The 114985-nt window shown below is 63.7% G+C and carries 100 protein-coding genes and 9 pseudogenes (1 of these 109 cut by a window edge); 37 read left to right on the top strand and 72 right to left on the bottom strand.

The features are described from left to right. From hemA to grxD, 6 genes are all read left to right on the top strand, one after another. On the top strand, positions 1–104 hold the end of the coding sequence (hemA, locus tag QZ656_RS04215) for a glutamyl-tRNA reductase (protein WP_291992210.1). Its footprint begins 1159 nt before the window's first position; only the last 104 of its 1263 coding nucleotides appear in the window; its start codon lies off the left edge, out of view; the stop codon is at positions 102–104. 73 nt (positions 105–177) lie between these two features. Beyond that, positions 178–1260, top strand: coding sequence for a peptide chain release factor 1 (gene prfA / locus QZ656_RS04210; protein ID WP_291992209.1), 1083 nt, complete (start codon positions 178–180; stop codon positions 1258–1260). Between the two features lie 92 nt (positions 1261–1352). Continuing rightward, on the top strand, positions 1353–2198 hold the full coding sequence (prmC, locus tag QZ656_RS04205) for a peptide chain release factor N(5)-glutamine methyltransferase (protein ID WP_291992208.1): 846 nt from the start codon (positions 1353–1355) through the stop codon (positions 2196–2198). 142 nt (positions 2199–2340) lie between these two features. Beyond that, positions 2341–3249 (top strand): DUF4338 domain-containing protein, encoded by a 909-nt coding sequence (locus tag QZ656_RS04200; protein WP_291991618.1) that lies wholly within the window; start codon positions 2341–2343, stop codon positions 3247–3249. After that, entirely contained in the window at positions 3246–4766 is a 1521-nt protein-coding gene (locus tag QZ656_RS04195; RefSeq protein WP_291991619.1) for a transposase family protein, read from the top strand. Before QZ656_RS04200 ends, QZ656_RS04195 begins: the two co-directional genes overlap by 4 nt. A 334-nt stretch (positions 4767–5100) precedes the next feature. Then, positions 5101–5424, top strand: coding sequence for a Grx4 family monothiol glutaredoxin (gene grxD / locus QZ656_RS04190; protein WP_291992624.1), 324 nt, complete (start codon positions 5101–5103; stop codon positions 5422–5424). Positions 5425–5480: 56 nt separating this feature from the next. Here the strand turns inward: grxD and QZ656_RS04185 are convergent, their stop codons facing one another. The 4 genes and pseudogenes from QZ656_RS04185 to argH all read right to left on the bottom strand — a co-directional run bounded on the left by QZ656_RS04185 (position 5481) and on the right by argH (position 8749). Continuing rightward, a complete protein-coding gene (locus tag QZ656_RS04185) occupies positions 5481–5846 on the bottom strand; it encodes a carboxymuconolactone decarboxylase family protein (RefSeq protein WP_291992207.1) in 366 nt (121 codons plus the stop codon). Positions 5847–6003: 157 nt separating this feature from the next. Further along, positions 6004–6540 (bottom strand): cyclic nucleotide-binding domain-containing protein, encoded by a 537-nt coding sequence (locus QZ656_RS04180; RefSeq protein ID WP_291992623.1) that lies wholly within the window; start codon positions 6538–6540, stop codon positions 6004–6006. 36 nt (positions 6541–6576) lie between these two features. Then, a pseudogene (locus QZ656_RS04175) lies at positions 6577–7291 on the bottom strand (serine/threonine-protein kinase); the annotation flags it as partial. A gap of 72 nt (positions 7292–7363) precedes the next feature. After that, the gene (argH, locus tag QZ656_RS04170) at positions 7364–8749 is read right to left on the bottom strand and encodes an argininosuccinate lyase (RefSeq protein ID WP_291992206.1); all 1386 of its coding nucleotides are present in this window, start codon (positions 8747–8749) and stop codon (positions 7364–7366) included. A gap of 58 nt (positions 8750–8807) precedes the next feature. Between argH and QZ656_RS04165 the strand changes: the two genes are divergently transcribed. The 5 genes from QZ656_RS04165 (at position 8808) to QZ656_RS04145 (ending at position 14142) form a co-directional block, all read left to right on the top strand. After that, positions 8808–9848 carry a histidine kinase gene (locus QZ656_RS04165; RefSeq protein WP_366522097.1) on the top strand — a complete coding sequence of 347 codons (1041 nt, stop codon included), beginning with the start codon at positions 8808–8810 and terminating at the stop codon, positions 9846–9848. Further along, complete coding sequence (locus QZ656_RS04160) at positions 9845–10627, top strand: LytTR family DNA-binding domain-containing protein (protein WP_291992205.1); 783 nt, start codon at positions 9845–9847, stop codon at positions 10625–10627. Before QZ656_RS04165 ends, QZ656_RS04160 begins: the two co-directional genes overlap by 4 nt. A 78-nt stretch (positions 10628–10705) precedes the next feature. Further along, positions 10706–11215 (top strand): c-type cytochrome, encoded by a 510-nt coding sequence (locus QZ656_RS04155; protein ID WP_291992204.1) that lies wholly within the window; start codon positions 10706–10708, stop codon positions 11213–11215. Between the two features lie 100 nt (positions 11216–11315). Continuing rightward, entirely contained in the window at positions 11316–12986 is a 1671-nt protein-coding gene (locus QZ656_RS04150) for an IS66 family transposase (protein ID WP_291992203.1), read from the top strand. Between the two features lie 298 nt (positions 12987–13284). Next, complete coding sequence (locus QZ656_RS04145) at positions 13285–14142, top strand: DUF4338 domain-containing protein (RefSeq protein ID WP_291992202.1); 858 nt, start codon at positions 13285–13287, stop codon at positions 14140–14142. 261 nt (positions 14143–14403) lie between these two features. On the opposite strand, the gene QZ656_RS04140 is transcribed toward QZ656_RS04145, so the two are convergent. After that, positions 14404–15057 carry a methyltransferase domain-containing protein gene (locus QZ656_RS04140; protein ID WP_291992201.1) on the bottom strand — a complete coding sequence of 218 codons (654 nt, stop codon included), beginning with the start codon at positions 15055–15057 and terminating at the stop codon, positions 14404–14406. A gap of 179 nt (positions 15058–15236) precedes the next feature. Further along, on the bottom strand, positions 15237–15542 hold the full coding sequence (locus QZ656_RS04135) for a hypothetical protein (RefSeq protein WP_291992653.1): 306 nt from the start codon (positions 15540–15542) through the stop codon (positions 15237–15239). Here QZ656_RS04135 and hemC point away from each other — a divergent pair. Both hemC and QZ656_RS04125 read left to right on the top strand, forming a co-directional pair. Beyond that, positions 15525–16409 (top strand): hydroxymethylbilane synthase, encoded by an 885-nt coding sequence (gene hemC, locus QZ656_RS04130; protein ID WP_291992620.1) that lies wholly within the window; start codon positions 15525–15527, stop codon positions 16407–16409. The genes QZ656_RS04135 and hemC overlap by 18 nt on opposite strands. Further along, positions 16406–17179, top strand: a complete 774-nt coding sequence (locus tag QZ656_RS04125; protein WP_291992200.1) for a uroporphyrinogen-III synthase — start codon at positions 16406–16408, stop codon at positions 17177–17179. The genes hemC and QZ656_RS04125 overlap by 4 nt, the downstream gene beginning before the upstream one ends. Before the next feature lie 42 nt (positions 17180–17221). On the opposite strand, the gene QZ656_RS04120 is transcribed toward QZ656_RS04125, so the two are convergent. Further along, complete coding sequence (locus QZ656_RS04120; protein ID WP_291992199.1) at positions 17222–17422, bottom strand: hypothetical protein; 201 nt, start codon at positions 17420–17422, stop codon at positions 17222–17224. A 131-nt stretch (positions 17423–17553) separates the two neighbouring features. Here QZ656_RS04120 and QZ656_RS04115 point away from each other — a divergent pair, with 131 nt between their 5' ends. Both QZ656_RS04115 and QZ656_RS04110 read left to right on the top strand, forming a co-directional pair. After that, on the top strand, positions 17554–18654 hold the full coding sequence (locus QZ656_RS04115) for a uroporphyrinogen-III C-methyltransferase (protein ID WP_291992198.1): 1101 nt from the start codon (positions 17554–17556) through the stop codon (positions 18652–18654). Next, positions 18651–19820: a heme biosynthesis HemY N-terminal domain-containing protein gene (locus QZ656_RS04110; RefSeq protein WP_291992197.1), complete on the top strand. Its 1170-nt coding sequence runs from the start codon at positions 18651–18653 to the stop codon at positions 19818–19820. The genes QZ656_RS04115 and QZ656_RS04110 overlap by 4 nt, the downstream gene beginning before the upstream one ends. A 49-nt stretch (positions 19821–19869) precedes the next feature. Here QZ656_RS04110 and hemF read toward each other — a convergent pair whose 3' ends face one another. The 13 genes from hemF to QZ656_RS04045 form a co-directional block, all read right to left on the bottom strand. Further along, a complete protein-coding gene (hemF, locus tag QZ656_RS04105; protein WP_291992196.1) occupies positions 19870–20787 on the bottom strand; it encodes an oxygen-dependent coproporphyrinogen oxidase in 918 nt (305 codons plus the stop codon). A gap of 31 nt (positions 20788–20818) precedes the next feature. Beyond that, on the bottom strand, positions 20819–22099 hold the full coding sequence (gene purD / locus QZ656_RS04100) for a phosphoribosylamine--glycine ligase (RefSeq protein WP_291992195.1): 1281 nt from the start codon (positions 22097–22099) through the stop codon (positions 20819–20821). A 164-nt stretch (positions 22100–22263) separates the two neighbouring features. After that, positions 22264–23829, bottom strand: a complete 1566-nt coding sequence (purH, locus tag QZ656_RS04095; protein WP_291992194.1) for a bifunctional phosphoribosylaminoimidazolecarboxamide formyltransferase/IMP cyclohydrolase — start codon at positions 23827–23829, stop codon at positions 22264–22266. Positions 23830–23868: 39 nt separating this feature from the next. Continuing rightward, positions 23869–24120: a helix-turn-helix domain-containing protein gene (locus QZ656_RS04090; RefSeq protein ID WP_291992193.1), complete on the bottom strand. Its 252-nt coding sequence runs from the start codon at positions 24118–24120 to the stop codon at positions 23869–23871. Further along, the gene (gene dusB / locus QZ656_RS04085) at positions 24117–25166 is read right to left on the bottom strand and encodes a tRNA dihydrouridine synthase DusB (RefSeq protein ID WP_291992192.1); all 1050 of its coding nucleotides are present in this window, start codon (positions 25164–25166) and stop codon (positions 24117–24119) included. Before dusB ends, QZ656_RS04090 begins: the two co-directional genes overlap by 4 nt. A 144-nt stretch (positions 25167–25310) precedes the next feature. Continuing rightward, positions 25311–25577, bottom strand: a complete 267-nt coding sequence (minE, locus tag QZ656_RS04080) for a cell division topological specificity factor MinE (protein WP_291992191.1) — start codon at positions 25575–25577, stop codon at positions 25311–25313. Positions 25578–25579: 2 nt separating this feature from the next. Beyond that, the gene (gene minD / locus QZ656_RS04075) at positions 25580–26401 is read right to left on the bottom strand and encodes a septum site-determining protein MinD (RefSeq protein WP_291992190.1); all 822 of its coding nucleotides are present in this window, start codon (positions 26399–26401) and stop codon (positions 25580–25582) included. 96 nt (positions 26402–26497) lie between these two features. Beyond that, complete coding sequence (gene minC / locus QZ656_RS04070; RefSeq protein WP_291992189.1) at positions 26498–27310, bottom strand: septum site-determining protein MinC; 813 nt, start codon at positions 27308–27310, stop codon at positions 26498–26500. 226 nt (positions 27311–27536) lie between these two features. Continuing rightward, positions 27537–28700, bottom strand: a complete 1164-nt coding sequence (locus QZ656_RS04065) for an FAD-dependent monooxygenase (protein ID WP_291992188.1) — start codon at positions 28698–28700, stop codon at positions 27537–27539. Further along, positions 28693–30000 carry an aminopeptidase P N-terminal domain-containing protein gene (locus QZ656_RS04060; protein WP_291992187.1) on the bottom strand — a complete coding sequence of 436 codons (1308 nt, stop codon included), beginning with the start codon at positions 29998–30000 and terminating at the stop codon, positions 28693–28695. The genes QZ656_RS04065 and QZ656_RS04060 overlap by 8 nt, the downstream gene beginning before the upstream one ends. Further along, on the bottom strand, positions 29997–30689 hold the full coding sequence (gene murU, locus QZ656_RS04055; protein WP_291992186.1) for an N-acetylmuramate alpha-1-phosphate uridylyltransferase MurU: 693 nt from the start codon (positions 30687–30689) through the stop codon (positions 29997–29999). The genes QZ656_RS04060 and murU overlap by 4 nt, the downstream gene beginning before the upstream one ends. Next, positions 30689–31627: a phosphotransferase gene (locus tag QZ656_RS04050; protein ID WP_366522095.1), complete on the bottom strand. Its 939-nt coding sequence runs from the start codon at positions 31625–31627 to the stop codon at positions 30689–30691. The genes murU and QZ656_RS04050 overlap by 1 nt, the downstream gene beginning before the upstream one ends. A gap of 1175 nt (positions 31628–32802) precedes the next feature. Beyond that, positions 32803–33009: a hypothetical protein gene (locus tag QZ656_RS04045; RefSeq protein ID WP_291992185.1), complete on the bottom strand. Its 207-nt coding sequence runs from the start codon at positions 33007–33009 to the stop codon at positions 32803–32805. 100 nt (positions 33010–33109) lie between these two features. On the opposite strand from QZ656_RS04045, the gene QZ656_RS04040 reads away from it, so the two are divergent. The 4 genes from QZ656_RS04040 to rsmA are packed head-to-tail and all read left to right on the top strand — an operon-like array spanning position 33110 to position 38409. Next, positions 33110–35272 carry an LPS-assembly protein LptD gene (locus tag QZ656_RS04040; RefSeq protein WP_291992184.1) on the top strand — a complete coding sequence of 721 codons (2163 nt, stop codon included), beginning with the start codon at positions 33110–33112 and terminating at the stop codon, positions 35270–35272. Positions 35273–35280: 8 nt separating this feature from the next. Further along, the gene (locus QZ656_RS04035) at positions 35281–36591 is read left to right on the top strand and encodes a peptidylprolyl isomerase (RefSeq protein ID WP_291992183.1); all 1311 of its coding nucleotides are present in this window, start codon (positions 35281–35283) and stop codon (positions 36589–36591) included. Further along, entirely contained in the window at positions 36588–37601 is a 1014-nt protein-coding gene (gene pdxA / locus QZ656_RS04030) for a 4-hydroxythreonine-4-phosphate dehydrogenase PdxA (RefSeq protein WP_291992182.1), read from the top strand. Before QZ656_RS04035 ends, pdxA begins: the two co-directional genes overlap by 4 nt. A gap of 28 nt (positions 37602–37629) precedes the next feature. After that, positions 37630–38409 (top strand): 16S rRNA (adenine(1518)-N(6)/adenine(1519)-N(6))-dimethyltransferase RsmA, encoded by a 780-nt coding sequence (rsmA, locus tag QZ656_RS04025; protein WP_291992181.1) that lies wholly within the window; start codon positions 37630–37632, stop codon positions 38407–38409. A gap of 91 nt (positions 38410–38500) precedes the next feature. Here rsmA and QZ656_RS04020 read toward each other — a convergent pair whose 3' ends face one another. The 8 genes from QZ656_RS04020 to QZ656_RS03985 form a co-directional block, all read right to left on the bottom strand. Continuing rightward, the gene (locus tag QZ656_RS04020) at positions 38501–38698 is read right to left on the bottom strand and encodes a DUF2892 domain-containing protein (protein ID WP_291992180.1); all 198 of its coding nucleotides are present in this window, start codon (positions 38696–38698) and stop codon (positions 38501–38503) included. Between the two features lie 99 nt (positions 38699–38797). Then, complete coding sequence (locus QZ656_RS04015) at positions 38798–39475, bottom strand: Crp/Fnr family transcriptional regulator (protein ID WP_291992179.1); 678 nt, start codon at positions 39473–39475, stop codon at positions 38798–38800. Further along, complete coding sequence (gene xth / locus QZ656_RS04010; protein ID WP_291992178.1) at positions 39475–40260, bottom strand: exodeoxyribonuclease III; 786 nt, start codon at positions 40258–40260, stop codon at positions 39475–39477. The genes QZ656_RS04015 and xth overlap by 1 nt, the downstream gene beginning before the upstream one ends. Positions 40261–40450: 190 nt before the next feature. Then, complete coding sequence (locus tag QZ656_RS04005) at positions 40451–43555, bottom strand: efflux RND transporter permease subunit (RefSeq protein ID WP_291992177.1); 3105 nt, start codon at positions 43553–43555, stop codon at positions 40451–40453. 15 nt (positions 43556–43570) lie between these two features. Continuing rightward, positions 43571–44683 (bottom strand): efflux RND transporter periplasmic adaptor subunit, encoded by a 1113-nt coding sequence (locus QZ656_RS04000; protein WP_291992176.1) that lies wholly within the window; start codon positions 44681–44683, stop codon positions 43571–43573. Positions 44684–44937: 254 nt separating this feature from the next. Further along, a complete protein-coding gene (locus QZ656_RS03995; RefSeq protein ID WP_291992175.1) occupies positions 44938–45372 on the bottom strand; it encodes a type II toxin-antitoxin system VapC family toxin in 435 nt (144 codons plus the stop codon). Beyond that, positions 45372–45605, bottom strand: coding sequence for a type II toxin-antitoxin system prevent-host-death family antitoxin (locus QZ656_RS03990; protein WP_291992174.1), 234 nt, complete (start codon positions 45603–45605; stop codon positions 45372–45374). The genes QZ656_RS03995 and QZ656_RS03990 overlap by 1 nt, the downstream gene beginning before the upstream one ends. Positions 45606–45771: 166 nt before the next feature. Continuing rightward, the gene (locus QZ656_RS03985; protein WP_291992173.1) at positions 45772–46581 is read right to left on the bottom strand and encodes a tetratricopeptide repeat protein; all 810 of its coding nucleotides are present in this window, start codon (positions 46579–46581) and stop codon (positions 45772–45774) included. Positions 46582–46779: 198 nt separating this feature from the next. On the opposite strand from QZ656_RS03985, the pseudogene QZ656_RS03980 reads away from it, so the two are divergent. From QZ656_RS03980 to QZ656_RS03965, 4 genes and pseudogenes are all read left to right on the top strand, one after another. Continuing rightward, positions 46780–47670: pseudogene (locus tag QZ656_RS03980) on the top strand (IS630 family transposase); the annotation flags it as partial. Positions 47671–47781: 111 nt separating this feature from the next. Then, the gene (locus QZ656_RS03975; protein ID WP_291991655.1) at positions 47782–49482 is read left to right on the top strand and encodes an IS66 family transposase; all 1701 of its coding nucleotides are present in this window, start codon (positions 47782–47784) and stop codon (positions 49480–49482) included. Continuing rightward, positions 49479–50336: a DUF4338 domain-containing protein gene (locus QZ656_RS03970; protein ID WP_291991654.1), complete on the top strand. Its 858-nt coding sequence runs from the start codon at positions 49479–49481 to the stop codon at positions 50334–50336. Before QZ656_RS03975 ends, QZ656_RS03970 begins: the two co-directional genes overlap by 4 nt. A 49-nt stretch (positions 50337–50385) precedes the next feature. Then, a pseudogene (locus QZ656_RS03965) lies at positions 50386–50571 on the top strand (IS630 family transposase); the annotation flags it as partial. Here QZ656_RS03965 and QZ656_RS03960 read toward each other — a convergent pair. From QZ656_RS03960 to QZ656_RS03950, 3 genes are all read right to left on the bottom strand, one after another. Next, positions 50555–53080, bottom strand: a complete 2526-nt coding sequence (locus QZ656_RS03960) for a CHAT domain-containing protein (RefSeq protein WP_291992172.1) — start codon at positions 53078–53080, stop codon at positions 50555–50557. The pseudogene QZ656_RS03965 and the gene QZ656_RS03960 sit on opposite strands and share 17 nt — an antisense overlap. Before the next feature lie 125 nt (positions 53081–53205). Continuing rightward, positions 53206–53586 (bottom strand): type II toxin-antitoxin system VapC family toxin, encoded by a 381-nt coding sequence (locus QZ656_RS03955; RefSeq protein WP_291992171.1) that lies wholly within the window; start codon positions 53584–53586, stop codon positions 53206–53208. Next, on the bottom strand, positions 53583–53828 hold the full coding sequence (locus tag QZ656_RS03950; RefSeq protein WP_291992170.1) for a type II toxin-antitoxin system prevent-host-death family antitoxin: 246 nt from the start codon (positions 53826–53828) through the stop codon (positions 53583–53585). Before QZ656_RS03950 ends, QZ656_RS03955 begins: the two co-directional genes overlap by 4 nt. Before the next feature lie 109 nt (positions 53829–53937). Here QZ656_RS03950 and QZ656_RS03945 point away from each other — a divergent pair, with 109 nt between their 5' ends. Further along, positions 53938–54777 carry an isocitrate lyase/phosphoenolpyruvate mutase family protein gene (locus QZ656_RS03945; RefSeq protein ID WP_291992169.1) on the top strand — a complete coding sequence of 280 codons (840 nt, stop codon included), beginning with the start codon at positions 53938–53940 and terminating at the stop codon, positions 54775–54777. A 127-nt stretch (positions 54778–54904) separates the two neighbouring features. Here the strand turns inward: QZ656_RS03945 and QZ656_RS03940 are convergent, their stop codons facing one another. The 4 genes from QZ656_RS03940 to QZ656_RS03925 are packed head-to-tail and all read right to left on the bottom strand — an operon-like array spanning position 54905 to position 57611. Continuing rightward, positions 54905–55870 carry a helix-turn-helix domain-containing protein gene (locus QZ656_RS03940; RefSeq protein ID WP_291992168.1) on the bottom strand — a complete coding sequence of 322 codons (966 nt, stop codon included), beginning with the start codon at positions 55868–55870 and terminating at the stop codon, positions 54905–54907. Further along, positions 55867–56751, bottom strand: coding sequence for an EamA family transporter (locus tag QZ656_RS03935; protein ID WP_291992167.1), 885 nt, complete (start codon positions 56749–56751; stop codon positions 55867–55869). The genes QZ656_RS03940 and QZ656_RS03935 overlap by 4 nt, the downstream gene beginning before the upstream one ends. A 4-nt stretch (positions 56752–56755) precedes the next feature. Beyond that, positions 56756–57034, bottom strand: a complete 279-nt coding sequence (locus QZ656_RS03930) for a DUF1272 domain-containing protein (protein WP_291992166.1) — start codon at positions 57032–57034, stop codon at positions 56756–56758. Further along, positions 57027–57611, bottom strand: coding sequence for an isochorismatase family protein (locus QZ656_RS03925; protein WP_291992165.1), 585 nt, complete (start codon positions 57609–57611; stop codon positions 57027–57029). The genes QZ656_RS03930 and QZ656_RS03925 overlap by 8 nt, the downstream gene beginning before the upstream one ends. A gap of 130 nt (positions 57612–57741) precedes the next feature. Between QZ656_RS03925 and QZ656_RS03920 the strand changes: the two genes are divergently transcribed. Further along, positions 57742–58527 (top strand): PhzF family phenazine biosynthesis protein, encoded by a 786-nt coding sequence (locus QZ656_RS03920; protein ID WP_291992164.1) that lies wholly within the window; start codon positions 57742–57744, stop codon positions 58525–58527. On the opposite strand, the gene QZ656_RS03915 is transcribed toward QZ656_RS03920, so the two are convergent. The 3 genes from QZ656_RS03915 to QZ656_RS03905 all read right to left on the bottom strand — a co-directional run bounded on the left by QZ656_RS03915 (position 58524) and on the right by QZ656_RS03905 (position 66162). Further along, positions 58524–60275: a PAS domain-containing protein gene (locus tag QZ656_RS03915; protein ID WP_291992163.1), complete on the bottom strand. Its 1752-nt coding sequence runs from the start codon at positions 60273–60275 to the stop codon at positions 58524–58526. The genes QZ656_RS03920 and QZ656_RS03915 overlap by 4 nt on opposite strands. Positions 60276–60345: 70 nt before the next feature. Then, a complete protein-coding gene (locus QZ656_RS03910) occupies positions 60346–64137 on the bottom strand; it encodes an EAL domain-containing protein (RefSeq protein ID WP_291992162.1) in 3792 nt (1263 codons plus the stop codon). Positions 64138–64638: 501 nt separating this feature from the next. Then, positions 64639–66162, bottom strand: coding sequence for a helicase HerA-like domain-containing protein (locus QZ656_RS03905; protein WP_291992161.1), 1524 nt, complete (start codon positions 66160–66162; stop codon positions 64639–64641). 143 nt (positions 66163–66305) lie between these two features. Between QZ656_RS03905 and QZ656_RS03900 the strand changes: the two genes are divergently transcribed. After that, positions 66306–67034, top strand: a complete 729-nt coding sequence (locus QZ656_RS03900) for a YebC/PmpR family DNA-binding transcriptional regulator (protein ID WP_291992160.1) — start codon at positions 66306–66308, stop codon at positions 67032–67034. A 47-nt stretch (positions 67035–67081) separates the two neighbouring features. Here the strand turns inward: QZ656_RS03900 and QZ656_RS03895 are convergent, their stop codons facing one another. Beyond that, complete coding sequence (locus QZ656_RS03895; RefSeq protein WP_291992159.1) at positions 67082–67894, bottom strand: hypothetical protein; 813 nt, start codon at positions 67892–67894, stop codon at positions 67082–67084. A gap of 294 nt (positions 67895–68188) precedes the next feature. On the opposite strand from QZ656_RS03895, the gene QZ656_RS03890 reads away from it, so the two are divergent. Further along, complete coding sequence (locus QZ656_RS03890) at positions 68189–69505, top strand: APC family permease (RefSeq protein ID WP_291992158.1); 1317 nt, start codon at positions 68189–68191, stop codon at positions 69503–69505. Between the two features lie 46 nt (positions 69506–69551). Here the strand turns inward: QZ656_RS03890 and QZ656_RS03885 are convergent, their stop codons facing one another. From QZ656_RS03885 to QZ656_RS03875, 3 genes and pseudogenes are all read right to left on the bottom strand, one after another. Next, a complete protein-coding gene (locus QZ656_RS03885; RefSeq protein WP_291992157.1) occupies positions 69552–69800 on the bottom strand; it encodes a hypothetical protein in 249 nt (82 codons plus the stop codon). 119 nt (positions 69801–69919) lie between these two features. Continuing rightward, positions 69920–70210, bottom strand: a pseudogene (locus QZ656_RS03880) (DUF1214 domain-containing protein); the annotation flags it as partial. A 68-nt stretch (positions 70211–70278) separates the two neighbouring features. Further along, a pseudogene (locus tag QZ656_RS03875) lies at positions 70279–70653 on the bottom strand (DUF1214 domain-containing protein); the annotation flags it as partial. Between the two features lie 527 nt (positions 70654–71180). On the opposite strand from QZ656_RS03875, the gene QZ656_RS03870 reads away from it, so the two are divergent. Beyond that, on the top strand, positions 71181–72665 hold the full coding sequence (locus QZ656_RS03870) for a putative transposase (protein WP_291992156.1): 1485 nt from the start codon (positions 71181–71183) through the stop codon (positions 72663–72665). Here the strand turns inward: QZ656_RS03870 and QZ656_RS03865 are convergent. The 3 genes from QZ656_RS03865 to QZ656_RS03855 form a co-directional block, all read right to left on the bottom strand. Next, complete coding sequence (locus tag QZ656_RS03865) at positions 72649–74217, bottom strand: IS66 family transposase (protein WP_291992155.1); 1569 nt, start codon at positions 74215–74217, stop codon at positions 72649–72651. The two genes, QZ656_RS03870 and QZ656_RS03865, sit on opposite strands and share 17 nt — an antisense overlap. 78 nt (positions 74218–74295) lie before the next feature. After that, positions 74296–74649 (bottom strand): IS66 family insertion sequence element accessory protein TnpB, encoded by a 354-nt coding sequence (gene tnpB, locus QZ656_RS03860; RefSeq protein WP_291992154.1) that lies wholly within the window; start codon positions 74647–74649, stop codon positions 74296–74298. Beyond that, positions 74646–74966, bottom strand: a complete 321-nt coding sequence (locus tag QZ656_RS03855; protein ID WP_291992153.1) for an IS66 family insertion sequence element accessory protein TnpB — start codon at positions 74964–74966, stop codon at positions 74646–74648. The genes tnpB and QZ656_RS03855 overlap by 4 nt, the downstream gene beginning before the upstream one ends. Before the next feature lie 43 nt (positions 74967–75009). Between QZ656_RS03855 and QZ656_RS03850 the strand changes: the two genes are divergently transcribed. Continuing rightward, positions 75010–75834, top strand: coding sequence for a putative transposase (locus QZ656_RS03850; RefSeq protein WP_366522115.1), 825 nt, complete (start codon positions 75010–75012; stop codon positions 75832–75834). Positions 75835–75878: 44 nt separating this feature from the next. On the opposite strand, the gene QZ656_RS03845 is transcribed toward QZ656_RS03850, so the two are convergent. Both QZ656_RS03845 and QZ656_RS03840 read right to left on the bottom strand, forming a co-directional pair. Further along, positions 75879–76175, bottom strand: coding sequence for a type II toxin-antitoxin system RelE/ParE family toxin (locus tag QZ656_RS03845; protein WP_291992151.1), 297 nt, complete (start codon positions 76173–76175; stop codon positions 75879–75881). Then, positions 76172–76396 (bottom strand): addiction module protein, encoded by a 225-nt coding sequence (locus QZ656_RS03840; protein WP_291992150.1) that lies wholly within the window; start codon positions 76394–76396, stop codon positions 76172–76174. Before QZ656_RS03840 ends, QZ656_RS03845 begins: the two co-directional genes overlap by 4 nt. A 288-nt stretch (positions 76397–76684) precedes the next feature. On the opposite strand from QZ656_RS03840, the gene QZ656_RS03835 reads away from it, so the two are divergent. Further along, on the top strand, positions 76685–77023 hold the full coding sequence (locus QZ656_RS03835; protein WP_291992149.1) for a phage integrase N-terminal SAM-like domain-containing protein: 339 nt from the start codon (positions 76685–76687) through the stop codon (positions 77021–77023). A gap of 158 nt (positions 77024–77181) precedes the next feature. Here the strand turns inward: QZ656_RS03835 and QZ656_RS03830 are convergent, their stop codons facing one another. The 18 genes from QZ656_RS03830 to QZ656_RS03750 all read right to left on the bottom strand — a co-directional run bounded on the left by QZ656_RS03830 (position 77182) and on the right by QZ656_RS03750 (position 97629). Continuing rightward, positions 77182–77448, bottom strand: a complete 267-nt coding sequence (locus tag QZ656_RS03830; protein ID WP_291992148.1) for a hypothetical protein — start codon at positions 77446–77448, stop codon at positions 77182–77184. Continuing rightward, on the bottom strand, positions 77445–78032 hold the full coding sequence (locus QZ656_RS03825) for a phosphotransferase (protein WP_291992147.1): 588 nt from the start codon (positions 78030–78032) through the stop codon (positions 77445–77447). Before QZ656_RS03825 ends, QZ656_RS03830 begins: the two co-directional genes overlap by 4 nt. After that, positions 77950–78216, bottom strand: coding sequence for a hypothetical protein (locus QZ656_RS03820; RefSeq protein ID WP_291992652.1), 267 nt, complete (start codon positions 78214–78216; stop codon positions 77950–77952). Before QZ656_RS03820 ends, QZ656_RS03825 begins: the two co-directional genes overlap by 83 nt. Continuing rightward, positions 78147–78452 (bottom strand): DUF2235 domain-containing protein, encoded by a 306-nt coding sequence (locus QZ656_RS24045; RefSeq protein WP_366522092.1) that lies wholly within the window; start codon positions 78450–78452, stop codon positions 78147–78149. Before QZ656_RS24045 ends, QZ656_RS03820 begins: the two co-directional genes overlap by 70 nt. 20 nt (positions 78453–78472) lie before the next feature. After that, positions 78473–80218 carry a SulP family inorganic anion transporter gene (locus tag QZ656_RS03815; protein ID WP_291992146.1) on the bottom strand — a complete coding sequence of 582 codons (1746 nt, stop codon included), beginning with the start codon at positions 80216–80218 and terminating at the stop codon, positions 78473–78475. Positions 80219–80239: 21 nt separating this feature from the next. Further along, a complete protein-coding gene (locus QZ656_RS03810; protein WP_291992145.1) occupies positions 80240–81115 on the bottom strand; it encodes a polyphosphate kinase 2 family protein in 876 nt (291 codons plus the stop codon). Positions 81116–81156: 41 nt separating this feature from the next. Beyond that, positions 81157–83745 carry a plasma-membrane proton-efflux P-type ATPase gene (locus tag QZ656_RS03805; RefSeq protein ID WP_291992144.1) on the bottom strand — a complete coding sequence of 863 codons (2589 nt, stop codon included), beginning with the start codon at positions 83743–83745 and terminating at the stop codon, positions 81157–81159. Positions 83746–84169: 424 nt separating this feature from the next. Then, positions 84170–85081 (bottom strand): peptidylprolyl isomerase, encoded by a 912-nt coding sequence (locus QZ656_RS03800; RefSeq protein WP_291992143.1) that lies wholly within the window; start codon positions 85079–85081, stop codon positions 84170–84172. 361 nt (positions 85082–85442) lie between these two features. Next, on the bottom strand, positions 85443–86426 hold the full coding sequence (locus tag QZ656_RS03795; RefSeq protein WP_291992619.1) for an HAD family hydrolase: 984 nt from the start codon (positions 86424–86426) through the stop codon (positions 85443–85445). Positions 86427–86613: 187 nt separating this feature from the next. Next, positions 86614–88329 (bottom strand): arylsulfatase, encoded by a 1716-nt coding sequence (locus tag QZ656_RS03790; RefSeq protein WP_291992142.1) that lies wholly within the window; start codon positions 88327–88329, stop codon positions 86614–86616. 274 nt (positions 88330–88603) lie between these two features. After that, positions 88604–90178, bottom strand: coding sequence for an arylsulfatase (locus QZ656_RS03785; protein ID WP_291992141.1), 1575 nt, complete (start codon positions 90176–90178; stop codon positions 88604–88606). A gap of 295 nt (positions 90179–90473) precedes the next feature. Beyond that, positions 90474–91094, bottom strand: a complete 621-nt coding sequence (locus QZ656_RS03780; protein WP_291992140.1) for a response regulator — start codon at positions 91092–91094, stop codon at positions 90474–90476. Beyond that, on the bottom strand, positions 91091–92848 hold the full coding sequence (locus tag QZ656_RS03775) for an ATP-binding protein (protein ID WP_291992139.1): 1758 nt from the start codon (positions 92846–92848) through the stop codon (positions 91091–91093). Before QZ656_RS03775 ends, QZ656_RS03780 begins: the two co-directional genes overlap by 4 nt. 396 nt (positions 92849–93244) lie before the next feature. Continuing rightward, a complete protein-coding gene (locus QZ656_RS03770; protein ID WP_291992138.1) occupies positions 93245–93727 on the bottom strand; it encodes a DUF1269 domain-containing protein in 483 nt (160 codons plus the stop codon). A gap of 143 nt (positions 93728–93870) precedes the next feature. After that, on the bottom strand, positions 93871–94002 hold the full coding sequence (locus tag QZ656_RS03765; protein ID WP_291992137.1) for a CcoQ/FixQ family Cbb3-type cytochrome c oxidase assembly chaperone: 132 nt from the start codon (positions 94000–94002) through the stop codon (positions 93871–93873). Between the two features lie 66 nt (positions 94003–94068). After that, positions 94069–94572, bottom strand: a complete 504-nt coding sequence (locus QZ656_RS03760) for a DUF1269 domain-containing protein (protein ID WP_291992136.1) — start codon at positions 94570–94572, stop codon at positions 94069–94071. Positions 94573–94720: 148 nt separating this feature from the next. Then, positions 94721–95779 (bottom strand): phospholipase D-like domain-containing protein, encoded by a 1059-nt coding sequence (locus QZ656_RS03755; protein WP_291992135.1) that lies wholly within the window; start codon positions 95777–95779, stop codon positions 94721–94723. 20 nt (positions 95780–95799) lie between these two features. After that, the gene (locus tag QZ656_RS03750) at positions 95800–97629 is read right to left on the bottom strand and encodes an ABC transporter ATP-binding protein (protein WP_291992134.1); all 1830 of its coding nucleotides are present in this window, start codon (positions 97627–97629) and stop codon (positions 95800–95802) included. Positions 97630–98060: 431 nt separating this feature from the next. Here QZ656_RS03750 and QZ656_RS03745 point away from each other — a divergent pair, with 431 nt between their 5' ends. Continuing rightward, positions 98061–98621, top strand: coding sequence for a hypothetical protein (locus QZ656_RS03745; protein WP_291992133.1), 561 nt, complete (start codon positions 98061–98063; stop codon positions 98619–98621). A gap of 267 nt (positions 98622–98888) precedes the next feature. After that, positions 98889–99530, top strand: coding sequence for a TMEM165/GDT1 family protein (locus tag QZ656_RS03740; protein ID WP_291992618.1), 642 nt, complete (start codon positions 98889–98891; stop codon positions 99528–99530). Here QZ656_RS03740 and QZ656_RS03735 read toward each other — a convergent pair. From QZ656_RS03735 to QZ656_RS03705, 7 genes and pseudogenes are all read right to left on the bottom strand, one after another. Beyond that, on the bottom strand, positions 99520–100440 hold the full coding sequence (locus QZ656_RS03735; RefSeq protein WP_291992132.1) for a hypothetical protein: 921 nt from the start codon (positions 100438–100440) through the stop codon (positions 99520–99522). The genes QZ656_RS03740 and QZ656_RS03735 overlap by 11 nt on opposite strands. 288 nt (positions 100441–100728) lie before the next feature. Next, the gene (locus QZ656_RS03730) at positions 100729–102255 is read right to left on the bottom strand and encodes a hypothetical protein (RefSeq protein WP_291992131.1); all 1527 of its coding nucleotides are present in this window, start codon (positions 102253–102255) and stop codon (positions 100729–100731) included. A gap of 534 nt (positions 102256–102789) precedes the next feature. Beyond that, positions 102790–104190 (bottom strand): aspartate ammonia-lyase, encoded by a 1401-nt coding sequence (locus QZ656_RS03725; RefSeq protein ID WP_291992130.1) that lies wholly within the window; start codon positions 104188–104190, stop codon positions 102790–102792. A gap of 418 nt (positions 104191–104608) precedes the next feature. After that, positions 104609–106897 carry a VWA domain-containing protein gene (locus tag QZ656_RS03720; RefSeq protein ID WP_291992129.1) on the bottom strand — a complete coding sequence of 763 codons (2289 nt, stop codon included), beginning with the start codon at positions 106895–106897 and terminating at the stop codon, positions 104609–104611. A 28-nt stretch (positions 106898–106925) separates the two neighbouring features. Then, entirely contained in the window at positions 106926–107729 is an 804-nt protein-coding gene (locus QZ656_RS03715) for a CbbQ/NirQ/NorQ/GpvN family protein (RefSeq protein ID WP_291992128.1), read from the bottom strand. Positions 107730–107832: 103 nt separating this feature from the next. Then, positions 107833–109126: pseudogene (locus tag QZ656_RS03710) on the bottom strand (ribulose-bisphosphate carboxylase). Positions 109127–109424: 298 nt separating this feature from the next. Continuing rightward, entirely contained in the window at positions 109425–109559 is a 135-nt protein-coding gene (locus QZ656_RS03705) for a hypothetical protein (protein ID WP_291992617.1), read from the bottom strand. A gap of 1033 nt (positions 109560–110592) precedes the next feature. On the opposite strand from QZ656_RS03705, the gene QZ656_RS03700 reads away from it, so the two are divergent. From QZ656_RS03700 to QZ656_RS03670, 5 genes and pseudogenes are all read left to right on the top strand, one after another. Next, positions 110593–110877: a hypothetical protein gene (locus QZ656_RS03700; protein WP_291992127.1), complete on the top strand. Its 285-nt coding sequence runs from the start codon at positions 110593–110595 to the stop codon at positions 110875–110877. Positions 110878–111496: 619 nt separating this feature from the next. Continuing rightward, positions 111497–111895: pseudogene (locus tag QZ656_RS03695) on the top strand (transketolase); the annotation flags it as partial. Positions 111896–111958: 63 nt separating this feature from the next. Then, on the top strand, positions 111959–112333 hold the full coding sequence (locus QZ656_RS03690) for a transketolase C-terminal domain-containing protein (RefSeq protein WP_291992616.1): 375 nt from the start codon (positions 111959–111961) through the stop codon (positions 112331–112333). A gap of 56 nt (positions 112334–112389) precedes the next feature. Beyond that, positions 112390–113391 (top strand): annotated as a pseudogene (gene gap / locus QZ656_RS24040) (type I glyceraldehyde-3-phosphate dehydrogenase). A gap of 539 nt (positions 113392–113930) precedes the next feature. Next, a pseudogene (locus QZ656_RS03670) lies at positions 113931–114719 on the top strand (pyruvate kinase); the annotation flags it as partial. Positions 114720–114985 lie beyond the last annotated feature (266 nt).

Here is a 114985-nt window from a genome sequence, read left to right as displayed (position 1 = left end):
CGCCGACGCAGGCCCTGGCGCAGGCCGGCGGTGGCCGGGATGACTTGCCCGAGCTGGTCGGGCGCCTCTTTCATCTGCATCCCGATTCTCGCGTTGGCGAGTAATGGAATCCGGCTGCAGACGCCAACTCCTCGATCTATTGACCTCCCGCGTTCGCGCGCTTGAACCGGCTTCCTGATGAACCAGAGTATTCGCGACAAACTTGAGCATTTGATCGGTCGCCTCGACGAAGTCGGCCGCATGCTGGCCAGCAGCGACGCGACGCGCGACATGGACGAGTATCGGAAACTGTCGCGTGAGTACGCCGAGCTCGGCCCGGTCGTCGCGCTCTACCAGACCTGGCTGCAGTCCACGGCTGAGCTTGAGTCTGCGCTCGAGCTGCTGGCTGATCCCGAGATGCACGAGCTGGCCGAAGCAGAAGTGGCCATCGGCCGCGAGCGCTTGCCGCAGATCGAGGCGGATCTGCAGAAGCTGCTGCTGCCGAAAGACGCCAACGACGATCGCAACGTCTTCCTAGAAATCCGCGCCGGCACCGGTGGCGACGAGTCGGCGCTGTTTTCAGGCAATCTGTTTCGCATGTACACGCGCTATGCCGAGCGCCAGGGCTGGCAGGTCGACGTGATCTCGGCCAGCGTTTCGGACCTCGGAGGTTACCGCGAGGTCATCGCCAGGATCAGCGGCCAGGGTGTCTACTCGCGGTTGAAGTTCGAGTCCGGAGCGCACCGCGTGCAGCGCGTTCCCGATACCGAAACGCAGGGCCGTATCCATACTTCGGCGTGCACGGTGGCGGTGATGCCCGAGGCCGATGCGCTGGAGGACGTGCAGATCAATCCGGCCGAGATCCGGGTCGACACCTACCGTGCTTCGGGTGCCGGCGGGCAGCACATCAACAAGACCGATTCGGCGGTGCGCATCACGCACCTGCCGACCGGGATCGTTGTCGAATGCCAGGATGACCGCTCGCAGCACAAGAACAAGGCGCAGGCGATGTCGGTCCTGGCGGCGCGCATCCGGGACGGGCAGGAACGTGCGCAGCACGAGACGATCGCCTCCGAGCGCCGCAGTCTGATCGGTAGCGGCGACCGCTCCGAACGAATCCGAACGTACAATTTTCCGCAGGGCCGCGTCACCGAACACCGCATCAACCTGACCTTGTACAAGATCGAGGCGATCATGGACGGTGATCTTGACGAGTTGCTCGCCGCGCTGACCGCCGAATATCAGGCCGATCAACTGGCCTTGCTCGCCGACAGCGAGTAGGGCCGCTGGGCACCGGCAATGCGTCAAGTCGCGAGCCGCTTTTTGCACCGATGCCGACGGGCACGTCGGAATCGCTCGCGGAGCGAGGAACGATGGCCTCCCGAACGCGCCGGCTGACCGCTATCGGCGACGTGTGGCGCGCCGCCGCCGGGCGTATCGATCGCCTTGATGCGCGCCTGCTCGTCGAGCACGTGGCCCGGTGTACGCATGCCGATCTGATTGCCCACGCCGAGCGGCCGCTCTCCGACGAGCAGCTGGCCACCCTCGAGGCGCTGGTAGGGCGCCGTGCCGGCGGTGAGCCGCTGGCCTACCTCCTGGGCTCGGCAGCGTTCTACGGGCGCGAATTCGTGCTCAACCCGGCGGTCCTGATCCCGCGCCCTGAAACGGAGTTGCTGGTCGAGCTGGCGCTGGCGCGCGTACCGTCGCGGCCTGGCGCGCAGATCCTCGATCTCGGTACCGGCTCCGGTGTCCTGGCGGTGACCCTTGGCTGTCTGTGCCCGGCGGCACAGCTTACCGCCGTCGATCTCTCGCCGGCGGCGCTGGCCGTGGCCGGCGAAAATGCAGCACGACACGCCGTGGCGATCAACTTTCTCGCGGGTGACTGGTACGCCCCACTGGGCGAAGCGCGTTTCGACGTGATCGTCGCCAACCCGCCCTATGTGGCCGACGCCGATCCGCACTTGCACGAGAACGGCTTGCCGTTCGAGCCGCAGATGGCGCTGACCGATGGCGTCGTTGGCGGCGACGGCCTGGCGTGTATCCGCGCGATAGTCGGCGGTGCCGCCGCCCATCTCCGCAGCGGCTCCTGGCTGCTGCTCGAGCACGGCTATCAACAGGCGGCGGCCGTGCGCGCCTTGCTGCGTCGGGAAGGATTCGCCGACGTCGCCTCATGGGCCGACCTGGCGAACATCGAACGCGTCAGTGGCGGACAGCGCTGAAGCATGACTGCGCCAGCCCAGTACTGGCAAGGCGTTGCGGTGGGCAGGCAAAAAAGGTTTCGCACAAGGGAGCTAGACAGCCGGGGGGACTTCTGGCAGGATAGGTGGAGGGTCATTGGTCCACGTTTCAGCCGGAGGTATCGTGGTGGTTGCAACGAGCGAAGGGGAGTGGGTGCACTGCGGTCGCGTATTCAGCGCCGCGGAGATCGCCGAGGTGTGCGGGACGGTGGCGTGGCTGCCGGGATTGGCGCGCAAGGAGTTGGCGGCGACGGTCTGCGAGCACCTGGGGTGGACCACTCTGACAGGGACGGCGAAGATCAGCGCCTGCCTGGAGTTTCTGGAGCGTTTGCAGGCGGCCGGGCTGCTGACACTGCCGGCGATAAGGCCGTCGTCAGCACGCCGTTGCGCGCCGCCCGCGGCACCCGTAGATACGGTCACCGGGGAGCTTCCCGTGCACTGCGCCCTGTCGGCACTCGCACCGGTCTGCCTGGAAGTCGTTCGCGACGCGGCGTTGGTGGCGCAGTGGGATGCGCTGGTGGCGCGCTGGCACCCACTGGGTTTCCAGGGGGCCTTCGGCTACCGCCTGCGCTACTTCATCACGGCGGGCGACCGGCGGCTCGGCAGCGTCCTGCTGGCCGGCGCTGCCCGCGCGGTCGCCGTGCGCGACCGCTGGATCGGCTGGACGGCCCAGGCCCGCCGCGAGAACCTGGCGCGGGTGGTGAACAACAGCCGCTTCCTGATCTTTCCCCACGTCCGGGTGCCGCATCTGGCCAGTCATGTGCTCGGACAACTCGCGCGCCGCGCACGCGCGGACTGGCTCGATCACTGGGGCTTCGAGCCCCTGTTGCTGGAGACTTTCGTCGATCCTCGTCACTATACCGGCACCTGTTACCGCGCGGCCGGTTGGCAGTTGCTCGGGGCAACCAGCGGGCGCGGGCTGGCCCGCCCCGGCCAGTCGTATCGCAGCACGCCCCGCCAGGTGTGGCTCAAACCGCTGAGCGCCGATTGTCGCGACCGGCTGTGTGCCGCCCCTGGGAGCTCCCGGCCATGAGCAAACCCTGCCGTCGCCCGACACGCGCTGCCCTCAAGGAGCTGCGCTCAGAGAAGAAACGGCAGGAAAAGGCACTGAACGCGAAACGGCGCGCGAGTGGACAAGTCCTCCACTCCCCCACTTCTCTGCCCAACCGATGCTCAGCCTTCGCGACCGTCGGCGAGGAAAGGGAGGCCCGCGAGGACGCCGTGAGCAAAAAGACGCGTCTCCTGCGCAAAGAGCTACCCGCCTTGCTCGAGCAACTGGAACAAATTCCCGACCCGAGAGACCCCAGGAAGCGCCGCCACAAGCTGACCGCGCTGCTGCTTTACGGTCTGCTGATGTTCGTCTTTCAGTTCTCCTCTCGGCGCGAGACCAACCGCGAAATATCCCGTCCCCAGTTCATGGCCAACCTCCACCTGCTGTTCCCGGAGATCGAGACCCTGCCACACGCCGACACCCTGTTTCGGCTGCTGCGCGACATCGACCTTGACCACCTTGAGCAGGCCCACGTCGATCTGGTGAAGCGGCTGATCCGCGGCAAGAGCTTCCGCCGCTATCTGATCAACCACTGCTACCCCATCGCCATCGACGGCTCGCAGAAGGTCGCCGGCGACACCCTCTGGGCGGAGGAACTCCTCCAGCGCACCGTCGGCAAGGAGGAAACCCGCCACACCCAGTACTTCGTCTACGTCCTCGAGGCCAGCCTGGCTTTCCACAACGGCCTGGTCGTCCCACTGCTCAGCGAGTTCCTCGAACACGCGCTGGGCGATACCGAAGCGCAAAAGCAGGACTGCGAGCTGCGCGGCTTTGTGCGCTTGAGCGACCGGCTCAAGACGCTGTTCCCCCGCCTGCCGATCCTGCTCCTGCTCGACGGCCTTTACGCCAACGGGCCGGTGATGCAGCGCTGCTTGCGCGCCCACTGGCAGTTCATGATCGTGCTTAAGGACAAGGATTTGTCCACGGTCTGGCAGGAGTTCCGCGCACTCCACGCCCTGAAGCCACAAGCCGTGCAGCGCGCTTGGGGAAGGCGCCGACAACACTTCAGCTGGGTCAACGACATCGACTACGCCTTCGCGGCCAACGGGCGTCAGCGTCTCAAGCTGAACCTGGTGGTCTGTGAGGAAAGCTGGGAAAAGATCGATGAACAGGCCAGGACCGTCACCGAAACATCGCGCCACGCCTGGCTCTCCAGCCAACCGCTCAGACAAGACAATGTCCATGAGCGCTGCAACCTCGGTGCCCGCCACCGTTGGGGCATCGAAGCGGGCTTCCTCGTCGAAAAACATCAGGGCTACCACTACGAGCATGCCTTTGCCCTCGACTGGAATGCCATGAAAGGCTATCACCTCCTCATGCGCCTGGCGCATGTGTTCAATACCCTGGCACGTTTCACCCGGCAGTTACGCAACCTCTATCAAGAACTCGGTGTGCGCGGCGCCATCGCCTTCATCCGTAATTCCTGTGCTGCGCCCTGGCTTGACCCAGCACGCCTGCGTCTGCTTCTCGCCGAACCGTTCCTGCTGCAACTCGAATAACCTTGCCCAGGCCTGCCCAACACATCTTCCCAAGCGCGGCGCACCCCGCGCCGGGAAAGGCTCGCCTGGCGATCGTAACGGAGCTCCCTCGACCTCTCCTGTCCCACTGACTGAACACCAAACCCCCGCGCCGCAAGCGCTCCCTTGCCGCTAGCCAACCCCCATCTGGCCGCCTCGGCGGCGAAAGTGGGCGTAACCGGCAAGTGCTGTCGATTCGGGGAGGTCATGCGTCAGGGCTGAGTGGCGGACGTTTACGTTGACGATCGGCGCTGCCAAACGGTAGACTGGTATGTTGATCATTTTTCTCAACTACCCGTTTTTGCGAGGTCTGACGATGGATGTACAGCAGCTTATCAAGGAACAGGTCACGACCAACCCGGTGGTGCTCTACATGAAGGGGACGCCCGATGGCCCGCAATGCGGCTTCTCGGCGGTAACCGTCCAGATTCTCAGGGCCTGTGGTGTTTCGAACTTCCTGAGCGTGAACGTGCTGGAGAATCCGGAGATTCGTAGTGGTATCAAGTCGTACGCCGATTGGCCAACGATTCCGCAGCTGTATGTCCGCGGCGAGTTCGTTGGCGGCTGCGACATCCTGCGCGAAATGTACGAGGATGGTGAGTTGCAGAAACTGCTCGAAGGGCTCGTCGATCCAGTCTGATCGCCGGCTCAGCGCGCTGGCGGCGCGGCTGCGCCGCCGTGCCGCAGCAGCCGTGTTCAGGCGTTGAGCTGCTCCGGCTTGCCGGAGCTCAACTCTTCGTAGGCCCTGACCGCCTCGGCGGCATACATCAGCGTTGGTCCGCCGCCCATGTAGGTGCATACGCCCAGAGTTTCCATCAGCTGCTGGCGGCTGACGCCCAGGCGAATCAGCGCCTTGACATGAAAACCGATACACGCGTCGCAACGGCTGGCAACGCCGATCGCCAGGGCGATCAGTTCTTTGTCGAGTGCCGACAACACGCCCGGCGAGAGGGCGGCCTTGGACAGGCTGTTGAAGCCTTGTATCGTTTCCGGAATCTCTCTGCGCAGCGTACCGAGTGCCTTGGTAACGTCTTTGGTAATGGTGGTGAAGGACTTGCTCATTGGCGCTCCGCCTAGTTGATTAGATAACTCTAATATACTACCGAGGAGCGTCAGTCGGCAACAGCTTTCGCATTTGCTCACCAGCGACCAGTGGCGTGCGATCGCTAGCCTGGAACTTGCCGGTGACGTCGGCGCGACGAGTGCCTTGTGGAAATACTCAGAAAGTCACCATGCGAACGTTCGCTGCCGTCAGCCGTTCGCTGAGCACAGCGAGAAACGATTGGTAGAAGTTCGCCCGGCACGACTCTGAGGAACTGTGCAAGGCATTGGCGCTGATCCGCACCAGCTTGGCTTCGGTCACCGCGATAATGTCGGCGCCGCGTCGCGAGCTCGCCTTGCCGATCACCGCCATTTCGCCAAAGCACTCGCCGGTGGACAGCATCTCCAGGATCAGTCCGTGCTTGAGGACCTTCAGTTCGCCTTCGGCGAGGAAGCAGAAAAAGTCGCCGACGTCGCCGTCGCGAATGATCGCAGTGCCTGGCGAAGCGCGGCTCCATTGAGAAAAGCGCACGACTTCCCATATTTCGACGTCGGAAAAATCCGCGAAGAAGGCGAAGGAACGAAGCGTGTCGAACTTCTCGAGATCAGCGATCTCGGCAACCGCTGCCTTGGGTTGGCGGTCACGAAAGGCTTGCGCCAAATCGTGGGCGAATTCTTGCCAGGTGGCGTAGCGCGTTTCCAGCCTCTTGCTCATGGCGCGCGCGACGATGGCGTCGAGCGCCGCTGGAATGTCCCGGCGTAGCGACGAAGGGCGGCGCGGTTCGGCGTTGATGATCTGGTAGACCATGTCGTAGCTGTTGCGCGCCTGAAAAGGGAGTTGCCCGGTCAGCAGTTGGTACATCACGACGCCGAGTGAGTAGATATCGGTTTGCTGGTCGAGTGTCTGTTCCTTGACCTGTTGCGGCGACATGTAAGCGGGTGAGCCGATACCGAGAACCAGGGTGCGGTCCGGGGTGCCGATGATCGCCGCCCCGAAGTCGGAGATCTTGATGTCGCCTTCGCTGGCGTTCGGGCCGGCGCAGAGGATGTTGGCGGGCTTGATGTCGCGATGAATGATCCCTGCTTGAAAAGCGAAATCGAGCGCCCGCGAGCACTTGAAAATGATCTCGACGATGCGTTCGACGGACAGCAGTTTGCCGCTGCTGCAGACCGTCTCCGAGCGTGCCACCGGCAACGTACTCCATCACCAGATAGCAGAAGTTGTCGTCGACCACCGCATCGTAGATCTCGACGATGTGTGGGTGCGACAACTTGCCAATCAATGCCGCTTCGTTGAGAAACAGGTGCGTGTAGAGGCGTCCCAGCTTCGGATCCTTCAGGATTCCGGGGAAGGCCACCTTGACGGCCACCTCGCGCTGCGTAAACGCGTCATTGCCGAGGTAGACGATGGACGTTGCGCCGCGGCCGATTTCACGGTCAAGCTGGTACTTGCCGATCTTGTCCATCATCTGCTTGGCGTGACCGCGGTGCGCTCAGGGCGATTGCCAGAAGGAGGCATGCCATTTGCCAGCGATTGCCTAAGCCCGGCGGGCGCGGGCAATCGCTGCCAGGACCTGTTCCGGAGCGGTACCGCCAAGATGCTTGCGCGCCGCCAGTGAGCCGTCTACGGTCAATACCGCAAAGACGTCTTCGTCAACCGTCGGCGCGAAGTGCTGCAGCTCGGCGAGCGAGAGTTGCGCCAGGTCAACACCGAGCTCCTCGGCGCGACGGACCGCCCGGCCAACGGCTTCGTGCGCGTCGCGGAACGGCAGGCCCTGGCGCGTCAGGTAATCGGCCAGATCGGTGGCGGTGGCGAATCCCTGACTCAAGGCTTCGCGCATTTTTTCCGGGTTGACGGTGATCCCGGCAATCATTTCAGCAAAAATCCGCAGCGTGTCGCTGACCGTGTCGATGGCATCGAACAGTGGTTCCTTGTCTTCCTGGTTGTCCTTGTTGTAAGCCAGCGGTTGTCCCTTCATCAGCGTCAGCAAGGCCGTCAGGTGCCCGTAGACGCGGCCGGTCTTGCCGCGGGCCAGTTCGGGGACATCGGGGTTCTTCTTCTGGGGCATGATCGAGCTGCCGGTGCAGAAGCGATCGGCGATCCGGATGAAACCGAAACGCGGGTTCATCCACAACACCAGCTCTTCCGAGAGGCGCGACACGTGCATCATCAGCAGTGCGCTGGCGGCGCAGAATTCGATCGCGAAGTCGCGGTCGGATACGGCGTCGAGCGAGTTTTCACATACACCCTCGAAGCCCAGCATTTGGGCGACGAAATGGCGGTCAATTGGGTAGGTTGTACCGGCCAGCGCGGCGGCGCCAAGCGGCAGTCGATTGGTCCGTCGGCGGCAGTCGGTGAAGCGCTCGGCGTCGCGTTGCATCATCTCGAAATAGGCCAGCAGGTGATGGCCAAAAGTTACTGGTTGCGCGACCTGGAGGTGGGTGAACCCCGGCAGCGGCGTCGCCGCCTCTTTTTCAGCCAGGTCGAGCAGCGCGTTCTGGAACTTGCGCAGCAGGGGCAGCAGCGTGTCGATGGCGTCGCGCAGATAGAGCCGGATGTCGGTCGCCACCTGGTCGTTGCGCGAGCGCCCGGTGTGCAGCCGTTTGCCGGCGTCGCCAACGAGCGTCGTCAGGCGCTTCTCGATGTTCAGGTGAACGTCTTCGAGGTCGAGTGACCAGACAAAGCGGTCTTCTTCGATTTCGCGCACCACCTGCGCCATGCCGCGCTCGATGTCGGTCAGATCGGCGGCGCTGATGATGCCTTGCCGGGCGAGCATCGTGGCGTGCGCCACCGAGGCACGAATGTCCTGGCGCCACATTCGTCGGTCGAAATTCACCGATGCCGTGTAGCGTTTGACGAGGTCCGACATTGGCTCGGAGAAGCGGCCGGCCCACGTGTATTGGGAAGAATCCGATTGGCTCATGCGGGGCAGGTTCCTAGGCTAAAATCACTCATAGAACCGTCGATAGATGGCACTTTGAGTGATCGCAAGTATAAAGCAAAAGCCTTTCAGCCAGCCGCTGCCGGATTTCCGCAATTCCGGAGTCATGCTGCGCATGCTGCTCGGGGTAAACCTGCTGGCGCTGCTGGCGGCGCTGGTGCAGAGCGATGGCTTGACCGACAGCCTGCAGCGCTACATCGATATGGCCGCTGGCGTGCAACCCTTGTTGCTCTTCAACATGGCCGTGCTGGCGTTACTCGGAACACTCCTGCAACGCGTGCCCGCCTGGCTTGGCCGCTCCGCCGTGCTGCTGCTGAGCGCCGTCTCGGCGGCCGGCTTGTCGGGGTTGTGGTCTTTCGTGAGCCTCGATGCGGGCGGCGCGCAGCGCCTGATCAGGGCGAGCCTGCTGGGCGCAGTCGTCGCCGGCTGCATGCTTTCGTACTTTTCCTGGCGCGCTAGCGCCTTGTCGCCGGCGCTTGTCGAAGCAAGACTGCAGGCACTGACCGCACGCATCCGGCCACATTTTCTGTTCAACAGTCTGAACGCGGTGCTCTCGCTGATTCGTGCGGACCCTCGCCGCGCCGAGACCGCGCTGGAGGAACTGGCCGATCTTTTTCGTGCCCTGATGCGCGATCATCGGGAACTGCTACCGCTGGCCGACGAACTCGCCCTTTGCCGGCAGTATCTGAACCTCGAAAAGCTGCGCCTGGGTGAGCGCCTGCACGTCGAGTGGGAAGTGGCCACCGACTTGCCGCTCGAACTGAAGGTGCCGCCGCTGCTGCTCCAACCGCTGCTGGAAAATGCCGTCTATCACGGCATCGAGCCAGCAGCCGACGGTGGCCGCATTCGCATCCGCCTGGCACGGCGCGGTGAGCAGTTGCACGTCGACCTGGCGAATCCCTGCGGCGGCGGTGTCGAGCATCCGCGTGGCAGCCACATGGCACTCGACAACATCCGCGAACGGCTGGCGCTTTACTACGATCTCGAGGCCAGGCTGGAGACCGGCGAAGTGCGGCTCGCCAATGGCCAGCGCGAGTATCGGGTGCATATCGTCCTGCCATGTTCCGGGCGCCGGCCATGAGCGCCCCGACAAGGGCGGCGGTGTTGTCGGTAATGATTTGCGACGACGAGGCGCCAGCGCGCGCGCGCTTGCGCGATCTGCTGGGCGACATTAACGCGGAGCTGCCCAACGAGGTCGTGGTCGAAGCCGACAACGGTGTTTCGGCGTTGGCGGCGATCAACAACCGAGTCGTAGACGTGGCGCTGGTCGACGTCCGGATGCCGAAGATGGATGGTATCGAGCTTGCCGCGCAGCTGGCGCGTCTCGATCGCCCGCCGGCGGTGATCTTTGTCACCGCTTACGATGCTTACGCGGTGCAGGCCTTCGAGCTCAGCGCGGTCGACTATCTGGTGAAGCCCGTGCGTGCACGACGTTTGCTGGTGGCGCTGCAGAAAGCGCGCGCAAGCGGACCGCCGCCACGTCTGTCGGCTGCCTTGCCGACGGACGCGCGCAGCCATCTTTCCTGCCACGAACGTGGTCGCTTGCTGTTGATTGCGGTGAGCGAGATCGTCTACTTCAGGGCCGATCTGAAGTACGTCGTGGCCCGCACGGCTGCTCGCGAATACCTGCTCGACGAGTCGCTGACGCATCTCGAACGCGAGTTCAGCGAGCATTTCATTCGCTTGCACCGCAGCGTGCTGGCGGCTCGCGATGCTCTCGCCGGCTTCGAAAAAAGTGCTTGCCACGAAGACTCCGAGACGCAATGGCAGGCGATTCTGCGTGGCGTCCCCGAGCGCTTGCCGGTCAGCCGTCGGCAGTGGCCCTTGCTCAAGTCCTACGCCCGGCAGCTGAGTTCCTGAGCGTCGCGTGTTGATCCTCATGAAGGTCGCCGGTAAGCGCATTTCCAATAATTCTGCCTTCAAGTCGACGAGGTGTTCATGGCGCAGGCGAGACGCTTCAAGCAACTATTGGCAATTCTGCTCGGGGGAGTGCTCGCTCTGCCGGCGGCGGCGCTCGACGTCGAGCGGACAAAGGAGATCTACGGCCCTTGCGCGGCCGGCCACGGTCCGTTCGGAGCCGGCGGCAAGAGAGGCGAGTATCCGCGCATCGCCGGACAGTCGTCCAAGTACCTTGAGCAGCAGTTGAAAGCTTTCCAGAGCCAGGGTCGCATCAACTTGCCGATGGATCCGTACACCCGCGAGCGTGAACTTCCGGACGAGGACATGAAGCTGGTCGCCGCCTACATGGCGCAGGTCGAGTTGCCGACTAGGCCGCCGGTCTTCAAGGCCAGCGACGACGCTCTGGCGCGCCTGTTGGCGATGGAGAAAATCATGGTCGTGCCGCGTGCCGAGGGCGACATTGACCAGGGCCAGGTGGTGTACCAGAAGAACTGCGCGGTCTGCCACGGCAAAACCGGCAAGGGGCGTGGCATGTTCCCGATGCTGTAAGTATTCGGTGAACCCGTAGCCCCGCTTTTGGTCGGCGTGCGTCAGTCAGCGACTGGCGGACAGCCCGTAGATCTGGACACAGCAGCGGAAATCCGGCACCATGCGGCGCATGGACACGGGTGCGGACATCATTGGCGGAGGATCGGCGGCAAGTCACCGCCAAGTGGCGCCGTTCGCCGAGGTGTTGGTGACGCTAACCAAGGAGCAGGAAATCAAGCTCCGTTGGGAGGCCAGCTTCTGGCGGAGCCAACATCGACAAGCGCTGGTTCGGTTGGCGCAATCGGAGGCAGCTCATCGGGTGGAAATGGCGCAAGCGGCGGCGCGCGAGGCGGCCTTGCGCAGCGAACTGGAGCAGGCCAAGGGCAAGATCCGCGATCTGCAAAAACGCCTGTTTGGTCGCAAGTCAGAACGCTCTTCGGGAGCCGAGAAGAACCCGGCGGCGGACCAAAAATCGTCGCGAGCTCGAGGTCAGCAACCGGGAGCAGCGGGTCACGGGCGGAACCCGGAAAGTCACTTGCCGACGCAGATCGAGGTCATCGACATCGACTGCCCGCATTGCCCGGACTGTGGTCTGGGCTACGTCGACTTTCCCGGCACGGAAGACAGTGAAGTCCTCGAGATCGAGGTCAAGGCCTACCGCCGGAAGATCTGCCGGCGGCGCTACCGGCGGACCTGTCAGTGTTCGGGCGCGCGGGGTATTCTGACCGCGCCACCGCCGGCACGATTGATCCCGCGTGGAAAGTACGGCGTGTCGATCTGGGTGCACCTGCTGCTGTCGAAGTTCTTGTACGGCCAGCCGACGCATCGGCTTCTGCGAGACTTGTCCGACCACGGACTGACGCTCTCGGCAGGAACGGTGGCCGGCGGACTGCGTGCCTTGGCACCGCTGTTCGAGCCGCTTGAAGAAGCACTGCTTGGCCAACTACGCAGCGAGAAACAGTGGCACGCAGACGAGACCCGCTGGCGGGTCTTTGCCGAGACCGAAGGGAAGGTCGGACATCGCTGGTATTTCTGGGTGTTCCACGGCCCATCGGTCATCCACTTCGTGCTCGACCCGAGCCGCTCGGCGGCGGTGCCGATCCGGGAGCTCTCCGGTAGCGCCGGAGGAGTCATCATCTGTGATCGCTATTCGGCCTACAAGAAGCTCGCGCGAGTTCTTGACCACTTCATTCTGGCTTTCTGCTGGGCACATCAGCGGCGTGATTTCCTGGAACTGGCCAACGCCCATCCGGAGCTCGCGGACTGGGCACTGGCCTGGGTCGAGCAGATCGCTCAGCTCTACCACTTGAATGGACGGCGCCTGGAAGTCCGTAGCGACCCAGTACAGTGGGCCGAACGCGACCGCGCCTTGCGGCAGGCGATCACGCAAATGGCCAGTCAACGGGAAAGCGAACTGGCGAACCCGGCGCTCAAAATGCCGGCGAGCAAGGTGCTGCGAAGCATGCGCAAACATTGGTCCGGCCTGACCGTCTTTGTCGACCGCCCCGAGGTGGCGATGGACAATAATGCCGCCGAGCGCGCACAGCGCACGCCGGTGGTCGCACGCAAGAACTTCTATGGGTCGGGCAGTCTCTGGTCCGGCGCACTCGCCGCGACGATGTTCAGCTTGCTGCTGACGCTGCGCTTGTGGGGAATCAACCCGCGCACCTGGCTGACGGCGTATCTGGAGGCCTGCGCCGCCAACGGCAACCTGCCGCCGACGGACTTGAGTGCCTTTCTGCCCTGGGCGATGGCGACCGATCGACTGGCCCTCAACGCTCACGAAAACTGACCCTTTTTCGCTCACGGAAATTGACCCACCGTTGGCGCGCGCCAACACCCAGGTTTTCGCCTCGGAGCGGGGTCAAGGGCGGGCTGCGGTTTTTGCAGCCCGGCGCAGCGTACCCTTGACGCCGTGTAGAGGCGAGTACGCTCGGAAATGGCTGTGTGCGCGGCATTTTCGTGCGCACAGCCATGACGACTAGGCGGGTCCGGTTTCGTGAGCAAAAGTGGGTCAATTCCTGAGAGCGTCAAGGACTGGCTCAGATGCGTGGCATCCCGGTCGATCAGAGCCGTCCCATCGATAGCTCGTGAAGCCTTATTGCGGGCGTCACTTTACCGACGACGAACTGCAGGCCCTCTGCCGCCTGATCGAAGCCCATCCTGGCAGCAGCCGCGCGCAACTGTCGCGCCAGGTGTGTGAGCTCTTCGACTGGCGTAAGCCCAATGGCGAGCTGAAGGATATGACCTGCCGGGTGGCCATGCTGCGTATGCAGGCCGACGGCCTGCTCACCCTGCCGGCGGCACGACGGGCCGCTCCTCGCCAACCCGAGTATCTGCCTACTCACGCCACCGATCCACAACCGTTGCTCACTCAGCCGGTGCATGAACTGCCGCCGCTGCGTCTGCATCAGGTCGTCGGTTCGGCGAACTCGCGTCTGTGGAACGAGTACATCGCCCGCTACCACTATCTCGGCCACACGCCCATGGCGGGCAGTCAGAGCCGCTACTTCGTCTTCGCCGGCGAGACCCTGGTCGCCTTGCTCAGCTTCGGCGCCAGCGCCTGGAAACTCGCCGCGCGCGAGCAATTCATCGGTTGGCACGATGAGCAGCGACAAAGGAACCTGCAACTGGTGGTGAACAATGCCCGCTTTCTGATCCTGCCCTGGATCCAGTGCAAGGGCCTGGCCTCCAAGATCCTCTCGCTTATGCAGCGGCAACTGCCCAAGGACTGGCTGGCGCGCTACGGCTACCGCCCCGTACTGCTCGAAACCTTCGTCGAGACGCCCCGCCATCGCGGCACCTGCTACCAGGCCGCCAACTGGATCAAGGTCGGTCAAACCGCCGGGCGAGGCAAGAAATGCCCCACCCGCAAGTCCATCCTCCCGATCAAGGACATCTGGCTCTACCCCCTTCGCAGAGCCTTCCGATCAGTCCTCTGCCGCTAACCCGCCTCGGCAATGGCGCTGGCGCGCTACGGGTTGGCCGAATACTTACCCGATGCTGGTCGGCCAATACACCAACTACCTGAAAAAAAAACAGATCGACGCGTATCTCGGTGGTGATCGCCGGCACGCCGAAGAAGGCGCCGGTACGGACGCGGTATAGGCGCTGAAGGCCGCCGAGATCCAGGACGTGCTGGTGTATCTGACGGCGATTCAGGAGGTCGAGCCGCAACCGTCGACGACGGTCAAAGAGTAGCCGGGCGATCAAAGCCGCTGCCACACCTGCCAGCGCTCGCGGCCGGCAAAAAGCGCCAGCGAATCGTCGACCGAGTGATCTTCGCGGCGGCTGAAGTGAGCGCTCAGCAGATCTTCCAGTTGTTGCGGAAGGATTTCGAAGGGCGGGCCCCTGAGCTCGTCGCCAAACAGGAAAAAGCCCACCAGCAGCCCGCCGGGAGGCAGTAGTTCGGCCATCCTTTTAGCATAGTTGGTGCGCAGCTGGCGTGGCATGGAGCACAGGAAGGCGCGTTCGTAGATCACGTCGAACGCCTTACCCGGATCAAAAGTGAAGAAGTCGGCGCATAACAGCTGCCCCCGCCAGCCATCGCCAAGCGTCGAGCGTGCTGTGGCGATGGCCGCCGCGGAGAAGTCGAGCGCGATCGTTTCCCAGCCCAGAGTGTCGAGAAAGGTGGCATCGTGGGCGCTGCCGCAACCGGGGATCAGGACTCGTCGGCGGCACGGCAGCGAGCGGCTCGTCACGTCAGCAGGGTCTGCTGGTGCAAATGCCGGATGGCGGGCGACAAACTCGCGTAGCGCCGTCGGCACCCGCTGCGTTTCCCACGGCGTCATGCCGCTGCGGAAACGAAGGTCCCAGAAGTCGGCCAGTTCGGGGCGTTGCTCGGCCGGTTTGTCGGGCGCCATGACTATTTTGAATACCTTCTCGGCGGACGGGTGGTGGCGATGGTACGCGCTGGCCGAGGAAACCGCCTTCGCCAGTCGCCGCCACGGGGCCTGCGTGCGGGCGCGGATGCGAGTCGACCGGGCAGCAATTGGCGCCCTCGGCAACCATGTTAGAATCAGACCCCTTGATGATAATGTCTTTAGTCGATTGGCGGTAAAAAGACACGCCGGATTGCGCCCGATTTGCCGTCATCTTCAAGGCGCGACAACACGTGCATGGTCGAACCATGCAACCGTTGCCGCAAGCGCGGAAAGTGGGCGAAAAGACCTGCAGGATGGATCGTCATTTGCCAGAAATCGCCTTGGCCTTGCCCGCGCGTCCGGCCGTATTCTGCGGGCTGCTGGCGCCTTACCGGAAGCTCACCTTGAACCCTGAAAATCCAGACCAGTCCCGTATCGTCATCGCCTCGCGTGAGTCGCGCCTGGCGATGTGGCAGGCAGAGCATGTCCGCGGTCGCCTGCGGGAACTATACCCAATGCGCCCGGTGGAAATCCTCGGTATGACTACCAGGGGCGATCAAATTCTCGATCGCCCACTGTCGGAAGTCGGCGGCAAGGGATTGTTCATCAAGGAACTTGAGGTGGCGATGCACAACGGCCGCGCTGATCTGGCGGTGCATTCGATGAAAGATCTGCCGATGGAGATGCCCGAGGGCTTCGTCCTGGCGGCGATCTCGGCGCGCGAGAATCCGTGCGACGCCTTCGTCGCCAATCGCTATGCCGCGCTCGACGACCTGCCTGCCAAGGCGGTGGTCGGTACGTCCAGCCTGCGTCGTGAAGCGACGCTGCGCGCTCGGTATCCGCAGCTGACAATCCGGAGTCTGCGTGGCAACCTCGATACGCGCCTCAGGAAGCTCGATGCCGGTGAGTACGACGCGATCATTCTGGCCGCAGCAGGTCTCCTGCGCCTTGGTCTGGCGGCGCGAATCAAGTCCGTACTGAGCCCGGAGCAGTCCTTGCCGGCGCCTGGACAAGGCGTACTGGGAATCGAAGTGCCCGCCGCGCGCGCCGATCTGATCGCTCTGGTGGCGCCGCTCAACGATCCCGACACGGCGCACTGTGTGCGCGCCGAGCGTGCGTTTTCACGCGCTCTGGGAGGCAGTTGTCAGGTCCCGCTGGCGGCCTACGCGGTGCTCGAGCAGGGTCGCTTGTGGCTGCGAGCGTTCGTTGCCACGCCCGATGGCAGGCAAGTGCTGCGCGGCGAACTGCGTGGTGCCGCCGAGGACGACGAGTTGGTCGGTGGCGAGCTCGCGCAAATGCTGCGTGCGCAAGGGGCAGATGCCATCCTTGATGAGCTTGCTGCGGGCCGATGATGGCGCCTCTGCACGGCAAGAGAATCGTCGTGACGCGGCCGCGCGCGCAAGCGTCGGTGTTGGCTGGATGGATCGCCGAAAGAGGCGGCGAGCCGGTGATCTTCCCTTTGCTCGAGATCGCCCCGGCGGATGATCCGGAGCCCTTGCAGTCGCTGATCACGCGTCTCGACAACTACTCTCTGGCAATCTTCGTCAGCCCCAATGCAGTCGCTTTCAGCGTCCCGGCGATTCTCGCCAAGCGCCCGTGGCCGCTGGGCCTGCGGGCGCTGGCCATCGGCCAGGGGAGCGTTGCCGTGCTGGCAAGTTACGGGATAGCCAACGCGCTCGCTCCGGTCGAGCGTTTCGATTCAGAGGCCTTGCTCGAACTTCCGGAAATGCAGTGCGACGTCGTCGCCGGTCAGCGAGCGGTGATCTTTCGTGGCAATGGCGGTCGCGAGTTGCTTGCCGATACGCTGCGGGACCGTGGTGTTGAGGTCGATTACGTGGCATGCTATAAACGCTCGGCACCGCTGGATGCGGAGCTGCTGGTGGCCTTGTGGCGTAGTCGCCGGCTCGACGCGCTGACCGTTTCATCGAGCGAGGGCTTGCGCAATCTGGTCAACGTATTGGACGATTCGGCACGTGCGTCGCTGCAAGAGACGCCGGTGTTTGTGCCACACCCGCGAATCGCCGAGGTGGCAGAGGAGCTTGGCTTGCAGCGGGTGATTCAAACCGGCCCGGCAGATGCCGGAATCATCGCTGCTTTGAGCGTATATAATTGGCGGTCATGATGAACGAAGAAATCGATCGACGGTCTCCGTCCACCGAACGAGCTACCGCAACGCCGGTAGAGCAGCCGTCGCCAGCAAGCGACACGTCGCCAGCAAGCGACACGTCGCCAGCAAGCGACACGTCGCCAGCAAGCGACACGTCGCCAGCGAGCGGCACGTCGCCAGCGAGCGGCACGTCGCCAGCGAGCGGCACGTCGTCAGCGAGCGGCACGTCATCGCCAGCGAGCGACACGTCGTCAGCAAGCCAAATGCAGCCAGGCAACGCAGCCTCGTCGGCGAGCGAGGCGGCGTCGGCAAGCGAAACACGGCCGGTGAACGCGGCCTCGTCAGCGGTTCAGAAGCCGGCAGAACCCCGGGCCTCAGCGGCGAGTCAGGTGCCGCAACCGTCGGTAGCGAGCCAGCCGCCACCGGTGTGGCGCAATCCCTGGTTGCTGGTGGTGTTGCTGGCCCTTGGGCTGGCCGCCTGGCAGTGGGTGGAAACCCGACAGAAGCTTGCCGACACGCAGCAGGAGATGGCTCGTCGTCTGGCCGACAGCGATTCCGCTGGTACTGAAGTGCGCGCTCTGGCCATGCAGTCGCAGGAGCAGGTGGCCGGCGTGCTTGGCCGCTTGGGCGCTCTCGAAGAAAAAATAGCAGAATCACAGAGTCAGCAGGCAACGCTCGAGAAGCTCTACCAGGATCTCGCCAGCAACCGCGACGAGTGGGCGCTGAGCGAGGTTGAGCAAAGTGTGACGCTGGCCTCCCAGCAATTGCAGCTGGCTGGCAATGTGCATGCGGCAGTGCTTGCCTTGCAGGTGGCGGATGCCCGCCTGGTGGGCATTGATCGGCCGCAGTTCATCAGTCTGCGCAAGGTTCTGGCCAGCGATCTCGACCGTCTGCGCGCCTTGCCACAGATCGATATTGCTGCCATTAGCCTGCGTCTGGAAAGCGTGATCAGCGCCGTCGACACCCTTCCCGTGGCGGTCGAAGGGCGGCCGCAGCCGAGTGAAGAAGGTGCGCCAAACACCGCCGATGCCGCCGTCGCCGGCTCGTCCGAAGCGGCGCCGCCGGCAGAAGCGCCGTCAGTGATCAGCGTGGAATTCTGGCGGGGCCTGGTTAGCGCCGAGTTGTGGAAGCGGCTGGGTCGTGAGTTCTGGGGCGAAGTGAAATCGCTGGTCAGGATCCAGCGCGTGGATCGTGATGACCCCGCTTTGCTGGCGCCTGAGCAGGTCTTCTTCCTGCGCGAGAACATCAAGTTGCGCTTGTTGAATGCCCGCCAGGCCTTGCTGGCGCACGATCAATCGGTCTTTCGTAACGAGCTGCAACGCGCGCAGGCGTCGATCGGTCGCTACTTCGATGCCGCTGCGGTGGCGCAACAGGAAGCCCTGGACACTCTGAAAGAGCTTGCGGCGACCGAGATCGACATCGCAATGCCGACTCTTAATGACAGTCTGTCGGCGATCAAGACCTTCAAGCTTGGGCAGGAGCGCCAATGAGAGGGCTACTGTGGCTGCTGACCCTGATCGCACTGGCGGTCGCCATTTCGCTTGTCGCGCGCTTCAACGACGGCTATCTGTTGTTGGTCGTGCCGCCGTATCGCGTCGAAGTGGCTCTGAGCCTGGCGATCTTTCTGTTCTTCGCGGCTTTCATGGTGCTTTACATGTTGCTGCGCGCGGTCGGCCTGACGCTTGCGCTACCCAGCCGGGTCAGCGCCTTTCGTGCTCGCCGCCGCCGCGAGAAAGCAGCCGCTTCTTTCAACGAGGCTGTTCGTCTGCTTTTTGAGGGGCGCTACACGCAGGCCTTGGGCAAAGCCGCCGCGGCGTATGCCGCCGGCCAGTCACCCGGACTGGCGGCGCTGGTGGCGGCGCGGTCGGCGCAGCGTTTGCGGGAACCGGCGAAAGAGAAGGAGTGGCTGGAGCGCGTCAGCGTTGACGACCGCAAGCTGGAGCCCGCGCGCTTGATGCTGGCTGCCGAGAGCGCCATAGAGAGAGGCCAATTTCAGGATGCGACAAGCGCTCTGCAGGACTTGCAGAATCTGATCGGTCGTCACATCGCGGCGCTTCGCCTCGAGCTCAGTGCGCAGCAGGGTTGTAGCAATTGGCATGAGGTGCTGCGCCTGGCGCGCCTGCTCGAGAAGCGTGAGGCCTTGTTGCCTGAGGCGGCACAGGAAATAAAGACCAGAGCGCATCAGGAAAGCATTCGTTTGCTGCACGCCGACAAGGGACAACTCCTCGACTATCTGCGGCAGGTGCCGGCCAGGGAGCGCTCGCCGCAGCTGACTTATACCTCGGCCGAGGCTTTCCTCGAGAACGGCGCCGACGATGACGCACGCCGCCTGATCGAAAAACAGCTCGACGAGAAATGGGATTCGGCCCTAGTCCAGCTCTATGGTCAAGTTCGCGGCAGTGACCTGACGGCGTGCATTGCGCGGGCCGAAAAATGGTTGCCGCAGCATCCCGATGACCCGCGCCTGTTGCTCACCCTGGGCCGCCTCTGTGTGGCGCAACGCTTGTGGGGGAAGGCGCAAATCTATCTTGAGGCCTCGTTGTCGCTGGCCGATCAACGCGCCGTACGGCTCGAACTGGCGCGGCTCTTCGAGCACACCGAACGCGCCGACGAAGCGATGCTGCACTACCGCACAGCTGCCGAGCAGGTCGCCTGAGACACTCTGTTGCTCCGACGTCCTTCGCGCGGCTGCTTCCTCGCGATCGTCAGGCCCAGTCGCGCGGCGGCAGCATCTCGTAGATCAAGGCTTCGGCCGTGCCTGCTTCCGGCTGCCAGTCGTAGCGCCACTTGACGATCGGTGGCAGCGACATCAGAATCGATTCCGTTCGCCCACCCGATTGCAGGCCGAAGAGCGTGCCACGATCCCAGACCAGATTGAATTCGACATAACGTCCACGCCGGTACGCCTGGAAGTCGCGTTCGCGTTCGCCATAGGGCAGCCGTCGGCGCTGCTCGATGATTGGCAGATAGGCGGTGGTGAAAGCGTCACCGACCGCTTGCGTCAGCGCGAAACATCGTTCGAAGCCGCCCTCGTTCAGGTCGTCGAAGAAGACCCCACCGACGCCGCGTGCTTCCTGCCGGTGTTTGAGAAAGAAGTATTCGTCGCACCACTTCTTGTAACGCGCGTAGACGTCATCGCCAAAAGGTAGCAGCGCCTGCTTGCAGGTGCTGTGGAAATGTCGAATATCCTCGGCGAAGGGGTAGTAGGGCGTCAGATCCATGCCGCCGCCAAACCACCACGCGGGCTCGGCGCCGGCCTTTGTGGCGACCAGTGCGCGAACGTTCATGTGCGCGGTCGGGCAATAAGGGTTTTCTGGATGCAGGACCAGCGAAACGCCCATCGCTTCGAAGGCGCGACCGGCAAGTTCGGGGCGCTTGGCGGTCGCTGAAGCCGGTAGCGCCGGACCGCTGACGTGCGACAAGGCGACGCCGCCGCGTTCGAAAACGCGCCCACCCTCGATGATGCAGGTGCGACCACTGCCCGCCAGCGGTTCGCCAGCGTCCTTCTGCCACGGGTCGGCAGAAAATTTCCGGCCATCGGCGCCTTCGATGGCTTCGGCGGCCACGATGATCCGCGTCTGCAGTCCGGTGAAATAGTCCCTGAGCAGCGTCGCGTCGATCATCTCGGGGCAGCGTCCGGCAGCTTGGCGGCGGTCATCGGCTGTGCGCCCGCCGACCGATGTCGTGCCGGTACTGCATGCCGTCAAAGTGAATTCCGAGAATCGTGTTGTAGGCGTGCTTCTGGGCTTGCTTGACGTTGTCGGCGAGGGCCGTGACGCACAGCACGCGGCCACCCGCAGTGACGACCTGGCCGTCCTTTTCGGCGCTGCCGGCATGGAAGACGTGGCTGTCTTCGCTGGCTGGCGGCAGACCACTGATCACGTCGCCGGTCCGCGGTGCCTCGGGGTAGTTGGCGGCGGCGAGAACGACGCCCAGGGCAACTCGACGATCCCAGCTTGCTTCGACCTCGTCGAGCCGGCCGGCGATCGCGCGCTCGATCAGCGTGAACAGATCGGATTTCAGGCGCATCAGGATCGGTTGTGTTTCCGGATCGCCCAGGCGGCAATTGAACTCGACCGTCTTGACTGATCCATCCTTGCCGATCATCAGGCCGGCGTAGAGAAACCCCGTGTAGGGGATGCCTTCGGCAGCCATGCCGCGGACCGCTGGCAGGATGATCTCGCGCATCGCTCGGGCGTGTACCTCCGGGGTGACCACCAGCGCCGGCGAGTAGGCACCCATGCCGCCCGTGTTCGGGCCGGTGTCACCGTCACCGATTCGCTTGTGGTCCTGGCTCGACGCCAGCGGCAGAACGTCCTTGCCGTCGACCATGACGATGAAACTGGCTTCTTCGCCGTCGAGAAACTCTTCGACGAGTACGCGCGCCGGGTTCGCGTTTTCCGCTTGGCCAGCGACATTTTCGGGGAGCAGGCGGTCAATCGCCGCGTGTGCTTCGGCGAGTGTCATGGCCACGACCACGCCTTTGCCGGCGGCCAGCCCGTCGGCCTTGATAACGATCGGTGCTCCCTGCTGGTCGATGTAGGCGTGCGCCGAAGGACGATCCGCGAAGGTCTCGAAAGCTGCCGTCGGAATGTTGTGCCTGGCCATGAAGCGCTTGGCGAAGTCCTTCGAGCTTTCGAGTTGCGCCGCCTCTCTGGTCGGGCCGAATATTTTCAGGCCACGGGCACGAAAGACATTGACGATGCCAGCAGCGAGCGCTGCCTCGGGGCCAACGACCGTCAGCGAGACTTTTTCCGCTTCGGCGAAATCGGCGAGCGCTTCGAGATCGGTGATCGCAACATTCTCGAGTTGGCGCTCGCTAGCCGTGCCGGCGTTGCCGGGGGCGACGAAGACCTTCTGCAGGCCAGGAGTTTTTGCCAGACACCAGGCGAGCGCGTGTTCGCGTCCGCCCGAGCCGATTACCAGTAGCTTCATAGAACTCCTTTCAGCACCCGATCGTCCTTCACCACCGGGTCGTCCTGCCGTGGCGGTCGCCGGCCAGCAGATAGTCTTTGTCGGTCACTAGCCGCCGATACACGATTTCCGCCATGCCTGCTGTGATCGCTTGCTCTGAATCGTCATGACCGTCAGCCCACAGATCAGTGCCGGAAGTGGCGGGCGCCGGTAAACACCATTGCCAGGCCATGCTCATTGGCAGCGGCGATGACCTCCTCGTCGCGCATCGATCCGCCCGGCTGGATGACCGCCTTGGCTCCCGCCGCGGCGACGACGTCAAGGCCGTCACGGAAGGGAAAGAATGCGTCTGAAGCGACGCAGGCCCCGGCCAGATCGAGGCAGGCGTTCTGCGCCTTGCTGACGGCGATGCGCGTTGAATCGACGCGGCTCATCTGTCCCGCGCCAACGCCCAGCGTCATGCCGCGGCCGCAGAAAACGATCGCATTGGACTTGACGAACTTGGCGACGCGATAGGCAAACAGCAGATCTTCGACCTGTGCCTCGGTCGGCGCCAGCTGGCTGACGACGCGCAGGTCGGATGCCTGGACGTTGAAGAGGTCGGGCGTCTGGACCAGCAAGCCACCACCGACACGCTTCATTTCGAAGCCGTGATGGACCTTCGCCAGAGGCAGTTCGAGGACGCGCAGGTTCTGCTTGGCAGCCAGCAACTCTCTGGCCGCGCTGCTGAATGCCGGCGCCAACAAGACCTCGACAAAGTGCTTGCGGGAATTCATGGCGGTGACGACGTCGACGTCGACCAGGCCGTTGAAGGCAATGATGCCGCCAAAGGCCGACGTCGAGTCGGTCTGGAAGGCTTTTTCGTAAGCGCTCAGGAGATTGCCGCTGACCGCCACACCACAGGGGTTGGCGTGCTTGATGATCACGCAGGCTGGCGTGTCGAAAGTCTTCACGCACTCCCAGGCGGCATCGGCGTCGGCGATGTTGTTGTACGAGAGTTCCTTGCCCTGGATCTGCCGGTAGTTGGCAATCGAGCCGGCGGTTGGCGTCGGGTCACGGTAGAAGGCCGCCTGCTGGTGCGGATTCTCGCCGTAGCGAAGCGTCTCGACGCGATCGAAGGCGAGTTGGAGGTGCTTGGGAAACGGCTGTGGCTGCTCGCTTTCATCAAGCGAAGTCAGCCAGTTGGCGATCGCTGCGTCGTAGCGGGCGGTGTGCACGAAAGCCTTCCTGGCCAGTGTGAAGCGCGTTTCCAGGCTCAGTGCGCCATCGTTGGCGGTCATTTCCCCGAGTAGCGTTTGATAGTCCGCCGGGTCGGTGACGACGGCCACGCCGGCGTAGTTCTTGGCCGCCGAACGGAGCATCGCCGGGCCGCCAATGTCGATGTTCTCGATCGCCTCGGCAAGGCTGACGCCGGGCTTGGCGACGGTTTCGCGGAAGGGGTAGAGATTCACACAAACCAGATCGATCGCCGGAATACCGTGTTCGGCAATCGTCGCCATGTGTTCATCGACGTCGCGTCGCGCCAGAATGCCGCCGTGAACCTTCGGATGCAGGGTCTTGACGCGTCCGTCGAGCATTTCCGGGAAGCCTGTGTAGTCGCCAACTTCGGTTACCGTCAGCCCGGCGGCGCGCAGCATCTTCGCTGTGCCGCCGGTGGACAAGAGCTTGACACCGTGGGCGACGAGACCCTTGGCGAATTCGAGAGCGTGGTCCTTGTTCGAGAGGCTGATCAGGGCTTGTCGTATTTTCATGATGGGCGGCCAGGCGATAAGAAAGGTTGGGGGCGCTGTTCAGGCAAGAAGCCGGTGGTCGACGAGCTTCTTGCGCAGGGTGTTGCGGTTGATGCCGAGGATCTCTGCGGCGTAGGTCTGGTTGCCACCGGCCTGCTTGAGGACAACCTCGAGCATTGGACGTTCGACGCTGCGGATCACCATCTCGTAGACCGCCGCCGGTTTCTCTCCATCAAGGTGCTGAAAGTAGTTCTCCAGCGCGCTGCGGACGAAGGACGCAATGTCCTCACCGTCGTCGTGATGTCGCTTCATGCGGCGAGACCCTCGTAATTGCCGCCGGCCGGCAAGTCTGTATCCGGGCGGTCGACGTAGGGCAGGTGTTCGTTGTTCTCGGCGAGGACCAGGAAGAAGTCATCGACCGCTTGCCGTTGCCGGGCAATCGTCTGCAGTTGATTCATCATGTGGCGGAAAGCAGCCGAGCCGATCAGTCCCCGGGTGTACCAGGAAATATGCTTGCGGGCGATGCGCAAGCCGGTTTCGCTACCGTAGAAAAGGTAGAGGTCTTCGAGGTGGCCGAGCAGGACCTCGTGAATTTCACCGACCCGCGGCGGCAACAGATGCGTGCCGGTTTTCAGGAAATGCTCGATTTCGCGGAACAGCCACGGGCGGCCCTGTGCGGCGCGGCCGATCATCACCGCGTCAGCACCGGTGGTGTCGAGAACGAACTTCGCTGTTTCCGGCGAAACGATGTCGCCGTTGGCGATCAGCGGAATGCGTGCCACCGCCTTCACCGCCCGGATGGTGTCGTACTCGGCATGGCCGCTATAGCCGCAGGCGCGGGTTCGACCGTGCATGGCCAGGGCGCGGATCCCGGACTGCTCGGCGATCTTGAGGATATTCAGTGCATTACGGTTGGCGGTATCCCAGCCGGTACGGATCTTCAGCGTCACCGGCGTCTGCGGTACGGCATTGACCACCGCTTCGAGGATCTGTCTGACCAGCGCCTCGTCGCGCAGCAGCGCCGAACCGGCCATCACCTTGCAGATCTTCTTGGCCGGGCAGCCCATGTTGATGTCAATGATCTGGGCGCCGTGGTCGACGTTGTAGCGCGCCGCGTCGGCCATCATCGAGGGGTCGGCGCCAGCAATCTGCACCGAGACTGGTGCCACCTCGCCAGCGTGGTCGGCACGCCGTCTGGTTTTCGCGCTGCCATAAAGCAGCGAGTTCGAAGTGACCATCTCGGATACCGCCAGGCCGGCACCCATGCGCTTGCAGAGTTGCCTGAAAGGGCGATCGGTCACGCCCGCCATCGGTGCGACAAACAGATTGTTGCGAAGCGAAAATCCGAGAAAATCCATGGCGTGAGGAGCCGGGGGCGCAAAGCAAGGCGACGATTCTACCGCGATTGTTGCCCGAAAAATAGACAGTTGTCGTCTCGCGGCAGTTGTCGACGGCGACGTGGCCGATGCCGACCGGCAGGTGGTGTGGCTCCGGCGCCAGTCTTACGGCTTGCTGCTGGTGTCGGGCATGACGATGTTGACCTCGAGCACTTCCATGTTTCCCTGCTTCTCGATCGACACCTTGATGTCCTCCGGGTTGACCGCCACGTACTTCGATATGACGGCCATCAACTCCTGCTGCAAGGCCGGCAGGAAGTCCGGTGCGTGGTTGTCGGCATGGCGTTCGTGGGCAATGATCAGTTGCAGGCGTTCCTTGGCAATGGCCGCGGTCTTGGGCTTGCTACCGAAGATCAGGGAGAACAGGGACATCCTTATTTTCCCCCAAAGAATCGCTTGAACAGGCCGGGCTTCTCGTAGTCGACGAAACGAAGTGGAATGGTTTCTCCGAGGAAACGACCAACGACGTCGAGATACGCGCTGGAGACGTCGCTACCGATCAGATGGACCGCCGGCGAACCCGCGTTCGACGATTGCAGCACCGCTTCGGACTCCGGAATGACGCCGATGATCGGCACCCGCAGGATTTCCTGCACGTCCTTGTACGACAGCATTTCGCCGTCGCTGACGCGTTTCGGCGAGTAGCGGGTGATCAACAGGTGTTCCTTGACCGGTTCGCCACCGCTCAGTGCGCGCCGTGACTTGGCCTGAATGATGCCGAGAATGCGGTCCGAGTCGCGCACCGACGAAACCTCCGGGTTGCTGACCACCAGCGCTTCGTCGGCAAAGGTCAGAGCCAGGACAGCGCCGCGTTCGATTCCCGCCGGTGAGTCGCAGACGACGTAGTCGAAGCCCATGTGCTCGAGCTCCTTGAGAATCTTCTCGACACCTTCTTCGGTCAGTGCGTCCTTGTCGCGGGTCTGCGAAGCCGGTAGCACGAAGAGGTGGTCGTTCTCGCAGTGCTTGTCCTTGATCAGCGCCTGTGTCAGCGTCGCTTCGCCGTTGAGGACGTTGACCAGGTCATAGACGACGCGGCGTTCGCAACCCATGATCAGATCGAGGTTGCGTAGGCCGACGTCAAAATCGATGACTGCGGTCTTGTAACCCCGCAGAGCGAGGCCCGAAGCGAAGCTGGCGCTGGTGGTGGTCTTGCCGACCCCACCCTTGCCGGACGTTACGACGACAATACGTGTCACGGATCGTGCTCCGCAAATGAAAGGAGAGATTCTACCTGCAGAATGGGCATTCTGTTGAACGTGCCGACGGTTTGCTCAGTCCGCGCGACAAAAGCGCTAGTCGGTCTGCAGCCGCTCGACGACCAGTTTGCTGGTCGATTCGCCTGCTTTTTCAACGAGCCGGACCTGTACCGGTTTGCCCGCCAGTTCGGCCGGAACGCCACCGTCGAAGGTCCGGTACAAACCCGCGACCGAGACCAGTTGCGCGTCGAAGTGGGTGCAGATGATGCGCGCCTCGGTCGAACCGCTGGCGCCAGCCAGCGCGCGACCGTGCAGTGGGGCGTAGATGTGAATGTTGCCATCGGCAATGACTTCGGCGCCCGAGTTGACCGCCGCCAGGACCACCAGGTCGCCACCACGGGCATAGAGCTGCTGTCCGGAGCGCAAGGGGCGAGTAACGAACATCGTTGGCACGGCCGCTGGCGCGTTGACCGCCGCCGGCGGCGCTGCTGGCGAGGTCTCTTGCACGGCTGGTGTCTCGACCGGTGCCTCGATTGCCGGCGGTGGTGCAGACGCGGCGTCGCCAACCGCGGCCGTTCGTGGCGACCGCGCCGCCGCCGCGTAGGTCGGCAAGCCGGCTTTGCCGGCGCTCTGGCGAAGTTCTTCGCTGCCGCCACGTACGCCAATGACGTTCAGGCCGTGCGCTCTCAGCACCTCTTTGAGAATCTGCCATTTCGCCGATACGGCATCGCCGGCCGCCGATAATTCAAGAACCGCCGCATCACCATCGAAGAATGGGTCATCGCCGAACAGCGTGCTGGCGGCGTCGGCCAGGTCGGCCGTCTGCAAGGATCGCAGGCTGATCACCACGATCGGCAGCGTGGTGCCCTTGAACTCGATCAGCTGGCTTGTCTTGGTCGTTGGTGGCATGGCATCTTCAGGGCTGGAGGCAAGGATTCGCGAAGCGACGGAGTCTAGCTGAATCGTTTGGAAAAGCGAACTGTGGCGAGCGGCTTGCCGGGCTTGGCTGCGTGTCTAACGGTCATGACATGTTGCCATACACCAGATCATGAACGTCATGACCGCCCCCTCTTCTCCGGCCCTTCTCCCGCAGTGGGGAGAAGGGAGATTCGTGAGTCGCGTACGCGCTTTCACATTAAGGCCAGGCCCTGGCTCCCCAGATCATCCGTTTGGCGACGAAGTGACGCAGCGGCGGCAAGACCTCAAGGGCCAGCAGGCCGACGCCGCGGGCGATCCGCAGCGGCGCCAGGTCGTTGGCAAAGAGCCGCACGATGCCATCGGTGAAAGCGATGCTGCCGCCGCGGTCGAGGCGCCGGGCGCGCGCGTAGGACGCCAGTAGGGCTGCGTCGCCAGGGTCGCCAGCACCGTTGGCGAGCAGTTTTTCGGCCAGTTCCCAGGCGTCGCGCAAGCCGAGGTTGAAGCCCTGGCCGGAAACCGGATGCAGGCTTTGCGCGGCATTGCCAATCCACACCTGTCGCGGGGCGCTGAGTTTCCGGCGCACGCGCAGCGCCAGCGGGAAGCTGGCGCGCGCGCCGCAGCTGGCGAAATCGAGGCGACTGCCAAACTGCGCGCGCAGCGCCGCAAGAAATCGCTGCTCGTCGAGCGCCAGCAATTGTGCGGCGCGCTCGGGTGGTACTGTAAAGACCAGCGAGTAGTCCTGGCCGAGGGGTAACAGCGCCAGCGGGCCGTCGGGAGTGAAGCGCTCCCAGGCGCGTCGAGCGTGTCCGGCGACGGGTCGGACCTCGGCGACGACGGCGTGTTGCCGATAGTCGCAGACGCGTACGTCGGGATCGTTGCCGGGAGTTCCTTCGGCGTGCACCAGCAGCCGCGCCGCGACGCGACGTTTGGCGCCGTCGCTGGACAGCACGATCTCGGTCGCCTCGGCGCCGTTCGCGAGTTCGACGACAGTGCTGTTGTCCAGCAGCGGCACCCTGTCGATGCGCGCATCAAGGGCGGCCGCCAGGTCGCGGTAGCGCATCACGTAGCCGAGTGCCGGCAGGTCGTAGTCACGCGTGTCGATCAGCGTTCGGCCGAAGCCGCCGCGCTGCGAGACGTGAATGCTGTCGATCGCCGTGCCCGCGTCTACGTTCCACGCGCCGAGGCGTTCGAGAAGTTGCCGGGTTCCCTGCGACAGGGCCAGCGCGCGCGGGTCAGCGGCCCAGGCGCCGCGTCGGCGGCTGTCGATCAGCAACACGCGAAGCGGGCCACCGGCCAGCGCCAGCGCCAGCGTCATGCCGACCGGGCCGGCACCGACGATGGCGACGTCTACCTGGTCCACGCCGTCGATCGGCTCAGTCATGGCGCATCACTTCCTCGATCTCGGCGACCGTTTTCGGCGCGTTGGTGTAGACCGTGCAGCCCGCGGCGGTGACCAGAACGTCGTCCTCGATACGCACGCCGATGCCATGCAGATGCCCGGGAACGTCGCCGCCGGGGCGGAAGTAGAGGCCTGGTTCGACGGTCAGCGTCATCCCGGGACGCAGTCTGACCCAGTCATCGTCGCCGGTGCCGGTCTTGTACTCGCCCGCATCATGGACGTCGAGGCCCAGCCAGTGGCCGGTACGGTGCATGTACCAGGGCTTGTAGGCCTCGCTGTCGACGGCGCCGTCGACGCTGCCGCTAATCAGTTTGAGGTCGATCAGTCCCTGCACAAGGACGCGCAGCGCGGCGTGGTGATAGTCGGCGAACGAAGCCCCCGGGCGAACCGCGGCAATTGCCGCGTCTTGCGCCGCCAGGACGATTTCGTAGACTTCACGCTGCTCAGCGCTGAAGCGGCCGTTCACCGGAAAGGTGCGGGTAATGTCGGAAGCGTAGCCGGCGACTTCGCAGCCGGCGTCGATCAGCACCAGTGAGTGACCGCCCAGCAGCTTGTTGTTTTCGACGTAGTGCAGAATGCAGGCGTTGGCGCCACCGGCGACGATCGGCGTGTAGGCGTGGCCGTCGGCGCCGCGGCGGCGGAACTCGTAGCCGAGTTCCGCTTCGAGTTCGTATTCGGCCATGCCCGGCCGGCAGGCGCGCATGGCGCCGCTATGGCCGGCCGAAGCGATGTCGGCGGCACGGCGCATGCTCGCGATTTCGTGTTCATCCTTGACCAGGCGCATCTCGTCGAGGACGCCGCGCAGATCACGGATCTCGCCCGGCGCGCGGGTGCCACTGCGGCTCTGCTGACGGATGGTATTCAAGGCGTTGGCGATGCGCTGGTCTGCGGCGGCGTCGTGGCCGAGCGAATGCCACACGGCGCCGCGATTGGCGAGCAGCTCGGGCAGTTGCTGTTCGAGGCTGGCGATCGAATGCGCTTCGCTGAAGCCGAAGGCCTTGGCCGCGGCTTCGGGTCCGTAGCGGAAGCCGTCCCAGGTCTCGCGCTCCTCGTTCTTCTCACGGCAAAAAAGCAGTGACCGAGGCTCGCGGCCGCCGACCAGAACGATCACCGCGTCGGGTTCGGGGAAGCCGCTGAGGTACCAGAAGTAGCTGTCAAAACGATAGGGGTAATGCGAGTCGCGGTTGCGCAAGCGCTCGGGTGCCGTCGCCAGCACGGCGACGCCGTCACCGAGGCGTTCGAGTAGCTGCTGGCGACGCTGGGCGTAGGGCTGCTGAGTCATTGGGCGCGGGCAAGCTCCATGTCAAGTTCGGCGAGACGTTCGGTGGTGCCGACGTCGGTCCAGTGGCCGCCGTGTCGTTGGCCGGTGACGATGCCGCGGCTGATGCCGTCGTCAAGCAGTGGCCGCAATTTCATGCGCACGCCGACGGCCAGCCCGGCAAAGAACTCGGGCCAGAATACGCCAATGCCGGCGTAGGTCAGGGTGCCATTGGCGTTGGCGCCGGCGTGCCGCAGCAGTTCACCGTCAAGGACGAAGTCGCCACCGCGATGGTGCGCCGGGTTGTCGACCAGCAGCAAATGGCAACGGCGCTGATCGGCGGCCTGCGCGATGCGGCGGGCGTCGGCAAGGTCCCAGTCGCACCAGACGTCGCCATTGATCGCCAGGAAAGGTTGGTCGCCGAGCAGCGGCAGCGCCGCGGCGATGCCGCCAGCGGTTTCCAGCGCGCCGGCGGGTTCCGGCGAGTAGGCGATGTGCAGGCCAAAGGCGCTGCCATCGCCCAGTGCGGCCTCGATCTGTTCGCCCAGATGCGCGAGGTTGATCACCACCTCGAGCCAGCCGGCGGCGGCCAGGCGCTGCAGGTGCCAGACGATCAGCGGCTGGCCACCGGCGCAGAGCAGCGGCTTGGGCGTTTGGTCGGTGAGCGGTCGCAGGCGTTCGCCGCGGCCGGCGGCGAGGATCATCGCTTTCATCAGAAGGTATAGCCGGCGACCGCTGGCTGGTCGTCGACCGTGTCGAGCAGGCGCGCCAGCGGCCGCAGTTCGCCGTAGCGCTGGCAGGTCCGGCGCAAATAGTGCAGCACGCGCGGCATGTCGGCCAGGTAATTCTCCTTGCCGTCACGGTGGCACAGGCGGGCGAATATCCCGAGCACCTTGAGCTGGCGCTGCGCACCCATCCATTCGTAGTCGCGGTAGAAGTCGTGAAAGTCGGCGTGCACCGGCAGTCCGGCCTGGCGCGCCGCGTCCCAGTAGCGGATCACGAAGTCCAGTTCCTGTTCTTCCGGCCAGTCGATGTACGCGTCGCGGTAAAGCGAGACCAGGTCGTAGGTCAGCGGCCCGTAAACCGCATCCTGAAAATCGAGCACGCCGGGGTTGGCCGGAAAGGCCGGCGAAGTGTCACCAACGACCATCAGGTTGCGCGAGTGGTAATCTCGATGGACGAAGACCCTGGTCTGGCTCAGATTGTTGGCCAGGATCGCCGCAAAAGCGGTCTGCAAGGTCGTCTGCTGGCGATCGTCGAGAGTCAGTCCGAGGTGGCGTGCCAGATACCATTCGGGAAACAGCGCCAGCTCGCGACTGAGCAGGCGGTGATCATAGTCGGGCAGGACGCCGGCGCGGCTGGCGAGCTGGATGGCGATCAGTGCCTGATTGGCGTCGCGGGTACAGGCGCGTGCGGAGCGGGCGCCGGCTGCGCCGACATACGAATAGCACTCAGAGTTAGGTCGTGCGCCGAGGTCGGGAGCCCAGGAAAAAAACCCTCTACAGATCGGGAGTTGTCTGCGAGGGACCGTTTCGGTACATGTAGCTCCGGCGTCCTGAAAAGCGCGATGGGTGTGCGAAAAAAAAAAACAAAGAAGGGGGTGGGGACAAAAGTAACTAGCAACCTCTGGACACGGTAGGGGATAACACACTGGCTCAGAAAAGCTTGAATCAAAACGGCGATCAAGGAGAATCTAACAAAGAGAGGATAAGTAGGAAGCTAGTAGTAGGTCGGTGGCTGGAAAAAGGACTGGGGGTCATCAAAAAGGAAGAACTTCACCGGTAAGGAAATTCGCCAATTAACGTTGTGAACACAGGAAGAGACATACGGCAAACCAAGGACAGTTACCGGACAGGGATAACAGACTAGGGGCAACTCCGGCTGCGTAAAATTGATGGGGCATACATAAAAGTGCGGGGCAAACCAGCAGTCGGGTGTGACTGGCCCAACCAAAGAACAATCTAATACCGGAGAGACGAAGAACACACGGGACACCAAAAACAGGGGTCTTGTCAAAGGGAAGCCCAAGCAACTTTAAAGACACGCACACGGATGACCGGAGTACAAGTCGGCGAAGAAATGGTCCATACTTAGGCAGAGAAGGGGCGCGGACAAGTTGCATGTTCTCTTGACATCAGATTAGCTGGCGTACAAAGACTGTCCCGGCGAGCTCTGCTGTACAACCACATAAACGACCGGGCAAAGGGTGCAGGATTCAAATAAAAAAGAGCGGGCAAGAACAAAAAAAAGAAGCGGGCCCCAAAGGCGGGAAGGAACACCAAGCGCCTGGGACGGTTATCTAACTGGAAGTGGAGGTGACCCGAAGCCGCATAGAATAAGCGGCTCGGTACACAAGCGACGCACTTAACTATCGGATGCACCCACCAGGCGACACAACCCTGAACATGATAGGACGTACTAGAAAAAAAAAGAGACCACAATGACCCCGCAGAAGGTGCCGTATCTGAGAAACTCATCAGACGGAACGGTGAGAAAAAAACACACCAGGGCCTGCGAGTAATCGCGTGTGTCATCGCAAAAGCGCGGGGGCCTAAAGGAAGCTAAAAAAGTGAGGTGGGATGGAGCAGGAAGTGCGGGGAGGAGAGGCTCAGGATGATCGCAGGGACGCGGGTGAAGAAGTGATAGAGTTCGCCTCGAGCCGGCACCCCTCCGTGTACTTCCCGGTCCCCATCTCCGCCACGCTTTGGCCAGTTTGCGCCTCCCGCACCGCCCGATCTCTACAAGGACATCGGCTGCCCGACACAACCTCTACGCCGCTACCCGTCACTCCTCCTTTCCTTTCCTTCTTCTTCATCTCCCGCACCGTTACTCTTTCCGACCTATCCCCGCGGTCCGGCTTCCACTTTCTACTCTCTTCCTTTCTTTTCTTCTCCTTCTTTCTTCTCGCTGTTCTTTCCTCCCAACTGGTTCTTCTTTCTCCCGCTTTCTATTCGCCTTCCCTATCGCGCCTTCAGCTTCGACTTCCTCTACTACTACCTCTTTCATCCTCCTACTTCCCTCATCCTCTTGCATGCCCGTTTCTTGCTCACGCTCCACTTAATCTCTTGGCCTCTTCGTCGACCGCGAGGTGATCGCCGAGGACGATGCGGAATTGCGCCAGGCTGGCAAGGTCTTGACTGCCGATCGAATGACCTATTGGCCAGTGGACGACGAGGTCGAAGCCGTCGGCGGCGTTCGCTTCCAGCAGGACAACGACGTGATTTCCGGGACCAGGATGCGGATGCGGCTCGAAGACAAGTTTGGTTTCTTCGACGACGCTTCGTATTTCATCAAACGACCGCCGCGGGCCGCCGCGGCGCCGAGCAGCACGCCGAGCAGCGAGTTCACCAGCGGTTTTGCCGCGCCGCGCTCGCTCGGCATCGCGCCCGGACAGACCGTCATGAAGTATGAAGATAGCGCTTCGAAAGAGGCCACCGAGGGGCGTGGTGACGCCGAGCGCATCGATTTCGAAGGCGAAAACCAGATCCGCATGCGCGCGGCGACCTACACCACGTGCAAGCCCGGTAATGACGACTGGTTCCTCAGCGTCGACGACCTCAAACTCGACTTCGATAACCAGGTCGGTACCGGTACTGACGGGACGGTGCACTTTCTCGGCGTGCCGATTCTCTATTCGCCGTGGATGTCGTTCTCGCTCAACAACCAGCGCAAATCGGGTTTTCTCAGGCCGACCTACGGTTCAAGCAGTGATAACGGTATCGAGTTCACGCTGCCGTACTACTGGAATATCGCGCCGAACATGGACGCGACTTTCGAACCGCGAATTCTCAGCCGACGTGGCGTCGAAATCGGCACCGACGTGCGCTACTTGAACGAGGCTTTTGGCGGCATCTATACGAGCAGGGCGCGACTCGAGTATCTTCCCAACGACCAGAAGGCCGGCATCGACCGCTGGGGCGTGTCGCTGACGCACAATCAGCAGACGGCCAACGGTTTCTCCGGCGCGATCAATTACAACCGGGTTTCGGACAACAAATACTACACGGACTTGTCGAGCCAGATTACCAAGACCTCCGAGACGCAGCTCCTGGAACAGGGGCTGCTGACCTACAGTGGTGGCGGCTGGTGGAATGCGAGCGTCAATCTGCAGTCTTTCCAGACGCTGCAGCCCGACCCCCAGAATCCGGTCACGCCGCCCTACCGCCTGTTGCCACAGGTTACCGTGAACGCCCGGCAGCCCGACCTGTTCGCGACCGATAGCTCTTTCTTCGGGCAATACACCTATTTTGTTCATCCCGATTCGCTCAAGGTCGAAGGCCAGCGGACGGTTCTGCAACCGCAGATATCTCTGCCTTATGTGACGCCGGGGTGGTATGTGACGCCGCGGCTGGGCGTGAACGTCACGCAATACGCCTTGTCGTATCCGGTTTCGGTGAGCAATGAACGCAGTTCGATCAATCGCAGCCTGCCGATCTTCAGCCTTGATTCGGGGATGACTTTCGAACGGCCGAGCAACTGGTTCGGTCGTGACTACACGCAAACGCTGGAGCCGCGACTCTACTACCTGAATATTCCCTACAAGAACCAGAACGATATCCCGGTCTTCGACTCGGCGCAGGCGGACTTCAACTTCGCGCAGATCTTTGCCGACAACCAGTTTTCCGGCTGGGACCGTATCAATAATGCCAACCAGTTGACCGCCGCCGTGTCTTCTCGCCTGATCGACCCATCAACCGGAGGCGAGATCATGCGCGGGATGCTCGGCCAGCGCCTGTACTTCACCGACGACAAGGTGGCGCTGCCCGGAACGACCACCCGTCAGTGGAATAAATCCGACTTGCTGGCGGGCTTCACCGGCCAGATCTTGCCGCGCGTGTACGCCGACGCGGCGCTGGAATATACCGTCAATGATCAGGAATTCCAGCGCTACTCGATGGGCGCGCGTTATTTCCCCGAAGCCGGCAAACTGCTCAACGCCTCGTACAGTTACAACACGCAGGCGGCCACTCCGATCAAGCAGATCGACATTTCCGGTCAGTGGCCGATCGACGGTCGCTGGCAGGCGGTCGGTCGCTACAACTACTCGTTTCTGCAGAACCAGCCGATCGAAATCATCGGTGGCCTGCAGTACAACGCGGGTTGCTGGGTGGTGCGCGTGGTTGGCCATCGCCTGCAAACGACCGAGGCGAACTCGACCACCACCACTTTCGTACAGCTGGAGTTGAACGACTTCGCGCGGATCGGCTCGAATCCGCTGGATCTCCTCCGGCGCCAGATTTCAGGCTACGGAGTCGCCAATCACCCGATGACCGACTCAGCCCTGGCCGAACAATAGGCTTGCCCATGATGATTCTATTTCGCGCGCTGCTCGTGTCCGCTTGCCTGATCGGGCTGGCGGCGGCGCAGACCTCGCCCGCGGCATCGCGCCAACCGGTCGCCGCCGACCGCATCGTTGCCGTAGTCAATGACGAAGTGATTACGCTTTACGAGTTGCGCTCGCGCCTCGACTCGGCGTTGGCGCAGTTGCAGCGACAGGGCACCACATTGCCGCCGCGTGCGGTTCTCGAAAACCAGATGCTCGAACGGCTGGTGACCGACAAGGTGCAATTGCAGTTCGCGCGCGAGATCGGTTTACGCGTCGACGACGCGCAGCTCGACCAGGCGCTGCAGCGAATCGCCGCCAACAACAAGCTGACCTTGCCGCAGTTTCGTGCCGCTCTTGAAAAAGATGGCATCGCCTTTGCCAGCTTTCGTGAGGAGATTCGCTCCGAGATGACGATCGCTCGCCTGCGTGAGCGCGAAGTCGATAGCCGTATCTTCATCTCCGAAGGAGAAATCGACAATTACCTCGCCGGCGCGGCCGGGCAGGGCGATGCCGGTGAGGAGTATCAGGTCGCGCACATTCTGCTGCGGGCGCCGGAGTCGGCGAGTCCGGAGCAGATCCAGCAACTCCGCGCCAAGACCGATCAGGTCGTCGACCGTTTGCGGAAAGGCGAGGATTTTGCGCAACTGGCGGCCGCCTATTCGGACGCGCCGGACGGTCTGAAAGGCGGCGATCTCGGCTGGCGTTCGTTGCCGCGCATGCCGGCGATGTTTGCCGAAGTCGTTGTGACGCTGAAGGTCGGCGAGGTATCGCCGGTCTTGCGCAGCTCGAACGGTTTCCATTTGGTCAAGCTGCTCGGCAAGCGGGGAGGCGGCGCGCTGCCAGCGGTGCAGCAGACGCACGCCAGACACATCCTGATCAAGGTCAACGAACTGGTATCAGAATCCGAAGCTCGGCACACGCTCGAGGGTCTGCGCGAACGGATCAAATACGGCGAGAAGTTTGCCGAGTTGGCCAGGCTGTTCTCGCAGGACGGTTCGGCGTCAAAGGGCGGCGATCTGGGCTGGATTTACCCCGGGGATACGGTTCCCGAGTTCGAGCGGGCGATGAATCTCCTGGCTCCCGGCGAGGTCAGTCAACCCGTTCAGTCGCCGTTTGGTTTTCACCTGATCGAAGTGCTCGAGCGTCGCGTCCAGGATGTCTCGAATGAGCGCCAGCGCTCCGCGGCGCGGCAGACGCTGCGCGACCGCAAACGTGACGAGGCTTACCAGGACTGGTTGCGCCAGACGCGCGACCGAGCCTATGTCGAGCTTCGCCTGGAGGAGCGTTGAGCGAGCTCACCGGCTTGCCGACGATTGCCGTCACCACCGGCGAACCCGCCGGCATTGGCCCGGAGATCTGCCTGCGGCTGGCTGATCGCTCGCTGGCCGCGCGCTTGCCGGCACGCATTGTTGTCCTCGCCGATCGTTCGCTATTGGCCGAACGGGCCGCGGCGCTGCAGTTGCCCGTGCTTTTGCGTGACTGGCAGCCGGCGCTGCCGCCGCAAGCCGGTGCGCTCGACGTCCTGCACCTGCCGCTGCGCGTCAGCGCGCAGCCCGGTCGCCTCGAGCCGGCGAATTCGCCGTACGTGCTGGCGCTGCTCGACCGCGCGCTGGCCGGTTGTCTGCGTGGCGAGTTCGCGGCGATGGTCACGGCGCCGGTCCATAAGGGCGTGATCAACGATGCCGGCATTCCGTTCACCGGCCACACCGAGTACCTCGCGGCGGCGACGGCAACACCACGCGTGGTGATGATGCTCGCCGGCGGCGGCCTGCGGGTGGCGCTGGTGACCATCCATCTGCCGCTGCGCGAGGTGCCGGGCGCGGTGACCGCCAGCGCGGTCGAGGAGACGCTGCGCATCGTGCATGCCGAGATGGCGCAGAAGTACGGGATCGCCAACCCGCGGATTCTCGTCGCCGGTCTCAATCCGCACGCCGGCGAGGGCGGCTACCTAGGTCGCGAAGAGATCGAAGTGATCGCCCCGGTGCTCGAAAAACTGCGCGCCGAAGGCGCGATGACGCTGATCGGGCCGTTGCCGGCCGACACCATGTTCTCGCCACCGGTCCTGGCGCGCGGCGACTGTGTCGTCGCGATGTACCACGATCAGGGGCTGACGGCGCTCAAGTACGCCAGCTTCGGTCAAGGCATCAACGTCACGCTCGGCTTGCCGATCATTCGCACGTCGGTCGATCACGGGACGGCGCTCGAATTGGCGGGTAGCGGCGACGCTGACGCAGGCAGTCTGGTGGTCGCCGTCGAGCAGGCCATCGAGATGGCACAGCGGGCCGGCGGCAGGTGGTGAAGGCCTGCTTGCGGGCGTCCGCCAATAAATGAGTGCGCACGTCGCCCGCAAGCGCTTCGGGCAAAACTTCCTGGTAGACCAACACGTCATCGCCGCGATCATCGATCAGCTGGCCGTGCAACGCGACGATCGGCTGGTCGAGATTGGCCCTGGCCTCGGCGCCTTGACCGATCCGCTGCTGCGCCGGCTCGACCATCTGCAGGTCGTCGAGATCGACCGCGATATCGTCGCCAGGCTCCAGCAACGCTATTCATCGGACCGGTTGACGGTGCACGCCGGTGACGCCCTGAACTTCGATTTCGCGATCCTGGCCGAGGATGCGGCGAGCGGCCTGCGCGTCGTTGGCAATCTGCCCTACAACATCTCGACGCCGCTGCTCTTTCATCTCGCCAGTTTTGGCTGTTGCATCCGTGACATGCATTTCATGCTGCAACGCGAGGTCGTCGAGCGGATGGTCGCCGCGCCGGGAAGCGGCGACTTTGGCCGCCTGTCGGTGATGCTGCAATACCGCTTCGTCATCGAGCAGCTATTCGAGGTGCCGCCCGAAGCCTTTAATCCGGCGCCGCGGGTGTACTCGGCGATGGTCCGGCTGATTCCGCGTCGGCCGGAGGAGTTGTTGGCAGTCGACGAAAAATACCTGTCGACGCTGGTCGCGCTGGCTTTTGGCCAGCGCCGCAAGATGGTGCGTAATAGTCTCAAGAGCCTGCTCAACGACGAGCAACTGGCGGCTCTCGGCGTTTCGCCGACGGTCCGCGCCGAGGAGCTGTCGGTCGACGACTACGTGCGCCTGGCCAACAGCCGGCCATGAAAGCGGCGTGCCGCGATGGCCCGCCGTGCTGGCAACGAACGACGCAGAGGCGACGCAGAGGAGGCCGCGCAGGGGCGCGCCAGCGTGCCGCTCAGGCGCTCTTCTTGATCGGGCAGGTATTCGCGCCGAGCAGGCTGTAGGCTGGGCAGACGCCGAACAGGCCGGTCAGTAGCGGTACGACGCCGATCCAGCCCCAGACGCCGATGACGCCGATGGCGGCCAGGGTGATCAGTGCGATACCGACGACGATGCGCAGGATTTTGTCGATGCCGCCGACGTTGGTTTTCATGATGTGCTCCGTGCCTTGTGGTTGATGACGGGGCCAGAGTAGCCGGCGCGGCGGGTCGGCGTCTGTAACCGCGGTCACACAGTGGCGCGCCGCTGCCGGTCAGCGATTGCTCGCCGCCAGTTCCTGCAGGCCAGGGCGGTCGACGATCATGATCTGCTCGCGGCCAAGCCTGACCAGGCCCTGCACGGCGAAACCCTTGAGCAGGCGGCTGACGATCTCGCGGACGCTGCCGAGTTCTTCGGCCAGCGCCTGGTGCGTGCTGTGGATCGCTTCGCCCCGGGCGAGCAGCAGCTTGGCCAGGCGCTGGTCGAGACGATGGAAGGCGACTTCCTCGACGAGTTGCATCAGTTCGGCGATGCGTTCGGCGAAGAGGTGGAAGACGAAGTCGCGGAACAGCGCGTTTTCGGCGACCAGGATGGCGAACGCCGCGGTCGGCAGGACCAGCAGCGACAGCGGCGTTTCGGCGACGCCACGTGCGGTGTACGGCGTGTGGCCGAGCAGGCAGCTCGAACTGATGATGCACGAGCCGCCCGGCTCGACGCGATAAAGCAGCATCTCGCGGCCGCTGGCGGTGCTTTTCACGACCTTGATCGTGCCGGCGAGCAGCAAGGGGAATCCCAGACAGTCCTGTCGTTCGCTGAACAGCTGCGCGCCCGCCGGCACCTGGCGCAGGGCGCTTGCCGGGCACAAGGCGGCGAGTTGCGCGAGCGGCAGCGAGCGCAGTGCCGGGTACAGCGTTAGCAGCGACGGCGGCAGGGTGTTGGGGTCGCTGGCCATCAGTCGGCGAGTTCGCTGAGTTCAGTGATTTCGGCGGTCACCGGCGCGTGATCGGACGGCCGTTCGAGTTTGCGCAGCGAGCGCTCGACGCCGGCTGCCGTGCACCGCCCGGCGAGCGCTTCGGAGAGCAGGATGTGGTCGATGCGCAGCCCACGGTTCTTCTGGAAGCCGAGCATTCGGTAGTCCCACCACGAAAAGGTTTTTTCGGGCTGTTCGAAGAGGCGAAAACTGTCTTTCAGACCGAGCCCGAGGAGACTCTGGAAAGCTGCGCGCTCGGCCGGAGAACAGAGGATCTGGTCGGCCCAGGCCAGCGGGTCATGAACGTCGCGGTCGTCGGGGGCGATGTTGAAATCGCCAGCCAACACCAGCCGCGGATTGGCCGCCAGTCGCTCGCCCAGCCACTTGTTCAGCGCCGCCAGCCAGTCGAGCTTGTAGGCGTACTTGTCGCTGCCGACCGCCTGGCCGTTCGGCACATAGGCGCAGATCACGCACAGCCCGCCGACAGTCGCCGCCAGCAAGCGCTGTTGCGCGTCCGGGTAATGCGGATTGCCGGCGACGACGTCGGTCAGCGGCAGGCGTGCCAGCAGGGCGACGCCGTTGTATGTCTTCTGTCCGGCGAAAGCGACGTGGTAGCCGGCGGCCTCGATTTCCTGGCGTGGGAAGAAAGGGTCGTCAAGCTTGGTTTCCTGCAAACAGACGACGTCGGGTTGCTGCCCGGCGAGCCAGTCGAGCAGCTGCGGCAGACGGACTTTCAGTGAGTTAACGTTCCAGCTGGCGATTTTCATGGGGTCCTGCAAGCGGGTGGTAATGCGGTGTGATGGGGGGCAGGGTGCTCGTCTGCTCAGCGCTCGGGCGACGCCGCAAGCGGCCCCGGCCGGGTACATTGTGCCAGTCCCGGGCCGATACACGAAACTGACGGAGCTGCATGTCGCCGGCAGCGGCCGCTCGCCGTGCGTGCGATCAGTCGCGCATGGCTCATTGCTGCCGCCGCTGGCGTTCGCGCATGAAAGCCAGATAGAGCAGCGGCACGGCGAACAGCGTCAGCGCCGTCGAGAACAGCAGCCCCCAGACGATGCTCGAAGCCACTGGCCCCCACAACAGACTCTTGCCGCCGATGCCGAAGGCCAGCGAGAACAGGCCGCCAATGGTCGTCGTGGTGGTGATCAGGATCGGCACAACGCGTCGGCGCGCCGCCAGGATCAGCGCGTGCATGCTGCTCATGCCGCGCCGGCGGCGGTCATTGGCGGCGTCGATCAGGACGATCGCCGAGTTGACGCCGATGCCGGTCAGCGCGATCACCCCGTAGAGCGTGTACAGCGACAGCGGGTTGCCCGATAGAGCCAGCCCGAAGGCGACGCCGGTAAAGGCCAGCGGCACGGTCACCAGGATCATCAGCGGTTGCCAGTAGCTGGCAAACTGCGCGGCGAGAATCAGGTAGATCAGGCCGACGCCGAGCAGGAAGAGCATCTTCATCGCATCGAGGCTTTCCTCGATATCCTCCAGCTCACCGGAGAAATCGAGGCTGACGCCCGGATGCGCGGCGCGAATCTTGTCCCATTCGTTGGCGATCATCGCGTTGGCCGCGGCGGTGTCGGTAAGCGTCTTGTCGAGGCTGGCTTCGACAGTGATCGTGCGCCGCAGATTGTAGTGGCGGATGAAGCCGCGGCCGGGCGTGACCTCGTCTTCGACGAAGGCGCCGAGGCGGCTGATCTGGCCATCCGGCAAGGCTATCGGCTCGTTCAGGAAGGTCGCCGGGTCGAGGCGTCTGGTGCGCTCCGAGCGCACGCGCAGCTCGAGCTTGTCGCCTTCGTCGCGGGTGAAGGTAAGGACCTCGCCGTCGATCGCGATACGCACCTGCCGGGCCAGCTGCGCGGCGTTCAGGCCGGCTTTGCGCAAGGCGTCGCGGTCGAGCTTCAGGTTCAGTTGCGGGCGACCGGCAACCTTGTCGTCCTGGACATCGCGCGCGCCGGGGATCGCGGCGGTAATTTCCTTGAGCGCATCGGCGGCGGCCTGCAGTTTGTCGAAGTCGTCGCCACGCACCTTGACGCTGATCGCCTTGCCGGCCGGCGGCCCGCCCGAGAGCACCGAGAAGCTCTTGCGTCCGACGCCCGGCACGGCTTCGACGCGGGCGCGCATCGCCTCGACCGCGTCGTTGACGCCGCGTGCGCCCTTGACCAAGGGATTGAGCGAGACGATGACCTGCCCGTAGGGGTCGCCGTAGAGCGGTTCGGTGTCGGTGAACTTGACGCCGGCGTTGCTATAGACCGAACGCGCCTCGCCGCCCGGCCCGACGCCCGCGAGCTGGCTGCGCACCACTTGTTCGACGGCGCTGGTTTCGGCCAGGGTCTCTTCCAGCGTCGCCGTCGCCGGCATGTCGACGTTCACATAGATGATTCGTATCGGGTCGAAAGCGAAGAACTGGACACGAATTACACCGGTCGCGACCAACGCCCCGGCAGCGATCAGCGTCGCCAGCACCAAGGCCGCAAAGCGCTTCGGCCGCCGCAGCGTGTACGCCAGCGCTTGCCCGTAGCGCAGGCGAATACGGCGATTGAAGCGGTTGCGCCAGCGTTGCAGGCGCGACGGCTGCTCCAGACTCATTCTGCTAGCGACGATGTGCACCGGCATCATCCAGAAGGCTTCGAGTAGCGAGATCAGCAAGGCCAGGGTGACCACGAAGGGGATGATGAACATGAACTTGCCGACGATTCCCGGCAACAGCATCAGCGGCAGGAAGGCCGCCATGGTCGTCGCCACCGACGCCAGCACCGGCGCCCAGACTTCGCCGATCGCGTCGAGGCTGGCCGGCAAGGCCTGCTGGCCGCGTTCGATACGGTAGTAGGCCGCTTCGACGATGACCACCGCGTCGTCGACCAGCAGACCGAGCGCGATGACCACGCCGAGCAGCACCGAAACATTGACCGTGTGCCCCATCGCCGACAGCAGGGCGAAAGTGCCGAGCAGGGAAAACGGGATCCCCAGCGAAACCAGCAAGCCGATCTTGCCACCGAGAAACAGCCAGCACACCAGCAGCACCATGATCACCCCGTAGAGGGCGTTGGTCTGCATGACGCTGATCGCTTCGCGAGTCGGAATCGTTTGGTCGTCGGCCAGGGACAGCTGCAGGCCACTGGTGGCGAGCACCGCGTTCTCGTCGGCGATAAAGGCGCGCAGACGGTCGACCAGTTCAAGCGTATTGCTGCCCGCCTTCTTGTTGATCGACAGCGAGATGGCGTCGCGGCCGTCGGTCGCCGAATACTGCGTCGCCGGCGCACGCGCGCGTTCGATTCCCGCCACCTCGTCGAGTCGCGCCGAGACGCCGGGCCGTGACGACGACATCACCGGCAGCGTCGCCAGCGATTCGGGGTCGGTGAGCACGCCCTTGACGCTGACTGACCAGGCGCTGCCGTGCCCCTTCAGCGTGCCGCCGGAAACGTCGCGGTACCAGTCGCGGACACTGTCGGCGACGTCGCTGCTGGTCAGGCCGCGCGCCGCCAGCGCCTGCGGCTTGACGCTGATCAACAGCTCGGGGTCGCGCAATCCCGAAGCGATGACGCTATCGACACCGCTCATGCGCTCCAGGTCGCTCTTGATGCGGCGCGCGTTCAGGCGCAGCGTCTCGTCGTCGGCCTGGCCGACGAGCAGGATCGACGCCGTTGGAAAACCGTTCGAGGTGGTGATCTCGGTGACCAGCGGGTCCTTGGCCTCGGGTGGCAACTCGGACTTGGCCTTGTTCTGGATTTCGCGCCGCAGATCGTTCATCCGCTTGTCGAAGTTGCGTTCGGAGATTTCGCGGAAGCGAACCAGGATCGTCGAGATATTCTCGCGCGAAGTCGAGATCACGAAGCGCACGTCGGCGACGCCCTTGATGCCGTCTTCGAGCGGGTTGGTCACCAGCCGCTCGACTTCCTCGGCACTCGAACCCGGCAGCGCGGTGACGATGCTCACCCAGTTGAAGTTGATCTCCGGGTCCTGCTCGCGCGGCATCGTCAGGTAGCTAAGCAGACCGAGCAAGAGCACCACGACGAAGGCGATATTGGCCAGCGGATGGTTCGAGATCAGCGCGCGCAGCAGTTTCATGAGGGTTGGCGCTGTCTACCTGATCGCCACGCCGTCTTGCAGCGTCGCCTGGCCGCGCACCACCACGCGCGTCGCCGCCGGCAGGCTGACCGGCACGGCGCGACCTTCCTGCGCAGCGGGCAAGGCGACGAAGCGGGCAACCTTGCCCTGCTGCACGAAGACGCCGATCGCCTCGCCGCGGCGCACCAGCAGCGGCGCCGGCAGATAGGGTTGTGGATCGGACCACAGCAAGCGGCCGTCGCTGCCCACCGGGACCGGCACGCGCGTGCCGTCGCCGGCAGCGAAACCGAGGCGGACCTCCTGCGTGCGCGCTGGCGCCGACACCGTGCCAGCGACGCGCAACAGACGCAGCGGGTAGGTCTTGCCGCGCGTCTCGAAGACGAGGTCCTTGGCACGCCGCAGTCCGGCGACATCGGCCGGCGCGATGCTGGCGCTGACCTCGGCGGCGCCGGTTTCGGCGAGCACGTAGAGCACGCTTCCCGGCGCTACCGCCTCGCCGGTCTGCGCCAGGCGCTCGACGACGCTGCCGGCAAAAGGGGCGCGCAAGCTCGCTTTCGCCAGCTGACGTTGGGCGATCGCCACTTGCGCCTGCTGCGACGCCAGCTCGCTGCGCATCAACGCCACTTCGGTTTCGCGCTGGACCAGCGCTTCCTGCGAAAAGAATCCCTGCGCCTGCAGCTCCCGCGACCGCTTGAGCTGCTGCTCGGCCTGTTTCAGCCGGGCCAGCGCGGCGTCCAGCGCCGCCTGCGACTGCTGCAGCGCCAGCCGGAAATCGACTGGATCGATCTCGGCGAGGAGTTCACCCTTCTTCACCGCACTGCCGGCTTCGGCCGTCCAGCGCTGGAGAACGCCACTGACTTCGGCCGAAAGTTTCGACTCGTTACGCGGTATGACGCTGGCCGCCAGTTCGCGCTGCGGGTGGATGATCACCTCGCCGAGCGGCGCGCTCTCGATGAGCACTGGTGACGCTTTGGCGGTCGTTGTCTGGGCCTGTGCCGGCAGCGTGCCAGCAAGCAGCGCCACGATAGCGGCACTGGTCAGGACGAGCAGCGCCCTTGCGAAGATTCGTCGCCACCGATGCGGACTCGCCGGTTGGGCAGGCGCTTGCTGCAATTCAATAGCTTTCATGTGCTACCGCCATGCTGGCGTCAATAAATCTCGGGAGGGTGGCGATCGCAGCGCCAGCGTAAGGAGCGAAGTATCCGTAGCAATCGGGTGGCGGTCAAACTGGTCGTTGGCGATCGTCGCGATCTGCCTGGTTCGGTCTTCGTAAAGTGTCGACCAGCGCCATATATTTGCGCTCGTTGGTCTTCCTGCAGATAACTTGGCGATTTCATCACGTCCCGGTTGGGCCGTCGCGACGGACCATGACAATCCAGGTGTCAGGCTTTGATGCCTTTGGTGGCGGGGATCTTCAGTAGCCAGGCAGCAGCCAGGAGCCCCTCATCCAGCGTATAAAGCATCTTCGCGCCATGGTTGCTGGCGATCGCGAGGTGTAGCGCGTCGCCGGCTCTCAACTTGGTGGCGAAGTGCTGGATGTAGTTCTTGGCAAGCTCATAATCCGCTGCACCGGGAACGACGACCTGGCAGGAGCCAGCCACCATTTCATCGAACTGGTCGATGGCCAGCAGTGCCTCCGCCTCCGCCAGGCCTCCCATCCTGACCTCGCGGGCGGCGAGACTGGCAAACTCGACGCGGGTCCAGTGGCTGACCTGCAACTGCCCGGGCGGAAGATCGAGAAAGAACGCTTCGACGTCTGCGCTGGTCGCTTCTTCGAGGATCAGTGGTGCCAGGAAGCTGGTGTCGAAATACAGCATCAAAGCCCCTCGTCGCGCATTTCTCGCAAGAGCTCGGCACTGGACTTGCGCCAACCCGGCATGCGACTGCGAAACTCGGCGAGCGACTTGATCGGCTGCTTGGCTTTCTCGACCGGCGTGATGCGGGCAACCGCCTGACCTCGCCGCGTGATGATCACTTCTTCGCCAGCCTCGACCTGATCGAGCAAACGGCTCAAGTGCGTCTTGGCATCAGCCAGTGTGACGGTGCTCATCGTACCGCTCCGGTTGGTCATGTGATTGGTCATATCATAGCGCCGATTCACGTCACGGGCGCGAATTCGCGACGCTTGCCGCCCATGCGCGCGCGAATACTGGCCTCCGCCTGTGTCGTGATGCGTGGGACCTCTCCTCCGCGGTGGCGATCACTACACACAGCGCTCAAGCCCCGCCGATCGTCGCTCGCAACTCGCGCACGTGCGCCAACCCCACCGCGTCATCCAGCTTCGTGAACGCCTTTTCGGCCTGCGCCAGAACAACCAGCGCCGGGTCTGGCCGACCACCCATCGCCAAGACTTGAGCGAGGAGTAAACCAGTCCCAGCGATGAAATCTGGACGGCTGAGCGTGACACTTATCGCGAAGGCCTCGGCAAGTTCGTCGTGAATCCGTGGCAACCCGCCCGTCTCGCGCTCACCGCTCTCCAGGCGAAGCCACGCAGTCGAAAACATGATGTGTGCGAGGCTGTCGATGTCGCCCAGCCGCCGCGCGATCGGCATCCGTTGTTCCTGTAGCTCCAACGCCTCGGTGAGTTGACCGCGCGTTTGCAAGATTGCGGCGATCTTTCCCAGAGTTACCACCTTTTCACCCAGGTCGCCGAGGCGGTCATGGACTGGCAGCTCTTCTTCTCGGTGAATGCGTAGCGCTTCGTCGAGTTGTCCACACGACTTCAGGATATCGGCGATTTTTCCCTGCGTCACGGCCTTAGCACTCGCGTCGTCGAAATGCTCAAGAACTGGCAACACCTGTTTGCGGAGCACATTTAGGGCTGCGTCGAACTGGCCACGGGCCTTGAGAATATCGGCCACTCCGCCACGCGCAATCGCCCACTCCCGTTCCTGCCCGCAATTGCGAAAGCGTGCAGCTGCGCACGCGAAAGCCTTCTCAGCATCGTCCATATCGCCCAGGCGATGATGGTGACGAGCGACATACACCATCGCTGTGGCCGATTCAACATCGTTGCTATCGCTCATGGCCAGACGTGCCAGCAGGGCGATGGCTCGCTTTTCGGTGTCCGTCAGGCCGACGCGTTTGGCGCAGTCAACTGTGATCCGTAGCAGTCCGGCCCCGGGCGTGACTCCGAGTGTTTCAAGGCGGGCTAGTGTCTAATTGCATTATTAACCGGTAGTAACTATCATACTTCTCCATTGCTTCGTGGTGGAGGAGATGTGGTGGGACGTGTGGCGGTGGCGCTGTCTTGCACAGCGGAGGTGAAGGAGGAATTGGAGCGTATGTCACGGAGTCGCAGTGGCGAGGTTCGCTTGGCCGAGCGAGCGAGAATCGTGCTGGGTTGTTTGGAGGGTCTGCGAAACGACGAGGTTGCCCGCGCAGTTGGCGTACGTGCGAACACGGTGGGGCTGTGGCGTCGGCGCTTTGCCGAGCATGGTTTGTCGGGCTTGCGTGATGCTGCGCGGCCGGGCAAGCCGGCGAAGTACGGGCAGGATCTGCGTGACCGCATTCTGGCGCAACTCGAACGGACACCGCCGGAAGGTATGGCAAGTTGGGATGGTGGTTCGCTGGCGAAGGCGCTGGAAGTATCGGACGATGCCGTGTGGCGCGTGTTGCGTCGGGAGGGCATCCAGCTGCAGCGGCATCGCTCCTGGTGCGTGAGCACGGACCCAGAGTTCGCCGCCAAAGCAGCGGATGTCATCGGGTTGTACCTTAACCCACCTGAAAACGCGCTGGTCCTGAGCGTCGACGAGAAACCCTCGATCCAGGCTCTGGAGCGTCGGCGCGGCTATGTCCAAACCAGTAGCGGAAAGGTGGTTCAGGGACTGAAAAGCACCTACAAACGCCATGGCACGGTCAACCTGTTCGCCGCCCTCGAAGTGGCCACCGGCGTCATTCGAGGCAAGACTACCCTAACCAAGAAGCGCGCTGATTTCCAGGCCTTCATGGAGGAGACCATCGCTGATGAACCCGTCGACCGTGAGATCCACGTCATCTTGGACAACCTCAACACGCACAAGAAAAACGACGAGTGGCTCGCCGCTCACCCCAACGTCACCTTTCACTTCACGCCCACCAGCGCCAGTTGGCTAAACCAAGTGGAGATTTGGTTGTAAGTATTCGGTGAACCCGTAGCCCCCGCTTTTTTGGTCGGCGTGGTTCAGTCAGCGATTGGCGGGTAGACCGGAAATCTGGACTGGACACAGCAGCGGAAATCCGGCACCATGCGGCGCATGGACACGGGTGCGGACATCATTGGCGGAGGATCGGCGGCAAGTCACCGCCAAGTGGCGCCGTTCGCCGAGGTGTTGGTGACGTTGACCAAGGAGCAGGAAATCAAGCTCCGCTGGGAGGCCAGCTTCTGGCGGAGCCAACATCGACAAGCGCTGGTTCGGTTGGCGCAATCGGAGGCCGCTCATCGGGTGGAAATGGCGCAAGCGGCGGCGCGCGAGGCGGCCTTGCGCAGCGAACTGGAGCAGGCCAAGGGCAAGATCCGCGATCTGCAAAAACGCCTGTTTGGTCGCAAGTCAGAACGCTCTTCGGGAGCCGAGAAGAACCCGGCGGCGGACCAAAAATCGTCGCGAGCTCGAGGTCAGCAACCGGGAGCAGCGGGTCACGGGCGGAACCCGGAAAGTCACTTGCCGACGCAGATCGAGGTCATCGACATCGACTGCCCGCATTGCCCGGACTGTGGTCTGGGCTACGTCGACTTTCCCGGCACGGAAGACAGTGAAGTCCTCGAGATCGAGGTCAAGGCCTACCGCCGGAAGATCTGCCGGCGGCGCTACCGGCGGACCTGTCAGTGTTCGGGCGCGCGGGGTATTCTGACCGCGCCACCGCCGGCACGATTGATCCCGCGTGGAAAGTACGGCGTGTCGATCTGGGTGCACCTGCTGCTGTCGAAGTTCTTGTACGGCCAGCCGACGCATCGGCTTCTGCGAGACTTGTCCGACCACGGACTGACGCTCTCGGCAGGAACGGTGGCCGGCGGACTGCGTGCCTTGGCACCGCTGTTCGAGCCGCTTGAAGAAGCACTGCTTGGCCAACTACGCAGCGAGAAACAGTGGCACGCAGACGAGACCCGCTGGCGGGTCTTTGCCGAGACCGAAGGGAAGGTCGGACATCGCTGGTATTTCTGGGTGTTCCACGGCCCATCGGTCATCCACTTCGTGCTCGACCCGAGCCGCTCGGCGGCGGTGCCGATCCGGGAGCTCTCCGGTAGCGCCGGAGGAGTCATCATCTGTGATCGCTATTCGGCCTACAAGAAGCTCGCGCGAGTTCTTGACCACTTCATTCTGGCTTTCTGCTGGGCACATCAGCGGCGTGATTTCCTGGAACTGGCCAACGCCCATCCGGAGCTCGCGGACTGGGCACTGGCCTGGGTCGAGCAGATCGCTCAGCTCTACCACTTGAATGGACGGCGCCTGGAAGTCCGTAGCGACCCAGTACAGTGGGCCGAACGCGACCGCGCCTTGCGGCAGGCGATCACGCAAATGGCCAGTCAACGGGAAAGCGAACTGGCGAACCCGGCGCTCAAAATGCCGGCGAGCAAGGTGCTGCGAAGCATGCGCAAACATTGGTCCGGCCTGACCGTCTTTGTCGACCGCCCCGAGGTGGCGATGGACAATAATGCCGCCGAGCGCGCACAGCGCACGCCGGTGGTCGCACGCAAGAACTTCTATGGGTCGGGCAGTCTCTGGTCCGGCGCACTCGCCGCGACGATGTTCAGCTTGCTGCTGACGCTGCGCTTGTGGGGAATCAACCCGCGCACCTGGCTGACGGCGTATCTGGAGGCCTGCGCCGCCAACGGCAACCTGCCGCCGACGGACTTGAGTGCCTTTCTGCCCTGGGCGATGGCGACCGATCGACTGGCTCAGATGCGTGGCATCCCGGTCGATCAGAGCCGTCCCATCGATAGCTCGTGAAGCCTTATTGCGGGCGTCACTTTACCGACGACGAACTGCAGGCCCTCTGCCGCCTGATCGAAGCCCATCCTGGCAGCAGCCGCGCGCAACTGTCGCGCCAGGTGTGTGAGCTCTTCGACTGGCGTAAGCCCAATGGCGAGCTGAAGGATATGACCTGCCGGGTGGCCATGCTGCGTATGCAGGCCGACGGCCTGCTCACCCTGCCGGCGGCACGACGGGCCGCTCCTCGCCAACCCGAGTATCTGCCTACTCACGCCACCGATCCACAACCGTTGCTCACCCAGCCGGTGCATGAACTGCCGCCGCTGCGTCTGCATCAGGTCGTCGGTTCGGCGAACTCGCGTCTGTGGAACGAGTACATCGCCCGCTACCACTATCTCGGCCACACGCCCATGGCGGGCAGTCAGAGCCGCTACTTCGTCTTCGCCGGCGAGACCCTGGTCGCCTTGCTCAGCTTCGGCGCCAGCGCCTGGAAACTCGCCGCGCGCGAGCAATTCATCGGTTGGCACGATGAGCAGCGACAAAGGAACCTGCAACTGGTGGTGAACAATGCCCGCTTTCTGATCCTGCCCTGGATCCAGTGCAAGGGCCTGGCCTCCAAGATCCTCTCGCTTATGCAGCGGCAATTGCCCAAGGACTGGCTGGCGCGCTACGGCTACCGCCCCGTACTACTCGAAACCTTCGTCGAGACGCCCCGCCATCGCGGCACCTGCTACCAGGCCGCCAACTGGATCAAGGTCGGCCAAACCGCCGGCCGAGGCAAGAAGTGCCCCACCCGCAAGTCGATCCTCCCGATCAAGGATATCTGGCTCTATCCCCTTCACCGATCCTTCCGATCAGTCCTCTGCCGCTAACCCGCCTCGGCAATGGCGCTGGCGCGCTACGGGTTGGCCGAATACTTACATTTGGTTCGGCATCTTCCAGCGCAAGACCCTGAGAAACGCCAGCTTCTCGAGCCTGGATCAACTCGTTGCCGCCATTCACAGCTTCACCGCGGCTTACAACCAGAACGCCGCCCCATTCGCCTGGCGAAAGCGAGAGGTCAAGGGCGCGCAGCTGCGGAATACTATCGTTAATCTATGCAATTAAACACTAGCGCGGGTTCGAGGACCAGATCCAGCGCACGCTGCGCGTCTGCATGGTGCTGGAAGAAATGGCGCCCGGCGCTCTCCGCTGCAGCGTCGAGTAAGGCGGCGTCAGGCCTAACGGCGGCAAGTTCAAGCCGGGCGACCTCTACAGCCCGTGCGTCCCAGGAGAAGCTGCCATCCTTTCTGCGCCAAGTGTCGCCCAGCACCGGCAACACGGCGTCGGCGAGGCGGGAAACCGTTGCCTCGTCCAGCGCCTTGCTCAGAGGCCTGGCTAGCGGGTTGACAGCGGCGTGCGGCGCGCCGCCGAGCGCACCCCAATCGTCTACCAGACCGAGTCCGAGCAGCCGGTCTAGCGCGTTTCCAGTCCGCAGAACGCCCAGCGCGCCGCCGGCTGCTTCGATCGCGGTGCGCGGCACTGGCATCCCCTCGACGAAAACACAGGCGCCGCGCAACACACTCGCCTGCTGATCGCTGAGTGCGGCACGATAGACGTCGAAGGCCATGCGCTTGAAAAAGGCGACTACGGCGTTGGCTGCGTCGTGACTGATGCCTTGTGCGATCAGGCTGCCGATCTCGGTCGTCGGCACGCCGCTGTGCTGGAAGTGCTCGATCGACTCCAGCGCCCTGCTTGCAGTCAGCGTCTCGCCCGCGACGATCGGCCGGGTCAGCAGAGCCTGCAAGCCGGGATTGCCGCCCGCAACATTAAGCGCGCGCCGGAGCAGGGTCTCGTCAATCGTCTGATGCGGCCGCTGCGCACCGCGTAGCGCGACCCGGAGTTGCTTGTACTGGTCGCCCTCGTCCATCGGCCGCAGCGGGACGTAGCGCAGCTGCGCGGCGAGCTCACGCCCGCGCGCGTCGCTCAGCGTGAAACGATAGCGGCTGGTGAGCAGCAGGCGCGAAGCGGTAGGCGTTCGGGAAAAGGCGCTCAGGATCGCCGCCAGCGGTGCCCGGTACGCCGCCGCCACCGGCGTCGGCGCGTCCGATTGCAGCGGCGTTTCGAGGACACGTTCGAGGTCGTCGACGATCAGCAACATGGGCTGTTCGTGCAGCGGCCCGGCGAGCAAGGTCTCGAGCGCGTCGTCCAGGATATCGGCGTTGGCGATCACCGCATCGCGCCAGGTCGCACGCACGTCCCGGCGCTGCGGTGGTGGCAAGGCCTCGACGACACGATCGAAAATGGCCAGGGCGTCGTAGTGCTCGAAGACGACGACCGTGCGGTGATTGCTCATACGGCTGGCAATTCGTGCGGCGAGGCTGGACTTGCCGAGGTTGGCCATGCCGTGGATGAGCACGCCGGCCGCGCCATCGCGGAACGCCCTGAGCACCGCTTGCGTCTCGCGCCGTCTACCGACGAAATCGTTTCTTCCGGCAACCGGGATCTTGCTGCGCGCCGCGTCAAGAAACTGCTCCTCGTACTTCACGCCGGCCGGCGTGCGCTTGGCCTGCCCGCGAGCGGCGAGTGCACCACCGCCGCCAGGACCGAGATACAGGCGCGCCAGGTGCCAATGCCAGCCGCACTGCGGATCGGCGATCTGCTTCCGGCGCACCTCGTGCCGGGCGACGGCGGCGGCGCGCACGGTGTTCTCACGGCCGGCCAGCTGGCGGTAGAAAACCGTTGCGAAAGCCATAGCGTCGGCGTCGAACACCGAGCCGTCCCAGCCAAGCACGTTGGCCACGCCGGCGCGTGTGAGGTCACGGACGAAGGGCTCGAAGCGGCGCTGCCCTTCGCCGCGCGCCTCGCCATCCTCGGCGGTACGGCACGCTGATAGGAAGACCAGTGGCGTCCGTCCGGGCTCGCCGAGCAAGGCAACGACTTCGCCAGCGTCGGCAGGCGCCAGGTCACCGGCTGTGTCCTCGAGCAACAGCACCGAACCGTGCGTGGGATCGATCGTTCCGTGGCAGGAGAGATGCAGTGCCTCAAACGGGCCGTCGAGGCGCAGGCGCTCGCCGAGAAACGCGGCTGCGCCGCTCTCCTCGACGACCAGATGCAGCGGCAGCCCTTTCGTCGCCTCGAGGATCGCCGCTTCTTCGGCCTCGAAATCGAGCACGCTCGCGCCCTGCGGTGCCGCGGCCATGAACATCAGCTGCAGATCGTCGTAGCGCGCTGCGAGAGGCGCACTCGCGACACCGACACGACGAGCAAGCTCGAAGAGCTGCACGTGATCGCCGGCTAGATGACCGTCGCGACTGGCGAGCAGTTCCCAGGGCGCATCAAGCAATGCCCGCGCCAAGTAGGTGCCGAAGTCGTCGACGCGGACCTCGAAGGTGCGCGGCCCGGTCGCCTGCGCCCAGGCCGACGCCCAACCGTTGCCGTCAAGTCGATCGAACATCTCGCGGCCGATGGCGAGCAACTCGCCAGCCATGCCGTTCGCAACCGCCCGCGCGTAACGCTCGGACCAATCGGCCAGTGCGCCGAGCAGTTGCTCGCCGTCGAGGCGCAGCTCGCTGGTGGCTGTCCCTGTCGAACGGCAAAGGACATCGGTGCCGATCGGTTCAACGCTGGCTATCATGGTTCCTGGTCCCTTTCGTTGCTTTCGTTACTTTCGTTTGGCACCGCGCGTAGCGTCAATTCCTGGAACCTCGCCTGTAAAAAGCGCGTTCTGCCCCGCGAGCGAATCACGGGCGACGTTTGCTGTCAGGCCTTTACTACGCCATCCAGGCTCAACGCCAGTATCGCCGCATCGCGGGTGAGCAGCGTCAGTCGCTCATCGTTGGCTTGGGCGATGAGCAGTCGATCGAAGGGGTCGGCGTGTGCGCAGCGCAGGCGGCGGACGGCGGCAATGTGACGCGGCACGATGGGCAGTAGGACAAAGCCCTGCGCTTCGAGCTCTTCGGTGAGTTCGCCCGGCGGCAAGGGCAACTTGCCCTTGCCGTTCTTCAACACCATTTCCCACATGCTGGCGGTACTGACCAGGATTTCGGACTGTTCGATGAGGCTCTGCGTCGCTTCGCCCAGACAAGCGTCGGCAGTCATCCACCAATAGACCAGATGGGTGTCGAGCAGGTAGCGCTTCACGGCATTTCGCCGCCGCTGAGCGCGTCGGCGATGGCGGCGTTGGTCGCCAGCGCGTCCCAGTCCGTGTCGGCCCTGGGCAACGCCGCCCACGCACCGGGTGCACGGCGTCGCTCGGGCGCGCCGACTTTTACCAGCCGGACCATTGGAACGCCATTGTTGGCGATGACAACCTCTTCACCCGCCAGCGCTGCCTGTACCAGCCGGGAAAGCTGGTTTTTGGCGTCGAGCATGTTAACCTGCATTCTGAACTCCTTCGGCAAATCCCTCGCGTGCGTGCAGTCTAGCGCTGCCTGGCCAAGTTAGCCAATACGACTCTTTTGCCGGCGCTGCAGACACGACCCGGAGCCACTCATGACCCAGATCGAACGCGGATCCGTATTCAGCGCGCTGCACAGCAGCGATTCCATCTTCCTGATGCCCAACGCCTGGGACGCGGGTAGCGCGATGATGCTTGCGGCGCTTGGTTTCCCCGCCGTCGCGACGACCAGTGCAGGGATCTGCTACTCGCTTGGCTACCCGGACAAGGAGGCGGCGGTCAGTCGAGACGTGATGCTCGATCGCGTCGGGGCAATCGCTGCCGCCGTCCGGCTGCCGGTGAGTGCCGACCTGCAAGCGGGCTACGGCTCTAACCCGGATGAGGTTGCCGCGACCATTCGCCGCGCGATCCTTGCCGGTGTCGTTGGTGCGAATATCGAGGACAGTGCTGGTGATCCTGAACAGTCGCTGTTTTCGATCCAGGAGGCGAGCGCGCGCGTGCAGGCGGCGCGCCAGGCGGCCGACATGTCCGGCATTCCCTTCGTGCTGACGGCACGCACGGACGCCTATCTACTCGGGTTTGAGGATCCGTTCGCGGAGGCGGTTTCACGCTGCAACGCCTACCGTGCAGCCGGCGCGGACTGCCTCTTTGTCCCTGGCGCTACAGACCAGGAAACCATTGCCGCGCTGGTTCGGGAAATCGACGGCCCGATGACCGTGGTCATGGGACTGAGCGACTCGGTGTTGAACGTCGCTCAGCTTGGCGAGCTTGGTGTGCGGCGGGTGACCATCGGCGGCAGCCTGGCACGCGCCGCGCTCGGCTTCGTTCGCCAGGCGGCAACGGAAATGGCAGAGTTTGGCAGCTTCTCGTACGTGCGCCAGCAGATCCCGGACGGCGAGTTGTGCCGCTTCTTCGCCGAGCGACGCGATAACTGAGCGGGCCAGCGCTGCTTCTTACCAGGTCATCAAAGCATTCTGGTTCTGGCCAGTCGACGTGCCGGCGCGGCGGGCTATTGCCGGCATCCTTGGTAGCTGTCGTGGCGCTCAGTCGAGCGACGGACTTTCAGCCGCCAGCAGCCCGTCCGGCGCTCGGCGCGTCGCTTTCGTAACGCTGCCAGACGCGCCGAAAATCCCTGGCCGAGGAAAAGCCGGCGAGCTCGGCGACGCGCTCGACCGATAGTTGCCGGTCGGCGAGTAGTTCGCGGGCGCGGGCGATGCGCAGGCGCTGCTGGTAAGCGACGACGCCGATGCCTGCGTGCTCGGCGAACAGGCGCGTCAGATGGCGTTCGCTGACGTGTGCGCACGCGGCCAGTTCGGCCAGCGACCACGAACGCACCGGATCCTGCGCGATCGCGTCCTGCGCCCGATGGAGCGCCGGGTGCAGGTGGTTGCGATGCGCCAGCCACGGCGAGAGCTGCGGGTCGTTACCGCTGCGCCGCTGATAGACGACCAGCCGGCGGGCGACGCGGGCGGCGAGTTCGGCGCCGGCATGGCGTTCGATCAGGTACAGCGCCAAGTCGATGCCGGTGGTGATACCGGCGCTGGTGAGCACCGGTCCGTCCTCGACGAAAACGCGGTTGACTTCGACCCTGGCCGCCGGCGCGGCGGCCTGCAGCGATTCGATCAGGCTGTGGTGGGTGGTACAGCGGCGCCCGTCGAGCAGGCCGGCGGCGGCGAGCAGGAGCGCGCCGGAGCAGATGCTGGCGACGTGGCAGTCGGCCAGCCGCGCTCTGCGCAACCAGGCGACAACGGCGTGCGCTTCTGGCCGGCCGTAGTCTTCAGCTTCGCAGGCGTTGCCGGCGACGATCACCAGACTGTGCGGCGGCAGGCGCTCCGGCAGTGCTTCGAGACCGCCGACTTCGACTCCCAGCGAGCTGCGCAGCCGGGGCACTGGCGAACAGCTGTGCAGGACGATCGTGTGAGGACTCTCGCTACTCGTCTCGGCGGCCATGCGCAGCGCTTCGGCCGGCCCGGCGTAATCGAGCAGCAGGACGTTGGGCGTCAGCACGAACCACACCGAGAGCGTCATCGCCGTGCCCAGGCCAGCAGGCGCGTGCCGAAGACGTTGACCGCCAGGCCGAACAGCAGCAGCGCGGCGCCGGCAAAATGCAGCGGCTGCAGCGCTTCGCCGAAGACCAGCCAGCCCGTGCTCAGGCCGACGACCGGGACCAACAGGCTGAACGGCGCCACCTGGTTGGCCGGGTACTTCGACAGCAGACGCGTCCACAGGCCGTAGCCGAGCAGCGTTGCCGCCCAGGCCAGATAGGCGATGGCGGCGAAGGACTGCAGGCTGAAATGGGCGAAGGTGTCGGCGATCGCCGCCGGACCTTCGAGCAGCAGTGACAGCGCGAAGAAGGGCAGCGGCGGCACCAGGCTCGCCCAGACGACGAAAGCGAGCTGATTGACTGGCGCGTGCTGCGCCAGCGCCCGCGTGACGATGTTGCCGGTGGCCCACATCGAAGCCGCCGCCAGGGTGAACAGGAAGCCGGCCAGCGGCATCGACGCGCCGTGCGACCAGCCGATCAGCGGCAGCCCGCCGGCCGCCAGAATCAGCCCGCCGAGCTGGCTGCGTCGCCAGCCCTCCTTGAGCCACAGCGCGGCGAACAGCATCGTGAAGAAGGCCTGCGACTGCAGCACCAGTGACGCCAGTCCGGACGGCATGCCGAGGTGGATGGCGGTGAACAGGAAGGCGAACTGTCCGACCGAGATGCTCAGTCCGTAAGCGAGATAGAGCCGTAGTGGCAATTCGGGCCGGCGCAGCAGGAAGATCGCCGGGAACGCGGCGAGGATGAAGCGCAGCGCGCCGAGCAGCAAGGGTGGCACTTCGGCGACGCCGGTCTTGATCACCGCGAAGTTGAGGCCCCAGACGACGACCACCAGCAGCGCCAGAGCGAGGTCGCGCGGCGGCATGCTTTCAGCGCCCCGCCCTGGTGCTGGCCGGTGCCGCTGCCGGCGTGTCGGCGAGCGGCTTGAAAACGCGCTTTGTCGAAGCCGGGTTGCCGGCGAGTTTGTCCACCGGCCGGATCGGCCGCCGGACGAACTCGCCGCCGCAGTTGGGGCAACGCTGCCCGGGCAGGCGCTGCTGCACGCAGTCGGCACAGAAGGTACATTCGAAGGAGCAGATCATCGCCTCGAGCGCCGCTGGCGGTAGCTCGCGATCGCAGCACTCGCAGTTCGGGCGCAGTTCAAGCATGTACGCCTCCCAGACTGGCGATGCAATCGTCGACGCTGGCGATGCGTGCGAAGCGACCGGCGAGCACCAGTTCGGTATGCGCCTTGATCTCTTGCGGCGAGTACACGCGACCGCTGCCGGGATGCGTCATCGGGAAAGTGAGCGTCGCTTCGCTGACAAAATCGACCTGGTAGCCGATGTCCGAGGCGACGCGTGTCGTCGTTTCGCAGCATTGCTCGGTACGGATGCCGGCGATGATCAGTCGGTCGGCGCCGCGGCGGCGCAGCCAGAGATCCAGGCCGGTGTCCGAGAAAGCGTTATGCGTGTGCTTGAAGAAGCAGGCGTCGGGCGAGTCCGGCAGCCAGTCGAGCGCCCGCACGGCACCCGACTCTTCGGTAAACGGACCCGCCTGGCCGATGTGGAAGACGTGCACCACCGGCACGTCGCGCGCCCGACACGCGTCGTCGAGCGCCAGCACGGCCTTTTTGAAGGCCGGGACATCGCTTTCGGACCAGTAAGGCATCTGTCGGAAAGATTCCTGCACGTCGATGATGATGAGCGCGCTGCGCGTGCTATTTTCGCGGCTGCTAGCGGACATTGGTGTTCTCCTGTGGTGAGTGTGCGGCCATCGTAAAGCCAAGCGGAGAGATAGACGATACCCGATCAGGACCAGCAGCGGACAAAATCGGCCATCGCGTTGCGGGCCGGCAAAGATCAGGGAGCAAGCGATGAAACTCAGGCAATACCAGGTTGATGCCTTTGCCAGCCGGGCTTTCGAGGGTAACCCGGCGGCCGTATGTCCGCTCGCCAGCTGGCTCGACGACCGGCTCCTGCAGGCCATCGCCGAAGAGAACAATCTCTCGGAGACCGCCTTCTTCGTCCCTGCCGGCGAGCGCTTCGCGCTGCGCTGGTTCACGCCGCTCGCCGAGGTCGATCTCTGCGGGCACGCGACGCTGGCCACGGCGCATGTCATCTTCGAACATCTCGCGTATGCGCGGCCGCAGATCACTTTCGTCACCCGCAGCGGCGATCTGCACGTTCGCCGCCACGGCGGCCTGCTGGAGATGGACTTTCCGGCCATCGCGGCAAGACCTTGCGCGCACCCCGAGGGAATCGTCGCCGGCCTCGGCCGCGAGCCGCTCGAGGTGCTGGCCGCCGACGATTACCTGATGGTCTTCGCCAGCGAGTCAGAGCTTAGTGCGCTGACGCCGAACCAGACCTGGCTGAGCCAGTTGGACCTGCGCGGCGTCATCGTCAGCGCGCCGGGCGAGGAGGTGGACTTCGTCAGCCGCTTCTTTGCGCCGAAATACGGCATCCCGGAAGACCCGGTCACCGGCTCGGCGCACTGTGTGCTGACGCCGTACTGGGCCGGCCGACTCGGCAAGACCACCATGACCGCGAGGCAGGTGTCGAAACGCGGCGGCAACCTCGGCTGTATGCTGCAAGGCGAGCGCGTGCTCCTCTCGGGGTCGGCGGTGACGGTGATGGAAGGCGAACTCCGCTTCGCCAGCTAAGCTCCGGACGAAAGGATGTCAGCGTCCAGCGTCCGCTGGCGTGGCAAGGAGAGGTGGAACACTGTCCCCTTGCCAAGCTCGCTGCGCACCTCCAGCCGCCCGTGATGCCGCTGCACGATACTGTAGGCGAGTGACAGGCCAAGGCCGGTGCCTTTACCGACGGGTTTGGTCGTGAAGAAAGGCTCGAAGATCCTGTCCAGGTGCGCCGCGGCTATGCCTTGACCCGTGTCAGCGACGTCGACCCAGACTTCGTTTTCATCAAAGCCGGTGCGCAGGGTGATGACGCCGCGTTCGGCTATGGCCTGCGCGGCATTCACCAGGAGGTTCAGGAAGACCTGATTGAGCTGCGAAGCAAGGCATTCGATTTCCGGGATCCCGGCGAACTCCTTGCTGACATCGGCCTTGTACTTGATCTCGTTGGCGACGATTTTCAGCGTGCTCTCCAGGCAGCTTTCAAGGTTGGCGAAATGCCATTCCGCCGTATCCACCCGCGAGAAGTCCTTGAGGTTTTCGACGATCGCCTTGACACGACGAACGCCTTCGAGAGATTCGCCAATCAAGGACGGGATATCTTCCTGCAAGAACTCAAGATCAGCGGCCTTTTTGGCGTCTTCGATCAGCGCGATGAAATTGGCGTGTCCGAGCAGCGCCGGTTCACACTGGCGGTAGGCCTCGAGGACGTTCAACAGGTCGGCAACGTGCTCTTTGAGTACGCCCAGATTGGCGTCGATAAAGGCGATGGGGTTGTTGATCTCGTGCGCGACGCCAGCCGCCAGCTGCCCTACGGAAGCCATCTTGACCGATTGCAGCAACTGGTTTTGTGCCTGGGTCAGCATCGTATTGAGAGCGCTCAAGTCGGCCAGCTGTGTTCGGTTCTCGGCCTCGATGCGGCGATATTCGGTGATGTCTTCGTAGATCCCGAGTACGCCGAAGGTTTCTTTGTCGTCGTTGATGAGTGGGATCTTGGAGGTCCGTAACCAGATTGTCTCGCCGGTCGGGGTGGTCTGCTGTTCCTCGAAGAAGAGCCTGGCAACCCCCGCCGCCATGACCGCCCGATCATCGGCGCAATACGCATCGGCCTGCTCGGCCCAAACCATCTGATAGTCATTCTTGCCGATCATGTCGTCACGGTTGGCGATCCCGGCGTCTTGGGCAAAAGCCGTATTGCAACCGAGATAGCGCAACTCGGGATCCTTCCAGAAGACCCGCGCCGGCACGGTATCAATGACCTTCAGGAGCAGGTTTCGCGATTCGGAAATCGCCGTTTCCGCCAGCTTTCTTTCGGTAATATCCTCGCCGGAACTCAGCAGGCCAAGCGTTGCCCCGGTGGCATCGGTCAATATGCCGGTGCGCCACTCCATCAGACGCTGCGCGCCGCTGCTGTCCACCAGCGGATACTCTGACGGCATTTCTTTGGGCGTGATCTCGCCGGCGACAATTTGGCGGAACAACGGGACTGCGACCGACCCGCCGGGGTCTGGCACGTGCCGCTCGAACCACGCCTGGCCGAGCATCTCTTTCGCCGGCTGCTTGAAGAATTCTTCCCCGGCACGGTTGATCATGGTGATGCATCCCTGCGTATCGAGCGCGACCATGATCGTTGGCACGGCGTCGAGATAGCGCTGCAATAGCTGGTTGGCGCTAGCGAGTTCGCGGACCTTTTCCTCGAGCAGTCGTTCGCTTTCCTGGTGAGCGGCAGGCGACAGCTCGAGCTGCTTTTGCAATTGGGGGCGAGCTTCTTCGCTCATATCGTTCTCCTGCGAGTGAGATGCTGTGCGGGTTCGGGTTCCATCGTCTTCTCTCTGGCTGGATAAAAGCTCAAGGAGCGGGACTGCCTTTGCGTACGTCATGAAAATGAAAGGCGTCTCGGACGTTTTCCAGCAGCGCGTCGTCCCCCCATGGCTTGGTCAGGAACTTGTAAATTGCCCCCTGGTTGATCGCGTCGGTCACCGAAGCCAGGTCGCTATAGCCCGAGAGAACCATGCGTACGGTGTCCGGGTAGAGCTCCTTGACGCGTCCCAGGAAAACGGTGCCGTTCATCACCGGCATGCGCTGGTCGGAAATGATCACCTGCACTTCGTTGGTCGCCAGCAGTTCAAAGCCTTCGGCGGCACTGCCGGCGGTCAGGATCCGGTAGCCACTGCGACGGAGCAGCCGTTTCAAGGCGTTCAGGATATTCGCCTCGTCGTCGACCAGCAGCAGCGTGCGCAGCGGGCCATCTTCTGCCGCTGAAAATGACAGTCGCTTTCCAGAAACCAGGAGCGCGGCGAAATCATCGGCCGGCAAGGGACGGCTGAAGTAGTAGCCCTGCATCTCGTCGCAGTGGTGCTGACGCAGATAATTCATCTGTCCTTCTGTTTCCACGCCTTCGGCGATGACCGTCATCTTCAGGCTGTGGGCCAGGCCAATCACCGCTTTGCAGATCATGGCGTCGTCCGGATCGGTGGTGATATCGCGAACGAAGCTGCGGTCGATTTTCAGGTGGTTGATCGGGAAGCGTTTGAGATGGCTCAGCGACGAGTAGCCTGTTCCGAAGTCATCGAGCGAGATCAGGATGCCGAGCGCGCGCAGCGCGTGCAGGATGCTCACCGCCTTGTCGATGTTGATCATCGCCGTGCTTTCGGTGATTTCAATTTCGAGCAAACGAGGTGACAGTTGGTTGGCCTCAAGAACGGCGCGAATCGTCTCGGCCAGGTTGGCCTGCAGGAATTGCCGGGCAGAGAGGTTGACGGCGATCGCTGGCACCGGTGGCCCCAGCGATTGCCACTGGTGGATCTGCGCGCAGGCGGCATTCAGCACCCACTCGCCGAGTGGCACGATGAGTCCGGTTTCCTCGGCCAGGGGGATGAACTCTACGGGCGAGATCATCCCCCGGTCCGGGTGCGGCCAGCGTACCAGCGCTTCGGCACCCACCACATTGCCACTCATCAGGCCCACTTTCGGCTGATAGTGCAGCTCCAGTTCGCCGTTTTCGAGCGCCCGGCGTAGCGCACCTTCGAGCACGATCCGCGTCGATAGCCGCCGATTCATGTCTTCGGCGAAGAACTGGAAAGAGTTGCCGCCGCCGGACTTCGCGCTGTGCATCGCCGCGTCGGCATTCTTGAGTAGGCGCCCGGCATCATCGTCGTCGCGCGGGTAGACGCTGATTCCGGCACTGGCGGTGACAAAGATCTCGCTGGCGCCATCGGCTTCGAACGACACCGGTAGGGCTACGGCGTGCAACAGCTTTTGGACCAGCGGCAACACCGCCTCGGTGTTGCTCATCTCGCTGATCACGACGGCGAACTCATCGACCGACAGGCGCGCGACGGTATCGCCTTCGCGCAGGGCAGCGACCAGCCGTTGGGCGATTTCGCAGAGCAGCGCGTCGCCAGCTGGTCGGCCAAAATTGTCGTTGATTGACTTGAAGCGGTCGAGGTCAAGCAGCATCACCGCCACCTGTCGGCCGCTCCGCTGGGCGTGTACCAGGGCCTGTTGGACGCGGTCAAGGAAGACCACGCGGTTCGGCAGGGCGGTAAGCTCGTCGTAGCGGGCGCGATGATCCAGCTCGTGCTCGATGCGCGTGCGTGTGGCTGTCTCGCGCAGGCTGGCCATACCGTAGGCCAGATCGTCCGCCAGCTCGACGAGCAGCCGGACCTCGCCCTCGTCGAACACCTCTTGCTCCGCCGAGTAAATGACGAGCGCGCCAAACACGGCGTTGCGGCCGCTGAGCGGCAAGGCAATCACCGAGACAAAACCGTATTCGCGCGCTGCCGACTGCCAGGGTAGGAAGGCGGGCTCGCGGCCGAGATCGTGCACGATCACCGGGCGCTTCTCGCGCACGCAGGTACCGACGGGGCCACGTCCGCGTTCGCGGTCGGCCCAGGTGATCTGCAGTTGTTCGACGTAGCCGGTGGTGCCGAACTGCGCGGCCGGCGAGACACTCTGCGCTTCGTCGTGCTCGACAAAACCGACCCACGCCAGCCGGTAACCACCCAGCTCGACAATATGACGGCAAATCGCGTCGAGTAGCCCGCTTTCGTCCTGCGCGCGTATCAGTGCTTCGTTGCAGGTCGACAACATGCGCAGGGTGCGGTTGGCACGGATCAGTTCCTGTTCGGCCGCGAGCTCCGCAGTAATGTCGCGGACCGCGGCAGTAACGAAGCTTCCCTGTCGCGTCTCGAGTGGTGAGAGGCTGATTGCCGCGAAGAAATGGCTGCCATCTTTTCGCCTGGCCTGGAGTCCCTTGCGCCAGCTCATCAGTCTCTTGACGGGTGCCGCACCATACTGCTCGCGATGTGCACGATGGCCGGAACGCATGGCCTGCGGCAGGAGCTCGTCGACCGACAGACCGAGCAGCTCTTCGCGCGTGTAGCCAAACAGGGTTTCGGTTTGTTGGTTGACGATGACGATTTGCCCCTTGGCGTCGACAATTACAAAGCCATCTGTTGCCGATTCCAGCACACCACGGAAGCGCTGCTCGCCGGCCTCGAGTGTCTCGGTTCGCTCGGCGACTCGTTGTTCGAGTTCGGCGTTGATTTTCCTGATCTCGTCGTTATGGTGTTCCGAGGCCTCGGCCATTTCGTCGAAGGTGCGTGCCAGGTCGCCAAGCTCGCCTTCGCGGTAGGGGGCACCGACGCGAGCCGAAGCGTGTCCGGCGACCAGCTTCCGGGCGGTGCGGGAGATTTTTGCGATCGGCTGCCAGATCAGCCGGCTGGCAAGCAGCCAGGCGGCGCTCAGGCCGAACAGCGCGATTGCCAGTATTGACCAATAAGCGCGCCGGAGCGTGGCGTCTGGCGCCGCGTAGAGTGAGCTGGCCGGTACGGTGATGCCGATGTAGATGCCGGCGCTTTCGTACTCGCCGGTCGGCGCGCTGTAGCCGATCACCCGCTCAATACCGTCGAAGCCTTGCGTTTCGATCAGGCCCTGCCCGCCTTTTTCTGCCGCGATGCGCACCAGCGGCAGGTCGGGGAACGACTTTCCGGTGAGCTGCTCGGCGTCGGGGTAGCGGAAAAGGATCTTGCCGTCGCCATCCCACAGGTGAAACACAAGGCCGTCGATGAGGTTGGCCTTGACAAAGCGTTCGCTGAACAAGCTCAGGTCGACCGCAGCTATCAGCGCGCCGACAATCTCGCCGGGTTCGTCCAGAATCGGCCCAGCTACCGGCAGTATTGCCCTGCCAGACGTACGACCGATCACCGACAGGCCTACAACCAGCTCCTTCTCGGTGATCATCTTGCCGAAGTAGGCGCGATCGCCGACATCGGGAAGCGGCCCTTGGTGGGCCAGCGCGCTACAGCGACCGCGACCGCGACCATCGGTCACTACGATATTGGCAAATTCCGGCGCGTTGCCGTGAACGGCAGCGAGGATGCGCGAGCACTCCGGCTCGGCAAAGCTGCGAATCGCCGGCAGCAGACTCAGTGAAAAGTGGAGAGTACGGGTAGCGCCGATGATCCGGTTGAGCTGTCGGCTGGCCCGCGCCGCGGTGGTCCGCAGCTGCTCGCGCGCCTCGGCAAGTTGCAACTCACGGTTCTGCTGGGCCGTCGAATAAACCAGCAAGGCCGCGGGTGCCAGGATCAGCACAATAAGCAGGGCCAATCGGCTTCGGATACTCGCGAGAAAGGCCATGGCCGCTGACTCCTGCAGAGTTCACATGTGTCGTCGCCGCGGCTCGCCACTTGCTTGGCCAGCCACGGCTGCTGAACGCAGGCGCGTCGTGTGACGCGCCACGCTGGAAGATCTCGCTTATACCATGCAATGCTGGCGTCTCGGCCTTCGCATGTCTGCCACTCGCTCTGCAGCGCGGCAAATGCCACTTGCGCCTTGGCGCGTCTTCAACACGCGAAAACCTGATTCTGAATCAAACGCTTGCGACGCAAGTAGACTTCCAATGGTGGAACAAGCGTTAGGTGTTGGAGCGTGCAAGCCGTTTTCCCGTTCCCGCTGGCGCGTGCTGATGGCCATCGGCGTGGGGCGGCGACGGTCGCTTTGCGGACGTTCAGCCTGCGGCTGTCGCCTTGCTTCAAGGTCCTTGAAGAAGGTCGCCTGCGCCCGTCGGGGTAATGAGCGCACGAGCAGGCCGAGCCTGCGACCGGGCTTTTTCGCCCGATGAATCGGGCGATGTGTCGTTCAGCGTCGGCGTGAGCCGCCGCCGAGGAGCGATCCGAGGACGCCGCGAATGAGCTGGCGGCCGACTTGCGAGCCGATCGCCCGTGCCGCACTCTTGGCGGCGGTGGTGGCGACCGAGTCACCGCGCGAGCGACCGCTGCTCGAGCCGCCGCCGAAGAGGTCGGCGAGACCGCCGAGCCAGCCGCCTCCCGACGATTCCGGCTCGCTCGCCGGGGCCTCCTTCTGGGCACCTGCATCGTGCTGGCCGGCCGCCTGCGCGGCCCTCAGCATCTCGTACGCCGACTCGCGATCGACCGCCGCCTCATAGTGGCCGTAGATCGTCGAAGCCTTGATCACTGCCTGCCGCTCGTCGGCGGTCTGCGGTCCCATGCGCGACGCCGGTGGTAGCACGAAGGCGCGTTCGACGACCTGCGGCCGCCCCTGCTCGTCGAGGAAGGAGATCAGCGCCTCGCCGACGCCGAGTTCGGTAATCGCCGTTTCGGCGTCGAAGCGCGGGTTGGCGCGCAGCGTTTGCGCCGCCGCCTTGACGGCTTTCTGGTCGCGCGGCGTGAACGCGCGCAGCGCGTGCTGGACGCGGTTGCCGAGCTGGCCGAGGACGCTGTCGGGGATGTCGAGCGGATTCTGGGTGACGAAATAGACGCCGACACCCTTCGAGCGGATCAATCGCACGACCTGCTCGATCTTTTCGAGCAAGGCCGCCGGCGCTTCGCTGAACAGCAGGTGCGCCTCGTCGAAGAAGAAAACCAGTTTCGGTTTCTCGAGGTCGCCGACTTCGGGGAGCTGCTCGAAGAGCTCGGCGAGTAGCCACAGCAGGAAAGTCGAGTACAGCCGCGGCGAGGTCATCAGCTTGTCGGCGGCGAGGATGTTGACCACGCCCCGGCCGTTGTCGGTCTGCATCAGGTCGGCGATGTCGAGCATCGGCTCTCCGAAGAAAACGTCGCCGCCCTGGTCGCCGAGATTCAGCAAGCCGCGCTGGATGGCGCCGATCGACGCCGCCGAGACGTTGCCGTATTCGCTGCTGAAAGTCCTGGCGTTCTCACCGACGTGCTGCAGCATCGCTCGCAGATCCTTCAGGTCGAGCAACAGCAGGCCGTTGTCGTCGGCGATCCTGAAGACCATCTGCAGGACGCCGGTCTGGGTATCGTTGAGCGTCAGCAGGCGCGCCAGCAAGACCGGCCCCATGTCGGAAATTGTCGCCCGCACCGGATGACCCTGCGCGCCGAAAACGTCCCAGTAGGTGACCGGACATTTCGCCGGCGTGTGTTCGGTGATACCCAGCTTGTCCAGGCGCGCCTGCATCTTGGCCGAGACGCTGCCGACCGCCGCCAGCCCCGACAGATCGCCCTTGACGTCGGCCATGAACACCGGCACGCCGTTCGCCGAAAAACGTTCCGCCAGCACCTGCAGGGTGACCGTCTTGCCGGTGCCGGTGGCGCCGGTGATCAAGCCATGCCGGTTGGCCAGCGCCGGCAGCAGCGCCAGTTCGCGATCCTGGTATTTGGCAATGATGAGTGGGTTGACCATGAGCGACTCCGGAAAATGGTGACGGGCAGGGATGGCAAAAACGGGAGGTGCTAGAATGCCGACCTTGATTATCAACCATTCACGGCCAGGTTTGTTGCCCCGGCAACGCCTGCAGCATGATCGACATCAGTAGGGGTCTCAGCATGTCAGGACATTCCAAATGGGCCAACATCCAGCACCGCAAGGGCCGCCAGGATGAAAGGCGCAGTGCATCCTTTTCCAAGATAGCCAAGGAAATCACCGTCTCGGCGAGGGCCGGCGGCGGCGACGCGGCGTTCAACCCACGGCTGCGGGTGGCGATCGACAAGGGCAAGGGCGTCAACATGCCCAAGGACAAGATCGATAACGCGATCAAGAAGGGCACCGGCGAGCTCGAAGGCGTCGACTACGTCGAGATCCGTTACGAGGGCTACGGGATCGCCGGCGCGGCGGTGATCGTCGATTGCCTGACCGACAACAAGACGCGCACCGTCGCCGACGTCCGCCACGCTTTCAACAAGTACGGCGGCAACCTCGGCACCGATGGCTGCGTCGCTTTTCAGTTCAAGCACTGCGGGCAGTTGCTGTTTGCCCCCGGCACCGACGAAGGCGCGCTGATGGACGCCGCCATCGAAGCCGGCGCCGAAGACGTGCTGAGCAACGACGATGGCTCGGTGGAAGTGATCACCGCGCCGAACGACTACATCGCGGTCAAGGACGCGCTGGCCGCCGCCGGCTTCGAGTCCGAGTACGGTGGCGTGACGATGAAGGCCGAGAACGAGAACCCGCTCTCGGACGACGACTCGCTGCGCATGCAGAAACTGATCGACGCGCTCGATAGCCTCGACGACGTTCAGGAAGTATTTACCAATGTCGTCATGGACGACGAGTGATCCGCCGGAGCAGCACGCTGCGCTAAGCGACCACCGACGCTCCGGCGCTATTCGCTCGCTGTGCTGGGCTCTGCCGGCTTGCCGGCGGTAGCGGCGGCGGATTTCCTCAGCGCCTTGCGCCGGACCTGCCGCGCCTCGCGGACGATGCCGCGAAGGTGGTTGCACTGGCTGACGATGGTCACCAGGACGCTGGCCGTCCAGGCAAAGGTGAACATCCCCGAGATGGCAATAATCGGTGCGAGCATGTGCCATTCCGCCGACAGTTCGAGGCCGCTGCCGATCGTCGTGTAGGACAGCGCGGCGAAGCGTGCAGCCGGTACCCACCCGGGGATGATGCCACCATAAACCAGTGCCGCCGACCAGATAACGATCGAACCCAGGTGCAGAGCGAGCATCCGGAAGACCGTGAAGCCAAGCAGCAGATCAACGCTCCACCACGCCGGGCGCTGCTCGATTATTTTCGCGCGCTTGTCGAAGCGACCGGTCAGCAGGCGCAGTCCGATGGCCTGCAAGATGACGACGGCGACCAGCACGCCGCCGCCGTAGAAGAGGTCGGGCAGTGGCAGTGCCTCCATGATCGGCACTTTGGCCTCGATGTAGGCTTCCACGGGCGCCAGTTCGCCCGGCAGGGCACTGACCACTCTCTGCGGCAGCTTGGCCAGGTCAGCGGGCGCTTTCTCGACGGCCTGCGGTAAGGCCTGGACGTCTTTCGACAGTTTCTCAACGGTTTGCGGTAGCTTCGCTTCGACCCGGTCCACCAGCGGTGCCAAGGCGCTCGCGTCGTCAGCCGGCTGCGCCGCTGCAGACGCCTTTGCCGGAAGCTCGCTTGCCGTTTTCTCGATGCTTGTTGTATCGGCCACCCTGGACAACTCCCCCGCTGCAAGCAGCGCACCTGGACCAGCTCACGAGCATGGCCGTCGCCGCGTCGCCCTGGTCTCGAGAGGCGAGCACCAAGGCCCGCGCTGACTGACAGATCGTCGATTTCCCCTCGGCGCCTGGCCAGCAGGCTGCGAGTATACTAGCTCCGCCGCGGGTTTGCTGCGCCTTGCCAGCGCCGCCGCGGCCACTGTGTACCGGCCGATCTGGCAGCCGAGTTGAGGCAACCGTCTGAGGCGTTTCTGGCGCACTGATTTCGTCGATAGAAGGGGCCGGCCATGAAACAGGAGAGCGGTAGCGGACGGATCAGCGTGCGCGGGGCGATCGCGCTGGGCGTTGGCTCGATGGTCGGAGCCGGCATCTTCGCGCTGATGGGCGAAGCGGCGGCCAGGGCGGGATCGGCGGTCTGGCTGTCGTTTCTGATCGCCGGCATCATTGCGCTGCTGACGGGATACTCGTTCGCACAGCTTGGCGTTCGCTATCCGTCGCGCGGTGGCGTCGTCGAGTACCTGGTCAAGGCCTACGGCCCGGGGCTCTTCTCTGGCGGCTGCTCGATCCTGTTCTATATCGCGCAGCTGATCGGCATGGCGATGATCTCGCTGGCCTTCGGCAAGTTCGCGGCCAAGCTCCTGGGTCTCGGCGAAACGGACCTGCTCTTCTGGGAACGGCTCCTGGCGTCCGCTCTCATCGTCGGTCTGGCGGCGCTCAACCTGGTCGGCGCCAAGTTCGTGAGCACCGCGCAGCGGCTGGTCGTCCTCGCCAATCTGGCGCTCCTGGCGCTCTTTACGCTAGGGCTGTCGACGCACGCGGACGTGGCTCGACTTTCGGTCGAGACCTGGCCCGCCGCCAGCTCAATACTCGGCAGCCTCGGCCTCACCTTCTTTGCCTTTACGGGCTTTGCCGTGGTCAGCAATGCCGCCGAGGACATGGCTTACCCGACTCGCGACCTGCCGCGGGCGATGTACGCGACAATCGGGATCGTGCTGCTACTCTATGTCGCCCTCGCTTTGGCGGTCACGGCCAGCGTCGATGGACAGTCTCTCACCTCGAGCGGGGCAACGCTCCTGGCGGTAGTGGCCCGGCACAACTTCGGCGCCATTGGCTTCCACGTCCTGCTGGTCAGCGCCATCCTGGCCACCGTCACCTGTCTCAATGGCGGCTTCTTCGGCGCCACCAGCATCACCTATACGCTTGCTGAGAACGGCCAGTTGCCGTCTCGCTTCGGACAAAAAATCGGCATGAGTTCGCGCGGCTTGACCATCTCCGCGGCGCTCGCCCTGGTGATGGTCAACTTTCTGACGCTGACGACCGTCGCATCGCTGGGCAGCGCGACGTCGCTACTGGTTTACTCGCTGGTCAACTTCGGCGCGTGGCGGCTCCTGAAGGGCGGCGGCTGGCATCGGGTCGCCATCCTGCTGAGCATCGTCGCCTGCCTGTTGGCGATCGTCGTCTGGGCTTTCGACACCTTCCAGACTTCGCCCGGCTCGTTCGCGATCTTCCTCTCGTTCCTCGTCATCGCCTTCGTCGCCGAGGGCTTGCTGCAGCGCTATCACGGCAGGAAGATCCTGGCGCAAGAACACTGGGAGACATCATGATTGCCGCCAGGCTGGAAAGGTAGAGCCGGCGCCTGCGCGACGCGGATCAGCGAGGGCAGGGTGCGGCGAGCCTGGCGCCCGAGCCGCTGTCGCCGCGAGAGAACGACTTGCGACCGGCAGCGTCGCCGCTGTAGTTATAGCCCGGCATCGGCAGCGACCAGCCCGGCGTGGCCGGCACCGCGGCAAGTCTCGCGTATTGGCCCGAGAACCAGAACTGCACGCCGCCTTCGCCAGCGAAGCTATTGGGAGAAGAAGCAAGGGCACACGCCGAGACGACCGCCAATACGTGGCGCACGCGCCGCGTACTGGCTGCCGCCGCATCGTCACTGACATTCAGCGGTCATGGCCCGTCGGCGCCTCGCCAGCGACCGGTGTCGACGGCTTCCGCTCGATTGAAGCGGGCAGGCAAGGCGCTTAGCGAACCAACTCGACCTCGCTCGGCCGCCAGGCCTGGGTGAAGAACGGCTCGAGCGGACTGTAGAGGTGCAGTATCGGGATGAATCCCTTGTTGGGCATGGTCTGGATCCAGTTGCCGCGCGTGACGCCCCTGGCTTGCGTCGGTCCGAAGTAAATGATCGTCGAACCATCGCTGCCCGCCTCGGCGGCCGGCGATGGATAGCTCTGGCTGCCGGCGCGCGGGTAGCGCTGCGGCGTGTCGAGCATCGAGCGCGTCATCGTGTCGTAGCGCGTAAACGACCAGAATTTCTCGGCCATGAATTCGCGGGCCGCTGCTTGCGCAGCAGCCGGCGTGTTTCACCAGTGAACTGGGGTGACTACTTCACCTTCATCACCGCTGGCGGCGTCCAGTCGCCCTTGCCCAGAGGCAGGATGGTGGGAGACTCTTCCTTCGGCCAGTACATGCGCAGGGTGAGGAGGAATTCGCCGGCAGGAGATGGCAGCCAGTTGGCTTCTTTGTCGGCGCCGGGGGACTCATGCTGGAAGTAGAGTGTGAGCGCCCCGTCGTCGTTGAACTTTGGATGGTCGCGCATGCTTTCGGTGAACTTGTTCAGCGCGTTCGGATAAAACCACCAGCCGCCGTCATCAAAATACATCGTGATGGACCAGAAGCCGTCTACCGGCGGCGTCTGTCCTTTCGGGAAAGTGAGGGTGTATTTGTGGGCACCATCGAGCTTGTCGCCGTTTCCGTCGACGAAGGTCGTGGACCACCGGTCGTCGCGGTCGCCAGCTGATCATGTAAGCCGCCTTCACAGCGCTATCTGGCCGAATTCGGGACTTCGCTTTCCCCAAGCTGCGTGACGCGGTCGCCCGGAATTCGGTGGCCGCGACGCTAAAACGGCCGGATGCGCGCGATCTTCGCTGACGGCGCCGCCGCGCGCCGCGACGGCCCGCTCCCGGCCCTCCGGCGTTCATGCCTGCGGGGTAAATCCAAAAAAGACATTTGCAGAGGGGGCGCCCAGCGCTCCGGCCCGGGCTCGTCCAACAAACGGATCAGATCGTGGCTTCGCACGATCTATCCTCAGACAACCTGATCTCGGCGCCATGACGTTTGCACGATCGTCATTCTAAATCCGTAGCAGTTCATGAGGTTAGGTTGCCGGACGAGCAGCAGTTCGGGTTTGTGGCGGGGGGGCGTGTCGGATATTGCGAAGATACCGAGAAAGGTAGATAGTACGCGTTTTTGCTCGGCGCCACGCGGAGCTTGCTGGAGATTCGGATGCCCCAACTGCTGTTGCCGATTTTTCCTGATGCCGTCACGCCGGTCAAGGAACTGCTGTCTGTCGGGAAAGAGGATGGACAAGTCGTGTATTTCCACGGGGTCCTGCCGGTGTTCAGTCATGCCGAGGACGATCTGGCGACGTTCCGGATGATTACGGCGCAGTTTATCGCGCAGGGTCATTTACGCGTGGTGGACGTGTCGCGCGCCTTCGGGGTGCCCGCGTTGAGTGTCAAGCGTGCGTTGAAGCGCTATCGACAGGAGGGGCCGAAAGGATTCTATGTTCCGCCGCGGCGCCGTGGTCCGGCGGTGCTGACGGCAGAGGTGTTGAAGCAGGCGCAGGCCTTGTTGGACGAGGGCCAAACGGTACCCAGCGCGGCGGCTGAACTGGGGATCAAAAGCGACACCCTGTCGAAAGCGGTGCGCGCTGGGCGGCTGCATGTTCCGGCGGCGAAGGGGACCTGCGCGCTCGTCGTGAGCACCAAAAGCGAGCGGAGCGCACTCGACAGCGCCGCCCCGATGGGGGTTGGGGCCAGCAACGTGGAAGCCCGGGTGGCGGCTAGCGTGGGTGGGCTGAATGCGGTGCTCCCGCAGTTCCAGTTGGCCGTCGACGTGCCGCGTGGCGGCGTGTTGTTTGCGCTGCCCGCCTTGCTGGCAGTTGGGCTGCTCGAAGGAGCGGAGGGGCTTCCCCTGCCACCGGGCTACTATGGGATTGACAGTCTGTTGATGTTGATCGCCTTCATGGCCTTGGCACGGCTGGAATCGGTCGAGTCCCTGCGCACTTGTGCGCCTGGCGAATGGGGCAAACTGCTGGGTCTGGATCGGATTCCCGAAGTGCGCACCCTGCGCGAGAAGATTCAGCTCCTGAGTCAGGGTGATCAGGCCGAAAAATGGAGTGCCGATTTGTGTCGGCGCTGGATGGCGGCGGCGCCGGCACAAGCGGGCATCCTTTACGTCGACGCGCATGTGCGGGTGTATTACGGCGAGCAGACCAAGCTGCCGCGCCACTACATCGCGCGGCAGCGGCTGTGCCAGCGGGCGACGGCCGATTACTGGGTCAACGCGATCGACGGGCAGCCCTTCTTTCGGGTCACGCAAGCCGTCGATCCCGGCCTGATCAAGGTCCTCGAGGGCGAGATTCTACCCCGTCTGGAACGGGATATCCCGGGCCAGCCGAACGCCGAAGTGCTGGCAGCCGAACCGTTGCGCCATCGCTTCACCCTGGTTTTCGATCGCGAAGGCTATAGTCCGGAGTTGTTCAAACGCCTGAAGGCTCGTCGCATTGCCTGTCTCTCCTATCGCAAGTACCCCGGTGACGATTGGTCAGCCGAGGAGTTTGTCGACGGAACGGTCGAGTTGCGCAGCGGTGAACGGGTACGCATGCAACTCGCCGAACGGGGCACGCTTCTCGGTGGCGTGTTGTGGGTACGCGGTAAGCGTGCAGCGCACCCACCTTCCCTTGTGCAGATCAGGCGGGTTGTTTGATGGGTAACAACTCGTCGATGCGGCTATTGGGCCAGGTGGGGAGTTTCTCGAGCGTGTCGGTGAGCCAGGCCATAGGCTCGATACCATTCAGTCGGGCGGTGGCGAGCAAGGACTGAATCACTGCGGCGCGTTGGCCGGCGGCCTCGGAACCGGCGAACAGCCAATTCTTTTTCCCCAGGCAAATCGGGCGGATGGCATTTTCGACGGGGTTGTTGTCGATCGGGTAGAAGCCATTCTCGGCATAGCGGGCGAAGGCCGACCAGCGCCTCAAGCTGTAGTCGATGGCCTTGGCAAGGGCGCCGCCGTCGGCGACCGAGCGGCGGGTGTGCGAGAGCCACAGGTGCAGAGCATCAAGCCGCGGCTTGCTGTAAGCCTGGCGTAGCTCGGCCCGTTCCGCCGCCGTTTTCTCCTTGGCCTGCGCTTCGATCGCATACAACTCGCCGATCCGACGCACCGCCTCCGCGGCGATCGGGTTGCCATTCGCCTTGTGCAGGTCGAAGAACTTTCGTCGCGCATGCACCATGCAGGCGAGTTCGATCGTGCCGCCGCGAAACAGCACTTTGTAACCGGCGAAATCATCGACCATCAAGACCCCTCGCCAGCCGTTCAGGAAGTTCACCGCATGCGCCCCGGCCCGGCCCGTCTGGTAGTCGAAGACGACGATCGGCGGATCGGTGCTCAGGTCATTGCTGCGGTAGGCCCAGAGATACGCACGTTTGGTTTTTCCCTTGCCCGGGTCGAGTTGCTGTACCGGCGTTTCGTCCGCATGCAGCATCGTTCCTTGACGCAGCAAGTCGGCGAGGCGATCGCCGAGCGGTTCAAGCGCGTAGCCGATGCGCCCGACCCAGTCGGCCAGGGTCGAGCGCGCCAGCGATACCCCCGAACGAGCCGCCTGCTGCTCCAGACGATAGAGCGGCAGGTGATCGGCGTACTTGCTGACCATGACCCAGGCCAGCAAGGCCGGCGCGGCCAGGCCGCCATCGATCACCGACGGCACGGCCGCTGCCGCCGTCACGGTCGCGCAGGGGCGGCAGGCGTACTTGGGGTAGATGTGGCGATCGACGAAGAACTCGGCCGGAACGATATTGAGCTTCTCGGTCACGTCCTCGCCGATCAGTACCAGCGCTTGACCGCATTGACCACAGGTGCACGTCTCGGGCTCGTGCCGGTGCTCGACGCGCGGCAGCTGTGCGGGCAGGGGCTGACGGCCAGCACGTTCGCGCTTGGGTTTTTCGGGAAGCGGTTGATGCGGCCCCATTTCGGCCGCCTGGCGTTCTTCGGCCAGGCGCGCTTCGCAGACGGCCAGGTCCGCCGCCAGCGTTTCATCGAAGAGGTCTCTGTTGCCGGCGATCAGCGCTTCGCTCTTGACGCCGAATTTCATGCGGCGCAAATGCGCCAGTTCGAGCGTGAGCTTCTCGATTTTGACGTCGCGCCAGTGAATCTCCGTGGCCCGGGTACGTGCGTTTTCGACCAGGCCACCGACCCGCTTTTCCATCCACGCCAGCAGTTCTGGCGAGGGGTCAAAGGCGGCAAGTTCGGTGGCGAAATCCATAACAGATTATACCAAACAGATCGTCCGGAAGGGGCGCAAGTAGCCGCTTTTGCTAGCTTTCTTATCAAGCACAGGTGCTTAGACCTGCCAGTGCGCCGGTGCGGGCGCGTCGCGACGCTGCCAGTCCACGCCGGCGATCAGCCACCGCCATTGGGCCGCTGTCAGGGCGCATACGGGGTCGCCGGCTTGGGGCCAGGTGAAGCTCCCGCGGTGCAGTCGCCGTTGCGATAACCAGACGCCGGCGCCGTCCCAGAGCAGTAGTTTGAGGCGGCTGCGCTTGCGATTGGTGAAGGCGTAGGCGCTGCCGTCGCAGGGGGAGCGCCCAAGGCTGTTCTGCAGGCGAGCGGATAGGCCATCAATGCCCAGGCGCATGTCCACCGGTTCGATCGCCAGCCAGACGCCGGCCAACGGGCGGCTGAGCGGGGCGATCATGAATGTTCAGCGCAGAGCGCGGCCAACCACGTGGCCGGAGGCAGCGCCGCAAATTCCAGGCGCCAGCCGGTGGGCGTGTCGAGCGACAGGCTCGGCTGTGCGCTCGGGCTATTGCCGATCTTCACCGCCGGAATCAGCGTCAATGGCGTCTCGGCTCCAGGCGCGCTTTCGCCTCTTGCCAGGCGAAGGTGCCAGTAGCTGAGCGAGTGCTCCTTCAGCCCTTGACGGTGGCAATACGCCTTCTGGCTCTCGCCGCTCGCCCGCCAGGCACCCACATGCGCGCGCCAGTACGCTTCCCGCTCCGCGTTCTTGTCCATGTCTTCCTCTCGTCGAAAGTCGTCAGCTTGAACGAGAGCAGGGATAACTTATAGATGGTCGGGCTGGACGCTTACGGTACGCGAGATACGCAAGCTCTGTCACACCGGTCGCCAGGTCGCCCTGATCAGCACGGATTACCAATCCGGCATAGGGCTCCTGGCGGCCACCCTGTTCGCCCGGTGGTCTCAGGAAAATTTCTTCAAGTATGCCCGTGAACACTTTGCCCTGGACCGCTTGGCCGACTATCAGACCGAACAAATTCCTGATACCGCACGCGTCGTTAACCCGGCTCGCAGAACCCTCGACGGCCAGGTGCGCTCGCTGACCAGCAAGCTCAGCCGCCGGCTCGCCCAATTCGGCGCGCTCAACCTCAACGAGACGATTGACCCCGTGAAAGTCGATGCTTTTGTCGCAAAAAAGGCCGCGGCCCACGACGAGATCGAACATCTGCAAGACGAACTCAAGACCCTGAAGGAACAACGCAAGGAGACACCCTCTCATCTCGACATTAAGGACTTGCCCGAAGAAAACCGATTTCGCCGGCTGAGCACCCACAGCAAGCAGCTGCTCGACACGCTCAAGATGATTGCCTATCGCGCCGAAACGGCCATGGCCAACGTCCTGGCACCCTTGCTCGCGCGCCCGGACGAGGCACGCAGCTTGCTACGCGCGATCTACACGACCGAAGCGGATTTGCTCCCCGACGCTCAGGCTGGAACCTTGACCGTACGCCTGCACCACATGGCCCATGGCGTGTCTGACCGCGCCGTCCGAAAACTCTGTGACGAGTTGAACTCTACCGAGACTGTCTTCCCACGCTCCAACCTCCGCTTGATCCTGCAACTCGGTACATCGCAAAATCCGTGAGATCAGGTTTTCTGATCCTTTTTCGTTAGGCACCAGGGTTGGGGCTACCACTTCCGCTTTCGCCAATAGCCGGGCCGACGGCTGTGATGGGCGACGGCCAATACGCGAATGTCTTGGTCAGCAAGGGAATAGGCGATGGAATACGGGAAGTGCTTAATGACCAGCCGACGGCTACCGTGAAGCCACACGGCACCGAGCATCGGGTGCTCAAGCAGCAGGTGCATAGCGTGCTCGAACTCGGCGAGCAAAGCCTGCGCCAAAGGATTACCACCGCGCTCTCGATAGTATTCGGCCGCTTCCCGAAGGTCGGACTCAGCCTCAGGATGAAACGAGTAAATCACTGAAACTCAGTTTTCAACCGGGCAAGCGCCTCGGCACCTGGAAGAAGCGATACAGCACCGCTTTCAATCTCAGCGTGACGCCGCGCGACTTCCGTGGCCCAAGCCGATTCGACATCGGGTTCTCTGTCGAGGCTCACGATCAGCTTTTCAACCAAGCGAGATCGCTCCGCGACGGACAGGTTCAGAGCCTCGGCCTCTAGTACTTCAACGGTAATTGACATGGCTGTCTCCTTTAAACTGACCTTGAGGCAACAGAGTGCCACAAGGTTGAACGGACGGGCTGTTTTCTCCTGAGAATACGGACTGGGAGAGGCGCCGCTGGTGCCCAATGTTTGAGCTCAGCCACCAGCGTAGGCTGGCGCAGCCAGCCGTAGCAGGTCGGCTGCAGCGAAGGCTTGGACGAAGCCGCTACGCGGAGGAAACAGCGGCGCTGTCGTCGTCTTGAAGTCAAGATATCACCTCGCCCCTCATCCGAGGGACGTTCATGACGAATGCGAGCCTACCGCAAGATGGAAGACATGCCCGCTGTCGCAACGACGATTTATGACACGAACTACGAGTTGCACCAGAAGCACCTGAAGCTCAAGGGCTTGCAGCCGAAGACGATCGACGCGTATTCGCGCGCCATCCGCCGGGTGGGAGGAGGCTACTTCGCTCAGCAGATCGACGATCTGAGCGAGGCCGACCTGTTGGACTACTTTGCCGACCTGCGTGAGACGCACTCCTGGAGTTCGCTCAAGCGAACGGCGCGCGTCGAAGCCTGGGCGCCGTCAATCGAGCCGTCGATCGTCGGCGGCGATCGTTTCATCACGGCGATGAAGAATTCGCTGCGCGACGGCGATCGCTGACTGTTTTCGATAGGCGCGCCGATCGCCGCCAGCGAAGCCTGGAGCGGATCGATCGGCCACTGCAGGCGCGTCGATCACGCTTCGACCTTGTTGCTCCATTCTTCATCCTTGCCGATCCAGTGCCGATACTTTTTGATCCGGCACTCGTACTTCCGCAGTCATCGCTGCGTCGCCCGCATGGAACGATCCATGTGCGACATCGATAGGAATCTATGCGCAGCATCGATCGTTCCATCGCCGCCATCGATCCGTCGATCGCGGCGATGGCCGCGTGGATGATTTTTGCCGACGCGTGATACTTTTTCACCCGGGCTTCTATCGCGACGATCCAGTGCCGATACTTTTTGATCCAGAACTCGTACTTCCGCAGTCATCGTTGCATCGCCCGCATGGAACGATCCATGTGCGACATCGACAACGATCAATGCGCAGCATCGATCGTTCCATCGCCGCCATCGCTCCATCGATCGCGGCGATGGACGCGTGGATGATTTTTGCCGACGCGTGATACTTTTTCACCCGAGCTTCTATCGCGACGATCCAGCGCCGATACTTTTTGATCCAGCGCTCGTACTTCTGCAGTCATCGCTTTATCGCCCGCATGGAACGATCGGTGCGCGACAGCTATCGTGCTATCGCCGCCATCGATCCGTCGAGTGCGCCGTCGGGCAGCGCGCCGGTCGTTGGCCGTGAGCGCCAAGTCGAAAAACAGGTCATCGCCGCAGGCGAAATAGAAGTCGAGGACGCCCCCGAGGCGGTCGCCGGAAAATGGTGCGTGGTCGCGAAAGTGGTCGGCGTGGATCACGTCGTGCTCGGGGTCCCGACGATCGTGTCGCGATTGCTGGCAGCGCTTGCAGATCGCTCGGTTCATGCGCCCGCGCAGTTGTTGCGGCGACGGTGCGCCAGATGGCGATGTTCTTGTCGCGTCATGGCAGGTTTGCCGGTTGATAAGGCCTGCCGGCTTCGCCGGGTTCCGGAACGACCTTGCCGGCGCCGCGACGCGTGGCAATCGATGGGTCCGCGGGCGTCCCTGGTGGAAAACTCCTCGCCCCGAGCGAGACGCCGAGAAGCGTCCACGGCTTGTGCTGCCAGGGCTGGTGTGCGGTGCCGGCCGGGTTCGGCGCTATCGGCGACGCGGGCGCGCTGACCAGCAGAAGGCCAGTCGCCTGCAGGCGGTCGAGCTTCCACTGCAAGGCGCCATCCGACAGGCCACCCTCGTGATTGGCGACCCGGTAGCCGCCGCCAACGTCGGCGTGAAGTCCCTGCGGCGCTCATCGAGCGCAACCGCGCGAAAACCGTGCCTGACTTTCCCGCTCAGCCGGGTATCGGCAAACTCGAAGGTGTCCACGTGCTTGCCGCCCGCATAGGTCGGAATGCCCAGCGCGCCGACGGTATCCCATACGGCGACGACGCGCGCCACGCCTGCCATGCGCGGGCACGTGGCAAGCATCAAGAGTGCGCGGGGCCGCCGCCTTCGGCTGTGTTCTCCAGCGGCGCCGCGCATTGTTTCTCGTAGGTCGCGACGACGGCATGGACGGAGCCATAGAACGCGTCGCTACCGATCGCCTCGCTAATGCCATGGCGGTCGAATTGGTCGCGCACCGGCGCGGAAACATTGGCGAACACCAGTCGGATACCCTGCTGCTTGAGCAGCGCGCTGGTGTCGCGCAGCATCGCCGCAGCCGAGAAGTCTAGGTCACCAATCGCCGCCGCTTCGATGCACAGCCAGGCCAGCGGCGGCTGCGCCTTGCTTGTTGCCAGGCGCAGGACCTCGTCGGCGAACTGGCCGGCGTTGGCGTAGTAGAGGCTGTGGCTGAACAGATAAACCATGAGTCCCGGTGCGATGTGCTGCGGCGTGCTCAGGGGAACCGTCTGCCAGCCTTTTTTTCTCTTGTCGGCGACGATAACGACATTGGTGCCACGGTAGCCCCGCCGCACGTGATCGACCAGCGACAAGACCATCGCCAGGATGATTCCCTGCTCGACGCCAACGACGACGACGGTTGCCGCGGTCAGCAAGGCGACCCAGAACTCGGCACGTGCTTCGACGAAGATCCGGCGCATCCCCTGGACATCGATCATTTTTACCGCGACCAGGAAAACGATCGCCGAGAGTACGGCCGTCGGCAAATGCGCCAGTGGCCCGGTCAGGAAGAGCAGGACCAGTAGCACCAGGACGCAGGTGGTGAGCTGCGACACCTGGCTGCGGCCGCCGCCGCCGTCGACCATCGCCGTGTTGGTCGGGCTGCCATTGACGATGAAGGTGCCCGACAAGCCGGCGCCAAGGTTGGCCATTCCCAGCCCGACCATATCGACGTTCTCGTCGAAGCGATCACTGTACTTTGCCGCGTAGGCGCGCGAAGTAGCGGCGCTCTGCGCGAGAATCACGACGAAGCAGGCAAAGGCGATCGGCAGCAGCTTCTCGACCAGCGCCCAGCTCCAATCGACGTGTGGCAGGCCGAGCGTCGGCAGGCCGCTGGGAACGGCGCCGAGCGTCTCCAGATGGGCGCCCAGGTTGAGCGACCAACTGACGGCGATGGCGGCGACGACGGCGATCAGGCCGCCGGGGATCTTCGCCGAAATCCGCTTGCCACCGATGATCACCACGAGCACGGCGAGCGACACGCCGACCGCATAGAGATTGCTCTCGCCGAGCAGCCGCAGATCGTGCACGATCTCCTTGAGCGGCTCGTTGCTGGTGCGCTGCAGGCCCAACAGGCCGGAAACCTCGAGCAGCGCGACCTGCACGCCGACGCCGGTCATGAAGCCGGTGAGCACCGTGCGCGAGAGAAAGTCGGCGAGGAAACCAAGCCGCAGCACACGCGCCGAAAACATCATCACCGCCGCCATCAGGGCCAGCAGGCTGCACAGCGCCAGCCACTCGTTCGAACCGCGCACGGCCATGCCGGCGAGACCGGCGGCGACCACCGCCGCGGTCGCCGAATCGGCACCGACCGACAAATGCCGCGACGACCCGAAGACGGCGTACAGGCTCATCGGGATGAGAATGGTATACAGCCCGGTGATCACCGGCGTGCCGATGATCTTGGTGTAACCCATCGTTCCCGGAATGGCCAGCGCGGCGAGCGTGAAACCGGCGAGAATGTCGCTCCCCAGCCCCGAACGGTCGAGCGGCAGGATGCCCTGGAAAAGCGGCAGCCTGAAGCCCTTCTTGTCTTCGCTATCTTGCGTCATCGTCGCGCCTGCTCAAGCCAACTACTTCTTGCTCGGCGGCTTCGGCGCCTTGCCCGCGCGCTTTTCCTGCGCCGCCTCGGCGGCGTGATACTTGGCGGTGATTTCCTTGAGGTCGACGCGCGTCGGTGGCAGCTTGAGCCCCATCTCGCCCATGGTGTCGGCAATGATCTGCGAGATCGCCAGGTTGCGGAACCACTTGTGATTGGCGGGAATGACGTACCACGGAGCGTCCTTGCTGCTGGTCTTGCTCAGCGCTTCCTCGTAGGCCTCGACATACGCGGACCAGAACTCGCGCTCGGAGTAGTCGCCTTCGCTGATTTTCCAGTTGCGCGCCGGATCGTCGAGCCGCTGCTTGAAGCGCAGCAACTGCTCCTCGGGGCTGATGTGCAGGAAAAACTTGACGATCCGCGTGCCGTTGGCGACGAGCATCTTCTCGAAATCCCGGATCAGCTCGTAGCGCCCCGACCAGACGCTTTTCGCCACCAGCTGGTGTACCCGCACGACCAGGACGTCCTCGTAATGCGAGCGGTTGAAGACCACGATCTCGCCCTTGGCCGGCGTCCGTTGATGCGCGCGCCAGAGGAAGTCGTGCGCCGCTTCCTCGGCGCTCGGTTGCTTGAAACCGAACACCGACGTGCCCTGCGGATTCATGCCGGTGAACAGGTGGCGGACGACGCCATCCTTGCCGGCGGCATCGAGCGCTTGCAGGACGACCAGCAGCGACTGCTGGCCGTCGGCGTAGAGCAGAGCCTGTGACTCGGCCATCCGGGCGACGTGTTTCTGAATCTCCGGCAGCGCGTCTTCCGACGAGCTGTGGCCGGCGGTGTGCGCCGGATCGATGGCGGCCAGTTTCAGTTTCTCGCCGGGACTGACGAAGAATTGTTTGCGGTAGTCCATGGTATTTTCTCCTGGTGATCTTGTCAGGTCTCGGCCTAGGCCTAGGCCGCCGGAACGTGTGGCTGCAGCGACTGATTGACCACGTCGACGCTCTTCGTGTGACGCGCGGTCCGGTAGTTGGCGAAGCGGTCGTAGATCATGCGGACGCTGCCGAGGACGAACATCCAGGCGATCAGGTAGACCCATACCCAGCCGATCAGCTGCCAGGGGATCGCCGGCACCAGCACGCCAAAGCCGCACATCAGCGCCGCCGTCAGCTGCGTGCCGACAATCGCCCAGAACAGCGGTGCGGCTGGGAAGGGCCGCTGAAAGAACCAGTGCTCGGTACGGGTGATGAACAGCAGCAGTTGGCCGCCGCCAACGAGTTGTACGAACATCATCGTCTGCAGCTGCGCGTGCGTGGTCAGCCCGAAGGCCTCTTGCAGGTGTGGCAGCGACAGCACCTTGACGCCGAAGAGCAGCAGACCGAACGATTCGGCGACCAGGAAGGCGCCGAGTACCGTGGCCAGGCCGAAGATCCGCGGCAGGTCCCAGCGTACCGGCCGCGGACTGACCGGCGTGTTGTCGTAGGCGATGGTCATCATCGGCAGATCGTCGAGCAGCGACATGACGACGATCATGATCGCCGTCAGCGGCGAGAAGCCGAGGAAGATCGACGACAGGACGACGACGAACATGATGTCGATGGTCAAGGCGATGCGATAGATCAGGTAGCTGTTGATGCGCCCGAAGATCCGCCGCGCCTCGTCGATGGCGCCGTTGATCACCGACAGGCCGGGGGCCGTCAGGATCAGCGCCGCGGCACCGCGGGCGGCGTCGGTGGCGCCCGAAACGGCGGTGCCGCAATCGGCCTGTTTCAATGCCGGCGCGTCATTGACGCCGTCGCCGGTCATCGCCACCAGGTGGCCACGCGACTGCAGCGCCTTGACGATGGCGTACTTGTGCTCGGGGAAGACGCGCGCGAAGCCGTCGGCGCGTTCGATCGCGTCGATGATCGCTGGCGGCACGTTGTCGGGGTCCATGTCCTTGGGGAAGGCATCCGCCGCCGGGATGATGTTCGTACCCATGCCCAGCTGGCGCGCCGTCTCGATGGCGATGGCGGTATCGTCGCCGGTGATCATCATCACCCGCACGCCTTTCTCCGCCGCCCTGTCGATGGTTTCCCTGGAGTCGTCGCGTGGCGGATCGAACATCGGCAGGATGCCGAGGAAGGACCAGCTGCCGCCGTCATCGGCCGAACGCGCCACACCGAGCGCCCGGGCGCCCTGCGCGGCCAGCTTGTCGACCGCTTCCTTGACCTTTCGCGCGACGTCTGCCGGCGCCTGCGCAAGATCGACGATCGCTTGCGGGGCACCCTTGGCGACCACGAAGGATTTGCCACTGGCGTCGGTAACCGTCGCCTGCGTGCGCTTGGTGACCGGATCGAAGGCCACGAATTTGGTCAGCGTCCAGCTCTTGAGGACGCTCTGGTCCTTGAGCGCGGTGATCACCGCGGTATCGATGGCGTCCTTGTCCTCGAGCTTGGACGCCAGCGCCGCTGCCAGGATGCAGTCCTGCGGATCGCTGGCGGCGAAGAGCATCGGCTCGCTGAGGCTCAACTGGTTCTTGGTCAGCGTGCCGGTCTTGTCCGAGCAGAGGATATCGACGCCGGCCATTTCCTCGATCGCCGACAGCTTGGAGACGATCGCCTGCTCTTTCGACAGCGCCAGTGCGCCGAGCGCCATGGTGATCGAGAACACCGCCGGCATCGCCACCGGGATCGACGCCACCATCAGCACCAGCACGAACTGCAGGATGCCGAGGGCGTCGGCGACGTTCCAGTCCTTGGCGATCACGATGTCGTGATAGACCTTGACGGCGACCAGGATCAGCGTCAGGCAGACGGCGACGACGATCAGGAAGTTGCTGATCTGGAACATCGCCTTCTGCGCGTGGCTGACCGCGCCGGCGCCGGAGACGAGTTTGGCGGTGCGGCCGAAGAAGGTATTGGTGCCGGTAGCGATGACCACGGCTTCCATCTCGCCCTGCTTGACGACGCTGCCGGCGTAGGCTTCGTCGCCGACCTTCTTGCGCGCCGGCAGCGATTCGCCGGTGAGCGCAGCCTGGTCGATCGACGCGAATTCGCCACTGGTCAAGCGCAGGTCGGCCGGGACGATCACGCCGAGGCGGATCTTGACGATATCGCCGGGAACCAGCGTCGCCGCCTGCACCGTGCTCCACTGGCTGTCGCGCATGACGGTGGCCTCGGGCGCCAGGCCGGCCTTCAGCGCCGCCAGCGCGTTCGACGCCTTGCGGTCCTGCCAGAATTCGAGCGCCGCATTGAACAGTAGCAGCGAACCGATAATGAAGAAGTCGTCCCAGTGGCCGAGCAGCGCCGAAACCAGCGCCGCCGCCTCGATGACGTAGGCCATCGAGCCGGTGAAGTAGCCACGAATTTGCTCGCCGAGGCTCTTTTCCTTGACGATGATCGCGTTCGGGCCGTAGCGGGCGACTCGCTGCTGCGCTTCGGCTGCGCTGAGGCCCTGCTCGGGTTTGACGGCGAGTGTCGCGAGGACCTGCTCGACCGGGATCTTTTCGAGATCGGGTGCGCTGGCGGCGGCAGCGCCTGCTTGCTGGGTGAGGTCAGCCATCTGTTCCTCCTGGTTCAAGATGGAAACAAGCGAAATGAAACATCAAGCCTTACTCGTTGCGAGCGGCTAACGGTCATGGCCGGTCGAGAACCCCGAGATCATGAAAACCACGACCGTCCCCCTCTCACTTGCAGTGCGCATTCCGGCGTGCACGCCGGAATCGTTCGCCGGGCAGGGAGCAGGCTCCCAGAATCCCCCGCTTCACCCCGGCTCTTCGCCCGCAGTGGGGAGAAGGTAGACTCGTGAGTCGCCGGCGCGACTTTCTTTCACATTAAGCCGGCCGGTCGGTGAAAGCGCAAAGGTCTCCGAGCTTTATCCCTGGAAGCGCGCACTGCCTTTCGCCGACCTCTGGCCGCGCGCGCCACCGCCGGTGGTCGCGCGCCGTCGCTAGCCAGTTGTGCTCAAAGCACAATAATAACGTGATTTATTTGCCGGCAGCGGCTGCAGCCTCTTTAGGTGCAGCTGCCGGTGCAGGTAAAGCGGCAGGTACAGCAGCAGGTACAGCAGCAGTCACTTCGATAATCTCGATTTTGGCCTTGGCTTTGAGATCGTCGATTTGCTTCTTCAGATTCTGCTGCTGCAGTTGCTGCGCCAGCTCGGGTTTGACTTCTTCAAAGGCAGGCGCCTCGATCGGCCTGGTGTCTTCCAGCAAGATGACGTGATAGCCGTACTGCGTTTTTACCGGCTCTTCAGTGAAGTGGCCCTTCTCGAGCTTGCTGACGGCGTTGCTGAACTCCGGCACCATCCGGCTGACGTCAAACCAGCCGAGTTCGCCGCCTCTGACGCTGGAGCCGGAATCCCTGGATTTTGCCATGGCCAGCTTCTCGAACGACGTCGCATCTTTCTTCAGCTGGGCAATGATCGCCTTCGCTTCGGCTTCGGTTTCCACCAGGATATGGCGCGCCTTGTATTCGCTGCCGGTAATCGTTGCCTTGATGCGATCGTATTCGGCTTTCAGCATCTCGTCGTTGACCGGGTTGGTCTTGATGAAATCCTGGATGTAGGTGTTGGCCAGAAAGGTCTTGCGGATGATATCGAGTTGCTCGGTGACGTCAGGCAATTTGTCCAGGCCCTTCTTGACCGCTTCCTCGGCGATCAGCGTTTGCATGGTCAGCTCTTCAATAATGAGTTTTCTGGTTTCCGGGGTGTCGGCCTGGCCGGCGGCGGCGCGCTGCTTGATAATCATGTCGACACGGCTGGCGGTGATGGGCGTGCCGTTGACCGTCGCTACGGCGGCTTCCTTGACCGCCGGCGCCGCCGATTTGGCTTTCTGCTCGGTGTTCTGATCGGAGTTGCAGGCACTGACGAGCAACAGCGAAGCAGCGCCGGCCAGCAAAACTCGGGTATTGATGGATCTCATTGATGGTTCCTTGGGGTAGTAAAAAAATCAGTTCACAGGCGGCTGAAAAATCCTTGGCCTCGTCCTGGCGGCTGCTACCCTGGTGTGGCGGGTCTGTTAGCCCGCGGGCAGCTGCGCCTGGGCTGTTGTCGGGATTTCTTGCGCAGCGAATTGTCGGTCACTCGGCGGCAATCCGACAAGCGCTCAATTGCGGTCGCTGTCCTTGAAGAGCGGTGTCGCCGACACGCTGAGCGTGGCGGCGAGCCCGCATTCGGCCAGTTGCTACAGGTAACGCCGGCTGCCAGCGACGAGGGCACTGATCTGGGGCCTGCGACCTTGATAGGCGCGGGCAATCGCCTTACTCGAAGCTGAAGATCTTCTTCCAGTCGTTCTTCATGCTGATCACCGTCCAGCCCTGTTTCTGCGCCTGATCGTAGAGCGCCTGCGTGAAAGTCCCGACCTTGGTCGCCGGCAGTCCCTGTGCCGGGCCGTAGGCGTATTCGCGCGTGGCGTCGTCGTGTAACACCAGCATCGACAGCCGCGCGCCGTCGCCGGCCCTGGTGTATTCGAGCATCTGTTGGTCGCCGGTCGAATTGCCGACGGCCATTGTCGGGCGACGGCCGATCATCAGGTGGATTCCCTCGGCTTTGCCGGCATTGTTGTTGTCGAGCAGTAGCTTCGGCTCCTTGGTCAGGAAAGGTTTGCCGTCCTTGCCGTAGCTGTAGGTGGTGCCGGTGGCGCTGCCAACGACCTGCTCCGGCGGGACGCCATAGACCTGCTCGGCGTACTGGCGCACGAAGTCCTGGCCACCGCCGGTGACGATCCAGGTCTTGTAGCCGTTGTCACGAAGGTACTTGAGCACTTCCTGCATCGGCAGGTAGGTGAGTTCGGTATACGGTTTCTTCCAGCGCGAGTCCTTCGCTTCGGCGAGCCACTTCTTGACTTCGGCGTTGAAGGTGTCGACCGACATGCCGGTCAGCGTCGCGAAGGCGAGCTTTTCGAGGTCGGGCAGCGTTAGCTTGGCGATCGCTGCATGATCACCTTTGAGTATCTCCAGCACGGTCGAAAACGGGGCGACTTTGGCCAGCTCGGGCTTCGCCTTGACCAGCCTCGGCACGCTCTCAAGGATGTACATCACCTGCGAGTACATCGGCTGCTCGACCCACAGTGTGCCGTCCTGGTCGAAGGTGGCGATGCGCTCGGCCGGCGGCACGAACTTCGGGCCGCCCTGCGTCGTGGTATCGCTTACAAAGGTAATGATCGCCTGCTTGGCGGCGCCGTCGTTCCACGACGGCAGCGGGTCGGACTGCGCCTGCGCGCCGGATGCAAGCAGCACGCCCAGCGCAGCGCGAGGATCCGCAAGAATCTGGAAAAAAATGAGAGTCTCGACATGGCTGTTGTCCTGTTAAACGGAATACAGGGCGGTCGAGCAGCATTTCAGAAACGCGGCCCGACCTCACTAAGCACCTAAAAAAACGGGCGGCCCTTGCGGGGCGCCCGTTGCGCTAACCTACTCGTTACTGACTGCGCTACTCGCCCGCGTGGCTGATGTGTTTGGCAGACTTCATCGCCTCGATCACCTGATCCAGGTTGTAGCTCGCCGGAGTTTGCAACGCAGGGAAGGTCCTGTACGTCTCGAGTTCCTTCAGCCACAGCAACTGCCCAATCGGCAGCAGGTTCCAGTCGTAGATATACGCCGTGCTTGGAGCGGCCAGTGCACCACCGTAGCCAAGCAGAGTTTTCTGATCTTCCGCGACCGCCTGCTCAAATGGGTCCCGCTTGATGTTGTTGACCTGGGTCCAATGATAGGTAACCGTGCCCGTTAGCCCGCCGGTCGCGGAAGAAGGCGCCATCGTGTAGTAGAACTTCCAGTTCTTGTAGCGCACTGCAGACGGGTGTTGGCCGGTGTAGTAGAAAAACGTGTCGCGAGCGGAGTCGCCCTTGCCTTCGAGGTAAGCCCGCTGGTCGACACCGTCGAGCGTCGTCTTGACGATGCCGGGGTACTTGCCGGCCTCGATCTGCTTCTTCAGCCCATCACCCGAAGGCCCGCCGGCGATATTGACGAAGGTGGGCACCCAATCCAGTGCCGAGAATATCTGGTCCGGATTCGTGCCAGCCTTGACGTGCCCCGGCCAGCGAACGAGCAGCGGAGCCCGCATACCGCCTTCCCAGGTGGTGAGCTTGCCGCCTCTGAAGGGCGTTACGCCCCCGTCCGGGTAGGTGATTGCCTCGGCACCGTTATCGGTGGTGAAGACGACGATGGTGTTGTCGAGCTGGCCCATGTCCTCGAGCTTCTTCAGCACGTAGCCTATGTTGTCGTCCATCTGCTTCATGCCGGCTTCGTTGATGCCCCAATCCTTGCCACCCTTCTCGCCCAGCATGTCCAGATACTTGTCCGAGAGCATGGTCGTGACGTGCATGCGCGCCGGGTTATACCAGACGAAAAACGGCTTGCCGGTCTTCTTGGGGTCGTTGCGGTCGAGGAAGTCGATGACCTGCGCGGAGATTTCCTCGTCCACGGTCTTGGAACGTTCCAGCGTCAGCGGCCCCATGTCCTTGCAGCTCTGGTTATTCTCGGTGCCGTCCTTGGACGTGCAATGGATAACCGGCCGCGGTGGGGTCATACAGAGCGCCTTCATCGGATCCACGGCCCCGGCGACCTCTTGGAGACCCTTGACCGGGGTATTCTTGCAGGGCGGAACAACCGCCTGATCGGTCGGCGACTTGTTGATGTCGGGGAAGCTCACCCCCTGCATCGCGTCGAGGTGATAGAGGTAGCCCCAGAACTCCTGGAAGCCGTGCGCCGTTGGCAGCGAAGCCGATTTATCGCCGAGGTGGTTCTTGCCGAACTCGCCGGTGGTGTAGCCGAGATCCAGCAGGAATTTTGCCAGCGCGGGCGTGCCCGGCAACAGAGAACTCGTGGCACCCGGAAGCTGCGGCATGACCATGCCCGCCCGCAACGGATGCATGCCGGTGAAGAAGGCGGTGCGGCCGGCCGTGCAGCTCTGCTCGGCATAATAGGTCATGAATCTCGCACCTTCCTTGCCGATGCGATCGATGTTCGGCGTTTCGCCCACCATCAGGCCCTGATGGTAGGCGCCCACGTTCATGATGCCAATATCGTCGCCCATGATGAACAGGATGTTGGGTTTGGCGCCGGTGGCGGCGAAAGCCGAGCCGGTGCCCAGCGCCAGCAGCGCGAACAGTGTCAGCAATCTGCAACGGAATCTCGTGATGAGCTTCATCTTTGCTCTCCTTGGTTGTCTTGCCATTCAAAACGGATTAATTGCGGCGGTGGTAGTTGCCACAAGTGCCGGGGCTTGTGGCCAGGAAGCGATGACGCGCCGTCGATTTTACCCGCGTGCCGATAGTCGCACAGCCAGGTTACGGCGGCGGGCCGAGTGCGCAGCTTGCCGAAAAAGCCGGCGCTGGCCAGTCGCCGCGCGGCAGAAGACCTTGTCTTCTGCCGCGCTTTTCATCGCTAATTGGTCAACAAGAATTGCCATCGATGGTCAATCGCTAGTCGCTGCGGCCGGGCGTCTGCAGCGCCTGCAGAACGCCATCGAGCGAGAAGCTGCCGACTTTCTGGCTGGGCGGGAACTCGCGGAAGGTGCCGATGAACTTGCCGACGTACTGTTGCGCGGGTACCAGCAGGAAGACGTGCTCGAGCCACCAGCGGTTCCAGTCCATGCCTTCGATTTCGCCGACCTCGAACGGATCGCTGCGCAGGTTGAAGATTTTCGGTGCACGCAGCGTCGTGAATGGCTGACGCCACACCGCGGCGCCGTGGGCGTTTTGTTCGGCAAAGACGATCTTCCACTGGTCGTAGCGCAAGCCGACGAGCTGGCCGTCGTCGTTCCAGTAAAAGAACTCATGACGTGGGCTCGGCGACTTGCCGGCGAGCGCATCGGTCACGTTGTAGCCGTCGAGATGGACCTTGAAAGTCTTGTTGCCGACCTGCATGCCCTTCTTGAGTTGTGCCGTGACGTCGGGCACGCCGGCGGCGGCGAGCAGCGTCGGCAGCATGTCCTCGTGAGCGAAAATGTCATTGAAGACGCTGCCGGGCTTGATCACACCGGGCCAGCGAATTGCCGTGGGAACGCGATAGCCGCCTTCCCAGTTGGTGTTCTTCTCGCCGCGGAAGGGTGAGGTGCCGCCGTCCGGCCAGGTGAATTTCTCCGCGCCGTTGTCGGTCGAGTACATCACGATGGTGTTGTCTTCGAGGCCCAGCTCCTTGAGCGCGTCGAGTAGCTGGCCGACGTGGGCGTCGTGTTCGACCATGCCGTCAGGGTAAATACCGAGGCCCGTCTTGCCACGCGACGATTCCTTGAGCCGGGTCCAGATGTGCATGCGCGTCGAGTTCCACCACAGGAAGAAAGGCTTGCCGGCCTTCTTGGCGTCGGCCATGAAGCGAATCGTCTCGGTGGTCACCTCGTCGTCGATGGTTTCCATCCGTTTCTTGTTGAGCGCGCCCGTGCTTTCGATTTTCTGCGTGCCGTCGGCCCTGGCCCAGGTATGGATGACGCCACGCGTGCCAAATTTCTTGCGCAGGGCGGGATCCTTGAAGTAGTCCTCGTGCTCGGGCTCATCCTCGGCATTCAGGTGGTAGAGCGAGCCCTTGAACTCCTGGAAGCCGTGCGCGGTGGGCAGGTGTTCGTCGAGGTCGCCAAGGTGGTTCTTGCCGAACTGGCCGGTCATGTAACCCTGCGCCTTGAGCAAGTCGGCGATCGTCACGTCGCCGGCCTGCAGGCCTTCCTTCGCCCCAGGCAGGCCAACCTTCAACAGGCCGGTGCGGTAGGGCGACTGGCCGGTGATGAACGCGGCGCGCCCCGCGGTACAGCTCTGCTGGCCGTACCAGTCGGTGAACAGCGCGCCTTCCCGGGCGATGCGGTCGATGTTCGGCGTCTTGTAGCCCATCATCCCCTGGTTGTAGGCGCTGAGGTTCCAGTAACCGATGTCATCGCCCCAGATGATGAGGATGTTGGGTTTCTTGGCCTGGGCCTGCGCCAGCGCGGGTGTGGCCGTTCCCAGAGCGATCGCCAGGATGGCCAGCAGCGCCGTGATTCGGGCAGCAAATTTCGCGATAGACGTCATCTTCTTCCTCCTTTGCCGTACAGATGGTTCAAGGCGATCGTTGCCGACCGCGCCAGCCTTGCTGGCGCCTGGCATCGCCAGGCGCCGTTCCCTTTTCCCGGCGCCGGCTTGTCCGGGGCCGCACCCGCAAGAGCAGTCGCGCGGCGAGTGACTTTCGCTATGAGTCGCGATGAACGTGGCGATCATCCCATAGACGGCTGATGACGACCATGGTCCGAGCGGGCAAAGCTTCTTGCCCGAAAGGGCAGGTTGTCGCCGCTTCTGCGCTAGCTCGGGCGCGCCGTGTGGCAATCGCCTAAGTGTCGGACAATTGCCGCAGTCGCTCCGCCAGGCAGCCAAGTTCGGCTGCCGAACTGGCTGCGAGCTTGGCCATCAGCTGTGAACGTAGCAGCTTGACCGTTCGCTCGCCGATCGCCAGTTCGTCGGCGATCTGCTTGTTGAGCCGGCCGGCGACGACGCCGTCGAAAACCGCGCGCTCGCGGCCGCTGAGCGTCGCAAAGCGCGCCCGCAGCTGTGCCGCTTCGTCGCGTTCGCGGCGCTGCCGAGCGTCGCGGTCAATTGCCCGGTGCAGCGCCTCGAGCAGCGTCTTGCGCTCGACCGGCTTGCTCAGAAAATCGACGGCGCCGGCCTTCAGCGCGCGCACGCTGGAGCTCACGTCGGCGTAGCCGGTCAGGAAAATTACCGGCAGGGCGCAACCCCGGTGCTGCAGAGCAGCCTGCAGTTCGAGGCCCGAAGGGCCCGGCATGCGCACGTCGAGGAGCAGGCAACCCGGGCGTTCGGGCAGCGGCTGCAGCAGGAAGTCGCCGCTGGAAGCGTAGCCGCGGGCCTCGAAGCCGGCCGCCGCGAGCAAGCGCAACAGCGCGGTGCGCAGCGATTGGTCGTCGTCGACGACATGGATCAGCGGCCCGCCGTTCATGTCGGCGCCGTCATCAGCAGCGACAAGCGCGCGGTCGGCAATTCGACCCGGAAAAGCGCGCCGCCGCCGGCGGTGTTCTCGGCGACGATGCGGCCGCCATGCGCGTCGACGATCGTCCGGGCAATCGACAGTCCGAGTCCCACGCCGTCGCGTTTGGTACTGAAGAATGAATCGAAGATTTTCGGCAAATGTTCCGCTGCGATGCCGGGGCCGCGGTCGCGGACGCTGATCACGACCATGCCGTCGGCGACTTGCTCGACGGCGACGGTGACTGCCGTGCGGCGCTCGTCGGCAACGCCGGCGACGGCGTCCATGGCATTGAGGATCAGATTGATCAGCACCTGCTCGATCTGGATGCGGTCGCCGACGACCGTCACTGGCTTCATGGCGTGTTTAAAGGCGATTCGCAACTGCCGCCGGCGAGCTTCGCCACGCAGGAGCGAGGCGACGTCGTCCACCGCCGCGTTGAGCTCGAAGGCTTGCCGCTCGACTTCGTGCCGGCTGAGCAGCGCCCGCAGGCGCTGGATGATCGCGCTCGCCCGCAGGTCGTCACGGCGGATATCGGTGAGAATCTGGCGTAGCTCGTCGCTCCGGTCGCCGCCGGCTTCGAGCATCAGGTCGGCGGCGTCGGCGTTGCTCAGGATCGCCGCCAGCGGCTGGTTGATCTCGTGGGCAATGGCGCCGGTCAATTCGCCGGCAATCGCCAGCCGCGAGGCGTGCGCCAGTTCGTGGCGCTGCAGATGCACGGCGGTTTCGGCGCGGCGGCGGCGACGACGTTCAAAGAGCAGGCTGGCGATCAGTCCGGCTTGCAGCAGCAGCGCGACGATCGCCGCGATCGTCTCGCTGCGGTAGCGCTCGAGTAGCGACGGCTGGCGGAAGTCGATGACCGCATCGTTCGGAACGGCATTCTCCTTGATCCCCCAGCGGCGTAGCTGTCGCCAGTCGACCTGCAAGCTGTTGGGCATCAGCGCTGGCAGCTGCAGCGAAGCGGGCGCACTGCCGGCCAACAGCGCATTGACGATGGCCCCGGCCTGCCGCCCCATGTCCTTGAAACCGTGCAGGTAACCGCCGACGACGCCGCTGCCGATAAAGGAGCTGTAGGGCCCATAAACCGGCGCCGCCGCCGCCGCGGCGATGGCCTCGACGGACTGGCGCGGCGTGCCATGGTGGCCTTCGCCATCGACAAAATAGCCCGGCGTGAACACCACCGCGTCGCCCGCCAACTCCTGCAGCCGTCGCCGTACGGCGTCGGTCGACAAGCCGGCGAGGAACTCGACCGTCACGCGCTCGCTGAAACGCGTTGCCTCGCGCCGCAGGCGCGCTTCCCATTCGCGGTCCCATGGCGAAGCGCCGGTGACCAGCAGCAGACGCCTGGCCTGCGGATGCCAGCGCAGCGCCTGCTCGACGGTCAGCAAAAAATCGTATTCGACCGGGACGCCGACGACGTCGGGCGGCAGTTGCATGCTGCGCAGCAAGGGTAGGGGAATCGCCAGGTGCACCAGCGGAACCCCCAGAAACAGCGTGCTCCGATGCTGCAGCAGGAACGACAGCGCTTCGGACCCGGCCGCGACGACGACCTCGGGTGGCCGCGACGCGTACTTGTCGCGCAGGTAGGTGGCGATGATCTCCGCGTAAGCGTCGCCGCCGAAGTTGGGTGCGTCGAGAAACTCGTCGAAGATGCTTACCGGCGTCCCCTGCGACGTTTGAATGGTTTCGCGGAGCCCTTCATCGGCCTCGAAGTTTGCCGGCAGCACAGTCGGCCGTTTGCATAGATCACGAGGACGTTGCGCGACGGCGCGTCGGCCAGCAGCGGCGGCGCGACGACGCCCAGGAGAATCGCCAGCAGAAAAGTGGCGATCCTGGCGCCAGCGAATTGCCCTGGCGAAGCGGCGGGTCGCTGCGCGTACGGGGCGGTGATCGCCCTTGCTCTGGGGCGAGTGTACAGCAGAGCCATGGGCGCGTCGGTCATTGACTGCAAGTGCTATTAACGACTCGGCAAGCAGCGGGGAGGGTGGCGGTGATGAACTGCTGAAGCGCTGGCAGTGGCTTCAGCCATCTGCCATTTGCAGCAAGCGCGGGAGCCGAGACGCGCAGCCAGCTGGCTGTTGCGGCCGCTTCGCGAAGCCCGGCTCCCGCCTCCCGGCTCTCAGCTAGCCGTCGAGTGCGGCTTGCAAGGTCGCTTCCTCTTCGTGCGACAAGGTGGTGTCGATGACTTTGCCGCCGGTCCCCTGCAGCGCGGCCAGCACCTTGCCCGGAGTCGCGTGGCGGACGAGCACGAAGAGGAGCGAGCTATCGTTCTGGAAAGTTGCCGCGAGATTCTTCAGGAACTCGTCGTCGACGCCGGCGCCCGCCAGCGCACCTCTGATGGCCCCGCCGCGCGCGTCGGTCGCCATGCCAAGAACCGGGTTCATCACGATGGCACCAACCAGCGTGTTCCAGAAGCCCTTGCGAAGCGTCGGTTCGGCTGCCGGCTTGTACATCTGCAGCAGGCTTACCTCGCCCTCATTGTCCTTGACCGCGACGAGCGCTTCCTCTAGGTCGATGAGATGGTCATGCTGCAGCTTGCGCAGCGTCGTGCGTACTTCTTCGGCCTTGAATTGGTCATCGTAGGCAATTACTACCAGCTTGCTCATTAAACATCCTCCTGATTTGCTTGAATCACGGTCAACGGAGCGCTTGCTCCCATGTGTTTGCGACGCGCCGGTTTCGCTTGAATTTCGCTTGTCTCGGCGGCTGCGCCGTCGCTGCAGCGCGACGCCTTCCTGGTTTGCCAGCGTCAGTTCTTGTCTTCCTCGAAAGGAATCCGCGCCTCGTTCTCGAAACGCGCTTTACGCTTGCGGCCGAACACCCAGATCACGATGCCGACGAAGGCGGCGATCAGCAGCCAATGATAGACGCTCAGATCCATGTTTATTCACCTCGTCGGGCGGCCATGGCTGCCCGCTCCGGAGAGACGGGCAGCGCCGGCGCTGGTTCAGCCGACAGCCGGCTCCCTGGTCGCGCTGAGCACGGCCTGCAGTTTCTCTTCTTCGGCGTGCGTCAGCGAAGTCTTGATGACCTTGCCGCCAGTACCCTGCAGTTCGGCCAGCACCTTGTCGGGAGTCGCCTTGCGCACCAGGACAAAGAGTACCGAAGTGCCGTTCTTGAAAGACGCGGCGAGATGCTTCATGAAATCATCGTTGATGCCGACGTCGGTCAGCGCGCCGCTGACCGCGCCAGCGCTCGCGCCAACGGCCATGCCGAGCAGCGGACTCATGAAGATGAGGCCGATCAGGGCGCCCCAGAAACCGCCGCTCAAAGCGCCGGCGGCGGCGAGTTTGTACATCTGGTGCAGCTTCACCTTGCCCTTGTCATCCTTGACGGCGACCACGGCGTCTTCGAGATCGATGAGGTATTCCTGTTGCATCTTGCGCAGCATGGTGCGGACTTCTTCAGCCTTGAATTGATCGTCGTAGGCGATTACTACCAGGTTACTCATGAAACATTCTCCTTCAGCTTGTGGGTGTTACGCGGAGTGTACAGCGTGCCGTGTTTACGTGCCCCGCATAGGTTGCGGCGGGTCTGTGCCGCTTGATAATTCTTGCTGACCTTGTCGTGTGCGGCCCTGACGCTGGCCTCGATGCGGTTCAGCGGCAGCCGTCGTGGCCACCGTGGCCACCGTGATTATGGCCGCCATTATGCCTGTGATTGTCCTTGTTCTTGCCGTCGTTCAGCGCCAGCATCTCGGCGACGTCGGCTTTGCTCGCCTCGAGGTCGGCGAGCAGCCCTTCGTCCGAGAGGTCGAGCGGCCGCGAATTGCTCCAGTCGTGATGCGCGACGTGCCGGACGCGCTCAACGACCGCCTCGTCGTTCACCTCGATGGCCAGTTCACGCCGGCTGTCGAAGCTGCCGGGGGCGAGGTTGATCGAGCCGATGATCGCCCGCTTGCCGTCGGCGAGCATCATCTTGGCGTGTAGCTTGAGTCCGTGCAGTTTGTGTATCCTGGCGCCGAGATCCTGCAGGATGCGCAGCCCCTCGATTCCCTCGACGAGTTTGCCGGTCTTGAGCGTGTGCGCGGGGCGCGCCAGCACGTGCAACTGCACGCCGCGGCGGGTCGCGCGCACCAGGCGCTCGATGATCACCTCGTCCTGGTAGCGTTCGTTCTGCAGGAACAGTGTTTCCTGCGCGGCATCGATGAAACGTGCGATGCGGTTGCGGCCGTTGATGTTGCACCACACTAGGTGCGAGTCCTCACCGGGCTCGAAGGGCTCGCGCTTCCAGTCGGCGTCGAAGCACTCGACGATCTCGTCCACCTCGTGCCGGTGTGCGGTGAATACGCCGTAGTCACGCGTCACCGTCAGGTTCTCGGTATCCCAGTTGAGTGACTGCACGAGTGCCGTCTCGCCGTCGACGACCATCGACTTCTCGTGCGTGATGTCGAAGGCCGGATTGCTGTCGGCGACTTCGACGCCGGCGGCCTGCAGTGCCTCGCGGGTCGCCGCGTTCTCGACCTCGCCGCTGCGCCGGGCGGGATTGAGCATCACCCGCACCTTGACGCCGCGGCGCTGCGCGTCGATCACCGCCGCCAGCAGCGTCGGGTCCGAGAACAGGAAGATCTTGATGCGTAGCGACTCCCTGGCTGCAGCGATGGCGTCGACTATCGGCTGTGCACCGTCGTCGGGGAGAACAATCAGTGAGCGGTGCATATGCGTATGGACTCCGAAAACTAGGCGCCAGCGGGCGGCGCGGGTTGGCCCTGGGCCTGGTAGAGCTCGGCATAGACGCCGCCGAGCGCCAACAACTCGGAATGATTGCCCTGCTCGGCAACGACGCCGCCCTTGAGGACGATGATCGTGTCGGCGTGGCGGATAGTCGACAGGCGGTGGGCGATGGTCAATACCGTGCGGCCCTTCATCAGCTTCTCGAGGGCGTCGATCACCAGTTTCTCGGACTCGGTGTCGAGCGCCGCCGTCGGCTCGTCGAGGATCAGGATCGGGGCATTGCGGATGACCGCGCGGGCGATGCCGATGCGCTGCCGCTGGCCGCCCGAGAGCGTCATGCCGCGCTCGCCGACCATGGTGTCGTAGCCGTGCGCCATGCGCGCGATGAACTCGTCGGCGTTGGCCAGTCGCGCCGCCTCGGCAACGTCCTCGTCGCTCGCGCCGGGCCGCCCGTAGGCGATGTTTTCGCGCACCGTGCCGTGGAACAGCGCGGTGTCCTGGAGGACGAAACCGATCTGCCGGCGCAGCGCCTGCAGATCGTAGTCGCGAACGTCTACGCCATCAATGCGCACGACGCCGCTGGTTGGGTCATAGAAGCGCGGGATCATGCTGACCACCGTCGACTTGCCGCCGCCGGTAGGGCCGACGACGCCGACCAGTTGCCCCGGCGCGATGCGGCAGACGACGTCGCTGAGGACCTGGGCGTCAGCGTTGTAGGCGAAAGCGACATGCTCGAAAACGATCTCGCCACGCAGCGTTCCGGGGTCGCGCGCGTCTGCTTTCTCGGGCAGTGAGTCGTCGGTATCGAGGATCAGTTGGATACGTTCGATGCCGACGGTGGTCTGGGCGATGCTGTTGCTCATCTTGGCCAGGTCCTGCACGGGTTTGAAGAACTTGCTCAGATAGGTGAGAAAAACGGTCAGCGAACCGACGGTCATCAGGTCGGCCATCACCAGGCCGGTGCCGCGCCAGAGAACGTAGGCGGTGCACACCGCGACGGTGATCGATACCGCCGGCGAGAGTAGCGACTTGACCCGCCGCGCCTGCAGCGCCGCATCTACCGTCGCGTGACTGGCGGTGGCGAGGTGGCTCGCCTCAAGCTCCTGGCGGCCGAAGGCCTTGACGATGCGCACCGACTCGAGCCCCTGCTGCACCGAGGCGACGATGTCGCTCTGGTAGCGGCGGACCGCGTGCGTAGCGGTCTTGACGGCGCGGTTGAAGCGCGCCACGAACATCAGCAGAAAGGGCGTTACGCCGACGGCGATCAGCGCGAAGTCCCAGTCGAGCCAGAACATGATTCCCAGCATCCCGACGATGCTCAGCAGATCGACCAGAATGCTCAGTGTTCCCGATGAAGCGAAGCCCTGGATGGTCTTCACGTCGGCGGTCAGCGTAGACAGGATCGAGCCCGTCTGGTGGGTGTCGTAGTAGCCCAGCGACAGGCGCTGCAAATGGTCATACACGCGCATCCGCAGGTCGTGGGCGACCCACTGGCTGACGCTCTCGGTGTAGTAATTGTCGATATAGCTGGCAATGGCGTTGAACACGGCAATCAGCAGGACGGCGGCGCCAGCAACGGCAGCAAGTTCCATCTTGTCGCCGCCGAGGTCGATGAAACGCATCGCGTCGAGCCAGTGCGGTGGCTGGTGGTCGCCGACGACGTTGTCGAGGATGACCTTGAGCGGCCACGGCGCGGCCAGCGACATCGCCGTCTCGACCAGCATTGCCGCGAAGATCACCAGCAGCCAGCGGTGGTAGGGCGCGAGCAAGTCGCGCACCAGGCGCATCTTGCTGGATGGGGGTGGGGTGTCGGTAACGGCCGCTTTGGTCGACATGGTTTGGCTCCCGGGCCTCAATCAATTGTCGCTGGTTCTTTGGTCGACCCGTCGGCTGACCGCTGCCGACGCCGAGCGGAGCCACTTCATTCTGGACCAGATCTTTTCTTCTCGGGGACGCTCTTGCCGATCGCCAGGGGACGAGGCGGGGTTCGGCCGCGTATTTTTCAGGCGCGACTATAGCGCCGTGATCGGCAAGTGGTCAATGCCATGCAGGAGCATCGACATCGCCGATTGCTGGCCATCGCTGGCCACGCCCGGGCGGGCATTTCTGCTGGCGCCGCAAGTGCCTAGCAAAGCCGGCTGCGTGCGCATCGAGTGTTCGCGCGCAGCCTGTTGGGCGAGCAGTTGCGCTCGACGAATGACTGTCGGTGCATGCTATATTCGCCTTCGCAACAGACCACACGCCACCCCACCACTGGACGACGGACATGAAAATCATTCATTGCTTCTTCCTGGGAGCTGTCATCGCGGCGACCGCCGCCGCGCAACCCGTGTACGAAACGCGTGGCAAGGACGGCCCGGTCTTTTCGGACCTGCCGAGCCAGGGCAGGGATCTGCCGAGCGCGGGCGCGCGCGAGTTGACGCTACCGCCGCTCAACGTTGGCGATCCTCTACCGGCCGCAGCGCCGGCGCCGGCCGCACCGGCCGAGGCCGCGGCGGTGGTCGTGCCTTACCAGTCGCTGAGCGTCAGCCAGCCGGCAAACGGCGGTACGGTGCACTCGAATACCGGCCAGATCGCTGTTCAGCTGGCAATCGAGCCCGCCTTGAAAGTTCGCGATGGCAATGCCATCGTCGTCATCCTCGACAAAACGCCACTCCCCGCCACACGCAACACACTGCAGTTCGACGTCAGCGCCGCCGAATGGCAGATGGCGGCGGTGGACAGCGTCGAGCATCAGCTGCAGGTCTCGGTAATCGACCGCGCCGGCAAGGTGCTCATTACTTCGGCACCGGTAAGCTTCTACGTGCATCGAGCGAGCCGACTGTGATCTCCTGCGCGTCGCCGCGAGAAACTCCGACAAATTTGCGCGTCGCGCCGCGAAGTCATTGAGGTTTTGCTGGCGCCGCCCTGTGGTCGCGTCGCCGGGCGCGGTCACGGATCCCCGCTCGGCCGTTGCGGTGCCGTCATGGTGTGCCGTCAACATGCCTTATGACTTACGCAGGCGGGTTATACTCGCGCTCCGCTCGGGGTGTTGAGCAGCAAGGTCGTGGTGATCGTTGCCAATACCATCCCGGGGATATTTCCGGATACCAGGATGGACCAGAGTCTTCTAGAGTCTTTTTCAGCATGGCTGAGCACGGCCAACGTCGTCGAATTGTCAGCCACGACGGCCACCAGCTTTGCCTTGATCGCGGTCGCCGAAATCGGCGACAAGAGCCAGTTGGTGTGCATGACGCTGGCCTCCAGGCACCGGCCTGCGCCGGTCATGCTCGGCGCGCTGGCCGCCTTTTCCTTGCTCAATACGCTGGCGGTGGTGTTCGGTGTAGCCATTGCCAATTGGTTACCGCCATACTTCGTCGGCGCCATCGTGGCGATCCTGTTTGCCGTTTTTGGCGTCCATGCCTTGCGCGCCAAAGACGATGAAGGCGACGACGAAGTCGAGGAGAAAAGTGGTCACGGCATTTTTTTTACGACCTTCGTCTTGCTGACCGTCGCTGAATTTGGCGACAAGACGCAGCTCGCCGTCGTCGCCCTGAGCAGCACGCACGCCGCCGCAGGCGTCTGGATCGGCGCCACGGTAGCGCTGGCCGCCACCTCTGCGCTGGGAATCCTGGCCGGTCGTACGATCCTGCAGAAGATTCCCCTGGTCCTCCTGCACCGGATCAGCGGCGCCTTCTTCCTGATCCTGGCGGTGGTCGCCGCCTGGCAGGCCTACACCGCGTACATCACGAACTAGCGACGGCGCCGGGCTGGCTATCGGCACCGAACAGTTCGGGGATCAGCAGGTAGCTGGCCAGCAGAAAGCAGACGGCACCGATCAGGGTGAACAAGTTGGCGCCCCACAGCCACTCGGCGTTGCCGCTAGACGGCACGACGAAGCCGACTACGGCGGCGACCATCAAAGCCATCGAGCCGAGCAGATTGAGCATTACGATCCACCAGCTTAACTGTCGCGGCTGCCACGACCAGAAACGGTGTGAAACCTCCACCAGCGCCAGATAGCTGGCGACCAGGAAGCAGATGCTGCCGATCACATCCGGAGCCCAGACGAGCAGATCCTCGGCCGACCAGGCCAGCCCCGCGATCATCGCATCGCCGGTGTTGAAGTTGAACAGCAGCGTTCCCACGAACTGTACAAGGCTGGCGCTGTAGCCCGCGTTGCGTGGTTTCCAGGAAAACCAGCGCCAGGCGCGCTGATCCTTCGCCGCCGAGACTCCAATATCCGCCACATCACCATTGATCGCTTCCAGTAGCTGCAGCCAAGCGGCGCTGGTGAAGAACAGCGAGCCGACAAAGAACACTGTGTTGATAGCGCGGCTGCCGCCAAGCCAGGCCGGGACCTGCTGCGGCCAGTTCGATGCGAAACTGGCGACGGCGAAACACGCCGAGCCGCCAATGAACAGCACGGCGATCCACCACGCGAGGCGATGCGGTGCCCACAGCTGCAGCCAGGGACTGGCTGCCGGCGTCGCGGCAATGGCGCTGCCGTCGCTGGCCAATTGAACCGGCGGCAGCGCCTTGCGAACCCGCCTTGAGAAGAAGACCAGCCGCCGCCCATTGTGCAAATGCTGCACCAGCCGGGTCGTGAAGATTCCCGCGACATGGTGAAGCTCGGTGCGCATGCTGTCGTGTCTTTCAGTCATCATGGGTGGAGAGCGCCGGGACGGGATGGCCATATTACAGATGATCGCCCCATGACGCCCTGGACGTCGGTCCGCTGGGGGCTGCGTGACGGCGGCCCAAGGCGACTCAAGCGGAGAGCTTCGTCACCGTGCGGGCTAAGGGAGTTGACGGGCGTCGGTCGGCCGCGGACGCTTCTGCTCGCCATACCTTGTGCTGTGCCGCTGTTTCTTCCCGGAGTTACTGGCCGAGCCTCATCCGGCGCCCGGTCCAGCGAACGGACTCCGCGAGCGACAAGGCCCCGCCATCATGAGCTACTGCGGCATGTGTACCTGATAGAGCCTGCCGTTCTCTCCCTTGTCGGAGTTCATCGTATAGATGATTGGCATTCCCCTGGTGGAGATGTACACCGAGTCCGAGTCCCAGACGCGCAGGGCGCCGATCAGGCTAACCTGAAATGACTTGCCGCCGACGGGAGCCAGCATCCGTGACGATGGGTCATAGGAAAACTCGCTAAAGCCGACGGCCTGGTCTTTGGCGGCAGAATCGAAATACATCACCCTCTCGACGCCCGCCGGAGCCGACTTGTCCGAGATCACGGTGCTCTTTTGATAGCTGTTGAAATTCATGCCGTGTTGACCCGAGAACGACGAGTTATTGGGCTGTATACGCGTCCACTTCGTGATGTCGGGGCTGATCTCGCGTGCTGTCCAGGTGGTGTAGGTGCCGTTGCCGCCGACCGAGAGCAGATAGTCGTTGTTGGGCGTTCGCACCAGCCCGACGGTCGAGATCTCGCCAACGCCGAGGGCGGCAGCCTCGATCGCCCCCCAGTAGCGCGGCTGTCGTGGATCGCGGATGTCGTAGAAGAGCACCTTGTCGACAGACTCGCCCTTGCCATAGAAGCAGGGCGCGCTTTCGCCCCAGTTCTGCGCGGCGACGACCAGGACGCCACCGATCTGATCCATCTTGCCCGGGTGGTTCCAGTTGCCGACCGGGTTCGGAACCTGGTCCTTCCAGCGGTAGAGATCCTGCCAGATGTACTTGCCGATCGGTTTGTTGGGATCCTGGGAGACAATCAGATCGGTCGCCGGGTCGACTACCCCGGGGTCGGTTTCGAGCACCGAGATCCAGCCGTTATGGGCGCGTGATTGCGCAACCACGAAGTATGCGCGACCGTCCTTGTTGGGCAGCCTGATGACGTGCTGCGGGTGGAACAGTTCGATGCCCACGCAGTCGTCGTAGAAATTGCCCCATAGACCGAGCTGCGGCTGATTGAGGAACGGAAAGGATTCAACGCGAGCCGTCGGCCCCCAGGCCCCTGAATCGTTGGCGATCGGGTTCTTGGGTTGCGTCAGCTGGGCATCACGAGGCTTGCTCAAGCGGCTATCCACCTCGCCGATGCTCCAGGTATAACTCTCGTCAGTCGCACTCGTCGCGCTCAGACTGCCGTTGAAGCTGTTCGGGACGTTCAGCGCCGCAAGGGTACCGGCATTGTCGAAAGTGAAGGTCTGGCCATCGCCCTTGAATCGCGGATCGCTGGCCTCGAGGACGAAATAGCCGTTCCGGCCGTCGCAGCCATGGCCCTGGACCCGCGCCAGCGTGATCGTCGCTTTAGCGCCACTGGCAAGCGGGCCGATGCTGCCACCGATTGCCGGTTGTCCCTCGTAGCAGCTATGCCCATCGCTACTGATCTTGAAGGTCACCGGCTGGCTCAAACGGTTCTCGATATGCAGCGGAAATATTCTGTTAGCGGCCATCGCGTCGCCGCTGGGCAAGCTGAGCGCGCTCACGCCGAGCACTGCCATGGCGCTTATCGCGAGCGATCCGGGATGCTTTCTCATTTGACTTCTCCTTTGACGGGGACTGTGGCCCCCAAGACAACACGCTGCCAAATTATGGTTATGGTAACGACAGCGCTGGTAAAGACGCAGCAAGCCGGGGAAATCCCGGCATTGGCGTCTGATTGGAAAGGTGGCCACCGCCCGAGGGGGCCTGTCCGCCAGCGCGGCGTGCGGACTTCGGGCAAGTGCCCGGGCGCTTGAGCAAGGTGGCCGCAGCCAAGCGACGCGGTCCCGGCAAATTGCCAGGCAAGACTTCGTCGACCAGCTCAGGCGAGTATCGGTAGCCCATCAACGCCGGTCAATGGACCATTCTACGAACCGCGACAGTCGTCAGAAGTTCCTGGACCTTGGCTGGAACCTCGCTACGTCGAGCGCCGGACGACCGCTCAGAACATCAGCCGCGCCAGCAACTGGCCAGTGGAAAAGGCGACCACCGTTCTACCGGCAAGCAGCGGCGAAGCGGCGCTGGCAGCGCCGTCACGGCGCGGCCAACGCTCGAGACGCTCATTTGCGAAGCGCCTCGAGCGCTGCGCGCTACTTCTCGCCGCTACCGCGGATCAGGTTGTCGAACGAGAACAGCTCGTCCCATTTTTCCTGGCTCAGCAACTGGCGTTCTTCGACGACGATTTGCTGCAGCGACTTGCCCGTCTCGTAGCCCTCGCGAGCGATTTCAGAGCACTGCTTGTAGCCCAGCGACTGCTTGAGCACGGTCACTATGCCCAACGAGTTGAGGACCATGTCGCGCGAGTGCTCGGCGTTGGCGGTGATGCCGCGGACGCAGTTCACGCGCAGGCTGTTGACCGCGTGTTCCATCGTGAAAATCGACGTAAACAGCGCGAAGGTGATTACCGGTTCCATGACGTTGAGTTGCAACTGGCCAGCCGAAGCGGCCAACGTGACGGTCAGGTCGAGGCCGATGACCAGGAAGCTGGTCTGGTTCACGACCTCCGGAATCACCGGATTGACCTTGCCCGGCATGATCGACGAACCGGGCTGCATCTGCGGCAGGTTGATCTCGTTGAAGCCGCAGCGCGGACCCGAGGCGAGCAGGCGGATGTCGTTGCAGATCTTGGTCAGTTTCGCCGCCGTACGCTTGAGGACACCCGACAGCTGTACGTAGGCGCCGGTGTCGGAGGTGGCCTCGACCAGGTCGCCGGCGAGGATCAGCTTGATGCCGGTGAGGTCCGACAGGCAGCGCGTGACCATTTCCGGGTAGCCGCGCGCGGCGGTCACCGAGGTACCGATCGCCGTCGCTCCGAGATTGACCTCGTGCAGCAACTGGCGCACGTCGGCGATGCGATGCACCTCCTCGCCCATGGTCGTTCCCCAGCCATGGAATTCCTGCCCGAGCGACATCGGAACGGCATCCTGAAGATGTGTGCGGCCCATTTTCAGGACACCCTCGAATTCCTTGCCCTTGGCGTGAAAAGCGTCTTCCAGGCGGCGCAAGGCGTCCATGTAGCTGCTCAGCCGCAGGATCAGCGCCAGTCTGAACGCGGTCGGGTAGACGTCGTTGGTCGATTGCCCGCAGTTGACGTGGTCATTGGGGTTGACGAACTCGTACTCGCCTTTCTGGTGGCCAAGGCTTTCGAGCGCCAGGTTGGCGATCACCTCGTTGGCGTTCATGTTGGTCGACGTGCCGGCGCCGCCCTGGATGAAGTCGGTGACGAACTGGTCGTCCATCTCGCCGGCGATCAAGCGGTCACAGGCGCCGATGATCGCGTCGGCAATCCTGGCATCGATGACGCCAAGGTTGCGGTTGGTCAGCGCTGCCGCTTTCTTGACGTAGCCGAAGGCCTTGACGAAGAACGGCTCGGCCGACATCGGGATGCCGGTAATGTGGAAGTTGTGCAGGCCACGCAGCGTCTGCACGCCGTAGTACGCGGTATCCGGCAGTTCCTTCTCGCCCAGGAAGTCCTTTTCGATTCGTGCCATTGCTGTTCCTTTCGCTTGCGTGAGGGCGACTGCCGCACGAGCCTGACAGCCGTGTTTCGGGAAAAGTGATGGTGTGCTGCAGCAGGCGGCCTGCTTCAAGAACTCTGGTGCACCCACGCGCGCCGTATCTGCCCGCGACTTCGTTGGCGGCCGCAAAGATCCCATAAGCGGCAACACCGCCGTCGGATCTTGCCGGAGTCGTGATTTCTGCCTGCAGCCGCTGCGCCGATTCTAGCCGATGGTGCCGACAGTGACTGAAGTTTAAACGCGCGCCCGGCGGCGATGCTCGACCAACTGCCGCGCAGCCTGGTGATCAGCGGAACGGGTTTGCCAGCAGCCGGTGAGCACCGTGCAACCCACAATCATCGCGTCGTTGCTCGCCGGTCGGCACGCTTCGGCGCGCGAGTTGTCGTCAGGGCTAGCGAGTCAGCGCCATGAACAGCTCCGGCAGCCGCTCCGGCAGGCGCTCGATGTTGTCGATCACCGTATAGCGCCGACCGAAAATGTCGCCGACGTAGTCGTCGGCCTGGCGGTCGAGGTTGATGCAATAGGTGAAGATGCCTTGCTGGTCGAGTTCCTCGACGGCTTTGCGGGCGTCCTCGATCAACAAGCGTTCGTCATGGACATCGACGTCGGCGGGCTGGCCGTCGGTGAGCAGCAGCAGCAGCTTCTTGTCGGCCTTCTGCGCCGCCAGGTAGTGTGCGGCGTGGCGCATGGCCGCTCCCATGCGCGTTGAATAGCCGGCCTGCATCGCCGCCAGGCGGCTTTTGACGGCGTCGCCCCAGCGCTCGCTGTAGCCCTTGAGGTGCAGGTAGCGAACATCATGGCGGCTGTCGGAGTGGAAGCCGGCGATGGCGAAGGGATCGCCGAGTTGTTCGATCGACCAGGCGAGCAGCGACACCGCTTCCTGGCTCAATTCGAGGATGCTTTGCTCGCCACCGCCGGTGCCAACCTTGACCTTGTCGGCCAGCGACTGCGAGAGGTCGAGCAGGACCAGAACCGCCAGGTTGCGACCGTTGGTACGGTGACTCATGTTGATCCGCGGGTCGGGGTTGGCGCCGCCCTTGAAGTCGATCAGCGAGCGAATGGCGACGTCGAGGTCGAGTTCGCTGCCGTCTTCCCGATAGCGAATGCGTACCTTGTCCTGCGGTTTCAGGATGTCGAGCAGGCGCTTGAGACGGCGGGCCAGCGCGGCGTGTTTTTCGAGCAGGCGGTCGATATCGCCGGCGTCGCCGGCCGGGTGCAGCGATTCGTAGAGGCTGACCCAGTCCGGCCGATAGCTCTGGCTCTGGTAATCCCACTCGCGGTAGTGGCGCGGCAGCAGGCGGTCGACGTCGGTAGCAGCTGTCGTTGGGCGCGGCTCGTCGAACATCTCCTCGTCGTCGCTGAGTTCGTGGAATCGCCACAGGTGGCGGTTGTCGTCGCGATAGCCGACGTCGGTATCGGCGAAATGGACGCTGGCCAACTGGTCGCTCTGACGGCGGGTACGGGCGATGTAGGCGAGCGCCAGGTCGGCGATTTCTTCGCTGCTCGAATCACCCTGCGCCATCGTCTCGTGGAAGTGGCCAACGAACTTCAACAATTCGGCGTCGTGGTAGCCGTGTTCGGAATCGAGCAGCGCGCGCGAGAACATGCTCAGGCGATGACGCAGGCACGAAGTGCTTGCCGGGTCGCAGGCGTCGGCGCGCGGTGCCGGGTGCAGCGCCAGGAAGGTCCGGCGCAGGCCGGGATAGACGCGCATCAGCAGCGTCTCGATGCGGCTGTCTTCGAAGACCTCAATCGCCAGGCGCTGCATCGGGCTACAGTTGTCGGCAAACATCGGCGTGCTCCAGCGCCGGTGGCCGGCGATATGCGCCAGCGTCGCGCGGTAGCGGTCGATGCCGGAAACGCCGTGCGCATCGTCGAGGACGTCCGGCAGGCGAATACCGTCGGCATCGTAGTAGGGCGCTGGCCGGGCGGCCTGATCGGCGTCGCTCGGATAGGGCACGAGCAGCGCGCTGTCGCCCCATAGGCCGCGCAGATAGAGATCGAGCAAGCGCTGGTGGTCGACCAGCAGCGTGCCGTGGCGCTCGCGCTGCAGCACGGCGCGGCTGTCCGCCGATTTGAGGCTGAAGTAATCGCGCTGCCGTTCGGGATGATTGGCGTAGTTGCGGATGCCGTAGTCGACCCACTTGCGCAGCCCGCCGATCGACAGTTTGTCGAGCAGCGTCGGCGCCTGCGCGAAGAAGTCGGGCAAGCCGGGGCTGGCGAAGGTCTGATGAATGCCGTGGATCGAACCCGTCGTGCGCTCGGTAAACTCCTGCGTCAGGTCCAGGTAGCGCTGCATTTGCCGCGCTGCAGGCAGTCGGCGAGCGACTGCGGCCAGCGTCTGCAGGAAGGGTGTGATCGCCCTGGCGTTCGGCGATTTGCCGAGCGCCTGCATGCTGGCGTTGATTGCCGGCAGGGCGTCTTCGCCCAGTGTCCTGGCGATCGCCGGCCATTCTTCGAGGAAGAGCAGTGGCGGCTCGACGCCGCGGCCCATGCCGCCGAGGAAGCGCGCCGTATCGAGATAGGCGTCAAGGCCGCTGGCGGAAAGTACGACGAGCGCCTCGCGCAGGCATTCTTCGAAGACCTCGGCGACCTGCGGAAAGCCGCAGGCGAGTTGCTCGCGGTAGCCGTGCAGGCGCTCTTCCCAGGAGGGGGCGGCGGGATTGTCGGGAGCGGCCATGGCCTGAATCTGTACTCGGCGACCGCGCTCAGGCGAAGACCGCGTCGATCGCATGATCCAGCGTGTCGCGGATATCGCGGTCGTCGGTGATCGGTCGCACCAGCGCCATGCGGCAGGCGTCGGCGGGCGCGACGCCGCCCTTGATCAGCGTCGCCGCATAGACCAGCAGACGCGTCGAGATGCCCTCGTCGAGGCCATGCCCCTTGAGCCGCCGGGCAGCGGCGCCGATGCTCACCAGTTGGCCGGCGGTGGCTTCATCAATGCCGCTTTCGCTGGCCAGAATGGCGACCTCCAGCGCCGCATCGGGATAGTCGAACTCGAAAGCCGTGAAGCGCTGCTTGGTCGATTGCTTGAGGTCCTTCATCAGGCTCTGGTAGCCGGGGTTGTACGAGATCACCAGCTGGAAATCGGCGTGCGCGCGGATCACTTCGCCCTTCTTGTCGAGCGGCAGCGTGCGCCGGTGGTCGGTCAGCGGGTGGATGACGACCGTCGTGTCCTGACGCGCCTCGACGATTTCGTCGAGGTAACAGATCGCGCCGATGCGCGCGGCGGTGGTCAGCGGGCCGTCGAGCCAGCGCGTGCCGTTGGCTTCGAGCAGGTAGCGCCCGACCAGGTCGGAGGCGGTCATGTCTTCGTTACAGGCGACGGTGATCAACGGCCGCGCCAGCTTCCAGGCCATGTATTCGATGAAGCGCGACTTGCCGCAACCGGTCGGCCCCTTGACCATCACCGGCAGACGCGCCGCGTACGCCGCCTCGTAGAGCGCGACTTCCTTGCCCTGCGGCTGATAGAAAGGTTCTTCGCGAACCTTGAACTGCTCCTTGTCGGTCATTGCCTGTCCCTGTTCTGCGCTACGTCGATCTGCGGCGGGGTCAGTGACCCGGGGCGCCGGCCGCCATGCGACCCTTGCCCCGCTGTCCCGACCGCCCGGGCTGCTAGCGATGCGCGCCGAGTTTATCGCGCCAGCCGGGATAGAGCGTATCGGCGTCGCCCGGGAACGACTCGAAAGCGCGCGCGAATTCGCGGTGCTCCCTGGCCCACTCGATCGGGTCGGCGCCGGCTTGCCAGCATTCGTAGGCCTGGCGCAGCGAAATGGCTCCGGCGGCCGGGCTGTCGATGTGGCCGTACGAGCCGCCTCCCGAGGTGTTGATGACGTTGCCGTGGCCGAGGTTGGCGAAGAAGCCCGGCAGGCGCAGCGCGTTCATGCCGCCCGAGATGATCGGCGTCGTCGGCTTCATGCCGTACCATTTCTGCAAGTAGGCCGGCCCTTGATACTCGTCGCGCTCGATGATGTAGGCGATGGCCCGGTCGTCGGCGGTGCCTTCCATCTTGCCGTAGCCCATGGTGCCGACGTGAATTCCCGAGGCGCCCTGCAGGCGCGCCATCTTGGCCAGCACGTAGGCGTCGTAACCGCGCTTCGAACTCGGCGAGGTGACCGCGCCGTGACCGGCACGATGGTAGTGCAGGTACTGGTTGGGGTACTGCCGGCGCGCGGTGGTGACCATGCCCGGGCCGCCGACGTAGCCGTCGACCAGAAATGCGACCTTGTCGGCGTCGGCTCCGAAGGCTTCGAGGATGTAGTCGGCACGCGCGCACATCTCGTAGTGATCGTCGGCGGTAATGTTGGCCGAGAACAGCTTGGCCTGGCCGGTTTCGTCCTGCGCGCGCTTCATCGCGTCGACCACCAGCGGCATCACCTTCTTCATCGGCGCGAACACCTGGTTGCCCTGCGGCTCGTCGTTCTTGATGAAGTCGCCGCCGAGCCAGAACTGGTAGGCGGCCTTGGCAAAAGGCTCTGGACGCAGGCCGAGCTTGGGCTTGATGATCGTGCCGGCAATGTAGCCGCCGTCCTTGACCGGCCGGCCGAGAATCCGCCACATGTCGGAGATGTCCTTGGCCGGGCCGTCGAACAGCTGCAGCGCGCGTTCGGGCATGTAGAAGTCATAGATCTTGGCGTGCTCGATGTCGCCCATGCCCTGGTTGTTGCCGATCACCAGCGTCAGGAACGAGACGATCATCATCCGTCCATCGGTGACGTTGCGGTCAAAGAGGTCGAGCGGATAGGCGATGCGCATTTCCCTCGCTGGCCTCGTCGATCAGATACACAGCGCGTCGACGCCGCGCGTGAAGTCGTCGGTGGTGCACACCTCGACGTTTGGTGCCGGTCGACGACTCGGCAGCGAAGTGCGCTGCCGCCTGCAGATAGTCGTAGCCGGCCTTGGGCTTCATCTTGTAAGCCACCAGGATGTGTTTGCCAGCGCTGATCAGCTCGTCTTCCTTGAGGCTGAGGTCGGCGTAACGATTCGATTGGTCCATGATTCTGTCTCCGTGTCGATAAGAGTGATGAGGGCGTTTGCGTGTTCGTTCAGTGTGCCGCCAGGACGCTTGTCGGCGAGCGCTGTGCCTCACTGGCTGCTGTTCGATGCCAGCGGCGCAGCTGCGCGAGATCGACGTAGCCGTCGTCGTTGACGGCTGGCCGCCAAGGCAGCGCGCCGGTACGCCGGCTCACCGAGGTCGCTGACGACGCTCAGCGCGCCGCTGCAGTCTGTGTCTGCGCTATAGGCGTTGATGGTATCAACGTCGGCACGCCGGCCGCGTGCGCCGCGAGAAATCCTGGCCGCGAATCCTCGACCGCCAGACAAGCCACCGGCGGTAGTCGCAGCCGCTGCAGTACCCAGTGATAGATAGCCGGCGCCGGCTTCTTGTCGGTGACGACCGTCGCCAGCGCCGATGACTTCGACAGCGTACGCGAGTCGTCGCCGAAGCTTGCTCAGCAGCAGGCTGTCGAGGTTCGAACAGCGTCGTCGTCGTGGCGATTGCCAGACGCACGCCAGCGCACGCAAGTCGCCGAGCAAGCGCGCCACGCCGGGCCGCAGGCCGATCGTGCCAGCGCCCAGCAGCTGCCGGTAGATTTCATTCTTGCGTTGGTGCAGTCGGCCAAGCCAGGCGTCGCCGCCCCGCCGGCGCAGCAGTTCGGTTTTGCGTGCCTGGTGGGCAAAGGGACGAAGCCGTTCCTTGCCGCCGGTCACCGCCAGCAGTTCGCCGTAGGCGCTGACCGACCAGTGCCAGTCCACACCGCACTGCGCAAAAGCCTGATTGAACGCCCGGCGGTGGCCGTCGCGCTCGGTATCGGCCAGCGTCCGTCAACGTCGAAAATGACGGCCTGCAGCGCTGCTCCGGCGGCTGCGGCCAGCGGCAGGGCGCTGGCGATAGGGTCTGTGGTCATGGTGCGCACGCGGCAAGTCCAGGTGCAGCCAGTGTAGGCGGCGCAATAGATAATTAAAAGTTAAACTTTATTCTGATTATGATTAAGTTTTATTACTTAATAAATGCCCCTGCGGGCTGCTTTGTTTGCATCGGCCGCGGCTTTGGTAGCCAACTTTTATGGTTGACCAGCGGGGTGGCAGCCTGCTGTTTTGCGGATAATTTGCCCATGCGCTCCAACCCTCTCCTCCGGATCAGTCAGCCATCATCGTTCCCTGCCTCCTACTCGCCCTGACCAACTCCATTCGCGTCTCGCCATGGACGCGGTTGCAACCAGCCAACCGGTCACCCCGGTACGGCCATGGGGAGGCCGAAATTGCCGACCTGTTCTTTGGCGCCGCCATCTGCGCCACAACCCGGGCCAATCCGCATGTGCCCGACCCGCGTGATCGTTTCCGTTCGCCTTCCAATGTCACGGTTTCCGATGCCTGTTGCTTACACGCTGCTGCATCTCAGCGGGGCTATGCCTCTCAATCGACGATCTTAACACTTCCGGCAGTTTTTTCGTTCGCGGACTCCTGTCTATCCCGAAAGTAGGCCATACAGCCGGTGTCGAAACGACCACCGACCGGTGCTTGCGCAGGGGCTTGCCAACGGCCGTTGGGCATGGCGGTGGCCGCCGAGCATGGTGCCTGGCCGCCGACTTCAATCTGCCAGGGCACCAATCCGTGAACCATTCGACCTACGTCGTCCCTCGTCGACGGCCTTGCCGATGACATGTAAGGGCCATCTCCGCATGAAGCCTGCTCGTTGGCGGGAACGCTCGGCTGGCAAGCTGACGCACTATCTTCTTATGACGACAAGCGGCATTTCCTCATCGTCGACAGCCTTCGTCAGGGCTGTTCACCGAACACCGGACATCACCGACGATACGCGCAGCGTTTTGCGGCCTGGCGCTGCTGGGCCGCACTCGCGAAAACTGCCGGCCGAAGCTGATACTGCTGAAGACGAGGCAGGCGAGGGTTCGCCAAACAATGGGTCGGCAGCACGACGTCCATGGTGCCGACACACTGGGGGCGGCGCCGCAGTCGCGCCGCCGCGTTCATATGGATGGCCGACCGCGCTTTCAGAAATTCCCAGACGGTGTCTACGCGAACATGGGATGCGCCATGCGTGCACGTTCAGAGAACAACTGGGATCGTAGCGTTTCGCCACCTATAGGCGGCGCTTCTTCAGAGTTGGAGGGCGATTTCCGTTACGTCGCGGTGCGCAAGGAGATGCCTGCCGACTTGGAGGCGCCGACGTCGCGCAGATGCTTGCCGAGGTCGCCGACGGGCCGAAAACATCGCCACCCGCAAGGCTTCGCAGAACGCGATCAGCGCGCTGGCGCCGCGTTTGCCCGAACTGATCGGCGGCTCGGCCGACCTGGCGGGTTCCAACCTGACGCTGTGGAAAGGTTCCCGGGGAGTCAGCAAGGGCGAGGGCGGTAACTACCTGTACTACGGGGTGCGTGAGTTCGGCATGACGGCGATCGCCAATGGCCTCGCCCTGCACGCGGCCTGATCGTACAGACCGCGACCTTCCTGGTCTTCTCGGACTACGCGCGCAACGCGGATCCGCATGGCAGCACTGATGAAAGTGCGCCAGATCATGGTGTATACGCACGATTCGATCGGCCTGGGCGAAGACGGCCCGACGCACCAACCGGTCGAACACGTCGCCAGCCTGCGCCTGATTCCCAACGTTGACGTCTGGCGCCCGGCGGACGCCAGCGAACGGCCGTTGTCCTGGATCGCCGGCATCGAGCGTAACGACGGGCCGACGATTCTGGCGCTCTCGCGACAGAATCTGCCGCCGGTGAGCAGTGGCGTCGCGCCCGACGTGATTCGCCGCGGGGCCTACGTGCTGGCCGACTGCGCCGACCCACAGGCGCTGCTGATCGCCACCGGCTCGGAAGTCAAGCTGGCACTCGACGCACGCCAGGCGCTGGCCGACGAAGGTATCGCCGTGCGCGTCGTCTCGATGCCCTGCGCCGAGGTCTTCGATCGCCAGGATGGCGTCGTACCGGGAAGCAGTTTTGCCACGCGCGCTACCGCGAGTGGCGATCGAAGCAGGCGTCAGCAGTTTCTGGCGCAAGTACGTCGGACTCGACGGCGCCGTTATCGGCATCGGATCGTTTTGGAGAGTCGGCACCGGCAGGCCAGGTGTTCGACTATTTCGGTTTCACGGTGAACCAATGTGGTCACGACCGTGAAGACAGTGTTGTAATTTCTCAAGGAGACCGTTTCATGACAATCAAAGTAGGGATCAATGGCTTTGGCCGTATCGGACGGATGGTGTTTCGCGCTGCTGTGCAAGATTTCTCGGACGACATTGAAATCGTCGGCATCAACGACCTGCTCGAACCCGATTACCTGGCGTACATGCTCAAGTATGATTCCGTGCATCGTCGTTTCCAGGGCACCATTGCGGTCGAAGGCAACTCGCTCGTCGTCAATGGCAAGAAAGTCCGCCTGACCGCAGTCAAGGATCCGGCCGAGCTGAAGTGGAACGAAGTCGGTGCCGATATCGTTGTGGACGCGACCGGTCTCTTCCTGACCACCGAGTCCTGCCAGAAGCACATCGCCGCGGGCGCCAAGAAAGTCATCCAGAGCGCACCGAGCAAGGACGACACGCCGATGTTCGTGTTTGGCGTCAATGACAGCACCTATGCCGGTCAGACGATCATTTCGAACGCTTCCTGCACCACCAACTGTCTCGCCCCGGTGGCCAAGGTACTGAATGACAACTGGGGCATCAAGCGCGGCCTGATGACCACCGTTCATGCAGCCACCGCCACGCAGAAAAACCGTTGATGGCCCGTCCAACAAGGACTGGCGCGGTGGTCGCGGCATCCTCGAGAACATCATTCCGTCCTCGACCGGCGCAGCCAAGGCCGTCGGCAAGGTCATTCCCGAGCTCAACAAGAAACTGACCGGCATGGCTTTCCGCGTGCCGACGTCGGACGTCTCGGTCGTCGACCTGACCGTCGAGTTGAACAAGGACGCCACCTACGAGCAGATCTGCGCAGCGATGAAGGCTGCGTCGGAAGGCCCGATGAAGGGTGTTCTCGGCTACACCGACGAAAAGTGGTGGCCACTGACTTCCGTGGCGAGAGCTGCACGTCGGTGTTCGACTCGGACGCCGGCATGGCGCTTGACGGCACCTTCGTCAAGGTCGTCTCCTGGTACGACAACGAGTGGGGTTACTCCTGCAAGGTGCTGGAGATGATCAAGGTAATGGCGCGCTAAACAGCTACCGAGAGGTGCCTTCGGGCACCTCTCATTCTCGTATTTCCCCCCCTTACGCCCATTTCACTCCTGGCAGAATCTTTCTGCTTGGTCCCTCCTGCTTGCCAGCTTCTTGCCGCCCTTGTCCGGCGGATTAACGCTGTCCGCAGCAGTCGATCTTGCGCTCCTGCCGTCGGAGCACTGGCGCCGGTGCTCCACCCCGTGCTGCCGGTCGAGTGTGCACTTCTTCCCTGCATTTCTTCCCGTTCGTGCCAGGAAAGCCTTGACCACGGTCACCGCTTTCGCCAAAGTGCGCGTCGGACGCGTATCCCCGATCACCCAGAGTTTGTTGGTCCCGCTGTGGCGTGCGTCCGAGCGCCACTGCCGTCATCCTCGCTCGCCTGCAGGATGCGAAACCGCGGTTGAACGCGGCGACGCCCGAAGCTGTCCGAGACAACGGCGGGCACGCGGCCTGACGTGCCTGGTTCGCATTCAGCATTCAGTGTCGGGAAAGCGCACTTGCTACCACACCCCAAAGAAAAAAAAGATAGGAACCCCCCATGCCCCGAGATACCAAAATCGTCGCCACCCTCGGTCCGGCGTCTTCTGACGCCGATGTGCTCGAACGCATGATCCACGCCGGCGTCGATGTCGTTCGTCTCAACTTCTCGCATGGCAAACCGCAGGATCACATCGACCGCGCTCAACTGGTCCGCGAGGCGGCGGCTCGCGTCGGACGCCCGGTCGGCATTCTCGCCGACTTGCAGGGTCCGAAGATCCGTATCGGAAAATTTGCCGACCGCAAGATCTGGCTGGAAAAAGGCCAGCCCTTCATTCTTGACGCCAAATGCGAAATGGGTCATGCCGAACGCGTTGGCCTTGACTACAAGGACCTGCCCCGCGACGTGTCGGCAGGCAGCGTTCTTCTGCTCGATGACGGGCGAATTGTTCTCGACGTGCAGCGGGTGCTCGGTTCGGAGATCTTCACGGTCGTTCGTCACGGTGGCGAGCTGTCTGACAACAAGGGCATCAATCGGCAGGGAGGCGGTCTGTCGGCGCACGCGCTGACCGCCAAGGACATGGACGATATCCGTACCGCGGCGAGCATCGACGTCGATTTCGTTGCCGTCTCGTTCCCCAAGAGCGCGGCCGACATGTATATGGCCAAGCAACTGATGCACGCCGCCGGCGGGCACGCGCTGACCATTGCCAAGATCGAGCGCGTCGAAGCCGTGGCGGCGCTCGACGAGATCGTCTGCGCGTCCGATGGCATCATGGTCGCCCGTGGCGATCTCGCCGTCGAAGTCGGCGACGCCGCCGTGCCGGCGTTGCAGAAGCGGATGATTCGCTTCGCCGTTGCGGCGTTGCAGAGAGTGAGGCCTGGCCCGCGAGGAAGTAACAAGCTGGCGCATAAGCGGCCGACACGCAAATGATGGAGTCGTCTGTTTCTCGCCGCCGCCAAACGCGTGCCGAGGTTCTCCGATCCGGTCGACAACCGCGGTTCCAGACGGGCACGACCCGGTGATGCTTCGGCCGAGCGCGGGAAAAACGCATGCGGCAAGTCCCGGTCGAAACGGTCGAAGCGATGGCCCGGATCTGTCTCGAGGCGGAGAGA

Source organism: Candidatus Accumulibacter sp. ACC003 (assembly GCF_907163085.1).
Classification (GTDB): domain Bacteria; phylum Pseudomonadota; class Gammaproteobacteria; order Burkholderiales; family Rhodocyclaceae; genus Accumulibacter.
Note: the sequence above shows the minus strand (reverse complement) of the source record. Positions and strands in the feature narration are given on the sequence as shown.

Coding starts and splice junctions, on each gene's coding strand:
- prfA (WP_291992209.1), top strand. CDS start 178: ATGAACCAGAGTATTCGCGACAAACTTGAGCATTTGATCGGTCGCCTC.
- prmC (WP_291992208.1), top strand. CDS start 1,353: ATGGCCTCCCGAACGCGCCGGCTGACCGCTATCGGCGACGTGTGGCGC.
- QZ656_RS04195 (WP_291991619.1), top strand. CDS start 3,246: ATGAGCAAACCCTGCCGTCGCCCGACACGCGCTGCCCTCAAGGAGCTG.
- grxD (WP_291992624.1), top strand. CDS start 5,101: ATGGATGTACAGCAGCTTATCAAGGAACAGGTCACGACCAACCCGGTG.
- QZ656_RS04185 (WP_291992207.1), bottom strand. CDS start 5,846: ATGAGCAAGTCCTTCACCACCATTACCAAAGACGTTACCAAGGCACTC.
- QZ656_RS04180 (WP_291992623.1), bottom strand. CDS start 6,540: ATGAGCAAGAGGCTGGAAACGCGCTACGCCACCTGGCAAGAATTCGCC.
- argH (WP_291992206.1), bottom strand. CDS start 8,749: ATGAGCCAATCGGATTCTTCCCAATACACGTGGGCCGGCCGCTTCTCC.
- QZ656_RS04160 (WP_291992205.1), top strand. CDS start 9,845: ATGAGCGCCCCGACAAGGGCGGCGGTGTTGTCGGTAATGATTTGCGAC.
- QZ656_RS04155 (WP_291992204.1), top strand. CDS start 10,706: ATGGCGCAGGCGAGACGCTTCAAGCAACTATTGGCAATTCTGCTCGGG.
- QZ656_RS04150 (WP_291992203.1), top strand. CDS start 11,316: ATGCGGCGCATGGACACGGGTGCGGACATCATTGGCGGAGGATCGGCG.
- QZ656_RS04140 (WP_291992201.1), bottom strand. CDS start 15,057: ATGGCGCCCGACAAACCGGCCGAGCAACGCCCCGAACTGGCCGACTTC.
- hemC (WP_291992620.1), top strand. CDS start 15,525: ATGTGGCAGGCAGAGCATGTCCGCGGTCGCCTGCGGGAACTATACCCA.
- QZ656_RS04135 (WP_291992653.1), bottom strand. CDS start 15,542: ATGCTCTGCCTGCCACATCGCCAGGCGCGACTCACGCGAGGCGATGAC.
- QZ656_RS04125 (WP_291992200.1), top strand. CDS start 16,406: ATGATGGCGCCTCTGCACGGCAAGAGAATCGTCGTGACGCGGCCGCGC.
- QZ656_RS04110 (WP_291992197.1), top strand. CDS start 18,651: ATGAGAGGGCTACTGTGGCTGCTGACCCTGATCGCACTGGCGGTCGCC.
- hemF (WP_291992196.1), bottom strand. CDS start 20,787: ATGATCGACGCGACGCTGCTCAGGGACTATTTCACCGGACTGCAGACG.
- purD (WP_291992195.1), bottom strand. CDS start 22,099: ATGAAGCTACTGGTAATCGGCTCGGGCGGACGCGAACACGCGCTCGCC.
- purH (WP_291992194.1), bottom strand. CDS start 23,829: ATGAAAATACGACAAGCCCTGATCAGCCTCTCGAACAAGGACCACGCT.
- QZ656_RS04090 (WP_291992193.1), bottom strand. CDS start 24,120: ATGAAGCGACATCACGACGACGGTGAGGACATTGCGTCCTTCGTCCGC.
- dusB (WP_291992192.1), bottom strand. CDS start 25,166: ATGGATTTTCTCGGATTTTCGCTTCGCAACAATCTGTTTGTCGCACCG.
- minE (WP_291992191.1), bottom strand. CDS start 25,577: ATGTCCCTGTTCTCCCTGATCTTCGGTAGCAAGCCCAAGACCGCGGCC.
- minC (WP_291992189.1), bottom strand. CDS start 27,310: ATGCCACCAACGACCAAGACAAGCCAGCTGATCGAGTTCAAGGGCACC.
- QZ656_RS04065 (WP_291992188.1), bottom strand. CDS start 28,700: ATGACTGAGCCGATCGACGGCGTGGACCAGGTAGACGTCGCCATCGTC.
- QZ656_RS04060 (WP_291992187.1), bottom strand. CDS start 30,000: ATGACTCAGCAGCCCTACGCCCAGCGTCGCCAGCAGCTACTCGAACGC.
- murU (WP_291992186.1), bottom strand. CDS start 30,689: ATGAAAGCGATGATCCTCGCCGCCGGCCGCGGCGAACGCCTGCGACCG.
- QZ656_RS04045 (WP_291992185.1), bottom strand. CDS start 33,009: ATGCAAGAGGATGAGGGAAGTAGGAGGATGAAAGAGGTAGTAGTAGAG.
- QZ656_RS04035 (WP_291992183.1), top strand. CDS start 35,281: ATGATGATTCTATTTCGCGCGCTGCTCGTGTCCGCTTGCCTGATCGGG.
- rsmA (WP_291992181.1), top strand. CDS start 37,630: ATGAGTGCGCACGTCGCCCGCAAGCGCTTCGGGCAAAACTTCCTGGTA.
- QZ656_RS04020 (WP_291992180.1), bottom strand. CDS start 38,698: ATGAAAACCAACGTCGGCGGCATCGACAAAATCCTGCGCATCGTCGTC.
- QZ656_RS04015 (WP_291992179.1), bottom strand. CDS start 39,475: ATGGCCAGCGACCCCAACACCCTGCCGCCGTCGCTGCTAACGCTGTAC.
- xth (WP_291992178.1), bottom strand. CDS start 40,260: ATGAAAATCGCCAGCTGGAACGTTAACTCACTGAAAGTCCGTCTGCCG.
- QZ656_RS04005 (WP_291992177.1), bottom strand. CDS start 43,555: ATGAAACTGCTGCGCGCGCTGATCTCGAACCATCCGCTGGCCAATATC.
- QZ656_RS04000 (WP_291992176.1), bottom strand. CDS start 44,683: ATGAAAGCTATTGAATTGCAGCAAGCGCCTGCCCAACCGGCGAGTCCG.
- QZ656_RS03995 (WP_291992175.1), bottom strand. CDS start 45,372: ATGCTGTATTTCGACACCAGCTTCCTGGCACCACTGATCCTCGAAGAA.
- QZ656_RS03990 (WP_291992174.1), bottom strand. CDS start 45,605: ATGAGCACCGTCACACTGGCTGATGCCAAGACGCACTTGAGCCGTTTG.
- QZ656_RS03985 (WP_291992173.1), bottom strand. CDS start 46,581: ATGAGCGATAGCAACGATGTTGAATCGGCCACAGCGATGGTGTATGTC.
- QZ656_RS03975 (WP_291991655.1), top strand. CDS start 47,782: ATGCGGCGCATGGACACGGGTGCGGACATCATTGGCGGAGGATCGGCG.
- QZ656_RS03960 (WP_291992172.1), bottom strand. CDS start 53,080: ATGATAGCCAGCGTTGAACCGATCGGCACCGATGTCCTTTGCCGTTCG.
- QZ656_RS03950 (WP_291992170.1), bottom strand. CDS start 53,828: ATGCAGGTTAACATGCTCGACGCCAAAAACCAGCTTTCCCGGCTGGTA.
- QZ656_RS03945 (WP_291992169.1), top strand. CDS start 53,938: ATGACCCAGATCGAACGCGGATCCGTATTCAGCGCGCTGCACAGCAGC.
- QZ656_RS03940 (WP_291992168.1), bottom strand. CDS start 55,870: ATGACGCTCTCGGTGTGGTTCGTGCTGACGCCCAACGTCCTGCTGCTC.
- QZ656_RS03935 (WP_291992167.1), bottom strand. CDS start 56,751: ATGCCGCCGCGCGACCTCGCTCTGGCGCTGCTGGTGGTCGTCGTCTGG.
- QZ656_RS03930 (WP_291992166.1), bottom strand. CDS start 57,034: ATGCTTGAACTGCGCCCGAACTGCGAGTGCTGCGATCGCGAGCTACCG.
- QZ656_RS03925 (WP_291992165.1), bottom strand. CDS start 57,611: ATGTCCGCTAGCAGCCGCGAAAATAGCACGCGCAGCGCGCTCATCATC.
- QZ656_RS03920 (WP_291992164.1), top strand. CDS start 57,742: ATGAAACTCAGGCAATACCAGGTTGATGCCTTTGCCAGCCGGGCTTTC.
- QZ656_RS03915 (WP_291992163.1), bottom strand. CDS start 60,275: ATGAGCGAAGAAGCTCGCCCCCAATTGCAAAAGCAGCTCGAGCTGTCG.
- QZ656_RS03910 (WP_291992162.1), bottom strand. CDS start 64,137: ATGGCCTTTCTCGCGAGTATCCGAAGCCGATTGGCCCTGCTTATTGTG.
- QZ656_RS03905 (WP_291992161.1), bottom strand. CDS start 66,162: ATGGTCAACCCACTCATCATTGCCAAATACCAGGATCGCGAACTGGCG.
- QZ656_RS03900 (WP_291992160.1), top strand. CDS start 66,306: ATGTCAGGACATTCCAAATGGGCCAACATCCAGCACCGCAAGGGCCGC.
- QZ656_RS03890 (WP_291992158.1), top strand. CDS start 68,189: ATGAAACAGGAGAGCGGTAGCGGACGGATCAGCGTGCGCGGGGCGATC.
- QZ656_RS03870 (WP_291992156.1), top strand. CDS start 71,181: ATGCCCCAACTGCTGTTGCCGATTTTTCCTGATGCCGTCACGCCGGTC.
- QZ656_RS03865 (WP_291992155.1), bottom strand. CDS start 74,217: ATGGATTTCGCCACCGAACTTGCCGCCTTTGACCCCTCGCCAGAACTG.
- tnpB (WP_291992154.1), bottom strand. CDS start 74,649: ATGATCGCCCCGCTCAGCCGCCCGTTGGCCGGCGTCTGGCTGGCGATC.
- QZ656_RS03855 (WP_291992153.1), bottom strand. CDS start 74,966: ATGGACAAGAACGCGGAGCGGGAAGCGTACTGGCGCGCGCATGTGGGT.
- QZ656_RS03840 (WP_291992150.1), bottom strand. CDS start 76,396: ATGTCAATTACCGTTGAAGTACTAGAGGCCGAGGCTCTGAACCTGTCC.
- QZ656_RS03835 (WP_291992149.1), top strand. CDS start 76,685: ATGGAAGACATGCCCGCTGTCGCAACGACGATTTATGACACGAACTAC.
- QZ656_RS24045 (WP_366522092.1), bottom strand. CDS start 78,452: ATGGCAGGCGTGGCGCGCGTCGTCGCCGTATGGGATACCGTCGGCGCG.
- QZ656_RS03815 (WP_291992146.1), bottom strand. CDS start 80,218: ATGACGCAAGATAGCGAAGACAAGAAGGGCTTCAGGCTGCCGCTTTTC.
- QZ656_RS03810 (WP_291992145.1), bottom strand. CDS start 81,115: ATGGACTACCGCAAACAATTCTTCGTCAGTCCCGGCGAGAAACTGAAA.
- QZ656_RS03805 (WP_291992144.1), bottom strand. CDS start 83,745: ATGGCTGACCTCACCCAGCAAGCAGGCGCTGCCGCCGCCAGCGCACCC.
- QZ656_RS03790 (WP_291992142.1), bottom strand. CDS start 88,329: ATGAAGCTCATCACGAGATTCCGTTGCAGATTGCTGACACTGTTCGCG.
- QZ656_RS03785 (WP_291992141.1), bottom strand. CDS start 90,178: ATGACGTCTATCGCGAAATTTGCTGCCCGAATCACGGCGCTGCTGGCC.
- QZ656_RS03780 (WP_291992140.1), bottom strand. CDS start 91,094: ATGAACGGCGGGCCGCTGATCCATGTCGTCGACGACGACCAATCGCTG.
- QZ656_RS03770 (WP_291992138.1), bottom strand. CDS start 93,727: ATGAGCAAGCTGGTAGTAATTGCCTACGATGACCAATTCAAGGCCGAA.
- QZ656_RS03765 (WP_291992137.1), bottom strand. CDS start 94,002: ATGGATCTGAGCGTCTATCATTGGCTGCTGATCGCCGCCTTCGTCGGC.
- QZ656_RS03760 (WP_291992136.1), bottom strand. CDS start 94,572: ATGAGTAACCTGGTAGTAATCGCCTACGACGATCAATTCAAGGCTGAA.
- QZ656_RS03755 (WP_291992135.1), bottom strand. CDS start 95,779: ATGCACCGCTCACTGATTGTTCTCCCCGACGACGGTGCACAGCCGATA.
- QZ656_RS03750 (WP_291992134.1), bottom strand. CDS start 97,629: ATGTCGACCAAAGCGGCCGTTACCGACACCCCACCCCCATCCAGCAAG.
- QZ656_RS03745 (WP_291992133.1), top strand. CDS start 98,061: ATGAAAATCATTCATTGCTTCTTCCTGGGAGCTGTCATCGCGGCGACC.
- QZ656_RS03740 (WP_291992618.1), top strand. CDS start 98,889: ATGGACCAGAGTCTTCTAGAGTCTTTTTCAGCATGGCTGAGCACGGCC.
- QZ656_RS03735 (WP_291992132.1), bottom strand. CDS start 100,440: ATGATGACTGAAAGACACGACAGCATGCGCACCGAGCTTCACCATGTC.
- QZ656_RS03730 (WP_291992131.1), bottom strand. CDS start 102,255: ATGAGAAAGCATCCCGGATCGCTCGCGATAAGCGCCATGGCAGTGCTC.
- QZ656_RS03725 (WP_291992130.1), bottom strand. CDS start 104,190: ATGGCACGAATCGAAAAGGACTTCCTGGGCGAGAAGGAACTGCCGGAT.
- QZ656_RS03720 (WP_291992129.1), bottom strand. CDS start 106,897: ATGGCCGCTCCCGACAATCCCGCCGCCCCCTCCTGGGAAGAGCGCCTG.
- QZ656_RS03715 (WP_291992128.1), bottom strand. CDS start 107,729: ATGACCGACAAGGAGCAGTTCAAGGTTCGCGAAGAACCTTTCTATCAG.